Here is a 107,017-nt window from a genome sequence, read left to right on the forward strand (position 1 = left end):
AACCCTTGGGTCTCGCTGTCGTGGATGGTGACCGGCAAGACCATCGGCGGCCTGCAGCTCTATCCGCGCGCCAACTGCCTCGATCGCGAGACGGCGCTGMGGATGTGGACCGAGAAGGTGCAGTGGTTCTCSAACGAAGAAGGCAAGAAGGGCCGGATCGAGACGGGRCAGTTTGCCGACCTGATCGTGCCGAACAAGGAYTACTTCGCCTGCGCCGAGGACGAGATCTCGTTCCTGACCTCGGAGCTGACTGTTGTCGGCGGCAAGGTCGTCTATGCGGCCGGCGACTTCGCTTCCCACGACGAGAACCCGGTGCCGCCGGCGATGCCCGACTGGTCGCCGGTKCGCAGCTTCGGCGGTTATGCCGCCTGGGGCGAGCCCGATGGYGCCGGCAAGAACTCGCTCCGSCGCACGGCGATCACCGCGTGCGGCTGCGCCAGCAATTGCGGYSTGCATGGWCACGACCATGCCGGCGCCTGGACGTCAAAGCTGCCGATCGCCGATCTCAAGGGCTTCTTCGGCGCACTCGGCTGCTCCTGCTGGGCCGTGTGACGATAGCGGAAGGGCGCAAAATGAAAACGATCGTCGGCGCCGCCGCATTGGCAGCCTCCATCCTGATCACTTCGTCGGCNCTCCTGCTGGGCCGTGTGACGATAGCGGAAGGGCGCAAAATGAAAACGATCGTCGGCGCCGCCGCATTGGCAGCCTCCATCCTGATCACTTCGTCGGCSGCACTCGGCGACGATGGTGCACCCGCAAAAGATAACAAGCGACCCTCCTGGGCGAAGGTGGTGGTGAACCAATCGCCGGCGAAGGCGGGCGCCTACTACAAGGGCATTTCGCGGACCGCGTTCAGCAATTCGAAATGGCCGCAGACCCGATGAAGGCGGCCAAGCCGCCCGTTAAGTCGAAGACCGTCTAACAAGGAAACAAAATGCTGAGCCTGTCTTCTCTCGAAAAACATCTCGCTGCCCGCCTGTGGCCAAGCCACGCCGGGCGATGGATCGTCTTCGTCGGCCTGCTGGCGCTTTGCTCGGCCTATATCCAGGGGCCGCTGAAGAAGATCTTCGACTTTCCGGGTGCGCTTGCCGAGATGGATCATTTCGGCCTGCATCCGGCGCCGCTCTTTGCCGTCGGGGTCATCGTTTTCGAGCTTCTGATGTCGGCCCTCATTCTCATAGGTTTCTACCGCTGGGCGGCTGCCAGCGCGCTCGCGGCTTTCACGCTTGCCGCGACCTTCCTCGCGTTTCGCTTCTGGGAGCTTCCGCCCGGCATGGAGCGTGCGATGGCGACGAACGGCTTCTTCGAGCATATCGGCCTCAGCGGTGCCTTCCTGCTCGTCGCCTGCTACGATCTTCGTGAACGGGCATCCGCAGGAAAGGCTGGGCAATGACGGCAGCGAAGGAGGGCGCAGGGACGTTTGCGCCGTTGCGGCAGAAGGTCTTTGCGGTCCTGTGGGTGGCGACGATCATCGGCAATACCGGCAGTTTTATCCGTGATGTCGCCAGCTCCTGGCTCGTTACCGACCTGTCGGCGACGCCGGCCGCCGTTTCCATGGTCCAGGCGGCGGCGACGCTGCCGATCTTCCTGCTCGCCATTCCTGCCGGGGTTCTCTCGGATATTCTCGATCGGCGCAAATTCCTGATCCTGGTGCAGTTTCTGCTCGCATCCACGAGCCTCTGCCTGCTGTTTCTCTCCGCCACAGGTCTGCAGTCCGTGAGCTCGCTGATCGCGCTGACCTTCGTCGGCGGCATAGGGGCTGCACTGGTCGCCCCCACCTGGCAGGCGATCGTGCCTGAGCTCGTCTCGAGGCAGGACGTCAAGGGCGCCGTGGCGCTGAATTCGCTCGGCATCAACATCGCCCGCGCGATCGGTCCGGCGCTTGGCGGCCTGCTGCTCGCTTGGTCCGGCGCAGCCGTCACCTATGGCGTCGATGTCATCAGCTATGTCTTCGTGATCGCGGCGCTCCTGTGGTGGCGGCGCGGTGTATCGGAGGACGACGTTCTCGCGGAACGCTTCTTTGGCGCCTTCCGGGCGGGGTTGCGCTACGCACGCGCCAGTCGCGAGCTGCACGTGGTCCTGTTGCGTGCCGCCGTGTTCTTCGCATTTTCGAGCGCGATCTGGGCCCTGCTGCCGTTGGTTGCCCGCCAGCTTCTCGGCGGTGGCGCCAGCTTCTACGGCATCCTGCTCGGTGCCGTCGGCGCGGGTGCGATCGGCGGCGCGCTGGTGATGCCGCGCCTGCGCGCCCGGATGGATGCCGACGGGCTGCTTTTGCTTTCTGCGGTGCTCACGGCCGCGGTGATGGGCGTGCTCTCCTTCGCGCCGGCGCAATGGGTGGCGGTTGTCGCTTTGCTCGCTTGCGGTGCGGCCTGGATCACCGCACTGACGACGCTAAACAGCACCGCGCAGGCCATCCTTCCCAATTGGGTGCGCGGGCGTACGCTCGCCGTCTATCTTACCGTTTTCAACGGCGCCATGACCGGAGGCAGCCTGGCCTGGGGCGCCATCGCCGAAGCGATCGGCGTGCCCTTCACCCTCTCGGCGGCGGCTATCGGCCTTCTCTGCGTCGGCGTCGTCTTCCACGCCATGAAATTGCCGAAGGGAGAGGCGGACCTCATTCCCTCCAACCATTGGCCGGAGCCGCTGACCAGCGAGCCGGTCGAACACGACCGCGGCCCCGTCCTTGTGCTGATCGAATACATGGTCGACAGGGCGGACCGCTCCGAATTCCTGAAGGCGCTCGCCCGTCTGTCGCACGAGCGCCGCCGTGATGGCGCCTATGGCTGGGGCGTGACCGAGGACGCGGCTGATACCGGCCGCATGGTTGAGTGGTTCATGGTCGAATCCTGGGCCGAGCATCTGCGCCAGCACAAGCGCATGTCCAAGGCCGATGCCGACGTCCAGGAAGACGTTCGTCGTTTTCACAAAGGGCCGGCGGCGCCGGTCGTACACCACCTTCTCGCGATCAACCGGCCGCAGCTCGGTTGACGTGGGTTGCGTTCCATGGCGTCCATCCGGCGCCGCGGAACGTGCAGGAAGACACACACCCTAGAACCCAAGCAAAGGAACCGCTCCCATGACCGAGAACTTCGTCAGGACTGAAGACGGCGTCGATATCTTCTACAAGGATTGGGGCTCGGGCCAGCCAATCGTCTTTCACCATGGCTGGCCGCTGTCGGCAGACGATTGGGACGCGCAGATGCTCTATTTCGTCAGCAAGGGCTATCGCGTCATTGCCCATGACCGCCGCGGTCACGGGCGCTCGACACAGGTGAGCGAGGGCCACGATATCGCGCACTATGCAAGGGACGTTGCCGCACTCACCACCAAGCTCGGCCTTAGCGACGCCGTGCATATCGGCCATTCCACGGGCGGCGGCGAGGCCGTGGCTTATGTGGCTCGCCACGGTGCCGGCCGCGTCGCCAAGCTCATCATCGTCAGTGCCGTGCCGCCGATCATGGTCAAGACCGCGAACAACCCGGGCGGCCTGCCGATCGAGGTGTTCGACGGCTTGCGGGCTGGTCTCGCCGCCAACCGTGCGCAGTTCTTCCTCGATGTTCCGACTGGTCCCTTCTATGGCTTCAACCGGCCGGGTGCCGAGGTGTCTGAGGGCGTGATCCGGAACTGGTGGCGCCAGGGCATGATGGGCAGCGCCAAAGCCCATTACGAGGGCATCAAGGCCTTCTCGGAAACCGACTTCACCGAGGACCTCAAGGCGATCGACGTGCCGACGCTGGTCATGCATGGCGACGACGACCAGATCGTTCCGATCGACGACAGTGCGCGGCTTTCCGTCAAGCTCCTGAAAAACGGCACGCTCAAGGTCTATGAGGGTTATGCCCACGGCATGCTGACGACCCATGCCGATGTCATCAATCCTGACCTGCTTGCCTTCATCAAGGCCTAAAAGGCTGGCATGATCCGCGGCGTCTCGGTGCCGCGGACCGTGCCGGGACAAATCTTGGCGCCCGCACCGTGTTGATCGCGGTGCGGGTTCCGTCGTTCAAGCATTTGCCTTCGCGGTTTTGCCAAGTGCCCCCATCAACCGGTCGATGAAGACGCGTACCTTGGGTGCGACAAGCTTCGTCGTCGGGTAGACGGCCCAGATCGCCAATGTCTCGGGTGCCGCATCTTCGAGGCGAATGCGTATCAGCCGACCTGCATCGAGATCGTCGGCGATATTCCAGTCGGAGAGCAGGGTGATGCCGGCACCGGCGAGGCAGGCCGCATGGCATCCTTCGATGCTTGTCGACGAAAAGCGGCTCTGCAGCCGCACATGGCTCTCGACCCCGGCGCTCAGAAAGGTCCAATGGCTGACGCCGTGCAGCGGCAGGCATTGATGATTGATGAGATCGCCACTGGTCCGCGGGCTCCCATGCTTTTCGACATAGGATGGGGAGACGACGAGGGAACGCGGGTTTTCGGCCAGTTTCTTGGCGATCAGACTGCTATCCTTCAAACGCGCGACGCGGATCGCCAGATCGATGCCCGACGCCACCAGGTCAGGCATTGTGTCGCTCATATCGAGCGAGACCTTGAGCCCCGGGTGATCATCAAGCAGCGAAGGCATGAGCGGAGCAATCAGCTTGATCGAGAAGGCAACCGGCGCCGAGATGCGCAGGAGACCGGTCGCTCCGTCGCCGTCACCCCTCAGGAGCGTTCGCGCCTGCTGTTCGGTTTCGAGCAGATCCTGGGCATAGGGCAGAAAGGTTTCGCCCTCTGGCGTCAGCGACAGGGACCGGGTCGTGCGGTGCATCAGCCGGACGCCAAGCGCCTGCTCCAGGGAGGCGAGCCGCCGGGTTGCGATCATGGGGGTGATGCCAAGCCGTCGCGCGGCCTCGGCGAGGCTGCCGCCGCTTGCCGCTGCGGTGAAGACGAGGACTTCGTCGAGGTTCATTGTATCGAAATCCGATATTCTTCTATGTATAATGACGACACTACAGCGAATTTCGATAAGGCGATAGATCAAGCCCATCTCTCCAGTGAGAAGGGCAAGTGAAATGGTTACCCACGAAACGGAGCATTCCGACCTCGGTCGAACCCGCCTCTACGCCATGGCCGTCGCCAGCGGTATCGCGGTTGCAAACATCTACTACAATCAGCCATTGCTGGGGCTCATCGAGGCCGAGTTTCCTGGCGAGACGGCCGTCGGCCTGCTTCCGACGGCGACGCAACTCGGCTACGCGCTCGGGTTGCTGCTTCTGTTGCCGCTCGGCGATATCGTCCAGCGGAGACGTCTGATCGTCGGGCAATTCCTGGCGATCGCGATAGCAGCGACCGCCGCTGCTTTGGCCCCGTCGCCATTCTTGCTGATCGCCGCCTCGGTGCTGCTTGGGGCAAGCGCCACCGTCGCGCAGCAGATCGTCCCGATCGCTGCGATGCTGTCCACGCCTGACAAACGCGGGGCGGCGATCGGCACGGTCATGGCCGGCGTTTTGACCGGCATCCTGCTCAGCCGCACGGTCTCCGGATTTGTCGGGGCCCATGCCGGCTGGCGCGAGATGTTCTGGGCAAGTGTGCCGCTCGCACTAGCAGCTTCGTTCCTGATGTTTCGGACCTTGCCGGATCTGCGCCCGGCATTGCGTTTGCCCTATCGCGAAGCCCTGGCCTCGCTCGCCACGCTTTGGCGGCGCGAGCCTGCGCTCCGTCTCGCTTCGATGGTGCAGGCGGCGCTTTTTGCATCCTTCACTGCGTTCTGGACCGTGCTCGCGCTTTATCTTGCGACGCCGCGTTTCAACCTGGGTGCGGATGCCGCCGGTCTGTTCGGCGTTGTCGGGGCAATCGGCGTCTTTGCGGCACCGGTCGCCGGCAGGATGGCGGATCGGCGGGGTGCGCTGTCCGTCGTCTGGTTCGGGGCGGCTTTGACGCTCGCTGCCTGGGTCGTACTCGGAGCCTGGGCCTCGATCGCCGGATTGGCGGTTGGCGTCATCGTGCTTGATATCGGCATCCAGGTCGCGTTGATCGCCAACCAGCACATCATCTATGCGCTCGAGCCCGCGGCGCGCAGCCGCATCAATACGGTCTTCATGACCAGCATGTTTCTCGGGGGAGCGGCGGGCTCGGCTCTCTCCTTCGCCGCCTGGAGCTATGGCTCTTGGCCCGGGGTCAGCGCGCTTGGCCTGGCGCTTGCGGCACTGGCGCTGGCCGCCAAGCTGCTTGCTCGACGAGCGGTCAGGCTGGAGACCTTGCGTTGAGGGTTGAACCTAGGGAGCATGTTTCTTCGGCCGGCGGACGGCCCGGATCGTTCCGCTTCCGCCACCGCCGCAGTAGAAGCGTTCACCGCCATCGGATTCCAAACCCGAAACGCCGGTTCCCGGCGGCATCACGATCCGCTCGAGCACTGACCCCGTTTCAGGGTCGATGCGCCTGAGGTCGCTGTCGTCGCCTTCCCAGGTGCCGTGCCAGAGCTCTCCGTCGACCCAGGTGACGCCCGTCACGACGCGCTTGGATTCGATGGTGCGCAGGATTGCACCGGTTTCGGGATCGATCTGATGGATCCTGCGACCTCGGTGCTGCCCGACCCAAAGGGTTCCCTCCGCCCAGGCAAGGCCGGAATCGCCGCCGCCGCCCGGTGCCGGGATCGTTGCCAGCACGCGGCCGCTCTCGGGATCTATCTTCTGGATGCGGTCCTCGGCGATCTGGAACAGGTGCTTGCCGTCAAAGGCGGTACCGGCATGCGCCGCGACATCGATCGAGCGCACCGGGTTCCCGCTTTCGGGATCGAGGGCATTGATCTTGTCGCCGGAGGCAAACCAGACGTTCCGACCGTCGAATGTGACGCCATGGATGTGGTCGGCGCCAGGGAAGGGGCCATATTCGCGGAGGATTTCGGCTTCGGATCGTTTCATGGTCTCAATCCTAATCGCTTGGCAGTGGACCGGGGAGTAACAAGACTGTCGGGAATGTGGGCACAGGCGGGATCACCCAGCGTCGCGCCCGCCCGCGGCCGACCGGCAGAACCTTGCCTTCCGAGGAGAGTTCTTCGAGCGCCCGTTGCACCGTGCGCGGGCTGGCATCGAGCGCGATGGCGAGAGCGGAGCTCGACCATGCCTCGCCGTCGCCAAGAAGCGCCAGCATCGCCGCATGCCGATCGTCGACCGGCGGTGCAAGCACCACGACCGCGTGGTCGCCACGCGGAGCCAGCCGGAAGCCGTCGCTGGTCGCGCTGATATCCGCGAATGCGCGGAGTTCGTCGCGAAGCCGGCCGATCTCGACCCTCAATCGTGCCCGGTGAGATTCGTCGACATGTTTCGCGCCGAAGGCACGGGCGAGCAAGGCGCGCCGCGAGACATCGGCCGGCCACGCCTCTGCGAGAGCACGCGCCAGCGCGAAGAGCACCGGCCGCGTTGCAAGCGAAACGGCGGAGGCCTCGCGCCGGATGATGTTTCGGCACGCATCGACCACCAGGGTACCGGAGTTGAACAGGGCTTCGACGTCGTCGAGCAGCAGCAGGCGCTCGCCTCCCCTGGTCAGAAGCCGGGCCGCCGGCGTCTTCAGGACAAGCGCTGCGCCTTCGACTTCCGCGACCAGCGCCGCTATGCCGGTTGCTCGCGCCGCTTCAGCCGCCCGGGCGAAGGCGCTGGCCGCCGAAGCGGTTTGCAATCGTCGAACGGCGAGGCCGGCAATCGCGAGCTCGTGCGTGGCTCTCGCCGGTGGAGTCAGCCGGCCCAGATCGACACCGGCAAGCATCTGTTCGGCCTCGTCGAGACGGCCGATCAGCAGCAGGCGGCGGGCGCCGAGATTGCGGGCGTGAGCGGCATTGAGGTGGTCGCCATGGTCTTCGAGCGTCGCGCGGGCTGCGTCGAGCGCCTTCATCGGCCAGGAGAGATCGCGCGAGACGATGGCGATCTCCGCTTCGGCAACGATGCATCGCGCGCGGGCCACGGCCTCCTTCGGGCCGAAGCCGCGCGCGGCCGCCTTCAACAGCGTCTTGGCGCGGCCGAGATCTCCGAGCTGAGCCATCGCGATGCCGCGGAGCGCCAGCGCCGGCGGGTCGTCGCGCAAGGCGACCCGCTTCAGCACGCCGAGGAGGTCACCAGCGGCCAGCGCCTGGCCTGCCGCGGTAATCAGCGAATCCATAGAAATCCCGTCACACTTGTCACTCCCCCAACAGTGCTTCGGCCTCTATCTATTGCTCGAACGGCACGGGACAACAGAGAGGACCTTCGAGGCACAATCAAGTGGGTTGGATCCAGACGGGTTGAAGGCATGCCGCGAGCGACGCCCAGGCGAACCTGCAATAGTTACAAAATTCTGCAAATTTCGGTGTCGGCTTTCCGCTGGCGCCTGCGTCTTACAGGAACCAGCAAGAGGAGGTGCTCTGCACGTCCAAACCTGCTGCGCGATCAGTTTGCACGTTATCGGCGCTGCCGGCCGTCTAACCGGGCGCTGCCAAGGAGATTGCAATGAGCAATTCGATTTATCGTTGGGTGATCGTGGCGGCTGGCGGCCTGCTTGGCTGTTTGGCGATCGGCGCCATGTTCTCACTTCCTGTTTTCCTGCTGCCGATCTCGCGGGATACCGGCTGGTCCGTCACCGGGGTCTCCAGTGCCATGACCCTCGGCTTTCTGGCGATGGCTTTCGCCAGCATTGCCTGGGGCAGTCTCTCCGATCGCTGGGGTGCGCGGCCGATCGTGCTCATCGGCTCGGTGCTTCTGGCCGTGAGCCTGATGGCGGCCAGCTGGGTGACTTCGCTGATCGCCTTCCAGATCGTCTTTGGCGTCGTTGTCGGCACCGCCACGGCGGCGATCTTCGCGCCGATGATGGCCTGTGTTACCGGCTGGTTCGATACGCACCGGAGCCTCGCCGTTTCGCTCGTTTCGGCCGGCATGGGCATGGCGCCGATGACCATGTCGCCGTTTGCGGCATGGCTGGTTTCCGGCTATGACTGGAGAACTGCATTGCAGATCATCGCCGTCGTCGTCGCGGTCATCATGATCCCGGTGTCGCTTCTCGTTCGCCAGGCGCCGGCACTTGCTGTCGGTGCTGCGGCGGCCTCTCCCGAGGAAGAGGCGCAATCGACGATGACGACGAGCCAGGTGCTGAAATCGCCGCTCTTCATTATCCTGCTGCTCACCAACTTCTTCTGCTGCGCAACGCATTCCGGCCCGATCTTTCACACGGTGAGCTACGCCATCACTTGCGGTATCCCCGTGATGGCGGCCGTTTCGATCTACAGTGTCGAGGGGCTCGCTGGCATGGGCGGACGCGTCGTCTTCGGCCTGCTCGGCGACCGCTTCGGGGCAAAGCGCGTGCTGGTTCTCGGGCTGCTGGCGCAGGCTTTTGGGGCACTTGCCTATGTCTTCGCCGCGGGGCTCGGCTCATTCTACGCTGTCGCCGCCCTGTTCGGCTTCATCTATGCCGGCGTCATGCCGCTTTATGCCGTGCTTGCCCGCGAGAATTTCCCCCTGCGGATGATGGGAACGGTCATCGGCGGAACGGCCATGGCCGGCAGCCTCGGCATGGCGACGGGACCGATTGCCGGCGGCATGATCTATGATGCGATGGCCAGCTATACCTGGCTCTATGTCGGCTCCTGGGGCATCGGTCTCGGGGCGTTCCTGATCGCGCTCACCTTCAGGCCCGCACCGCGCTATCAGCAGGCGGTTGCAGCGGCGTGAAGCAGTGCACTGAGATCGACGAGAAAGGGCTCCACCGGAGAGGTGGAGCCCGATCGAGTTGAGCTTTCATTTCGAGACGGCTGCGCCCGTCTTAGCGATCGTCGATCCTGACCGTTCGTGCGCCGACATGGAGCGCCCGGCCGGCCCCCATGCCCATGATCGCCACGCCGATGCCAAGGGCGATGAAGAGTATGGAGCTGGCTGCGAAGTTGCCGGTCCAGCTGCGAATGAAGCCCACGAACAGCGGGCCGATGGCGGCGAGCACGTATCCGACGCCCTGGGCCATGCCGGAGAGGTGGGCTGCGACATGGGAATCGGGCGAGCGCAGCACGATGAGGGTCATCGCCGCGGCAATCAGGCCACCCTGTCCGATACCTTGAAGAACGGCCCAGACGAGCACCGTCGACAGCGGCGCAAAGAGGATGCCGATCAGGGCGATGACGGCAGCGGCCGCGAGCGTCACGCAGACGGCGCGCTGGTCCCGGCGGCGGACGGCAAAAGACGGCACGAGCAGGCAGGTGATGACCTGCATCATGATCGAGGCCGAGACGACCGCGCCGGCGGTTGCGGCATCAAGGCCGCGCTCGCGAAGGATCGGCGCCATCCAGCCGAAGACGCAATAGGCCAGTGCCGACTGCAACCCCATGAACAGGGTTACCTGCCAGGCGAGGCGATCGCGCCAGAGGCCGACAACGCGGAAGCCGCTGTGGCGGGCCTGCGCCTTGCCACGCAGCGCCTGTGGCGCCCAGATCAGGAGCACGATCAGAGCTGGCACCGCCCAGGCTGCGAGCGCGCCGGACCAGGAGCCGGCGACATGGTGCTCGATCGACAAAGTGAGGCCGGCGGCACTGGCCGCGCCGGCGCAGAGCGCCATAGTGTAGAGGCCCGTCATCATCGCGGCCCGGTCGGCGAAGTCACGCTTGACGAGGCCTGGGAGGAGGACGTTGCCGACCGCGATCGCCGCACCGGCGGTAAAGGTCGCGAGGAACAGCAGCGGCACGGATTGAACGCCGCGCAGGCCCGTGCCGAGCGTCAGAAGCAGCAGCACGCCAAGAAGCGTGCGCTCGGCGCCGAAACGTTGCGCGAGTTTTGGCGCAAGCGGCGCGAAGATGCCGAGGCAAAGCACCGGCAGGGTGGTGAGTACGCTGGCGCCTGCGGTCGACAGGCCGGTTGCCTGCATCACCTCGGGCAGCAGCACTGAGAGGCTCGAAAACAGTGGCCGCAGGTTGAAGGCGATCAGGACGAGGCTCACGCCAAGAAGAACACGGGCGCTGCGGCTCAAGACAGGCGGTTGCGGCGCCGGCAGGCTGTCGGCCTCGGCATCGATGAGCTGGTCTTCGAGGTCCAGTGGCTCGGCGGTCTCGGCCTTGTGGGGGTCACGAAAAGTCTGGTTCATTGGGTAAGAAGCCGATCAAGTTCAGCGAGGACGGGGGCCATGAACGCCCGGACGGAGGCCGCGGCCTGGTCCGGATCACCGGACGCGATGGCCTCGACGATCGCCGCATGCGCCCGGTCGTCCGGTTCGGGAAGGTCGCCACGAAGGGTCGAGTGGATGGTTTCGAGGATGGCCGAGGTGAAGAAATCATAGAGCTCGACGATCGCTTTGTTGCCCGATGCCTCGACGATCGATCTGTGGAAGGCGATGTCGCGTTGGCCAAAGGCATCGCGTCCTCCATCGGCCACCGTGCCGCGGGCGCCAAGCAGCTTGAACATGCGTTCGAGGTCTTCCGGCGTATGACGGAGTGCCGCCAGCCGCGCCGCCTCGACGTCGAGTGCCGCGCGTGCTTCCCACTGGTCGCGCAGACCGGTGCGCTTGACCCGGTCGAGCGCGCCCGAGGTGTCGACGGTTGAGCGGACATAGGTGCCGGAGCCCTGGCGGGCGTCGAGAAGGCCCTTCGAGATCAGGACCCGAACGGCTTCACGCACGGTGCCGCGGCTGACGGCGAGTAGTTCGGTGAGTGCCGTTTCGTTCGGAATGCGCTCGCCGACTGCCCAGCGGCCGCTGAGGATTTCCGTTCGCAGGCTTTCGGCTGCGCTCTCGGTGAGATTGGTACGATTGATCGGCTGCATCGTCTGCTCATCAAGTCATCAGATGATTTGATGCATAGGCCGAGTTGATGCGTGAGTCAACGCGGCCGGGCGGCACCAAGGGGCAGCGAACCGGCTCGAGTCTCTTTCCCTGAAGCGTGCCTCGTCGAGGACCTGCGAGCCAGCACAACCGGCAGAAGCCGGAAGTGCTGGCTGGAATGTCTAGAGCATCCCGCTCTCAGGTGAAGTCACTGGAGGCGGAAAGATGCGCTAGAATCAAAGTGCTAGAGCGTCCTTTGTGCGTTCAGTTGACCGCACGGCGCTCTGTCGTTGACCGGCCGCACTACAGCCGGACCGCCGACCTCAGTTGAGCCTGAGATCGAGGCCGGGATGCAGTTTCTTGAGGTTCGGCAAGGATTTTGATTGCCACGGGATTTCGGAGGTCCCGCGCACCGTCAATTGCACGTTCGGCCGGTTGCGCGCCTCGATCGTCAGTTTGGCGAGCAGGTTGATCCCGGACGAGTTCAGAAACTGCAATTCGGTCAAATCGATCGTGATGTGCTCAGGCTCGGTTTCGAGCACGCCCATGACGGTCGAGAAGATCGGGGCATAGGCTTCCGTTCCCGGCAGCCGCATCGTGCCTTCGAAATGGATGTCGTTGCCTTCGGACCAAACGCGATACTCTTCTACGTCCTTGTTTTCCATGTTCACCGGCTCATCAGTTCGAGAGGTCTGGGACCGCAATGGAGGCATAGGTCTCCAAGGAGGTTTCGCCGTCGTCACCCTGGGCGCCAAAAACCCAAGCGAAACGAACGCCATAATCGCTCATCAGCGTCAAAAGACCAAGCCCCGAGCCGCTCTTGCCGAGCCCGGTTGCGTTTGCCTCGATACGCTCGATGAGCAAGTCGCCGGGGTCGCCGTCGGCGATCTCGGAAAGCAGTTCCTGGAAGCGGGCGGCCGCTTCGTTGTCGATCACGTTCGACACCTTCGTGCGGAAGCTGTGGCCCTCGAGGGCAGCCTCGACGACGACAGAACCGGAGGCGCGGAACTTCACGGCATTCTCGACCAGTTCGTTGGTCAGGTAGCCGATATTGTGGCGCACTTCCCGATAGGTGTTGCGCGAAGCGCGGTAGCGCAGCGCGGCGAGTTCGGCGACGAAATCCGAAGCCATGGCGCAATGCTTCCAGCTGAGATCGAGCGGCCCGTCGTAGAGACGCAGCCGGGTCATCTTCTGGTGGGCACCGATCGTCAGGTCCGCCAGTCCGTAGAGCGTGGTCATCTGATCACCTGTGTCTCATGACGACGAGCGTGATGTCGTCATATATCTTCTGCTCGCCGATATGCGCCATCAGGTCCTCGAGAATACCCACCTTGGCGTCCTCGGCGCTGTGGCCGTAAAATTGCCGGGCGCTTTCGCACAGCCGTTCGATCCCGAAAAGCTCACCCTTGGCGTTCATCGCCTCAGTCACCCCGTCGGTGTGCAGGACGATCATGTCGCCGCGGCCGAAGGATATCTCGCGGGTGGCGACGAAGCGCGAAATATCCGATTCGAGACCGATCGGCAGGCCGAGGTCGAGCGTGTCGATCCGCTCGATTTCGGCACCCTTGCGCACCACGATCAGCTCCTCGTGCTGCCCCGACAGCGTCAGGCGGCCGTGGTCGTAGTCGAGGAAGGCCAGCGACAGATGCTTGTCGGTGTTGGTGCGCACGATGTTCTTGTAGATGGCGCGGTTGAGGCGGTTGAGGAACTGCTCCGGGTCCATGTCGCCGGCTTCCTGCAGGGCGCGGGCGACCGACTGCACCATCAGCATCAGCACACCGCTTTCAAGGCCATGACCGGTCACGTCGCCGATGCCGATCTTAAGGCGCTCGCCGTCACGCAGCACGTCGTAGTAGTCGCCTCCCACCTCGTCGGCCGGCCGCATATAGGCGGCGATCTCGAGGTCGGCGATTTCCGCGAGCTCGCCGGCCTTCGGCAGCACCATCATCTGGATCTGCTTGGCGACGGCGAGTTCGGCCCCAAGGCGCAGGTTCTCGCTGCGCAGTTGGGTATTCAGCGTCGAAATCTGGTGGTTGGCGTCCTCGAGCTGCTTGGTGCGTTCGGTCACCAGGTTTTCGAGGTTCTCGGTGTGGTAGCTGATCTCTTCGGCCATGCGGTTGAACGCGATGGCGGCTTCACCGACTTCGTCGCGCGTCGTAATGGGCACACGGACGGAATAGTCCTTCGCTTCGATGCGGGTCGCCGCTCCGGCGAGCGCGCTGATGCCGCGGGTAACGCGCTTGGAAATGCCGAACACGGCGAGCGTGACGAACAGCAGCGAAGCGAGCAGGGCCAGGATCTGATAGATGAGGATGCGGTTTGTCGCTTCAGAGATACTCGCCTGCGCCGCAAACAGTGAGGCATAGATTTCCCGCTCCGGCACGACGATGCCAATCGACATGGTCTCGCGGCGAACCGGACCGGACACCCAGAAGTTCTCAGGCGCGAGCTGCTTCAGGAGAATGAGGTAGGGGACCTTCTCACCGCTCTCGTCGAGTAGTACCCGCTGAATGGCGCCATCGGCGCCAAGCGGCAGCTCTGTGATCGCGGGCTGTACGCTGCGGCGTAGCGAGCGCTCCAACCCGGTGACGCCTTGTCCACCAGTGTCGCTCGACCGCTGCAGGCCGATTACCTTTTCGCCGACCGGATTGATGGCAAGCACATTGCCGTCGGACATCACCAGAAATCCGAAGCCACTGTCGCCGACTTTGACGCTTTCGACAACCTCGGCCAGTTGATCGAGCGTGATATCGGTTCCGGTCGCTCCGGCGACACCCTTGCGATCGGGCGTCCAGAGCGGCTGGAAGAAACTGACGATCAGTTTGCCCGAGGCGGCATCGGTGTAAGGTGCCGTTTGCGTGGTATCGGCTGCAACGGGCCTGAGGTTCGGATGCTTCGCCCATTCCTCCCAGGACTCGTAGAGGCCGGGGAAGAAGAAGCTCCAGAAGTTGGCTTCGTTGTGACCGGGGTAGAGACGGTCGAATGTCTGCGCCTGATCGGCATAGGGCGCCATCCGCAAGATCGGCCGTTCTTTTGGCCCGACATAGTACATCTGCAGTTTGGAGCGGCCGTGCGCAAGCAGGGCGGGAGCAACCAGATCGAGAACGGCGCTGTTCTCGATATCGGTCTGCACCTCGGGCAGCGGCCGGTGGTCGGGGCCAAGGAGATAGCTCCAAACGCTTACGCTCGAGAGCTGTCCTGGAAGGTTCTGCGCCCACCCACCTTTGGGATCGTAGGTGACTGTAACGGATTCCGGTGCGTGCCGGGCAAGTGCCTCCCCCACGTCGGACCTGCGCACGGGGCGGTCGATCTGCGCCTGCAGCACGCCCGCGAGCGTGGCGACGTCGGCGTGAACCTGGCCGAGCAGAAGATTAACCCGCGCGGCCGTCGAAACCGCGTAGGTGCGCATGTAATCTTCGTTGGCCTTTTGCAGGCCCTGTCCGACCTCCGTCGTCGCGTCACGCGACAATCTTTGAACGTTCCAGAGCGCCAGACCGCCTGTTAGCAGGAGGTCGAAGAGCACGGCGCTGCCGACGACCAGTACGAACTTGGCGCGAAAGGATCTCAAACCGAACCGGGGACGTTGGATATTGCTTGCGCTCATAGTGGTTTGCGCCCGGACGCTGCCCAGATCGGCCAGCCTGCATAGCCCTTCGGATGCAATGCAGCGAAGATGTGGTCCCGGAAGCCCTGGCGAAAACGGTCGATGAATTCGGGTGCTTCGCCGTGTCTCGCCGCCATTGCCGCAAACATCTTCTCCCAGCCGGCGATGATGTCGGCGAAATCCTGTGGGTCACCGTCCAGATTTGTGACCATGAAGGATTCAACCAGGATGTCGTCGAAGCCCGCGTCGGCGAGATAGCGCCGGCTCTTCGGCCCGAGCTCCACATCCATCTCGAAATGGCTCAAAAGCCTCGCGAGCTCGTTGTAGGTCCATTGGATGCTTTGCGCCCGCGGCTCGCCGAGGCAGTGCGAGTTCTTCTCGTTGGTGATGTAGACCCGGCCGCCCGGCTTCACGATCCGATAGAGTTCCTTGAGAAGCAGCTCCGGCTGATTGAAGATCTGCAGCGAGTGGCGGCAGGCCACGAAGTCGAACTGGTTGTCCTCCAGTAGCATCTCCGACGCATCGCCATAGGTATATTCGATACCCGTCACGCCGAACTCCGCCGCCACCGTGCGGGCATAGGCGAGGCTCGGCTTCGAGTGGTCGAGGGCGACGATCCGCGCCGGCTGAAACTCCTTCTGCGCGAGCACGGCGAAATCGCCGATGCCGCAGCAGATGTCGGCCACGGCGATTCCGGGCCGCATGCCGTGGCGCGGCAGGATGGTGCGCTCGTGGCGCCAGGTCAATTTCGTCTGCGCGCGGAGGATTGGAATGAAGCTCGTATCCTCGAAGTAGTCCTGGCCGGGATAGAACATCGAATCATAGACCTCGACGGAGATCTGCGGCTCGATCGTGCTCAGGTGCCGGAACATGCGCGTCGTCCAGCTGACGACGCTGGACGTGACGATGACCAGACGCAGGTCCGATCGCTCGCGGCAGGCGTCGAGGGCGACCCGGATGAAGGCCTGGAAGGCCGTGTTGTTCATCTGGATGAGGCGCTTCACATCAATATAGAGAACGCCGCGCACCGCATCGATCGCTTCTCTCAGCGCATGGATGCTCTCGGCGATTTCATCGATCGAACGCGGCCGAATCGTTCCAGCAAGCGAGAAGATCTGGCTGTTCGGGTCAAAACCGACCTTGAAACGCTGAGGAAGACCCGCCGCGATCAACTCACCATTCCTTCACCTTCAAGAGGAAGATCCACGATCAGGGTGATGGCCGGAGCCGCATCCTCGTCAAGCCGGAGGCGGGCGTCGTAGTTCACAGCGAGGTCCAGAAGCACCGATTCCCGGCTGGGGGCAAGGTCGTTGGAAATGGCGTCGAGGTAGCGGGCCTGGGCATCGCTCTCACGGGTTTTCGATACCGCTTCACGATAGAAGCGCGCCTGGCCCGGCGGGCAGGGGAAGCTCAGCTGAACCCGCTCCGTGGCGCCTTGGCGATAGATCGACAACCCGATCTTGCCGTCGGTGGTGCCGCCGCGAAATGAAACCTCGAGAAGCTCGTTGAGCGCGGAGGAAAAGAAGTTCGAATGCCGTACCGGATCGGTCCGGTTGTGGCTGATCATACGCGCGAGGTAGCTCGAAACATGATCGCAATGGTGCCAGTCCGAGAGGAAATCTTCCATCTCCATATCGAACTGAAGCAAGGGCTCGAAAGCCGTCTCCGTGGTCTTGTTGACACTAGCACCCATGCAGCAATGTCCTCCGCACCCCGAACTCTGCCACGGCCATACGGCACTTTCTATAATGATTTCTAACCACGCAACCCCCGGATTTTGCACGTAAACAACCCAGGTGATGCGCCGCGCGTCCCGCCGCGCAACGCACGGATGCGCCTAGAGCGTTGCCATTGCCGACGAGCGGCGAAGATAGGCGCCAATGGCGTCCGCCGGCATCGGCATGCCCAGGAAGTAACCCTGCAGCCGGTCGCATCCCTCTTTCCGCAGCCAGACCGCCTGTCCAACCGTTTCCACGCCTTCGGCGGTCACGCGCATACCAAGGCCGTGGGCAAGGCCGATGATCGACCGGACGATCGTCTGGCTCTTTTCGTCGCTCTCCAGATCCTTGATGAAGTAGCGGTCGATCTTGATCGTATCGAAGGGGAAGTTCTTGAGGTAGCTGAGCGACGAATAGAAGGTGCCGAAATCGTCGAGGGAGATCTGGATACCGAGCACGTTGAGCGTGTTCAGCGTGTCGAGGTTGTTGGTCGTGCGTTCAAGCAGCACCGATTCTGTGACCTCGAGCTCAAGCCGGTCGGCCCTCAAACCTGCCATGTCGATCGCCTGGGCGATCCGGTCTGTCAGGCCCTCGCGCAGGAACTCCGCCGGCGACAGGTTGACGGCGACGGTGAAGTGCGACGGCCAGGTGGCAGCCTGCCGGCAGGCCTCCTCCAGCACCCATTGGCCGATCTCGTTCATCAGGCCGTCCGCTTCCGCCATCGGGATGAAGACGTTGGGCGGGATCGTGCCGACCAGCGGATGGTGCCAGCGCACAAGCGCCTCGAAGCCGACGATCGAAAATGGCGGCTCGACGAGCGGCTGGTACTCGATCGAAAACTGCTTGTCCTGCAGCGCGGTGCGCAGACTGCGGCGCAGCATCTCGCGCTGTTCGAGCACGATCAGCATGGAGCGGCTGAAGGTCTTTGCCCGGCCCCGTCCGTCCTTCTTGGCGGCATAAAGCGCAATGTCCGCCGCCTTCATCAGTTGCTCGATGTCGTTTCCGTCATTCGGCGCAATGGCAATGCCGATGCTGGCGCCGACGAAGACGGAGATGCCGTCGATCGTGAAAGGTTCGCTGAACGCCTGGATCAGGGTTTCGGCGAGATACTCGGCGTCTGCCGGCTGGTCGCTGTGGCGCTGGATGACGGCGAACTCGTCGCCGGCGAGGCGATAGGCGACTTCGCCGTCGCGAAGGGTGCCGCGGATGCGCTCGGCGGCCATTTTCAAGACCGCGTCGCCGGCGCCGTGGCCGAGCGTGTCGTTGACCGGCTTGAAATCGTCGAGGTCGATCTGCATCAGCGCCAGCTTCTCGCCCGGCGTCGGCAGGATGCTTTGCAGATCGTCGCTGAACTGCCGCCGGTTGGGCAGGCCGGTCAGCACGTCGTGGGTCGCCTGGTGCAGAAGCAGCGCGCGCTCGCTTTCGCCATGGCTGCCCACCTCGCGGCGGGTCGAGCGGCCGCTCGTTTCGAGCACGCCGATGCCACGCATGGCGCGGAAGACGAGCAGCGTGCGCCGTGATTTGGTGGTGGCGTCGACGACTTCGACGCTGCGCGGCACGCCGTGAGCGATGACGGATTCAACCGCGGCCTTCGACACCGGCGCAAGCAACTCGGGATAGAGATGCCACAAGGTGGCATCGACGAGCGTGCCGACTTCGTAAGTTTCCTGCAGCGCCGGCGAGGCGCCGGTCAGATGAAAGGCTTCGTCATAGAACGAGAGGACTTCGTCCAGATGGGCCGCAACGGGATCTTGCACTGAAGCTGAAGCAGACAAGGTTGCGTCAGTGTCCGGCATGCTTGCCTTTCCCTCTCTATTTCGAACGCGCCGGAAGAATGTAAAAGCCCGCTCCAACGGCGCTCCGGTTCGGCTCGTCCTTCTGCAAAGCTACCGCGTCGCCCGCCCGGGTCAATGCCAATAGGCTGCTTGCGATCTTACCTGTGGAAACCTCGCTTCGGAGCATGGCGAGCGCTGCTCGATATCCTTTGCCCCACACGGTTGTATATAAGCTTCATCTTGTATCATTTGCCATCATTGCATGCAATTTGGGGCGGAACAGCTGTGGGCGTTTCGGTTCCGCCTGCACGCATGTTCCATTGGGGGACGCCATATCAACAGGAGTTTCGGGTGTCTACTGCGGCCGGTCGCGGTTAAGCAAACGGCAGATACGCCCGGGCAACGGGGCCGTCGGGCTCCGTTTAAGTATCGGTTAACCATAAAGGAAGTTTTCAGGGGATTATGTGGCTTTACCCATCCCGCGATCACCCGGAATTAAGAACCACGGGCGAGTTGGCCACCGGGTTGCCGGCGGCCAATCGCTATTAGGCTCAGTGCGTGCTCAAGATCACGTCGATCTTCTGGAAGGTCCGGACGTCGATCAAGCCCTTGTCCGAAATCCTGAGTTCCGGAATGACGACGAGGGCCAGCAGCGAGTGCTGCATGTAGGCGTTGTTCAACCGGCAGCCGCAGGCGCGCATCGCCTCGACGATGGCCGCGGCCTTCTCGGCAACGATCTCCGCCCGCTGATCCGACATCAGGCCGGCAACGGGAAGTTCGACCAGAGCGAGCTCGCGGCCTTGCTTGATGACGACGATGCCGCCGCCGACCTCGTGCAGTCGGTTGGCGGCCTTGGCCATGTCCGCCTTGTTCGTGCCGACGACGATCATGTGGTGGCTATCATGCGCGACCGTGCTGGCGATCGCGCAATCGCTGCCGTAGCCGAAGCCGGAGACGAAGGCGTTGACGACGTCGCCGGTGCCGCGGTGGCGTTCGACGAGCGCGATCTGGCAGATATCGTTGGCCCTATCCATCTGCACGAAGCCGTTTTCGATTGCGACCTCGGCCTCGAGCGCGCGCGTCGGCGCCTGGTTTTCGACGACGCCGATCACGTTCACCCGCGCCCTTGTAGCGCTTGCATTGGACGGGATGTCGAAATCCGCGGCGGCCAGCATCCGGCCGAGATGGACGGTGTTACGGGCGCTTTCCGGATAGACATAGGCCGGGATGTCGCGCACCAGCGTCCCGCCTTCGGCCATGAGTTCGCCGCGGGCAAACACCATCTCGATCGGTAGCCCCGCGAGATCCGAGGTGACGATCAGGTCCGCCTGGCGGCCGGGCGCAATCGATCCGATCTCGCGCTCCACGCCGAAATGCTGGGCGGTGTTGAGCGTTGCCATCTGGATGGCGGTGATCGGCTTCAGCCCCTGTGCGATCGCGTGGCGCACCACGCGGTTCATGTGTCCGTCATGAACTAGCGTGCCGGAATGGCTGTCGTCGGTGCAGAGCAGGAAATTGCGCGGATCGAGGCCGGATTCGGTGACGGCCTTGATCTGTGCGGCAACGTCGTACCAGGCCGAGCCGAGGCGCAGCATGGCGCGCATGCCCTGGCGAACGCGGGCGATCGCGTCGTCCACCGTCGTGCCTTCGTGGTCGTCGGCCGGGCCGCCGGCGGCATAAGCGTGGAATTCGCGGCCGAGATGCGGCGAGGCATAGTGCCCACCGACGGTCAGCCGCGCATCCTGGGTCGCGGCGATCTCGGCCATCATCTTCGGATCGTTGCCGGCGACACCGGGGAAGTTCATCATTTCGCCAAGGCCGATGACGTTCGGCCAGGCGAGCGCCTCGGCGACATCTTGAGCGGAAAGCTCGGCGCCGGCGGTCTCAAGGCCCGGCGCGCTCGGCACGCAGCTCGGCACCTGGACGAGCACGTTGACCGGCAGGCTCTGCGCTTCCTCGTTCATCAGCCGGACGCCATCGAGGCCGAGCACGTTGGCAATCTCGTGCGGGTCGATGAACATGGTGGTCGTTCCGTGCGGGATCACCGCGCGGGCAAATTCGGTGACGGTGACGAGACCGCTTTCGACATGCATGTGGGCGTCGCAAAGGCCGGGCACCAGGTAGCGGCCGTTCGCATCGACGACCTTGGTGTCGGCGCCGATCGTGTGGCCGGCGTCCGGGCCGACATAGGCGAAGCGGCCAGCTTTGACGGCGATATCGGTGCCGGGAATGATCTCGCCGGAATAGACGTTGACCCATTTTCCATTGCGGATCACGAGATCGGCCGGCTTGCGGCCCATGGCAACGTCGACCAGTTCGGGTGCGGTTCTCGACCAGGATTGAAGCATGACAGTTTCCTTCGAATGGGCGATGTCGGCGCCCTTCCATCAATGGGGGCGCCGAAGGATTTGCTGAGTTACTGGGTCTGGGCGACGAGCGCTGCGGCAAGCAGCGCGACGAACCACATGACCGGTCTTACATCGCCGGCCCGGCCGCAGACCAGCTTGATCAGCACATAGGCGATGATCGCAAGCGACAGACCGAGCGTGATCGAGAAGGTGAGCGGGATCAACACGATCGCGAGGAACGCCGGGATCGCCTCATCGAGCGCGTTCCAGCGGATGTTGCTGATCGGCTCGGACATGAAGAGCCCGGTCAGGATCAGGACAGGTGCTGTCGCAACCGCAGGCACCAGCGACAAGAGCGGCGACAGGAAGAGGAAGGGCAGGAAGAGCAAGCCCGCAACCAGCGCGACGAGGCCGGTCCGGCCGCCTTGCTGGATGCCGGCGCCGGATTCGAGATAGACCGTGGCCGGGCTGGTGCCGAGCGGCGCCGAGATCAGTGCTGCGATCGCATCGACATGCATCGATTCGCGGATGTTTCGCGGCATGCCGGTCTCGTCCTTGAGGTCGGCGGCTTCGGCAAGGCCGAGGAAGGTGGACAGCGCCTCGATGAAATTGGTGAACAGGAAGACGAAGATGAAGGGCAGGTAGATCAGGTTCAGCGCGCCCAGGAGATCGACCTGGCCAACGAAGCTGAAATCCGGTGCGGCGGAGAAACCGCTCCAATTGACCAGCGTGTGCACATCAGGCGCCTCCGGCCAAAACGCGCTGCCGTCGCCCCACCAGCGGCCGATCGGGATCGCGAGGATCGTGGTCAGGATCATGCCGGCCATCATCGCGCCAGGAACCCGCCGCACCACCAGCGCGACCGTCAACACAAAGCCGGCGATGAAGGTGAGCGTCACCGGGTTGAACTGCGTCAGGCCGACGATCGTATCGGGATTGGCGACGATGAACTTGGCGTTTTCCAGGCCGATCAGCGCGATGAAGAGGCCGATGCCGCAGGCGATGCCATAGCGCAGATCGACCGGGATCGCCTCGATGATCGTCTGGCGCAGATTGAAGAACGCCATGACGGTAAAGAGCACGCCGGCCCAGAAGACGCAGCCGAGTGCGACTTCGAGCGGCACCTTGGCGCCGACCACCATGGTGTAGGCAAAGAGCGCATTGATGCCCATGCCGGGCGCCACCAGAATGGGGCTGCGCGCATAAAGCCCCATGGCGCAGCTGCCGATGAAGCTGACGAGCACCGTCGCCGTCACCCCTGCCGAAAACGGAATGCCGGCATGCGCAAGGATCGATGGATTGACGACGATCACGTAGGAGGCTGCGAGAAACGTCGTAAGCCCTGCAAGGATTTCGGTACGGACGGTGGAGCCGAAGCGTGAGATCTGGAAGTAGCGGTGGAGAAGCGCGTGAAGCCAGGATCCCCCCGGGCTAGGTGCCGCCTCCACGGACTTGTTCTGAATGTTCATTTTGTTCCCCTTTTTTGAAACGACGGAGGGGGCCGGCATGACCGGCCCCCTCCTTGAGCATTATTCCGCAGCTTCCGCGCGCTCGTCTCCGCTTGCGGGCGAAAACGGCGAGATCACCTTCAAGCCCACGCAATCGACGACGCCAAGGTCGGTGATCGCGTATTCCGGAATTGCCGTGATCTGCAGCACGAACATGTACATGAAAGGCCAGGGCAGCGGGCACCCGAGGGCTCGGGCCGCATCGTCGAGTTGGTCTTCCAGCGCCGCCATCTCGGCCGGTTCGATGTCGGAGACGATGCCGCCGATCGGTAGGTGCAGGAAGGCCTCGACCTTGCCGTTCCTGACCACGACCTGGCCGCCATTGTTGGCGATCAGGTGGTTGATGGCGACGCGCATGTCTTCGAGGTCGGCGCCGATGCAGATGATGTTGTTGTCATCGGGCGCGGTCGAGCTGGCAATCGCGCCTTCGCGCAAGCCGAAGCCGGAGGTGAAGGCGACCGGGCGGTTGCGGGTCTTGCCGTAACGTTCGACCACGGTGACATACTGGACGTCCTTCTGGGGGTCGGCGAAGACCTGGCCGTCCTTGACGGCAAGGGTCACGTCGCGACGGGTGCGCACGAAGATCTTTTCCGGCGTGACGGCGATCGCCAACGCCTCGGCCGTGTCGCCGGCGCCGTCATAGGCGACCTTGAGGTCGCCGGGCTGAAGCTGTGCGACCTTGACGGAGTTGAGCAGGGCAACGCTGCGCACCGGCGGCGTCAGCTCGATCGCCATCTTGCCGTCACGGGCGACCACTTCGCCCTTGGCGACGACCGTCTCGATGTTGAAATCGCGCAGGTCGTTGACGAGCAGGATGTCGGCGGCGCGGCCGGGCGAGATCGAACCCACCTTGTCGTCGATCCTGAGCGCATCGGCCCCATTGATCGTTGCCATCTGGATTGCTGCCATCGGCGAAATGCCTATGGCGATCGCCATGCGCACCATGTTGTCGAGATGGCCGCGCTTGAGGATGTCGCTCGCGACCACGTCGTCGGTGCAGAAGCTGATGCGCCGCAGCGCCTTCACGCCCATTTCCGTGACGATGCGCAGGTTGTCGGCGAGGAAATGGGAGATCGAGGATTCACGCACAACGACATGCATGCCGGCCCGCAGCTTTTCGAGCATCTCTTCCGGCGTGTAGCTTTCGTGATCGGCGCGAACGCCGGATTGCTGGTAGCCGTTAAGCCGTGCGCCGCGCGTCATCGGGCAGCAGCCAAGCACCGGCAGTCGGCTCTTCTCGGCGAGTTCAAGCGCCGCCAGCACGTCGGCGTCTTCCTCCTGGATGAATTCGCGCACCGTCTCCCAGATGCCGACGCATTCCGGCCAGTGGTGTGTCGCCTGGTGGTCGGCCGGGCTGAAGTAGTGGCCGACGGTCGAGCGCGGCATGGTGTAGGGCGTCTTGCAGGGCGCGCCCCAGAAGACTTTCAGCGGCGTCTGCTTGGCTTCATCGAGGCACTCGCGTGCCGCAGCCGGCCCGCCGACGACGATGATCTGGTCGAGGCCGGTGACGATTGAGGTCGTGCCGAGCGGAACGACGGCCTTGGCAAAGCTCGTCAGCGACATCTTCGAGCATTCGACATGCAGATGTCCGTCGATCATGCCCGGCGCGAGATATTTGCCGGTGGCGTCGACGATCTTGGTCTCAGGGCCGATATAGTCGGAGATGTCGCCGACGGCGATGATGCGTTCGCCATATATGGCGACGTCGGCCTGATAGATTTCCTCCGAGACGACATTGACGAGGCGACCGCCCCGGATCGCCAGCGTTGCCTTGCCGCCGGTGCCTGATGCGGCGCGAATGAATTCTCTGATATCGCTCACTGGAACCTCTTCTCCCTTAGCTCCAGTGAATATTCCCAATTCCCATCCGTTTGCACAATGGGCCGAAATAGGCTAATTTCTGGACATATCATCCAAGATTTTGGACGAAATATGGATCTCTCGCTTATCGACTGCTTCGTAAAGGTTGCGGATTCCCGTTCGATTTCAGCGGCTTCCAGGCGGCATCGGCTGCCTAAGTCGACGCTCAGCCACAAGATCCGTCAGTTGGAGGACGAGTTCGGCATCGAGCTCTTCGTGCGCGAGGGGCACCAGCTGCATGTGACCGATGCGGGCGCCGAATTCCTGCGCTATGCACGGCTCATCCAGTCGAATTGTGACGATGCGGCAACCGCGATGGCGGAGATGCGCCAGGAGGTGGCAGGCACGCTGAGGGTCGGCTCGACAGGCGAATTCGGCACGACGATCACGTCGGAACTGCTCTACGCCTTTCGCCAGCAGTATCCCCAGGTCAATCTCGACGTCGTCTTTCTCTCCTCGCGTCGGCCGTTTTCCGATGTCACCGAACAGGCGCTCGACGGCATCTTCCACTGGGGCGAGCCGTCGGATGTGGATTACATCAGCCGGCGGCTTTCGGTCTCGTCCTATGGTCTCTTCGCCAGTCCGCAATACATCGCCCGCCACGGACAGCCGGAAAACCCGGACGAACTTGCCGGTCATCGCGGCCTCGTCTTCCGCCAGCCGACGCGGCTGCAATCCTGGTACCTGACGAGGCCTGGCGAGGACGAGGTGGACCTGCTACCAGCAGCCACCTGCACCACCAACGACTACTGGACGATCAAGTATTTCGCGGTGGCAGGCGAGGGCATCGCCTACCTGCCTGACTTCTTCGTCGAGACCGAGCGGCAGGCCGGCCTGCTGGAACCGGTGCTTCGCGACTGGCGCTCGCCGCAGACGGCGATCAACCTCATCTATTCGCGCCGCCGGCACGTGTCGAAACGCTTCAAGGCCTTCGTCGATTTCTGCATCGACTTCTATCGCGATCGGGATCGGGTGAAGATCCCGCGCTATTACGTCGAGCGGGTCAGCCTTTGACGCTGGTCGTCGCCTAGCGAAGCAATGTAGGTAGCATGCTCGCGCCATCGACATTGCCGCCGCAGAGCAGCACGACATTGGTCCGGCAGGCGTATTTTTCGGCGACCTGGCGGAAGCCGGCGAGCGCGAGGGCTGCAGCCCCTTCGACCAGCATATGCTCGTCCAGAAGCAGGTCGCGCATCGACGCTTCGATCTCCGCTTCCGTGCAGGTCACGACCTCATCGATGACGGCCATCGATAGCCCAAGCGTCACGCTGTCTTCATCGAGACCACCGGCGACCGCTTCGGCGAGCGTGTCGAGATGATCGGTTTCGACGACGCGGCCGGCTCTCATCGACACGGCGAGCGCCGCCGAGTTCGCGGCGGAAACGCCGATGACGCGCGTGTGCGGGCTGAAACTCTTCAGCACCGAGCCGATGCCGCTGATCAGCCCGCCGCCGCCCATGGCGACGAAGACATTGTCGATGCGTTCGGCCTGTTCCAGCAGTTCGAGCGCAATGGTTCCCTGTCCGGCGATGATCTCACGATCGTTGTAAGGCGAGACGTAGACACGCTTGTCCGATGCGGCCAGCCGCTGGGCTTCCTGTTCGGCGAGCCCTGTTTCGCCGCCGTGGAGAATGACATCGATGCCATAGGAGCGGATGCGTTCGAGCTTCGCCGCCTTGACGATCTCGGGCAAGACGACGGTCAGCTTCTGACCGATCGCGCTTGCCGCATGGGCAGCACCGATGCCGTGGTTGCCGGAGGAGGCGGTAATCACCCGCTGATCCCGCGGCAGCGACGTCATCTTGCTGATGGCACCTCGGATCTTGAAGGAGCCGGTCAGCTGCAGGTTCTCCGCCTTGAACAGCACAGTCGAGGATGTTTGCCGTCCGACTGCGCGCGAGGGGATCAGCGGCGTCTCATAGATGAACGGACGGATGCGCTGGCGCGCCTGGACGGAGCGAGCTGCTGTTTCGAAGATATTGGTGTTCACGGTGTTGTTCCTTCCATACGCCCGAGCAGGCCGAGTTCATCGAGGACGGTTCGGGCGATGGCGATGTCCTGCGTCGCGATCCCCGTCAGGTCGGCGATGGTGATGTCCTGGTCCGAGCCTCGGCCTTGTGTTGCACCGGAAAGCACTGCACCGAGCGCCACGCAGTGGCCTTCGCCGATCGATCCTGCCCGCGCAGCGGCGGAGAATTCGCCGTGATCTAGGCATTGCTCGGAGAGATCGACGAAAAGCCGATCGGCGCGGGCAACGAGCGCGATGTCGAGCTCCTGCTTGCCCGGCGCATCCGCACCCATGGCGGTGATGTGCGTGCCGGGAGCTATCCAGTCCGACCGGATCAGCGGCTCTTTCGAGGGTGTCGTCGTCACGATCGCATCGGATTGGCGGCACAGCGCTTCCAAGTCGGTTGTCGCCTCGATGGAAAGATCAAGGTCCGCAAGATCGGCTCGTACTGCGGCTATCTTTTCCGGTGACCGTCCCCAGACGGTGAAATGAAGTTTTCGATCCGAGAGCGCGGCGAGCGCGCGGATCTGATTACGCGCCTGCGTGCCGGTGCCGACGATCCCAACCGAGCGGGTGTCGCTGCGCCACAAGGCCATGGTCGCGATGGCACCGCCGATGCCGGTGCGCAGATCGGTCAGCAAGCCCTTGTCGTCGAGCACCGCGACCACGTCTCCGGTCTCGGCGGAGATTGCAACCATCATGCCGTTGCTGGATGGCAGCCCCCTGGTCGGGTTGTCATAGAAACCGGACGCGATCTTCACGACGAAGATCGGATCGCCTTCGATGTAGCCGTACTTGATATGGCAATCGGCATTGCGGCCGTTGAGCGGCAGGTAGCCGACCGGCGGCAGGTTGGCGCGCCCATCTGTCACAGCAATATAGGCGTCGCGGATGGCCGGGGCCGCGAGTGTCAGCAAGGGCAGGCCCGCGAGTTTTTCGCGGTCGATTACGATCATGACTCGCTGCCCTCGCTCAGATATTTGTAAACGGTCGCCCGTCCCATGCCGAGGATACGGGAGATGTAGGAGGCGGCGTTCTTGCCGCCGAAGGCTCCATCGGAGGAAAGAGCGATCACCAGCGCCTGCTTGTCGGTCCGGCTCATGGACGAAATCGTCAGCCCGCGCACCGTCGTCCATTGCTGGACATACTCGTTGACGCGCTCGTGCCAGTCTTCCTTGAACAGGCTCTCCGGCTTGTCGCTGCTTGCGGGCACGCGGACAAGCGCGTTGAGGGTCCTGAGTGCGGCGTGAAAGTCCGAGACATCGGCGTTGATGCAGAGCACGCCGATCGCCTTGCCGTCTGTACCTCGCAGCACGGCGCTGATCGACTTGATCGAGCGGCCGTCCCAATTGACCTTCTCATAGGGACCGATGACCCCGTCCGCTTCCTTGAAACCGATCTCGCTGAGCAGCGAGGGTTCGCCGATTTCCCGCTTGGAGAAATTCCCTGCGATATGGACGACGGTTTCGGTTGCGAGATCGTGCAGCACGACTTTGGCATAGGGTTGGAACAGCAAGGCAATCGCGTCGCAGACAAGCACGTGCGGGCGTAGTTCGGGGTTCACGGCCTTCCCTTTCTTCAAGGAACCGTCCTTAAATCACGTGTAGACTAAAATGTCTATATTGGACTTATTGTCTGCGCATCTCGAAAACCGCGACGGCGGCGTGCGATGATATTCGCACGCCGCCGTCAAAGCTGCCGTGGAGATCAGGTTTGGCGCACGCAGGTGATACGGGCGCCGGAATGGGCTCAGCCCTTGTTGGGGTCTCCGCGCCAGGCGCACAACATATGATCGAGTGACAGCTTGCCGGGACCGGAGGCTATGAGGCCGAGTGCCATCGCCGCCCAGGTGATGTGGATCGGCCAGCCGTCCGGCGCGGTCAGTTGCACGACTGCGGTCATCACCAGCAGCCCGAACGCGGCAAAGCGGGTTGCCAGACCGAACACCAGCAGGATCGGCAAAAGGATCTCGGCCGAGCCCGCGGCAAAGGCCATGGCGGCTGGCGCCGGGTAGGGGTAGGGACCACCGGGAAGATGCAACTGGAACTCCGAGCTGAAAAGCAGGACGGCGACGTCGTTCAACTGCAGGAAACCGTCCCACTTGCTCATGCCGGACCGGAAGAACGGCACCGCCAGCCCAAAGCGTAGCACGAGTTGCGCGAGCCAGAGGGGAGCGAGCGCGCCGACCGCCCGGTTCGCGCGGCGGGCCCATTGCGACAGGTCGGTGGCATTGACGCTGTTTCGGGAGCTGGATGCAGACATCATGGTTTCTCCCCGTAATGAATGGCCAAAAAGGCGCCGGCCTCGAGCGCCGTTGCGATGGCGGTGGCGAGGTCGAGTGAGGGATATCGGCTTGTCGCCTCCTCTGCCGCCGTGGCCAGGGGAACACCTGACAGCAGCCGGTCGAGCAGAATGTCCGCTCCGGGTGTGAGGTTGCGGATAGCCACCTCCAGTTCCGGGCGGGTGATCAGCGCGCTTTCCGATGCCGAGGTCTCGATGCGGCTGACCGGGCCGGTCGCCCGGTTGACGGCAAAGATTGTCACAGCAGGAAAATCGGAACGGACGATGCGGACCGCCGGGTGTGCCATGAAGACGGCGTCGCCGAGCCGGTTCGGCGGGACGGCGGCGAGTGCATCGGGCGTCAGGGCCGGCGCATCCGCCGCGTGATAGACGTCGAGCCAGGCACGTTCGATCCGCGCCACATCGGCGAGCCAGGGCATGGATTGCGCATACTCGTAGCGCGCGATGAAGTCGGGAAAGTCCCGGCCGTATTCGAAAAGAAGCGGCGAGGTCGAGGGCGTTTCCCGCACGTGAAAGCGGGCCATGGCACGAAAGAAGGTTTCCCCGGTGATGCGCTCAGTCGCCGGGAAGGTCGCCGCCAGCGCCTCGATCAGGCTGACGGTGACGTTGTTGCGGTAGACGTTGAAGCGTTTGACCGCCGCCTTGCCGTTCGGGCCAGAGACCAGCGCCGGCGTCTGCTGTTCCGGATCGAGAAGCGGCGGCACGAAGCGGGCGACATAACTGCCGGCGGCGCCAACGGGCGCGGTGGGTATTCTGCTAGACGCTTGCACGGAACTTCTCCCGTGACCCCACCTGCGCATGGCGGTCAAGGATCCGTTGTGCGGCCGTCGCCTCGCGCTTCAGCACCGGCCAGTCGGGAATGGCGCTGTCCCATTCGATCAGAGTCGGGATGGGGCCGGTCCGAGCGATGACCATTTCGTAGAGTTTCCAGACGGCATCGGCGACCGGCCCGTCGTGGCTGTCGATCAGCAGCAGTTCGCCCTCGTCGTCCTGCTGTTCCGCGTGCCCGGCAAGATGGATCTCGCCCACATGCTCCAGCGGAAAGTCGCCGAGATAGTCGAGCGCGGAATAGCCCTGGTTGGTGGCCGACACGAAGACGTTGTTGATATCGAGCAGCAGCCCGCAGCCGGTGCGTTTCACCAGTTCGCGGATGAAAGCCGTTTCGCTCATGGTCGATTCCACGAAGGTGACGTAGGTCGAGGGGTTCTCGAGCAAAAGCCGGCGGCCGATCGTCTCCTGGACTTCGTCGATGTGGTCAGCGACACGACCGACAGTCGCCTCGGTGTACGGCAGCGGCAGGAGGTCGTTGTAGAAGGTGGTGCCGTGGGTCGACCAGGCGAGGTGCTCGGAGACAAGGGCTGGCTCATAGCGGTCGACCAGATCCTTGAACCGGGTGAGATGCGTCCGGTCCAGCGGTTGCGGTCCGCCGATCGACATGCACACGCCGTGCAGCGAGACCGGAAAATCTTCACGGATTCTTGCAAGCGCCGCATGCGGCGGACCGCCCGCGCCCATGTAGTTTTCCGCGTGGACCTCGAAGAAACCGCCCGGGACGTCATCGGCAAGGATCGCCGGCAGATGCTGGTGCTTGAAGCTGGTGCCGGCCAGTCCGGCGATCTGATGTTGCGGGAGGCGCTGGCTCACCAATGCAAGCCGGCTGCCGTTTCCTGTTGAAGTGCTCATCGCCAATCCCGTTTGCTATTCGTGTGGTGTCCGGTGGCGGGCAGGAGCATCCTCGGCCCGCCACCGTCCGGTTGAACGTCGTGCGGAACGGGACGCGATTGCCCCGCATCCCGGTTCGCTCAGTGACGGATTAGGACGGCATGTCGCGGGAGAGCGGCTCCGGCGAGCCCATGCGGCCGTCGGGCAGCTTCATCGTCGTGCAGGTGCCGCCATCGACGAACTTCCAGGCGTTGCCCTGATAGTCGACCGTGGACGTGGCCTGGCACGTCGTGCCCGGTCCGGCGGCGCAATCGTTGTGGCCCTTGAGGGCGACGCCGAAGCATTTTTCCTTGCCCGCATCCATCGCGCTTTTGACCTGTGCTTCGGTGAGCGGGCCCGCAACGGCGAGAGACGACAGGGCGGCAGCAACCGCGCTTGCAAGCATTGCGCTGCTGATCGTGGACTTCATGGACATCATTCTATCTCCGTGTTGAACTCATCCCGTGCGTCCTGTCTCAGGCGCACATCAGGTCTTTCGTCGCGGAGACAGGGGGCGTTACATAACGTTGGCAACACGCTTTCGTGATGCGTTCGCGAGCGGTCACGATGATGTCAGCCGGCTTGACAGCGCTGCCCATGCGAATTTGGGATGAGTGTGTAACAAACGCCTGGAATCAGCGAATGGGGAGGAAAGGCGCGAGTGAGCGGCGCGGAGGACGAACATCTCGCAAGTTTGCTTCGCCAGGCCTTGGCCGGTGACGAGAAAGCCTATGGCGACTTCCTGCGTGATGCTGCGCTCGTAATCCGCGGTTGGGCGAGGCGGTGGACCGCGGGCGGCGGCGTCGATGCGGAGGATATCGTCCAGGAGGCGTTGCTGGCGGTGCACGTCAAGCGTCATACCTGGCGAGGCGATGCGCCTGTTATCCCTTGGCTCCATGCGATCGCCAGGCACAAATTCGTCGATGCCGTCCGGCGGCAGGCCCGCCGCCCGACGGTGGGCATCGAGGAATATGAAGAAACTCTTGCGAGCGCCGAATCCGAAAAGGCCCGCGATTGGGAGATCGGCCGGGCGCTGGAGGGCCTCGCGCCCGGGCAACGGGCAGTCGTCAACGCGATCTCGATCGAAGGCTGCACGATCGCCGAAACGGCGCAGAGACTGGATATGAACGAAACGGCGGTTCGCGTGGCGCTTCACCGCGGCCTGGCTGCAATCGCCCGCCGATTTGGACGAAACTGACATGGACACGAACGATCTCATCAAAGCTCTTGCAGCGGATACCCGGCGGCCCGGATTGTCTATGAATACTGTGTGGCTGGGCGCCGCAAGCGGGGCGCTCATGCTCGCCGGGCTCGTCTTCTTCATGATGCTTGGGCCGCGGCCTGATATCGCCGCCGCAGCCGAGACGGTGCGTTTCCTGTTCAAGTTCGCGGTCACCGGTGCCCTCGCGGCGGCAGCCTTCGCAGCCATGCGCGTTGCGGCCTGGCCCGAAGCCGAGTTGCGCAAGCTGCTTCCCTATCTCTGCGTCGCGCCGTTGCTGGTGCTCGTTGGTGTCGCGCTGGAACTTGTCGCTCTGCCGTCTGATATCTGGGCTGCAAAACTGATCGGCACCAACAGCCTGCTTTGCCTGACCTTCATTCCTCTGATCGGCTTGGCGCCGCTTGCGCTCTTCCTGCTGACGCTGCGCCACGGCGCGCCATCGCGCCCGGCACTTTCCGGCGCATTGGCGGGGCTTGCCGCCGGCGGCATCGCCGCCACCTTCTATGCGGCCCACTGCCCCGACGACTCGCCGCTCTTCGTCGCGACCTGGTACACGATCGCGGTCCTTGGCCTGACGCTACTTGGAGCCATTGGCGCGCGTTTGGCCGTCCGCTGGTAGCAGCGCCGGCCAGCCTCCGATCGGGCCGAAGCGGTGGCGCAAACAAAAAAGGCCGGCAAGGCCGACCTTTTCCCGTTCGCTGCGTCACACTGCCAGTACATCCGTGGTCAGCGTTTTCGCGCGAGCCGTGCCGGGAGCCTTCGGTTATCCCTCGGGCTCCACGGGCAATCCGTTGACGTCTATGTGTGGTGCCGCCGTAAGGGTTTCAAGCCCCCGTCTGGAAACCTGACAAGCTACGGGGCACGGCTAGCAGTGAATGCTGACACCATGTTCGCGCAGCAAGGCGACGAGACGCCCGTCCGGCAATTCATCGGTCACAAGCGCATCGATATCGGCAAGCGAGGCAAGGCGCACCGGCGCGCGCCGGCCGAACTTGCTGCTGTCGACCGCCAGGATCACGCGCGCGGCTTGCTGCATGGCGGCCGAGACGGCGGCGACTTCGGCATGGTCGTCGTCGCCGACGTCGCCGTCCTGGTCTATGCCGCTGACGGAGATGATCGCGACGTCGAACTGCCGCGACCTTCGGCGTCAACTACACCGGGCAGATTGCGTCGGGCGTCTCCGACCACGGCATCAACGCCAAGCTCAAGGTGAGCTTCTAAGGCTCACGCCGAGCATTACAAGGGCTGACCTTGCTCGAGGATTGGAACGCCGCGCGGCAGGGCGCGGCGTTCTCGACGTTCGCGATCTGCGTCCAGCGACTGTTGCAAACCGGCCGCAGCCGCGACGATTGGCGCCATGGCAAGATTTCTGCACTTGGCGGTTGCGCCCGATTCGCCTATAGGTCGTCATCCGGCAACCAATCAGGGAGGTTTCAAAAGATGCCAGCTTTTTCTTTCTCCCTACGGGGCGGCGTACAGTTCTGAGCTGGACGCAGAAGGGCACCTTCGCCTTTCCGTCTTTTCCAGGTCGGAGTTCGTTTCGCTGACCATGGCCCTTCCTCCCCGGAGGACGCTGCCAAACCAATGATGCCGCATCGGAAGCTGGGTTCCTTTTTTCGGCATACTCCGTTTTAAATCAGTTTTGAGGCCGATGCACCGGCATCGGGCAATCGTTATGGCTTTTACTCGTTTCGATCTGCGCGGCGGTGCGTTCCGCAGCGTTCTTGGTTTTACTTGGGTCCATTGGAAGCGGCAGCCGCTGCGGATCAGCGTCATCCTTGGCATGGTTCTGCTGTCGACGCTCGCCGACGTCCTGACGCCGCTCTATTCCGGCCGGCTTGTCGACGCCGTCGTCTCCGGTGGGGCAGCCGATCAGCTTGCCTGGAATGCGGCGATCGCGGCATTCTGGATGCTGATGGCGCTCTCGCTGGGCGCGATCATACTCAGGCACTTCACCTTCCTGGGCGTCACCGATCTGACGCTCAAAATGATGGCCGACATCGCGTCGGCAGCGTTCTACCGCATCCAGCGCTTTTCGACCGACTGGCACGCCAACAGCTTTGCCGGTTCGACGGTGCGCAAAGTGACGCGCGGCATGTGGGCACTCGACCTGTTGAACGACACGTTGCTGGTCGCGCTCTTCCCGTCCGTCGTGATGCTCGTCGGTTCGACGGTACTGATGTCGTTCTACTGGCCGATGATGGGCGTCATCATCGGCATCGGCTCGATCGTCTTCATCGTCGTGACGATCCTCCTGTCGCTTGGCTATGTCGCGCCGATGGCGAGCCTTGCCAACCGATGGGATACAAAACTCGGCGGTGCGCTGGCCGACGCGGTGAGCTGCAACATCGTCGTCAAGGGTTTCGGCGCCGAAGGCCGTGAGGACGCACGTCTTGCCAAGGTCCTTGCGAAGTGGCGGGACCGCACGCGCCGCACCTGGATACGCGGCACGACCAACGGCACGACGCAAGGGGCCATGCTGCTCATCCTGCGCGCGGCGGTGATCGGCTTTGCGCTGCTATTATGGTCGCGCGGGCAGGCAACGGCCGGTGACATCACCTTCGTGCTCACCTCGTTCTTCATCCTGCAGGGTTACCTGCGTGAAGTCGGGCAGCATATCCGCAACCTGCAGCGCTCGATCAACGACATGGAGGAGCTCGTCGACATCCATGGCCAGCCGCTCGGTATCGAGGACAAGGCGGACGCCAAGCCGATCCGGATCACCGATGGCCGCATCGAGTTCAAGGATGTGACGTTCCACTACGGTGCGCACCGCAAGCCGCTCTACGACCGGTTCTCGGTGACGATCCGGGAGGGCGAACGTGTCGGTCTCGTCGGGCATTCGGGCTCGGGCAAGACGACCTTCGTCAAGCTGATCCAGCGTCTGCACGACCTGAAATCCGGGCAGATCCGGATCGACGGTCAGGACATCGCTTCGGTGGCGCAGACGTCGCTGCGTCAGCAGATCGCGATCGTCCAGCAGGAGCCAATCCTGTTCCATCGCTCTCTGGCGGAGAATATCGCCTATGCGCGACCGGACGCCACGCAGAGCGAGATCGAGAAGGCGGCGAAGCTCGCGAGCGCCCACGACTTCATCACGTCCCTGCCGAAGGGCTACGGCACGTTGGTGGGCGAACGCGGGGTAAAGCTCTCGGGCGGCGAGCGGCAGCGCATCGCCATCGCCCGTGCGTTCCTGGCGGACGCACCGATCCTGATCCTCGACGAGGCGACCTCGAGCCTCGACTCGGAATCGGAAGTGCTGATCCAGCAGGCGATGGAGCGGCTGATGCTCGGACGCACGACGCTGGTGATCGCGCACCGGCTGTCGACGGTGCGGGCGCTCGACCGGCTGCTGGTGTTCGATCATGGGCGGATCGCCGAAGAGGGCACGCATGACGCGCTGATCCGCCTCGACGGCGGCATCTACCGCGGTCTCTTCGAGCGCCAGGCGCTGGAACTGACCAAGGGTCTGGTGCTGAACGACCAGTAAGCCGCCCCTGTTGAAGGCGCCTTCAAGTCCTTTCGCCGCGCGTCTTTACCGGGTGCGGCGAAAATCTATCGATCTATCGGCTGAGCCAGCGGTCGATGCCGCGGGCGGCGGCACGGCCTGTGGCGAAGCAGGCGGTCAGCAAATAGCCCCCGGTCGGCGCTTCCCAGTCGATCATCTCTCCCGCAACGAAGGTGCCGGGCAGTGCCTTCAGCATGTAGCTTTCGTCGATCGAATCCCACTGAACTCCGCCTGCCGAAGAGATAGCTTCGGCGATCGGCCGCGGGCGCAACAGCGGTATCGGCAGCGCCCTGATCAAGGCAGCGAGATCAGGTGGACCCATCCGGGCGGCTCCGGGCGCCAGTTCGCGCAACAGGGAGGCCTTCACGCCTTCGAGCCCGGCTCCCTTGCGCAGGCGGTTTGAGAAGCTGGTCTTGCTGTCGAGGCGGCCAAGGTCCTTTTCCAGTCTCGCAACGCTTCTTCCCGGCGTGAGATCGACCACCAGGTCGGCCTCTTCGCCGCGCGCCAGCCGATCTCTGAGGGCGGCCGCATGGGCGTAGACAAGGCTGCCTTCGATGCCGTTCCTCGAAACGACGAATTCACCAGGAACCGTCCCGGCCGCGGATGTGGCGGTGACACCCTTGAGGGCGGCACCCGAGAAGCGGTCGCGGAAGGTTTCGCTCCAGTTGACGTCGAAGCCGCTATTGGCGGGTTGGAAACTGGCGACGGCCACACCTTTCTCCTGCAGCCAAGGGAGCCAGCCGGCGTCCGATCCGAGGCGGGGATAGCTCGCGCCGCCGAGTGCGAGCAATGTCGCATCGGCACTCACAAGCTTTTTGCCATCAGGTGTGTCGAAGGCGAGCTCGTTGCCCTCAAAGCCTGTCCAACGATGTCGGGTCAGGGTCCGGACCCCACGACCTTCCAGCGATTTGAGCCAAGCGCGCAGCAACGGCGACGCCTTCATGACCTCCGGAAACACACGCCCCGACGAGCCGACGAAGGTTTCGGTTCCGAGATCTGCCGCCCATTGCCTTATCTCGTCGGGCGTGAAGGCATCGAGCGCCGCGCGCAGCCGCGGCGAGGCGTCACCGAAGCGTTCGGCAAAGACGGCGTAGGGTTCGGCATGGGTAATGTTCAGGCCGGATTTTCCGGCGAGCAGGAACTTGCGCGCGACCGTTGGCATGTTGTCGTAGACGGTGATCGCGTGGCCGCGCTCCGCCAACCCCTGCGCCGCCATCAGCCCGCTTGGCCCGCCGCCCACAATGGCGATGTTCTTTTGTCCCATGCGCTTGCCCGGTCACAGATTCCATGTCGCCGCACTCTTGGCCCGGCGGCGCGCGGCGCGCAACCCCGCGCGACGTGCGCTCAGCGGCGATTGGAAGCGTTGAGCTTCCGCTCGAGCCAGAGGCTGTAGCGCGAACCGGTGAAGCAGATTGCGAAATAGACCAGCGCCGCAAAGATATAGGCCTCGCTGTAGAAGCCGAGCCAGATCGGGTCGGTCGCCGAAGTCTTGGCGGCATTCAGGAGATCGTAGATGCCGATGACGGCGAGCAGCGAGGTGTTGAGCACGATGCCGATCGAGAGGTTGACGATTGCCGGGATGACGGCAATGAGCGCCTGCGGCAGCACGACCAGCCGCAGCATCTGGATCCGGCTGAGGCCAAGGGATAAGGCCGCCTCCTTCTGCCCGGAGGGGATCACCTGCAGGCCGGCGCGGATGACTTCGGCGAGATAAGCCGAGAAGAACAGGGTAACGCCGATCTGGGCGCGCAGCAGCTTGTCGATGGCAGCACCGCTTGGCAGCGCCATCGGCACGATCAGCATGGCGACATAGAGAACGGCGATCATCGGCACGCCGCGTAGCACCTCGATGAAGGCAATTGCCAGGCACCGCACGATGCCCATGTCCGATTGGCGGGCAAGCGCCAGCAGCAGCGCGATCGGGAAGGCGAAGGCGAGGCCGGCGATCGAGACGGTGAGCGTGATCGGCAATCCGCCCCAATGATTGGTCGACACCGGTTCCATGCCGGCTGTGCCCGCCATCAGCAGCCAGATCACGACAAGGGCCAGCAGCCAGACCGGTACCAGGCGGAAGCTCCAGAAGCGGGGAAGGGCAGAGACCGTGAGCAGCGCCGTGATGAGAGTGAGCACCAACGCCGGTCGCCATTGCAGCGGGGGCGGAAAGAAGGCGAAGAGCATGAATCGAAACTTGGCACCGACGAAGGCCCAGCAGGCGCCGGCCGTCTCTGTTGCGCAATCGGCCGACGTGCCGGACCACACGGCATCGACGACGGCCCAGCGGAAAAAGGGAAGTGCGAGCCAGAGCATCGCCGCGAGCGTGGCAAGCGTGACGAGGCCATTGGCCCAGCCGCTGAAGAGGCCGTCGCGCCAACGGTGCCAGTCGGGCGCGACGGGCGGCGCAAGTTCGATCTGGCTCATCGCTTTCCTTCCTCGCGCAGAACCACGCGGCGGTTGTAGAGGTTCATGACGGCCGAAACCGCAAGGCTGATGGTCAGGTAGACGGCGGCGATGATAATGATCGCCTCCAGCGCCTGTCCTGTCGTATTCGCCGTCGTGTTGGCGACGCTGACGAGGTCCGGGTAGCCGATCGCGACCGCGAGGCTTGAATTCTTGGTCAGATCCAGGAAGCTGGAAATCATTAGCGGCGTAATCACCCGAAGCGCCTGCGGCAGCACGACGAGGCGCAGGATCTGAGCGGGTTTCAGCCCGAGCGCCCGGGCCGCCTCCCATTGACCCGATTTTACCGACTGGATGCCGCTGCGCACGATCTCGGAGATCGAGGCCGAGGCATTGACGACGAGGCCGATCAGCAGGGCTGCGAACTCGGGTGTCAGCGACAGGCCGCCGCGAATGTTGAAGCCGCCCTTGGCGGGGATTTCGACAGAGGCCGCGAAACCTAGGGAGGTGAGGGTGAGGTAGCAGAGGGCAAGCGCCCCGAGCGCAGCACCGGCCGACTTCGGCAGATAGAAGGCTGAGCCTGCAAACAGGCGACGGCACAGGACGAGCGCGGCGAGGACAGCCAGCACCACCACCGAAAGCCAGACCACCGCTGGCAAGCCTTCGACCGAAAGCGAGGGAAGATAGACGCCACGATTGCTGAGATAGATGCTGCCGAGGAAAGAATAGGCGCCGCGCGGCGGCGGCAGCGCGTGGATGATGGCGCTCCAGAGAAAGAGTTGCAGCAACAACGGCGTGTTGCGCAAAAGCTCGACATAGGAGTGAACGAAGCTGGCCAGCAGCAGGTTGCCCGAGAGTCGCGCGATGCCGAGCGCAACGCCGAGCACGGTTGCAAGCAGGCAGCCGACGACCGCGACCTTGATCGTGTTGGCAATGCCGGCGCCAAGCGCGCGGGCATAGCTGTCGCCGGCGGAATAGGAGAGCAGACTCTCGCCGATCTCGAAGTTCGACTGGTGAGAGAGAAAGGCGAAGCCCGGCGTCAGCCCCATGCGGTGCATGCTGTCGGCGGTGTTCTGACCCAGGAATGCGAAGAGCAGGAGCACGACGACGAAAAGCAGGCCTTGCAGCAGTGGCAGCGGCCCGATCCAGGTGCGCAGCCGCGAGACAGGTCCGGGCCCCGAAGGGCCCGGTCGGCTATGGCGTGTCATGGGAAAAACCATGAAGCGGCTCAGCGGAACGGCGGCGAGTAGAGGAGGCCGCCCGCGGTCCAAGGCTGGTTGTAGCCGCGTTCGAAGTTAAGGGCCGTGCCCTTGCCGACGTTGCGCTCGAAGATTTCGCCGTAATTGCCGACGGTCTTGACGATGTTGTAGGCGAACTTCGGATCAAGGCCGATCGCTTCCCCAAGCGAGGGATCGACGCCGAGGAAGCGTTTGATCGCAGGGTCCTCGCTCTTCAGGAACGTATCGACATTGTCCTTGGTGATGCCGAATTCCTCGGCCTGGATCGTCGCATAGACGGTCCAGTTGACGATTTCGAGCCACTGGTCGTCACCGGCGCGAATTGCCGGCGCCAGCGGTTCCTTCGACAGACGCTCCGGCAGAAGCACGTAATCGTCGGGCTTCGAAAGCTGCGTGCGCTTAGCGGCAAGGTCGGTCGCGTCCTGGGTGAGCGCATCGACACGGCCGCTGTCGAGCGCCTTCAGGAACTCGCCGGTTTCTTCGATCGTGACCGGCGTGAAGGCCTTGCCCGTCTTGCGGAAGAAGTCGGCGATGTTGAGCTCGCCGGTCGTGCCGCTCTGGACGCCGATGGTCGCGCCGTCGAGTTCCTCGCCCTTGCTGACGCCAAGATCCTTGCGAACCAGCAGGCCCTGGCCATCGTAGAAAACGACGGGACCGAAATGGAAGCCAAGCTTGAAGGCGCGGCTGACGGTCTGGGTCACGCCCGAAAGCAGGATGTCGAACTCTCCGGACTGCAGCGCCGGCAGGCGCTGCTGCGGCGAGGAGTTGGTGAACTCGACCTTTTCGGCGTCGTTGAAGACGGTGATCGCGATGGCGCGGCCGAAATCGACGAAGAAGCCCTGCCAGCGGCCGCTGCTATCGGGCGAGAAGAAACCCGGCGTGGTACCGACGCCGACCTTGATCACGCCGCGCGCCTTGATCTTGTCGAGCGTTTCGCCGGCAAGCGCTGACGTGGCGATGAGGCCGGCCGCCAGCGCTGCCGTCGCGGCAAAGGCTTTTGTGAAAAGTTTTCGGTGAGTGAAATGTCGCTGCATGAAGGCCCCCAAGCCATAAAGGAATGTCACTGCGCATCCACGGCAGAAGCGCCCGATGCGTGCTGAAATAATTAAATCTATAGAAATTATATAATAGGTATTTTTGTGCGAAATTGACGCGCGGCCCGAAACAGATTTCGCCGCCTCGTTTTCGCCGGGAACGTTTTTGACAAGCGGGTGGTTGGCTTGCGCGCGTGGCGGCGCGGTCCGCTCGCCTGAAGCTGCGCGACCGGGCCTCCCGGTGCACTCCAGGGCTGTACCTCTTGTTGAGATCGGCGGAAGTTCCTAGGTTCCGCCGATCGATTGGTTTATCTCGTTGGCGATGCGGCTCTTTGCGGAAAAATGGTGGAAACGGGTAGGATGGGGCGCGCCGACATCGGTCGCCCTGCATCTCATCGTCGTTTTTCTGCTGTTGTTCGATCTGCCGCTCGAACTGCCGAAACCTCCGAAAGAGCAGACCGTCAACGTTGAGCTCGTTCCTCCCCCTGAGGCGAAGGAGGAGAAAAAGGCCGAACAGAAGAAGGCAGGGCCGAAAAAGGGCGAAGAGAAGAAGGCCGAGCAACCGAAGCCGCAAGCCAAGCCCAAGCCCCAACCGAAGCCAGAGCCGAAGTCGAAGCCGGAACCCAGGCCGGCGCAGCAGTTACCGCAGTCCTTCGCCTCCGCCATGGCCAAGACCAAGCAGGACAACAAGGAGGCCGAGCTGCCGCCGGCTGCACGGGACACGGTAAAAAAGACCGAAACGTCCGAGCCGGCAAAGGCGGTGGACGACAAGGCAAAGCCAGCGGACGAGCCGCCAAAGGTGCCCCCGGCGGAGAAGAAGGAACCGGTGAAAGAGCCGAAACCCCTGTCGGCTCTGGCTGTGCCCGCAAAGTCATCCGAGAACGCCACACAGAAGGCGGATGAAAAAGCCGCCTCGACGGTGGCCGAGGCGAAGCCTGAGCCAAAAGAAACGCCTCAGGCCAAGCCGCAGGAGGTCAAGTCGGAACAGGAGACCGCAAAGGCAAAGCCGGCCGATGCTGCGGCAAAGGTCGAACTCAAGCCGGTTCCGAGCAAGATGACCGAAGCAAAAGAACTGTACTCGGCAAAGTCGATTGCTGACCCGCGGGTGAAACAGGCGCTGATCAACCTGCCGGTCAAGAGGCGCATCCTGCAACTGTGCAATCTCGAGGCGCTGGAGCAGATCCGCAGCCAACGACCGGATACCCCGCCGGAAGGGCTGGTGCCCTTCGGACCGAAAGGCGGCTTCATCTCGAAGAACCGGATGGACGCGAGCGGCGGAGCCTATCAGAGCAAAGCGAATTGGTACGACGTCGATTTCAAATGCGTCGTCAATGAAGAGGCGACAGAAGTGACCTCCTTCAGCATCGCCATTGGCGACGCGGTGCCGAAGACAAGCTGGAGGGAGCGTCGTCTTCCCGGGAACTGATACTCCAGAGCGGATCCGGATGTTGACTTTTCTTGCCTGCCGAACCCCTTAAGGCCCGGCAGGCGCAGGTGCGAGTTGCCACTCCCGCCCTGATCTTGGTCGGCTACTCCGCAGCCTGCAGCGTCCGTTCGCGATAGACGGAGACCAGCGACGTGCCGAGCATTGCTGCGACCGCGGCGAAAAGGAAGACGCCTGCGGGTCCCTGAAGTTCGACGAGAAGGCCGCCGAGGATCGCGCCTGTGGAAATGGCGATCTGGAACGTCGTGAGCGTTGCTGCTCCCGCACCTTCGGCCTCGTCGCCGGCGGCGCGGCTCAGGAACGATTGCACACTGACCGGCAGCGCGCCGAACGCGAAGCCCCAGGCGGCCGTGGCAACAATGGCGACGGCGGGCAGTACGCCGGCAAGCGCCAGCGTCAGAGTGGTGACAGCGACGCCGGCTGCGGCCGACATCATCGACAGCCGCGTGCTGCGCTCGGCCAGGAACCCGCCGGCAATATTGCCGAAGAATCCGCCGATACCGAAGGCGAGCAGGATCGCCGTGATCGCCTCGACACCGAACTGCGGCACCTGCTCAAGGAACGGGCGAACATAGGTGAAGCCGGCAAAGTGACCCGTGACGACCAAGAGGATCGTCGCAAGGCCGAGCCGGATCGCCGGACGCTTCAGTACGTTGAGGATCGTGTTGAGGCCGGTCGTCCCGACAGGCGGAAGGCGGGGAACCGTCAGCGCCTGCACGATGAAGGTGACGATGCCGACGCCGGCAGCGAGCAGGAAGGCATAACGCCAGCCGAGCGTCGCGCCGATCCAGGCGCCGACCGGGGCCGCGCAGACCGTCGCGATCGACACACCCGACATGATGATCGCCATCGCCCGCGGCATCAGCCGGGCGGGAACGAGCCGCATGGCGAGCGCCAGCGACAGCGCCCAGAAGCCGCCGAGCCCGATGCCGAGCAGCAAGCGCGCGACAAGCAGCATCGGAAGACTTGAGGCAAAACCAGCGATCAGGCTCGAAATCACCAGAAGGGCGGTCAGGGTCAGAAGGACGTTCCGCCGGTCGAAGCGCCCGGTGTAGACGACGATCGCCGGACCGGCGATGGCCGCGACGACGGCCGTGGTGGTGACCGACTGACCGGCCGCGCCGACGGTGACGCCGAGATCGGCGGACATCGGCGTCAGAAGACTTGCCGGCAGAAATTCCGCCGTGACCAAGCCAAAAACCCCAAGCGACAGGGACACGACGGCCGCCCACAAGGGCTTTTCTCGCTCATCCGCATGTCCCGTGGGCTTGGCGACAATACCATCCATGACTTTCATCTCCATTGCATGTGGCGATGAAAATATGCATGGCGTGTTGGAGTTTCTATGCTAGAAAATCCAAAACACTGTGCCGATTATCCAAAGATGGGATGAGAGATGAGCGATGCGCTAACCGAGATTCTGCGCGGCCTGAGGCTCGACGGAGTGGAATATGGGCGTTGCCAGCCCTGTGCGCCATGGGCAACCTCCTATCCCGCGCAGGAACCTGCGCGTTTTCATTTTCTCGCATCCGGTTCCGCCCATCTGCAAACGCCCGACGGCGCCTGGATGGAGCTGACGCCGGGCGATGCCGTGTTGCTGCCGCGGGGCGACGCGCATGTGCTTGCCAGCAAGCCGGGGCTGCCGGCGATCTCGATCCGCGATCTGCCGAAACGGCAGCTTTGCGACGGCATCGTCGATGTGCAATGTCCCAATTCGGACAGCCAGAACCTTCTGTTCTTCGCGGTCATGCAGTTCAACGTCGACCGACTGCATCCTCTCCTCCAGCTGATGCCGTCCGTCATGCGCACGAGCGATCTCGCGTCGAGCGAACCGTCGATCCCATCGCTGCTCGACACCATGACGCGCGAGGCGGCGATGCAGCGCGTAGGTTCCGGCGGCATCCTGGCGCGGCTTGCCGACGTGCTGACCGCAACGATCATCCGTGCTTGGGTAGAACATGGCTGCGGCACCGCGACCGGCTGGCTGGCCGCGGTCCGCCATCCGGAGGTCGGTCGCGTTCTTGCCGCCATCCATCTCGATCCGACCAAGGACTGGTCGGTGCCGGAACTGGCAAAGCTCATGGGCGCATCGCGCTCGGGTTTTGCCCAGCGCTTTGCCGATACGGTCGGCGAGACGCCCGCCCGTTATGTGGCGCGCATGCGCATGCACCAGGCGCATCAGTGGCTGCGCGAAGGAAAGCGCGTGGCCCATGTCGCCAACCGGCTCGGCTATGATTCCGAGGCCTCGTTCAGCCGCGCCTTCCGCAAGATCATGGGTGCGCCGCCAAGTCATTCCCGGAGCCTGACGTCGCCTCCGGATCATCTGGCGTCCTGACCTGCCGGGCTGCATTGTCTCAGAACTTGACGGCGCGATCGGCCCTTGCGCCATGATCCGTCGATGTATCCGCCGGCGTTGCAGGCTACTCATGAAACTATTCCATTTTTGAGATGCCGTTTTGCCAACGATAAAGGTAGGGTGCCCCGCGACGAAACGTCTGTTTCGCGATCGGGTCGACGGGCAAGGAAATGACGGAAAAAATGGTAGATATCAAATGCTTGCGACTTCGGGACCTCGGCTTCCGGCCGGGCGTCTATGAACCCGGCCCGTTGAATGCCATTACCGATGTCGAGGGCGTCGCGGTCGGTCATGCCACCGTCGTCGAGGGGGATCGCATCCGCACCGGCGCGACCGCCATCCTGCCGCATGGCGGCAACCTGTTTCAGGACAAGGTGCCCGCAGCGCTTGCGGTGCTCAACGGCTTTGGCAAGTTCGCAGGATCCACCCAGGTCGAGGAGCTAGGTGAGCTGGAAACGCCCGTCGTTCTCACCAATACGCTCGCGACCGGCCGGGCCATCGAGGCAATCAACCGCTGGACCCTGGCGCAACCCGGCAACGAGAAGGTCGTGTCGCTGAACGCTGTCGTCGGCGAGACCAACGATTCCCGTCTCAACGACATTCGCGCCGGCCGCCCGACCATCGACGAGATCGGTGCAGCCCTCGCCGCCGCGAAGACTGGTGCCGTGGAGGAGGGGGCTGTCGGCGCCGGTGCCGGCACGGTGGCCTTTGGCCTCAAGGGTGGCATCGGGACCAGTTCGCGCCGCGTCAAGGCGGCCGGGGAAATCTTCACGCTCGGGGTGCTCGTTCAATCCAACTATGGCGGGCGGCTCACCGTCTGCGGTCGTGCCTATGATGCGCCGGCGGCACACGACCGGGATGGATCCATCGTCATCGTAATCGCCACCGACGCGCCGCTCTCCGCGCGCAATCTCAAGCGTCTCGCCGAGCGCGGCTTTGGCGGCCTTGCCCGCACTGGGGCAGCACTCAGCAACGGCTCCGGCGACTATGCGCTTGCCTTCTCGACGGCGCCATCCGTTCGTCGAACGAAGGCACGGCGGGCAGCGATTGCGGATTACCCGGACCTTCCGAACGACCTGATGTCGCCGCTCTTCGAGGCGGCCATCGGGGCAACCGAGGAGGCCATCCTCAATTCGCTGACCATGGCGCGAACGACGCACGGCTTCAACGCCGCGAACGGCAAGCCAAGCACGGTCGAAGCGATCTCGCTCGAAAGGCTTCGCGCCCTGAGCGAGCCGTGATCATTGCGCCTGGATCGCGAGCGGTGTGGCGATCCACGGCTGCACACCAAACCTAACTCTTACGGAGCCCCCATGCCCCAGCTGCCCATTCGTACAGTCTATCTCAACGGCGAGTTTCTGCCGGAGAACGAGGCGCGCCTCTCAATCTTCGATCGCGGCTTCCTCTTCGGCGATGGCATCTATGAGGTGACCGCTGTTCTTGACGGCAAGCTGATCGACAGCGCGCCGCATATGGCCCGGTTGGAACGCTCGGCGCGTGAAATCGATGTGCCGCTGCCGGTGTCGACCGAGGAGATCGTCGCGATTGAAAAGCGGCTGGTGCGAGACAACGATCTTGTCGAAGGCATCGTCTACCTCCAGCTCACCCGCGGCGCCGAAGACCGGAACTTCCTGTTCTCGGAGGATATCAAGCCGACGCTACTGCTCTTCACCCAGGAGAAGACACTGGTGGGCGTCGCTGCGACGGAGAAAGGCCTTTCGATCAAGACCGTGCCCGACCAGCGCTGGGCACGCCGCGACATCAAGAGCGTGTGCCTGCTGCCGCAGGTGATCGCCAAGCGCATCGCCAAGGCCGAAGGCTGCGACGAGGCCTGGATGATCGAAGACGGCTTTGTCACCGAAGGCGCTTCCTCCACCGCCTATATCATCACCGAGGACAATCGCATCGTCACCCGCGGCAACAGCCAGGCGACATTGCCCGGTTGCACGCGGCTTGCCGCACTGGCGCTGGCGCGCGAGCAGGGGCTGACGCTAGAAGAACGGCCCTTCACGCTCGACGAGGCGCTGAGCGCCCGCGAAGCCTGCCTGACCAGCGCCTCGAATTTCGTCGCACCGATCACCCGGATCGACGGCAAGCCTGTTGGCTCCGGCGCACCGGGCCCGATCGTCAAGCGCTTGCGTGAACTCTATCTGGAACACGCACGGCGGACGGCGATCTAGGTGGCGCGGTGCTGGGCTATCGCCTAGGCGGTGGCCTCAAGGCTCTGCCAGACACGCCCGACGATCGGGCGGCGGTTCTCCCTGGCGCGATAGAGGCGGATTTCGACGCTGACGTCCCAGCGAGGCTCGGCTGCCCGGACCAGGGAGCCGCTTGCCAATTCGTCCGTCATCAGGCTCTCGGGAACCCAGGCGATGCCCCAGCCGGCTTCGGCCATGGCTTTCAATCCCACGGACATGCTGCCTTCGTGCACCCTTTGCGCCGGCGGCAAATTGGGACTGATCAGCTCGTCGAGGAGTTGGCCGAAGAAGGACGACTTCTCGTAGCTCAGATGCGGGAAGGGTTTCGCCCCGCCTTCGAGCAGGTGCTTTGGCGCACCTGTTTTGTTTGCGGCCGAGACGGGAAGGATGCGCTCGTGTCCCAGCACACGATGCTCGAAGGCCTGTGGGTCGAGCAGGTGCGGAACCTGGGTGTGGGCGTAGGTGAGCAGGAAGTCGCATTCGCCGTCGACGAGCGAGTTGAGGTTTTCCTCCATGCTGCCGGAATCCGGACGAAGCCGCGAAAACAGCGGTCCGACCCTGGCATTGATGCGGGTCATCCACTGCGGAAAGAAGGTGAAGGAGAGCGTGTGCAACGCCGTCAGCGTAATCGTTCGGGCGTCGGACCCTTCCTCTAACCGCAGGTCGCGGCGGGTCTGGTAGAGTTGCTTCAGCGTCGCCTGTGCCACGGGAACGAATTTCGCACCCGCCTCAGTCAAACGCGAAGGATAGGTCGCCCGATCGACCAGCGTTGCCCCCAGCCACGCTTCCAATTGTCTTATGCGGCGGCTGAAGGCCGACTGCGTCACGTGGCGCTCGTCCGCCGCCTTGGAAAAATTCAGCGTGTTGGCGAGCGCCAGAAAGTCCTCAAGCCATTTGATTTCCACTGACGCGCTCCCGTAAAGCTCGGCTCCCGCCGTCATCTGCGGCGAGAAAGCCTCCTTTTAGGCGGTGCGGCAGCGCCATCAAGAAAAATCAGCCGCGCCGATGGTACTCGATCATCCGGGCGCGGCTTGTCACCAGTTCGAGACGGTCAGGCCCAAGCAGATGCAGGCAGATGCGCTTCACCCATGGACCGTCGTTCAATGTGAACAGGAAGCGGTCGTTTCCGAGTGCGGTCAGTGCAAGGGCCTGACGCGTCGGACCGATGCCCATCAACACCGTACCTTTATCGACCGTGAATTCCGCGTCTTCGTTCGAGCGCCAGACGCCGCAGAGCGAGGCGGGAACGGGCTCTTCGGTCTTTGCCGGGAGGAAACGTCTAGCAGCATGACCGACCTCGCCGACTAGAGCGGCACCATCACGGTGAATCCTTAGGGGTGACGAGGCAGAGCGCGACGAGACCCAGCCTTCGCCGTCGTCATGGAGCGTCTCGTCGGCATCGAGATAGGTGCAGGTGCTGCCCTTGATCTCGATCCACCAGGGGCCGGTCTCCGTCACATAGAGACCGTCGCCGAAATCGGTCACGGGAGCCGGCAGCGTGAGCCCGGTGAGCGCTGCCATGCTTTCGAGCGCGATCTTGTAACCGTTGGTATCTTCGCGGTTGGAAACGACGACGAAGCCGGCGCGCGTTTCGGGATCGAGCAGGAAATAGGTCTTGTAGCCGGGGTGTGAGCCGCCGTGGCCGACGAATTCACGCGGGCCGAGCCAGGACTTGCGCAGGCCCAGGCCGTAACCCGTCGGTCGCCCGTCGGCAAGAAACCGGGTCGCCTGCAATTTCTGCAGAAGACCGGCGAAGCGACCTTCGTCGCCGAGCAGGGCCTGTAGCCAGGTGGCGAGCGCCCGGGCGCTGCCGGTCAGGCTGCCCGACGCGGAAATGTGCAGACCGGCGGCGGAAAGCTGCCAGCTTTTGCCCGAATGCCAATAGCCGGGAACGAGGTCCTCCACCGGGTCGTTCCAGACGTCCGGCGCCTTCAGCGCGATGCCGAGCGGCGTTGAGATCTCGCGCTGGACGAAATCGTCGAAACCGAATCCCTTGCGCCCCAACGCCGCTTCGACGAGGCGGTAGCCGGTGTTCGAATAGGAGACCTCGGTGCCTGCCGCGAAGTTCAGCCGCTCAAGGCGCGAAATGTAATCGAGCAGCGCTCCGGCCTTGGTTTCCGTATAGACGGAAAGGCCAAGCAACGACAGGCATTCGCGGGTATCCGGCAGGCCGCCGCTCATGTCGAGCGCCTGTCCAACCGTCACTTCGGCAAGCGGCGAACGCAATTCCGGAAGGTGTTGGCCGAGCGGATCGTCGAGGCCTATCAGATCGCTGTGCGCGAGCACCATTGCCGAAAAGACGTGTTTGGTGAGGGATGCATAACGCACGACGCTGTCGACCGCGAACGGCGCAAACGTGGCGAGGCTCTCGACGCCGGCCGCATGCGAAAAGCAGATTCCGGATCCGTCGAAACCGATGACGGCGCCGCCCGGCTCGTCCGCCGCCCATTGTGCGGTCAGGCGTCTCGCTGTTGCTTCGGCGGCTTGCCAATCCAGCGATGCCGGCTTCGTCATGTCCATTCTCCGTCCTGTTCGCGGGGTGTTGCCGCGCGCGTTTTCTGACTAAGCACGACAGCCGCATGCGCTGCCAATTCCGATTCCGGCAGGGCCTATGCACGGTTTGCATTTGCCCGGCATGGCTGCATTGGGTTAGGGCGGCAGGGAAAAATGGTGCGGTTCCCGCACCCAATGTCTATGGTCCGTCCGCGACTATCTATGAGTCGCGCACAGGACAACAGGTTGAGAAGGCGATCCAGAATTGGCGACCCAAGCGAAAATCCCGGTCTTTGACGGACATAACGACGTGCTGTCGCGGCTTTGGCGTTCGCCGGGCGGTGCGCCGGAACGCCGCTTTCTCGACGGCGCCGATACCGGACACATCGATCTCGACAAGGCGGAGACGGGTGGCCTTGCCGGCGGTCTCTGTGCCGTCTACGTGGCTTCGCCGGGCCTGGCCAAGGACGGCAGCGGCGACTTTGCGACGCCCGATCAGCAAACCGCTCTCGAAGCTACTCTCGGTATGGCGAGCCTGTTGATGCGGATCGAGCGCCAGTCCGAGGGACGGCTGAAGATTTGCCGCAGTGCTGGCGATATTCGCGATGCCATGGCCAAGGGCACCTTTGCTGCGGTGTTGCATATCGAAGGCATCGAGGCTGTCGGCGCCGATCTCGATGCGCTCTATGTGCTCCATGCCGCCGGCCTGCGCACGCTTGGTCCCGTCTGGAGCCGGCCGAACATCTTTGCCTATGGCGTCCCTTTCCGTTTTCCCTCTTCGCCTGATATCGGTCCGGGCCTCAGCGAGGCCGGCAAGGATCTGGTGCGCGCCAGCAACGAGCTGAAGATCATGCTCGATCTTTCGCACATGAACGAGCAGGGCTTCTGGGATATCGCCGCGCTGTCGCAGGCGCCCCTGGTGGCGTCGCATTCCAACGTTCATGCGCTCTGCCCGCACAGCCGCAACCTGACGGACCGTCAGCTCGACGCGATCAAGGATACCGGCGGGCTCGCGGGTATCAATTTCGGCGTGCTGTTCCTGCGCGCCGACGGGACCAGGAACACGGACACGCCGCTCTCGCTCCTTGTCGACCACATCGACTATATCGTCGAGCGTATCGGTATTGACCATGTGGCACTCGGCTCTGACTTCGACGGTACGGCCATCCCTGCTGCGATGCGTAGCGCAGCCGACCTGCCTCTGCTTGTCGACCTTCTGCGGACACGCGGCTATGACGAGGCGGCGCTCGCCAAGATCTGCCACGGCAACTGGCTCCGCGTGCTGGAGACGACCTGGGGCGCGTGAGTTCCATTCGGAGCCACGTGTTCTCAAGCGGCCGAGCGTTTCAACGAAGGTCGCTAGGTTCTTGACGCTGCCGGCAGGGCTTCGAGCAGCACGCCGATCGCCGCATCGACGACGGCTGTGCGGCGATCCCTGGCGAAAAGCCCGTATTGGACGGCAAGCGGCTTCGGAACGCCTGACGAAGCGGGGAGCGCCCGCATCGTGCTCGCGCGCACGGCTTCTGGCGGAAGCAATCCAATGCCGAGCCCGTTCTCGATTGCGGCTTGAAGCGCCGTGATGCTCTGGCTCGTAAAGGTGATGCGGTGTTCCCGGCCCTGGTCCGCCAGCGTCTCGATCATGCGCCGGCGCCAGAGACAGGGCGCTGCGAATGCGACGAGGTCGACCGGTCGTGTCTCGTCGAACGCATAGTCCGTGGCGCAGACCCATTGCAGTTCGACGTTCCAGGTGGTGAGGGCGTCAGCCGTGACGACAGAGGTCGGCACGACCATGATGTCGAGTTCACCTTCGGGCCAGGTCCTTCCGAGCGCCACGCACTGCTCCACCACCACGTCGAGCCGGATCTCCGAATAGCCGCGCCGCAGCCGCCCGAGAGCCTCGGGCAGCGCCGTCGTCGCCACTTCCTCGGCAAGCCCGACCCGCACGCCACCGCTGAGATCGGCCTGTCGCAGCCGCGCGGCGGCTTCGTCGCCGAGCGCCAGCATGCGGGTCGCATATCCCAGGAACAGTTCGCCCTCGGGCGTCGGCACGACGCCGCGACCGCGCAAGAGCACAATGTGCCGGCCCATTCCCTCGTGCATCTACCTGACGATATCGACTTCGAGACGGGTGCGGCGATGATGCTGAAGGGCCTGACGGCGCAATATCTCCTGCGCCGCACCTTCCGTGTCGAAGCTGGCCACACCGTCCTCGTCCATGCCGCCGCCGGCGGCGTCGGCCTTATCCTAACGCAATGGGCGAAGCACCTCGGTGCCACGGTCATCGGCACCGTCGGCTCACCTGAAAAGGCCAGGCTGGCGCGGGCGAATGGCGCAGACCACGTGATCGACTACAGCAGTTCGGGTTTCGCCGACCATGTCCGTGAGATCACCAAAGGCGAGGGCGTCGATGTCGTCTACGACGGCATCGGCAAGACGACATTCGAAGGTTCGCTCGACAGCCTGCGCCCCTTCGGTCACTTCGTCAGTTTCGGCGCCGCCTCCGGCCCGATCCCGCCGTTCGACATCACGACGCTGGCGATAAAAGGGTCGCTTTACGCGACCTGGCCGCTGCTGCCGGCGCACTTGGCGCGGCGCGAGGACGTGCTTGCCATGAGCAAGGATCTCTTCGACGTCGTCGCGAGCGGCGCGGTCAAGATCCCCGTCCACGCGCGTCTGCCGCTTTCGGAGGCGGCCGAGGCGCATCGCCGGCTCGAGGGACGCCGGACGACGGGTGCCATGGTGCTGTTGCCTTAGCGTTTGGTGGCTCGACCTGTCGGGCCCCAGACGCTCCTAAAGGTCACGTCTTGCTGTCAGCCGGTTGTCGGCCCGCGTCACCGCAAGGCTTTCGGCGGGGCTTCCCGACGGATCTCCGTCGCCGAACACATCCATGGTGCAGGTGTGCAGAATGGTGGTGGGCTCTTTCGTGTGGTTCCACATCGTGTGGGTGCGCAGCGAAGGGAAGTGGGCGGAATCGCCGGCTTCCAGCACCATGCGTTCGCCGTCCACCTCCAGCGTCAAAGCCCCCTGGAGAATGAAGAAGATCTCTTCACCCTCGTGCGACATCGGCTCGCTGCGGTGGCCCGGCGGTTCGTGGATGATGGTGCTTCTGAGTACATTGCCGGGGAAGGACGCGGAGAGGCGTTCGTAGGAGACCGCGTTGCCGCGTTCTCCGCCGAGCCCATAGATCGGCCGGTGTTCGCGGCGGGTGAACGGTGTCGCCACCTTCGGTGGGTTGAGGAAGCTTCCCGCCTCGACCTTCAGCGTCCGGCAGACGGCGATCAGCGAGGTCAGTGACGGGACGGTGATGCCACGCTCGATCTGCGAAATGAAACCAACGGAAAAGCCTGCCTCGTCGGCGACCTCCTGAAGGGTCATCTTCAGCGTCTTGCGCCGTTGGCGCAGGCGATCGCCGAGCGACGGCGCCTCTGCCTCGCCGGTAGATGCGCCGCTGGCATGTTCCGTCGTCACTGTCTGTTCCCCTTATAGTCTCTCCTCAAGCTAGGGCGCGGCCCAATTTCCTGTCAATCGCTTTTAGGTATCCTAAAAATCATCCGCCGCAGCAGGAGGCCGGGAACGGCACAAGGCAAACTCCTCGCACATGATCGCCGAGGGCGCGAGGGGAGGGTTGCGCTGCACGCCTCAAGGGCTGCTGCGCGGTTGCTCCACCGTCGCCGCCACGATCCGGCGCACCACCGGAAGAACCACGAGCAGACTCGGGAACGCGACCAGCCAGGAGAAGGCCCAGGCCTTGAGCCATAGCGCCAAGAGATCCGGCTGCAGGCCGCTGCCGCTGGCCGTCGAGACAAAGGAGACGATGGCGGACATCAGCACGGAAAGGACCAGCGGCATGACGATCGCCTGGTATCGATGGGGGAGCTTCTTTGGCATAGGGATGACTCCAGGATTTCGAAAAAGAAAGGGAACGGCGCCGGACAGTCCTTGTTGCTAGGCTTGCGCCAACTCACAGATGAAGCCTTCGAGGCTGCGGGGGGCACGCTGAAGCGTCGCGCGGAGCGTCAGGCTGTTTCCACCGAGACCGACATCCGAGTAGTGGGCGTGGACCTTGGCCAGCAGGTCCAGTTGGTGGTCGGTGTACTTGGCGCGGATCGGTTTCGCCCAGTCGTGGAAGCCGATGTTTCCGGCGACGATCGGCCGCCCGAGCGCTTCGCTCATCATGCGGGCGATTTCCTCACGGTTGTGCCGTCCTTCGGCGCAGAGCTCGAGCGTTGCATAGGCGAGGCGATCCTCGGTCAGTGCAATTGCCGCGACCTCGGCGACGTCCCGGTAGTCGACCCGGGCGATGCGCGTCGTCGTCGGGAACGGCTCGGCGAAGGTGCCGGTTGCAAGCACACTTGGCCAGGCCGGGCGGAGGTTCTGCATGAAGTTTGCCGGATGCAGGATGGTGTATTCGAGCGGTGACGAATAGAGCGCGTCCTCCACCGGGATCTTGGCCGCATGGTTCTTCAGCCGGACATGGGTCGGCTGGATGACCGAGGAAAAGACGAACTTGCTGACGCCGGTACGCGCGGCGGCATCGACCATCGACACGCCCATCGCCGCTTCATCCGGGGCAAAGGCAGGCCCGATATGGAAGACGCCGGCAGCGCCTTCGAGTGCCCGGTCGAGGCTGCCGCGCTCACGCAGATCGCCGATCGCGATTTCGGATGCGCCCAGCGATTTCGCCAGCGCGCCATGCGTCTCATCGCGGATCAGGGCGCGAACCTTGGCGCCGCGCCGCGCCAGTTCCGGAACGACGAGACCGGCAAAGCGACCGGTGGCGCCGACAACGAGGATCGTATTGGAGCGCTGGTTCATCTGGGTCTGCCTTTCGTGCCGCCGAGAAGTGATGACTTCAAGCTAATGAGGCACAAGGCGGCGGACAATCGACGTGAAATGTGATTTATTCTCCCGGAAAACGGGATTATCGCATGAGCCGCATCGAAGATCTGGAAGCCTTTATGGCGATCGTCGAACAGGGTAGCCTGACGGCGGCTGCGAAACGGCTGGGGCGCCCGCTCCAGACCGTCAGCCGGTCGCTCGCCATGCTTGAGGACGACGTCGGTGTTGAACTGGTGCATCGCACGACCCGCCGCTCGATGCCGAGCGAGGCGGGCGAGAGCTTCTATCAGCGCATCAAGCCGGCGGTGGAGGAGATCCACGAGGCGCGCGAGGAGGCGGCGCAGCGCCGGTCCGAGCCGTCAGGCGTGCTGCGCCTCGGGGCGCCCAATCTGTTTGCGCCGCGGTTCCTGATGCCAATCATCGCCGAATACATGGCGAAGTATCCTGCGGTCGAGGTGGACCTCGACCTTTCCGATGCGTTCGTCGACCTCGCCGGGAGCGGGCTCGACCTCGTGGTGCGGATCGGGGATCTCGCGGATTCGGGACTGACAAGCAAACGCCTGGGTGCGCTTCGGCGGGTCGTCTTCGGTTCGCCCTCCTATTTCGCGCGCTTCGGTCGGCCTTCACATCCGCTGGAACTGGCCGAGCATCGTTGTGTCACGCGCACGGGCGACGAGCGACCTGGCGCCTGGATGTTCACCATCGACGGTCGGGCTCGTGCGGTCAAAGTCACCGGCGCGTTTCGCACGAATTCGATGAACACGATCTACTCGGCGGTGGAGGTAGGTCTCGGCCTTGGCTACTCCCCGCTCTGGCAGATCAAGCACCTGATCGACGCGGGCAAGGTCGAAATCGTCCTTGAAGACTTTGAGCCCGCTCCGGTGCCGATCCACGCGCTTTGGCTCGAGGGGCGGAGCCCTTCGGCAAAAATCCGTTACTTTCTCGATCTGCTCGGCGAGCGGCTGAAGCTCGACCGCCTTTAGAGCGGGCGAGGCCGTTTCTCTGCCGGCACCGCCCTTAACGTGTGAAGCTGCCTATTTCGCGAACTTCTTGGCGCCGGCGACGCAGAGCACGATGGCGCCGGTGGTTGCAAGCATGGCCCAGCTCACCGGCTCTCCCAGAAGCGTCGCTGCAAGTGCCAGGCCGAAGAAGGGCTGCAGAAGCTGCAGTTGGCCGACGCCGGCAACGCCGCCGAGCGCGAGGCCGCGATACCAGAAGACGAAGCCGACGAGCATGCTGAACACCGAGACATAAGCGAGGCCCGTCCAGGCGCCATGCGTGACCGTCGCGAAGGAGGAAGGCAGCGTGAAGAGCGTGAGCGCGAGCATGATCGGCAGCGACAGGACCAGCGCCCAGCAGATGACCTGCCAGCCGCCAAGCTTGCGCGAGAGGCTGGCGCCCTCGGCGTAGCCGAGGCCGCAGAGGATGATGGCGCCGAGCATCAGGAGGTCGCCGATGGGCGACGCGGCGAAGCCCTGGACCAGCGCGAAGCCCACCACTGCGGCGCTGCCGAGGGAGGAAAAAAGCCAGAAAGCCGGGCGTGGCCGCTCGCCGGCGCGCAACACGCCGAAGATCGCAGTCGCCAACGGCAGCAGGCCGACGAAGACGATCAGATGCGCCGAGGTCACGTGCTGCAAGGCCAGGGCGGTCAAAAGCGGGAAACCGAGCACGACGCCAAAGGCGACAATCGCCAGAGAAACGAGATCGGCCCGAGCTGGACGCGGCTGACGGAAGATCAGAAGCAGCGCGAGCGCGAGCAGGCCGGCGATCGCCGCGCGCGCCACCGTCAGAAACACCGGATCGAAATCCATCACTGCGACGCGTGTCGCAGGCAGTGACCCGCTGAAGATCAGCACCCCGAGAAAACCGCTCATCCAACCGTCTGCCGTCTTGTCCATCGCATGCTCCTTTTTCGCCTGTATCGGCCGAGGAGGGTGGTCTTGCCAGAGACAATGCGGTACAGTTTTGCCAAACTGTAATGGACGATTGGGCAGTACGGATGACAATGCTGGAGCTTGGGATCGGCAGCGAAACGCTGCTCGAAGGCGTGATGGCGACGATCCGGCAGCGGATCTCGGGGCGCGTTCTCACACCTGGCGCGAAGCTTCCGTCCATCCGCGCCTTCGCCAAGACCATGCGCGTTTCCAAATCGACCGTCGTCGAGGCCTATGAGCGGCTGGTGGCGGAAGGCGTCATTCGCTCGAAACCGGGCGCGGGTTTCTTTGTCTCGGCGCCGCTGGCGCCCTTGTCGCTGGCCGAGATTGGGCCGCGGCTCGACCGGGCCGTCGATCCGCTCTGGGTATCGCGCCAGGCGCTGGAAACGGGCGACAACGTGCTGAAACCGGGCTGCGGCTGGTTGCCGCCGAGCTGGATGCCGGAGACGGCAATCCGCCGCGCGCTCAAGTCCGCAGCCAGGCTGGAGGCGAGCGGGCTGACGGACTATGGAACGCCGCTTGGCCATCGGCCGCTGCGCCAGCTTCTGGCACGACGTCTCGGCGAACATGGGGTCGAGGCGTCACCCGATCAGATCATCCTGACGGAATCGGGAACGCAGGCGATCGACCTTCTCTGTCGCTTCCTGCTCGAGCCCGGCGATACGGTCGTGGTCGACGATCCCTGCTATTTCAATTTCCATGCCTTGCTGCGCGCCCACCGGGCTGAGGTGGTGAGCGTGCCCTATACGCCCTCGGGGCCCGATCTGGAAAAATTCGCCGAGGTGCTGGCGGCGCATCGGCCGCGGCTCTACATCACCAATTCCGCTCTCCATAACCCGACAGGCGCCACACTCTCTCCTGTCGTCGCCCATCGGCTGCTCAAGCTTGCCGAGCAGGCGGGGCTGACGATCATCGAGGATGATATCTTCGCGGATTTCGAGCATACGCCGGCGCCACGGCTCGCCGCCTTCGACGGGCTCGATCGTGTCGTACAGATCGGCAGCTTTTCCAAGACCCTCTCCGCCTCGATGCGCTGCGGCTTCATCGCCGCGCCGCGCGACTGGATCGAAGGGCTCATCGACCTGAAGATCGCCACCACCTTCGGCGGGCCGAGCCTTGCGGCGGAGCTGGTTTTTTCGATGCTCAAGGATGGCAGCTATCGCAAGCACATGGAGGCGCTGCGCCAGCGTCTGGCCCGCGTCATGAGCGAGACGGCGGCGCGGCTCGGTGTCATCGACATCAAGCCATGGATCGAGCCGCAGGCCGGGATGTTCCTCTGGTGCTGCTTGCCCGATGGTGTCGATGCGGCCGACGTGGCACAGAAGGCGCTGCAGCAGGAGATCGTGCTGGCGCCCGGCAACGTCTTTTCCCATGCCGGCACGGCCAACGGCTTCATGCGCTTCAACGTCTCCCAATGCGAGGATGAGCGGCTTTTCAAAATTCTGCCCCTGATCATGCGCCAATGCGGTGTCGGGCGCGCAGGCTGAGCAGACCGGCGTGCTGAAGGCGATTGCTCGTTTTAGAGGCAATCGCCGGCGATTGCTGGGGAAGGGCCGTTGATCTCAGCCTTGCCACTTTGCTTTGCCGCGGAGTTGGGCAGGTTTTGCCTATTTTTTGCGCAATGAGCTTCTTCCTTGCGCTGTAGCGTCTGCTCGCCGGGGCTCCTGCCTGCCGCCAAACGCAAGTTTCTCTGGATTCTCGGCGCTGAATTCTAGTTGGCACGATTAATGCTTCTTAACGGGCATCGGTCGTCGGGCAGCCGATCTGGATTGCCCAGCCGCTTCGGAACCCAGCCATTCCTGGCGTCATGTGAGAGAACGAAATGACAAAGTTTAAGCTCGAATACATCTGGCTCGACGGTTACAAGCCCACCCCGAACCTGCGCGGCAAGACCTTGATCAAGGAATTCGATGCTTTTCCGACGCTTGAGCAGCTGCCCTTCTGGGGCTTCGACGGTTCCTCGACGATGCAGGCCGAAGGCAGCAGCTCCGACTGCGTTCTGAAGCCGGTTGCCGTTTATCCGGATCCGGAGCGCAAGAACGGCGTTCTGGTTCTCTGCGAAGTCATGATGCCCGATGGCACGACGCCGCATCCGTCCAACACCCGCGCCCCGATCCTCGATGACGAAGGCGCCTGGTTCGGCTTCGAGCAGGAGTATTTCTTCTATCAGAACGGCCGCCCGCTCGGTTTCCCGGAAGCCGGCTTCCCCGCGCCGCAAGGCCCCTATTACTGCGGCGTCGGTTTCAGCAATGTCGGCGATGTTGCCCGCAAGGTCGTCGAAGAGCACCTCGACATCTGCCTGGCTGCCGGCATCAACCATGAAGGCATCAACGCAGAAGTCGCCAAGGGCCAGTGGGAATTCCAGGTGTTCGGCAAGGGCTCGCGCAAGGCCGCCGACGAAATCTGGCTCGCCCGCTACCTGCTGCAGCGCCTGACGGAAAAATACGGCATCGACGTCGAATACCACTGCAAGCCGCTCGGCGACACCGACTGGAACGGCTCGGGCATGCACGCCAACTTCTCGACCGAATACATGCGCACAGTCGGCGGCAAGGACTATTTCGAAAACCTGATGGCTGCCTTTGCCGAAGCCCGCGCCGACCACATCGCCGTCTACGGTCCTGATAACCACATGCGCCTGACCGGCAAGCACGAAACCGCTTCGATCCACCAGTTCAGCTACGGCGTTGCTGACCGTGGCGCTTCGATCCGCGTTCCGCATAGCTTCGTCAACAACGGTTACCGCGGTTACCTCGAAGATCGCCGCCCGAACTCCAAGGGCGACCCCTACCAGATCGCTTCGCAAATCCTGAAGACGATCTCGACAGTGCCGACCGACGTCGCAAAGCGCGAAGCCGCCTGATTTTCCCTTGCCCGGCGCATACGAGGGCGCCGGGCAAACTCGACTATGTCGCGCCTCTCGCGACGACAAACAAAAACGCCCTGCGGATTGCGGGGCGTTTTTTGTTTTGGAGCGATGCGCGCGTGGTTCCGAGCTTTAGACCGCGCGCACGAAATGATCGGGTTCCACTTCGCGAATCGACTCTTGCGTCGCTGCCGAGCGGCGGCGTGTCTCGTCTGCCTCGGAGGCGCTGACTTGCGCGTTCGGATCGTCGAAGCGGATGTCCGGGTCGGGAACGGCCGAGAGCAACAGCTTGGTATAGGGATGGGCCGGATTGTCGATGACCTTGCCGGTATTTCCCCATTCGACGATCTGGCCGGCATACATCACCGCGATATCCTCGGCCACATAGCGGGCGGTCGCGATGTCGTGGGTGATGTAGAGCAGGCCGAGGTTCATCTCGCGCTTCATTTCGCTGAGCAGATTGAGCACGCCGAGGCGCACGGAAACGTCGAGCATCGAGGTCGGCTCGTCGGCGACGATGACCTCGGGCTTTGCCGCGAGTGCGCGGGCGATGTTGACGCGCTGGCGCTGACCGCCCGAGAGTTCGTGCGGGTACTTCGGCGCGACGATATCGGGATCGAGCTTCACTTGCCGCAGGAGCGCCTTGATCTCCTCCGCGATTGCGGCGCCCTTGATGTCGGGGCGATGCAGCATCAGCGGCCGCTTCAGATGATAGGCGATCGTGTGGGCCGGGTTGAGCGAGGCGAACGGATCCTGGAAGATCATCTGCACCGATCGGCGATAGTGGGCGTTCTCCTTGCTTCCCGCTGAAACGATGGGCTTGCCCTTGAAGAGCAGCCGCCCTTCGCTCGGTTCGTATTCGCGCATGGCGATGCGGGCGCAGGTGGTCTTACCGCTGCCGGATTCGCCGACGACGGCGAGCGCCCGTCCCGTATGGAGCGAAAAAGAAATCGACCGCGCGGCTCGCACGGCGCCCGGTCCGTTGCCAAAGGTCTTGCTGACCTTGTCCAAGGTCAAAATGGGTGCGGATGTGCCGGTCATCGAAGAACGCCTCCATGCAGCGAGGGAAAGGAGGCCCAGAGCTTCTTCGTGTAGTCGTGTTCGGGCGTCCGGTAGATGGTGTCGGCGGTGCCCTGTTCGACCAGCTTGCCGGCAAGCATGATGCCGATGCGGTCGCAGAACTGCACCATCAGCCCGAGGTCGTGGGTGATGAAGAGCACGGCGAAGCCGAGCTTGCGCCGGAGCTCGTTGATGCGCTGCAGGATTTCGCGCTGAACGACGACGTCAAGCGCCGTCGTCGGTTCGTCCATGACGATGAGGCGCGGATCGAGCGCCAGGCAGATGGCAATCACGATGCGCTGGCGCATGCCGCCGGAAAACTGGTGCGGATAGTCGCGCATCCGGTCCGGCGAAATATCGACGAGCCGCAGCATTTCTGCAGTGCGGTCACGCGCAGCGGCCCGGCTTATGCCCTTATGTGTCTTCAAGACGTCGTAGAACTGCTGCTCGATGCGCAACACCGGGTTCAGCGAGTTCATCGCGCTCTGGAACACCATCGCCACCTCGCGCCAGCGGAAATCGGCAAGGCCCTTATGGTCGAGATCGAGCACGTTGCGGCCGTCGAGCAGGATGGCGCTCTCCTTGCGGATCAGCGCCGGCGGCCTGTGCAGCCGGCTAATGGCAAAGGCGATCGTGCTCTTGCCGCAGCCGGATTCTCCGGCAAGGCCGAAGACTTCCCCGGGCGCAACGTCGAAGCTGACGTCGTCGACGGCGCGGAAGTCGTTGGTCTCGCCGATATAGTCGATGGTCAGGTTTTTGACCGAAAGCAATGGCGCTGTCACAGGCGGCCCTCCCCGGAACGGATAAGGGCCGACCAGCGGCCGAGGCGGTTGCCGGTGCGCAGCCGCGGATTGGCGATCTCATCGACCGCGAAGTTGAGCAGCGACAGGCCAATGCCGAGGAAGGCGAGCGCGAAGCAGGGCGTCAGGATGTCCCACCAGGCGCCGACCGAAAGGGCAGAGGCCTTCTGGGCGCCATAGAGCATGGTGCCCCAGGAAACGACCTTGGGATCGCCAAGGCCGAGGAACTCGAGCGTTGCCTGGGTGATGATCGCAAAGATCACGCTGCCGATGAAGTTGATGCCGACAATCGAAATCAAGTTGGGGAAGATCTCGAAGGTCATGATGCGCCAGCGCGGCTCACCCATCATCTCGGCGGATTTCACATAGTCCTTCTGCTTGACCGAGAGCGTTTCGGCGCGGGTGACGCGTGCGCCCCAGGCCCAAGAGGTGCCGCCGAGAATAAGCGCGATGACCCACGGGCTCGCCTGGCCGATGAAGGCGGCGAGCACGAGCAGCAGCGGCAGGTTTGGGACGACGAGCACCATGTTGGTGAAGAAGCTGATGACTTCGTCGACCTTGCCGCCGCGGTAGCCGGCGATGATGCCGAGCGCGGTGCCGACGGCGGTGATCAAAAGGCCGGCGCCGAAACCGACCGCAAGCGAGGTACGAGCGCCATAGATCAGGCGTGCGAAGACGTCCTGGCCGATGCGGGTGGTTCCGAGCCAATGGTCGAGCGACGGCGCCTGGTGCGGCCGGCCGACGCGGGCGCTCGGGTCGTAGGTAGTCAGCAGCGGGGCGGCGATCGCCACAAGCAGAATGAAGGCGACGATCAGCGCGCCGACCATGGCCTTGCGATTGTGGATCAGCGGGAAGGAGGAGGTCTTCATGTCAAGCCCTCTTCAGTCGCGGGTCGAGCAGCACATAGCTGATGTCGACGACGAAGTTGGCGACGAGCATCGTGGCGGTCATGATCAGAAGCTGTCCCTGGATGACGGGGTAATCGCGGGCGAGGATAGCCTGGTAGAGAATGTTGCCGAGACCGGGGTAGTTGAACACGACCTCGGTCACCAGCGAGCCGCCAAGCACCGTGCCGATGGCAATAGCAAGGCTCGAAACGGTCGGCAGCAGCGCGTTGCGCGCGGCATACCAGAGCATCACGCGGGTGTCGGAAAGCCCCTTCGCGCGGGCCATGACGATATAGTCCTCGCCGAGCAGGTTGATCATGTTGTTGCGCATGGTCACGGCGAAGCCGCCTGTCAGAACGGCGCAGAGCGTCAGCATCGGCAGCAAGCCGTGATAGATGACGCTACCGAAATAGGTGAGCGAGAAAGCCGGATCGAGCGCCGGATCGGCGGCATAACCGGTCGGAAACCAGCCGAGGGTGAAGCCGAAGGTGAAGACGACGATCAGCGAGGTGACGACGGCCGGCACCGAGGTCGCGAAGATCGCGCCGACGGAAACGATGACGTCGAAGAGGCTTCCGCGTCGCCAGGCGGCAAGAATGCCGAGGAAGGTGCCGAGCGCGAAGCTTACCAGCGTCGCCGTGCCCATCAGCCCCACGGTCCAGACGAGCGCATTGCCGAGAACCGTCGTCACCGGCAGCGGGAAATACTTGATCGAGCGACCGAGATCGCCGCTGAAGATGCTGCCGAGATAGGTGAGGTACTGCTGCCAGAGCGGGCCGTCGACGAAGCCGAAGGTCAGTTTCAGAGCCTGCAGGCTTTCGGGCGGCAACTCGGCGCCGGCGCTCGAAAACATGATCTGCACCGGATCGCCGGGCATCAGCCGCGGCAGGAAGAAGTTGATCGTCGCCGCGGCGACGAAGGCCGCCAGGTAGAAGCACAGGCGGCGTAGCAGAAAGGCCATCGGGAACTCCATCGACTGCGGCCGCCGCATGTGGGCGTCAGGCGGCAGGGCTGTCTTTTTGTCGGACCGTCCGAACGAGCAAAAGCCAGGACGGTCGCGTGGCGGACGAAGGGCGTCCGCCACTGTTTCCGGATCAAGACAAGGCGCCCTCCCGGAGCATCGTCCGTGAGAGCGCCGCGGCTGCGATCGGGTTACTTCACCGGTTCAAGCGCCAGCAGGTGCAGGAGACGCGCCGGGTTGTTGCGGGTGATCGACGGGTTGACGAAGGGGTTTTCCGCCGTCGCCCAGCCCTTGAAGCGCTTAGTGTTGTACTGGTACCAGTTCGGGTTGTTGAATACCGGCATCATGGGCATGTTCTGGGCGACGATGCGTTGTGCCTTGTTCATCGCTTCCTTCTGCTTGATCGGGTCAGCGGTCTGGGTGAACTCCGTCAGCAGAGCCTCGACGTCCGGATTGAACCAGCGCTGCGCGGTGAAGCGGGTCTTGCCCTTGTCCGAAGCGCTGAAGGCGCGCTTGTAAGGGTAGTAGGGCGAGGCCGATGCCGGCAGGCTGTTGATCGCCGCGTCGAAGGTGCCGTTGATGAGGTTACCGGTCCAGACAGCCTCTTCCGGCGTCTCGATCTTGGCGTCGAGGCCGACCGCCTGCAGGCCTTCGACCGCGATCGTCACCGTGTCGATCCAGTCGGTCCAGGAGCTCGGCACAATGATCGAGAAGGCGATCTTGCTGCCATCCGGGTTGTCGCGGAAGCCGTCGCCGTCCTTGTCGGCATAGCCGGCTTCGTCGAGCAGCGCCTTGGCGGCGTCGGCATCGTACTTGCCGTATTTACCGAAGTCGGCCGCAACCGACGGATCGGCCCAGCTCTTGTAAAGTTCGCCCATGCCGGCCGGGTCTTCGTTGAGCGTCGGATAGCCGTAGCCGGCGACGTCAACCATGGTGCCGCGGTCGAGCGCCATCGAGGCGGCGCGGCGGAACTTCACGTCGTTGAAGGCCTTACGATTGTTCTCGTTCGCGGTTTCCTGGTTGAACAGGAAGGCGACCATGCTGCTTGGCGAGTACCAGAAGTGATAGTGCTCCGGGTCCTTGGCGACATAGACGTTCTCGATATCCGGGATGAAGGAAACGCCCCAGTCGAGCGTGCCGGAGGCCGTCGCCGTCAGGATCTGGTTGTTGTCGGCGAGCTGCGGGAAGCGCACGCAGTCGATCTTCAATGTTGCGGCATCCCAATAATGCGGGTTGCGGCACTGGTCGTAGGTCTGGCCGGTAAAGCGCGGGATCTCGGTCAGCGGGCCGCTGCCGACGGGCGTCTCGTTGGCGAAGGTCACCGGCTCGGCGATGTCCTTCCAGACATGCTCCGGAACGATCGGCAGCTGCGCCAGCTGCTCGGCTGCGAGCGAGCTCGGATTGGCGAGCATGAAGCGCACCGTCTCAGCATCCACGGCCTCGACGCCGGTGATGAAGGTCCAGATGCTGACGAAATCAAGCGCCGGGAACTTCTTCAGATAGTCGTAGGTGAACTTGACGTCGGTCGCCGTCAGCGGCTTGCCGTCCGACCACTTCAGGTTCGGCCGAAGCTTGAACTCGATCGACTTCAGGTCGTCGGCAAGCTTGAAGCTTTCAGCCAGGCGAAAGACCGGCTTGTTGCCGTCGAAGCGATTGAAGACGACGAGCGGCTCGTAGATGAAATCGAGCGTGCTCTGGCGCGCCGAGGTCTGATTGAACGGGTTGAAGTTGCGTACCCAGGTGGTCGCCGGCTCGATGTTGGCGGTGAGCACGGTCTGGGCGGCCGCCGGGCCGGCGAGGAGGGCAAGCGCGGTGGCTGCGCCGAGAATGGATTTTTTCACGGTAGTTCCCCTTTTGATTTTCGGATTGGTCAGGCGACGAGGGCGCTGTTGAACATGTCCTCGACTTCCGCATGGGCCGCGCGCACGTCGACCTTCAACGTGCCGAGACGGGCCTTGCCGGCGTCGATCCGCTTCTGGGCGGCGGCGGTCAGCGGACTTGCCGCCTTGGCTGCCGCTTCGCTTTCAGCGAGCGTGCCGTGGCTGTGGAGCGCAATGTCGAAACCGGCGTCGAGCACCTGGCGGACACGCTCTGGCAGCGTACCGCGAAGCGATTCCATGAAGATGCAATCGGAAACGAGAACGCCGTCGTAGCCCATGTTGTTGCGGATGACGTCGTGCATGACCGGCGAGATGGATGCCGGCAGCTCCTTGTCGAAAGCGGAATAGACGACATGGGCGACCATGGCCCAGGGCGTGTCGCGAAGTGCTACGAAGGGCTTGAAGTCGGTAGCGGTCAGCGTCTCGCGCGAAGCATCGACGATGGGCCGCTCCTTGTGCGAATCGAGCGTCGCCCGGCCGTGGCCCGGGATGTGCTTCATGACCGGCATGTTGCCGGTCTCAAGCAGGCCATCGACTACCTCACGGCCGAGCGCTGCGATGAAGTCCGGATCGGCGCCGAAGGAGCGGGCGCCGATCACCGAGCTGGTGGTTGCAAAAACGAGGTCGAGCACCGGCGAGCAGCCGCTCGTGAGACCAAGTTCGCTCATCATCGTGCCCATGGCCTGGCTCGAAAGGCGAAGCGCCTTCTTGCCGAGGGCGACATCGCGGCGGGCGAGCTCGGCGAACTCGCCGAAGGAGCGAAACAGCGGCCAGGGGCCGGCGTAGAGATGCTGGACGCGGCCGCCTTCCTGGTCGGTGAAGACGGGGCATCTTCGCGGCCAACCGCTTCGCGAAAGCGTTCGATCAGCGCCCTTGTCTGCGCGGGTTCGCGCTGGTTGCGGCGGCCGACGAACAGGCCGAGCGGATTGGTTTCGCGGAACAGAGCGAACTCGTCGTCGGAAAGTGTGGGATTGGGAATGCCGACAAAGAGGGCAAGCGGGGTCGAGGACATTGGGAGGCTCCGATAGTGGAAATTACTTGGAAGGGCGGCGCAGCATGCCCTGGTAGATCCCCTTGTCGGGGGCCGGGATCGGCACGGCGCCGACGGTCTTTGCGTAGAAATCGACGGGGCCGGCATCGCCGATGAAGGCATAGGCGTGGCCAAGGGTCTTCATGGTGTCGAGACAACTGGAGAGCAGCGCCACGCCGATACCCTTGCCACGGCTTGCGGGATCGACGCCCGTGGGGCCGAAAAAGCCCGGCGCCGTCGTGTCATAGCAGGCAAAGCCGACCAGCTTGCCGTCGTCCACGGCAATGAGGCATGCCACGGGGCGGCGCGTGAAGGCGACAGCCACCTCGCTTGCCCAGGTCTCGCTGAAATTCTCCCGCACCCAATCAATGACCAGGCGCATTTCCGGCGGCAAGGCGGGCCGAATGGTCGCCTTGTCGGTTTCGGTTCTTCGCTCGAGTTCGCCAAGGATCGGCGAATACAAGCTCACCAGCATGTCAGGCATGTGCTCCTCCACATATTCCGTTATTAAGGAATTGCTGCCTTTGTAATGCAATAGATGGAGCCAACCCGACCGGCTTGTCAATCGCCAATCGCCAGATTCGCGGTGCTATCCTCTTTTCGCGCCATCAGACGTCGACCGATGAAACGTTCCAGCGGTGCAGCCTAGGACCGCGTATCCCGGCCGGCCTCGGGTGCATGGCTGCGGTAGCGGTGCCGGAAAAATGGCGGCCAAAAGAGCCGAGCAAAGCGCTTCGCTCTGAAGATTGCACGTTTGTACAACTTTGTTCTTGGGTTGTTCGAAATATATCTTGATTTACAAAAAAACTAAGTATGAATATTCGCGCTCTCATGAAGTGCATGCTTAAGAAGAGCTCGCCATTTTCGATCGCGACCAAGTATTTCCTGAGAAGAAAAGTATTGTTTTTCTGCGTGGGCGGCGCAGGTTCTTGTCCCGCTGCCTTTATGGCTACTCCGCCGGACGCGTCAGGATGAACAGCGCAGGAAGCGCCATCGACGCCGCGACGATCGCGGCCAGCGTCAGGCTTGGATTGCCGAAGAAAACGAAGAGTCCGAAGCTAGCGGCCATCAGGCTGACCGCACCGGTTTTGGCGCGCTTGGAGATGGCGCCCTTTTCACGCCATAGCCGCAGCGAGGCCCCGAAGACGCGGTGATTGAGCAGCCATTGCTCCAATCGCGGCGAAGCGCGAGCGAAGAGGCCCGCCGCCAAAAGCAAGAACGGAGTCGTCGGCAGGACGGGGAGGAAGGCGCCGATGACACCCAACCCGACCATCAGCCATGCAATACCAAGACAGAGGATACGAAGGGCGGGGTTCATACGATGGCTCCGGTGAGCGTCATGCTTCGGATGTCTCAGACGATCGGCGTCGTGGCCGCCTCGCTCGGCGGCCAGCGGCGAAGCGCCTCGGCTCCCAGCTCCGTCAGGGCATAGATGCCGCGGTCGATCCGCTCGAACCAACCATAGACGTTGCTGAGCAGGATCTTGGCGGCATCCGGTGCGACCGGGCGAAGGTCGCGCGGGCGCTGCTGGCCGCTCTGCAGGGCGGCCGCACAGGCAAGCGCCTGCTGCCGATAGGCGGTCATGATCGGCGAACGGGTGGCACCGCCGGCGGTCGGGTCGCCCTTGCGGCGGCGGTGCTCGCTGATCAGGCGCGACCGCTTCCTGTTGTTCTTGCGAGGCATTACCGCGGAGGCTGCGAGAATGACGTCGACCATGCCATTGTCGGCGACCGCCAGCATGCCGAATCCGAGCCTGCGGCAGAGATCGCGGAACCGGCGATCGCTCTCCCGCCCCTTGCCTTTGGCCGAGACACGGGCGGCGATCCACACCTCGTCGCCGGCGGTGGCGCGGTCGACGGCCTGCAGGATCAGCTCGAGATTGAAGCTCAGCTTGAGCTCGCAGATGACGACAAGCGGCGGCTCGTCATCGCTGAGCGCCACCATGTCGCAGCCGCCGATCTCGCCCTTGACGCTGTAGCCGCGGGTTTCGAGAAAGCTCTTGATCGGCTGATAGAGGGTCGTCTCCAAACCCGGGAATCCTGTTCTGGTCGAAATCGGGGAGGCTCAAGCAGTGACGCATCATTGCGAAAGGAGACTAGCAGATAACCCCGATCGCCGGACTTGTCATCACGTCGCAGCAGGAAGGAGGGCTGACCTCGTTGCTCCGAGGATCCAACCGATGCAGTAGCAACCTCGCTTCGTCCTAACCTTGTGTTGTGCTATTATTCTCGAATGGACTCCTCTTCGGAGGCGTCGGGCATGCGAGGTTTTGACGACGGATGTTGCGAATCCTCACGCTGTTGTTTGTTTTGATCTCGTCATTCGCGTTTCCAGCTTCGCCGCAGGCCGAAAACGATCGGGTCGCCTTGGTGCTGCATGTCAACGGCGCCATCGGCCCGGCCACGGCCGAATATGTCAGGCGCGGCTTGACGAAGGCGGAACAGCGCCGCCTTCCGCTGGTGGTCTTGCAGATGGATACACCCGGAGGTCTCGACACGTCGATGCGCGAGATTATCCGCGCGATCCTCGCTTCCCCCGTGCCCGTTGCAAGCTACGTTGCGCCGAGCGGCGCGCGTGCGGCGAGCGCCGGCACCTATATCCTCTATGCCAGCCACATCGCGGCCATGGCGCCGGGAACGAACCTCGGGGCGGCGACGCCGATTGCGATCGGTGGTGACATGTTCGGTCAGGGGAAGGATGGCGATACCAGCAAGGACGGCGGCAAGCAGCCGGCGGCTCAGAACGCCGCCGAGGCGAAGCTCGTCAATGATGCCGTGGCCTATATCCGAGGACTGGCCGAACTGCGCGGGCGCAATGCCGACTGGGCCGAGAAGGCGGTGCGCGAGGCTGCAAGCCTCTCGGCCGAAGCGGCCGTCAGGGAGAAGGTCGTCGATTTCACCGCCGCCACCGTCGCCGATCTCTTGCAGCAGGCAAACGGGCGCTCCGTGCAAGCGGGGCAACAGGAGATCGTGCTCGATACGGCGGCGCTTGCCGTCGAGGACTTCGTGCCCGACTGGCGCACCAGGCTGCTTTCGGTCGTTACCGATCCCAATATCGCGGTCATCCTGATGATGATCGGCATTTACGGTTTGATCTTCGAGTTCCTGTCTCCGGGGTCGGTGGCGCCGGGCACCATCGGCGGCATCAGCCTGTTGCTTGGGCTCTATGCGCTTTCGGTGCTACCCGTCAGCTACGCCGGCATCGGACTGATCCTGCTTGGCATCGGCCTGATGGTTGCCGAGGCGCATTCGCCGTCTTTCGGCGTGCTCGGCGCCGGTGGCAGCGTTTCACTGGTTCTGGGCGCGGCAATCCTCTTCGACACGGATACGCCGGGCCTGCAGGTCTCCTGGTCCGTGCTGGCGGCGCTTGCCGTCGCAAGCTTCGGCTTCAGCCTGCTGGTCGCACGGCTGGCCTTCAGCTCACGCCACCACGCGGTGGTGACCGGCGGCGAACAGATGATCGGGATTGCGGGCAAGGTCGATAGTTGGACAGGCGCCGCCGGCTACGTCATCGCCCATGGCGAACGCTGGCAGGCGGTGAGCACGGAAACGCTGTCGAGAGGTGAAGATGTGAAGGTTGTCGGGCGGAACGGACTGACGCTCGAAGTGGTGCGCGAAGGTCAAAAGGCATAGCGCTCCGCGGGTCCTATGGGCGCAGGCGAAAGCGTCCGGAATGGAGGAATGGTCATGGACATGTTTGGGAGCCTCGCTCCTCTTGCCGCGTTGTTGGTGCTTGTCATTCTCGTTATCGCCTATTCGATCCGGATCCTGCGTGAATACGAGCGCGGGGTGATCTTCACGCTCGGGCGGTTCACCGGCGTCAAGGGACCGGGGCTGATCCTGCTGGTGCCCTATGTGCAGCAGATGGTGCGGGTCGATCTCAGGACCCGGGTGCTGGACGTGCCGAGCCAGGACGTGATCTCCCATGACAACGTTTCAGTTCGGGTCAGCGCCGTGATCTATTTCCGGGTCATCGATGCGGAAAAATCGACGATCCAGGTCGAAGACTTCATGATGGCGACCAGCCAGCTGGCGCAGACCACCCTGCGCTCGGTGCTCGGCAAACACGATCTCGACGAGATGCTGGCGGAGCGGGACCGGCTGAACGAAGACATCCAGAAGATCCTCGACAGTCAGACGGATGCCTGGGGCATCAAGGTCGCGACCGTGGAAATCAAACATGTCGACATCAACGAGAGCATGATCCGCGCGATCGCCCGCCAGGCCGAGGCCGAGCGCGAACGGCGCGCCAAGGTGATCAATGCCGAGGGCGAGCAGCAGGCTGCCGCCAAGCTGCTCGAGGCTGCCGAGATCCTGTCCAAGCAGCCTCAGGCGATGCAACTGCGCTATCTGAGCACGCTCAACGTCCTTGCGGGCGAGAAGAATTCAACTGTCATCTTCCCGTTCCCCATGGAGCTCGGCCGCCTGTTCGGGCTAAAGGCCGACAAGCCGCCCGGTCAAACGTGAGCGCCGCGAAGGCGCTCAGGCCGCCGCCGTTTCAAGATTGGCGACCTTCATGAGGTCGTCGACTGCGCCGGGCGCAGCCGCCAAGACCGGAGACCAATGCGTCAAAGCCTCGCCGCGCGTCGGGAAGGGCAATGTCCAGCCGCCGGCTTCGTTCACCAGGCAGTAGCCACCGAGGCAATCCCAGGCATGCATATAGGGCTCGTAGTAACCGACGAGGCGACCGGCGGCGACATAGGCGATCATCAGCGCACCGGAGCCGTTGCGCATGAAGTTGCCGCCATTCGAAAGCAGACGCTCGACGATGGCACCCATCTCGCCGGGTTTCACCTGATCGTTGGCGCCAAGCCCGGTGACGGCGTTGCGGATCGTGCGCGTGTCGTCGAGGCGAAGCGGCTTGCCGTTCAGCGTCGCGCCGCGGCCCGTTGCCGCCGCGTAGACTTCCTGATGGCAGGGCGCGTGGATCACGCCGATGACGGGCTTCTCCGCATGCACGACGGCGATCGAGACGCACCAGTTCGGCATGCCGTTGACGAAGGGCGTGGTACCGTCGATCGGATCGAGCACCCAGGTGAAGCCGGATGTGCCGTCGAGAAGACCATGCTCCTCGCCAAGCACGCCATCATCCGGAAACGCGGCGGCGATCTTGTCGCGGATCAGCGTCTCGACGTTGCGATCGGCGATCGAGACGACGTCGTGCGCGTCGCGCTTGGTTTCGATGACAAGCGTTTCCCGCTTCAGGAAATAGTCGTAGGCGAGCCGACCGGCCTCCTCGGCCATGGATTTGGCAAGCGCGAACCGGGCGTCGAGGCCGGCAATTTCAGCAGTCATGCAAGTGTCCTTCTCGTATCCAGTTGTAAAAAGTCATGCGTCAATCAAAGCGAGGCCCCGGTTGCGGAAACCGATCGCGACCTCCGTTGCCGGAGATAGCATGTCCTCGACCGCCTGATCGACAACAAACAGGAGGCCGGTAGCCGTTTCGACCTCGTATTCGACATGGCCGCCGAGATAGGCAGCGCTGCTGATCGTGCCGGAAAGTGCTGCGCCCTTGGCCGGCGTCAGGGTCACCGCATTGGGACGCACTGCAAGCTTCGACGGCCCTGGCCGAGCGGTCTTCGAGGGCAGCCGATGTTCGAGGCCGCCGATGCGGATCGTCGCCTGACCGGCTTCGGCGGCGGTGACCTCGCAAGGCAGCACATTGGCCTCGCCCATGAAGTCGGCGATGAAGGTGGAGGCGGGCGTCTCGTAGAGATCGCGTGGTGCTCCTTCCTGCGCGATCGCACCATCCTTCATGACGATGATGCGGTCGGAAACGGCAAGCGCCTCATCCTGGTCGTGGGTGACGTAGACGGCGGTGAAGCCGAGCCGCTGCTGCAACTCGCGGATTTCCGTGCGCACCTTGCGGCGCAGGCGCGCATCGAGGTTCGACAGCGGCTCGTCCAGCAGCAGCACTTGCGGTTCGAGCACGAGGGCGCGGGCGACGGCGACACGTTGCTGCTGTCCGCCGGAGAGCTCCGCCGGGAGCCTTTGTCCGAGGCCGCCCAGGCCGACGAGCTGCAGGCCTTCCTCGGCGCGCTCGCGCGCCTCCTTCTTCTTGATGCCGGAGGATTCAAGGCCATAGGCGACATTGTCGAGCGCCGACATGTGCGGGAAGAGCGCATAGGACTGGAACACCATCGAGACGTCGCGCTCGTTGGCCGGAAGCATGGTCACGTCCTTGCCACCGATCAGGATCTTGCCGGCGGAGGGGTGCTCGAGGCCGGCAAGCATGCGCAGCGTTGTCGTCTTGCCGCAGCCGGAAGGCCCAAGCAGGGTCACGAGTGTACCGGGCTCGATGGTGAGCGACAGGTCGTGGATTGCAGTGAAGGCGCCGAACTGCTTGCGCACGTTCTGAAAGACGACCGAGCCGGTGCGCGGGGTGCTCATGTGGGTGCTCATGCGGTTTTCTCCTGGGAGATGGTGGTGGCGGCTGGACGGGCGGGGGCGGCACCGAGGACGCGGTTTTCGCGCCTCAGTTTGCGTTCGCCGACGAGGAGTTGCAGGCTGGTGATGACGGTGATCATCACCAGGATGAGGGCCGAGGAATAGGCGATCGCAACACCGAACTCGCCGTTTTCGACAAGGCCGACGATATAGGCAGTGGCCATGTTGTATTCGGCGCTGACGAGGAAGACGACCGCGCTGATCGAGGTGATCGCCCGGACGAAGGAATAGACGAGCGCTGCGACGATCGCCGGCCGCAAGAGCGGCAGGATGACCTTGCGCAGCGTGCGGAAGCTGGTTGCCCGAAGCGTCAGCGACGCCTCGTCGAGGCTCTTGTCGAGCTGGCTCATCGCCGCTATGCCGCCGCGCACGCCAACCGGCATGTTGCGGAAGACGAAGCAGGCGACGAGGATCAGTGCCGTGCCGGTCATTTCGAGCGGCGGCAGGTTGAAGGCGATGATGTAGCTGATGCCGATGACGGTGCCGGGAATGGCAAAGCTCAGCATCAGCGCGAACTCGAAGACATCACGGCCGGCAAAGCGCTGGCGCACGATGAGGTAGGCCGTCAGCAGCCCGACGAGTGCCGTCAGCGGTGCGGCGAGCAGCGAAATCTCCATGGTCGTCCAGAAGGAATTCCAGGCAACACCGGTCCAGGCAATCGCGCCGTCTACGACGGAAATCGAGAAAGCCTTGGCGTAGTGGTCGAGGGTCAACGAGTTGTCGAGGCCCCAGGTCTTCACGAAACCGCCGAAGAGGATCATGCCGTAGACGACGACGGTGAAGATCATCCAGGGGATGACGATGGCGTGGACGCCGATCGACAGCGAGCGTGGAAGCGCGCTGTGGGCGCCGGAGTCGCCCTTGCCGGTGACGGTCGAATAGTTCTTGCCGGCGAGCCAGTAGCGCTGAGCCAGGAAGGCGGAAAGCGTGAAGCAGAGCAGAATGATTGCGAGAACCGCTGCGCGGGACGGATCGTTCTGGGCGCCGACGACGGCGAAGAAGATTTCGGTCGAGAGCACGCCGTGGCTACCGCCGAGCACGAGCGGGTTGCCAAAATCGGCCATGCTTTCGATGAAGCCGATGAGGAAGGCGTTGGCGAGGCCGGGCTTCATCAGCGGCAGCGAGACGTTCCAGAAGGTGCGCCAGCGATCGGCGCGGAGCGTCTGCGACGCCTCTTCCATCGATGGGCTGACGCCTTCGACGACGCCGATCAGCACGAGGAAGGAGATCGGCGTGAAGGAGAGGACCTGGGCGATCCAGATGCCGGTAAGGCCGTAGAGCCAGCGGCCGGGCTCGATGCCGAAGGCATCGGACAGAAACTCGGTGACGACGCCGGCGCGGCCGAAGAGCAGCGTCAGCGCCAGGCCGATGACGAAGGGCGGGGTAATGATCGGCAGGATAGTCAGGAGCCGCATGCCCTTCTTGAAGGGAAAGCGCGTGCGGGTGGCCACAAGCGCGAAGGCAAGGCCAAGGAGCGTCGAGCCTGATGCGGTCATCAGCGCCAGCCACAGGGTGCGCCAGGCGACGCCGCAGCGGCCTTCGCCGATGACGCAGCCCAGGCTCCAGATCGAGCCGTCCTGGATGTTGCGAATGAAACCGTCAGGCTTGAACGAGCCGTCGAAATCCTGGACGGAAGCTGCGAACATGCTGCCGACCGGATAGAAGACGAAGACGATGACCAGGGAAACGAGCAGCGAAATCGCCGCAACGATGAAGGCGTCCCCTTTGAGCACGCCACGCTCGGCGAGCCCGAAGGCGAACAGGAGAATGAAGGCGAGGGCAGACAGCACGGCGCCGGCGCCCATCGATGGCTGGCCGTCGGCAAGCGGCCCGAACAGGGTTTCGCTGATTGTCCAGGTCCAGCCGGTGAAGCCGATCGCCAGTCCCTGGAGGGCGAGATAAAGGACACCCGTTGCGCCGGCGACGGCAAGCAGAAGCCCGCGGCGCGCGGGATCGCTGACGAAACGCGCTGCCGCGCAGATGCCGAGCAATAGCAGTGCCACGACCAGCCACGACCGGCCATGGGCGAAGATCTGCATGAGGCCGGGGGCTACGGCCGGGTCCCCCGGGAAATCGGCGAGCCAGCCGAGCCCGAAGAAGCCACCTTCGATGCGATACCAGGGGACAGCCAAGAATGCGGCCAGTCCGAGCCCGAGGGTGAGGTCGAGCCTGCGGTTGCGATATTCCATGACGGTCCTCGCGTGATTTGAGATGAAAATGGTGCGCCGTTGGGCCCGATTCAGAGATCGGAGCCGACAAACGGGCGTCTATGCCAGGCGGTGCCGGCCGGATCGCTTTTCCGGCCGGCCGATCCTGCGATCAGTTGGCGCTTGCGCCCACTTCGCGATCCCAGCGCTCGAGCAGCGCCTTGCGCTTCTCGGCGTCGCCGAAGGTGGCGAAGTCGTAGTCGATCAGCTTGATGTCCTCGAACTTCGGTGCTTCCTTCGGCACTTCGGCCGATTTGTTGGACGGCAGCTGGAAGGACTTGGCGTCCTTCATGCGCGACTGCACTTCGGGCTTCAGCGCCCAGTCATACCAGGCCTTGGCATTGTCCAGGTTCTTGGCACCGCGAATGATCGACATCGAGCCGATCTCGTAGCCGGTGCCTTCGCAAGGCGCGATAGACTTGACCGGGAAACCTTCGGCGGTCTGGGCCACCGCGTCGTGCATGAAGACGATGCCGAGGCCGGCCTCACCGCGCGCGGCCGCCTTCACCGGTGCCGAGCCTGACTTGGTGTATTGCGCGATATTGCTGTTGAGCTTCTTCAGATAGTCGAAGGCCTGGTCCTCACCCATGATCTGCACCAGCGAGGCAAGCGCGGTATAGGCGGTGCCGGAAGAGTTCGGGTTCGCCATCTGGATTTCGCCCTTCAGCGAGGCGTCGAGTAGATCGGCCCAGCACTTCGGTTCCTTCAGGCCCTTCTTCGAGAAGATCTCGGTGTTGTAGCCCCAGCCGAGTGCGCCGGCATAGACGCCGACCGTGCGGTAACCCGAGCCCTCGGCCTGCTTCTTCGCCCAATCCTGAAGCTGATCGAGCATCGGTGACTTGTATTCGAGCGTCAGGCCATCGGAGGCGGCCTGCAGATGCGGGTCGCCGGTGCCGGCCCACCAGATATCGGTCTTCGGGTTGCGCGCCTCGGCGCGGATCTTGGCATAGGTCTCGCCCGAGGACAGGCGAACCATGTTGACCTTGATGCCGGTCTCTTTCTGGAAGTCGCCGGTCATCTGCTCGCAGATCACCACGTCTGCCGAGCAGATGAGGTTGAGGCTGCCTGAAGCCTGAGCCGGTAGCGCGGCGAGCGCCGTGCCGGTAAAGAGCATGAGGGAAACGGTCGTTGTTTTCATTGGGGCATCCTCCTGTTGCCTTGGTATATGTGGGCGCGAACGAGACACGGCGCGGCCATCGGCCTGCCCGCCGGGCAGCACGTTCACGGTTTCGGATTTGTGGTTTTCGAGAGCGGGTAAGGAAAAGTGCTTGCGGTTATCCGCGCCCATCCTGACCCAGTTTATGCGGCCCGGTCAGTTCGTCGCTGTGATCTCCGCGTCGAACCTTTCGAGCAATCGACTTCGTTCTTCCGGCGAGCCGAAGGTGGCGAAGTCGTAGTCCACCATTTTGATCATCGAGATATCGGGTGCGGCGAGCGGCAGGTTCGAGCGGGCGTTGGACGGCACCTGGTTCTGTCCGGAGGCCGCCCCCGTGCCCTGACCCTCCGGGCTCAAGGCGAAATCGACGAAGCTTTTCGCCACCCCCAGATGCCGAGCACCCTTGACGATGCTGACGGCGCCGATCTCGTAGCCGGTGCCCTCGCAGGGCGCGACGATAACGAGCGGCGAGCCCGCCTGCTTCTGCGTGACGGCGTCATGCATGAAGGAAATGCCGATCAGCGTTTCCCCGCGCGCGGCCGCCTTCACGGGGGCGGAGCCGGCGGTCGTGTACTGGTCGATGTTGCGATTGAGCGCTGCCAGGAAGCGGAAGGCTTCGTCTTCGCCGAAGAGCTGAACCAGGGTCGCAAGCGTCGTGAAGGCGGTGCCGGAGGAATTCGGGTTGCCGCTGCGGATGCGGCCGCGATAGGCGTTGTCCGCAAGATCCTTCCAGCAGGTCGGTGCTGGCAGCTTCAGCGCATGCAGAAGATCGGCATTGTAGGCAAAGCCAAGCGCCCCGGCATAGATACCCGCCGAACGGCCGCCGGAAATGGCGAAGAAGTTCTGCGCCCAGGGCAGCATGTCGCGTTCATGCGCCGGCTTGTAGGGTTCGAGCAGGTTCTCGGATCCGGCCTGCAGATGGGTGTCGCCCGTGCCGCCCCACCAGACATCGACGGTCGGCGCGTCTTTCTCGGCCCGCAGCTGGTTGAGGATGTCGCCGGTGCTCTTGCGGGTCATCGAGATTTCGAGGCCGGACTTCGTCTCGAACGCCGTCTTCATCGTCGCGCACCACGCTTCGTCGACACCGCACAGCACGGTGAGTGCCGGCGCCGTCATGCCTGTTGTGGCGGTGCACAGCCACAGGGCCACGCACCCGCCGATAGCGGTGATGCCTCTCACGATGTCCTCCCATTTGGAACGCTGCCGTTCCAATCTCCGCAGTCAGGATGTCGATATTCCCCGCCTGCCGCAATCGGAGAATGGTTACCGTTCTTACAGCCTTGGGCGCTCTCCGCGGTTTCAAAATTACAAAGATTACAAATATGACAAATCACATAATGTGAGCTGCTTTGAACATTGGGACGGCCCCGCCTATGATGGGGGCGGGAGGACGTGCATGCTGAGTGAGAGGATACGGATTCTGATCGTCGAGGACGATCCGGACATGGCGGAGCTTATTTCCGATCTGGTGGAGGCAGAAGGTTGGCTACCCCTGACCGCGCCGTCGGCGGAGGCGGCGGCCAATGTCCTGGCGCGCGAGGCGGTGCATCTCGTGCTTGTCGACCACAACTTGCCGGGCACTTCGGGCCGCACCTTTGCGCAGAGGCTGCGGGCACGCACCAATATCGGCATCGTCATGGTGACGGCGGCAGGCAGTGCTGCGGACCGGGTGCTGGGATTGGAGACGGCGGCGGACGATTATGTCGTCAAGCCGTTCGAGCCGATCGAGTTGACGGCGCGCATCAAGGCCGTCCTACGCCGCACCTATCCCTCGCTCAAGCCGGAGCGGGAAAGCGAGCGTGAGACCGAGCCGGCATCGATGAAGCTCGGCGACTGGTCGATCGATCTCAGGAGCCGCCGGGCGATTTGCCTGAACGATCCTTCGAGGTCGCTGACGAGCGCCGAGTTCGCTCTTCTGGAAATCCTCGCGGAAACACCGAACACGCCCGTCGGCCGCGCGCAGATACTCGACCGCCTCGGCGCCGAAAGCGACCGCTACATCGACCGCAACGTCGATGTGCTCGTGCTCCGGCTCCGGCGCAAGATCGAGCGCAATCCGGACCTGCCGCGCCACATCAAGACGAGACGCGGCAAGGGATACGTGCTCGATACCGACGACGGCGAGTCGAAGCCGTGATCGTTCGCCCTTTTCTTTCGTCGATTGCCTTCCGGCTCCCGTTCGCTATCGCCTTCATCTGCGTGCTCGTCTTCGGCCTTGCGACGGTCGCAGTTTTTGGTCTGCAACGGGCGCGCGACGAGATGGCGGCCTACGGGCTGCAGGCGTTCACCAGCCTTGCCAAGGCCTCGCTCGTGTCGCGCCAGGTTTCCGATCTTGTGTCGAGCGCGCCGTTTCTGATGAACGCCACTTCGCCCTACCGGGTTTCGAGCGAAAGCCGCTCGGTGGTCGCGCAGGTCGATGCGCTGTTGCGCGCCATGGCGCCGCAGAACGGCGATGCGGCGGTCAAAGGTTTTGCCAGCGGGCATATCGTCGAGCTTCTGGAGACCATCCGCACGCAGACGATGACGCTCGCCGGCGACGCGGAATCGGCGCAGCAGCACAAGGCCGAAGCGGCAGCCGCGCTTGGCGAGATCGCGACCGGCAGCGGCATGGCCGATGCCGATTTCCGCCGCCGCCTCAATGGGATTGTGCAATCGGCATCCAACTCCGACAGCCTGTTCCAGCTCGGCGAATTGCGCCGCCGCTATATTGCCGAAACGGTGCCGCGCCTTGAGCATGCGGCGCCGGATATCCGGGTTTCCGCTACCGAACTCGCGCCCTATGAACGGGTCTTCGAAGCGCAGACCCAATATCTCCTGGAGATGTTCGCCATTCGCGCGGCCGTCTCGCGATTGCACACCGTTTCGCGCGACCTCTCGCATGCGACAGAAACACAGAGCGAGGCCGTCGCCCGCGGCCTCAACGACGATCTCGTTTCGACCTCGAATGCTCTGAGCCGCCTGCTCGTCATCGTCGCCGTCGCTGCGCTGCTCGTGCTTGTCATGGCGATCTTCTCCATTCGCTCGGTCATGCGCGTGTCGCGAGGCATCGTGTCGCTGTCCAACGGCATGAACGCTCTTGCGGAGGGGCGCCGGGACGTCGATACGCCGACCTACAAGGGGACGGAGACCGAGCTCGTCCGGCTGCTCGAAGCCTTCAGTGCCTTTCGCGAAAGCGTCGAGCGTGTCTCGCGGCTCCGACGTACGGCCGAGGCCGCCGCACGCACCATCCGCTCTACCTTTCGCAACATGAACGAAGGCATCGCGCTCTTCGATCCCAGCGGCAAACCAATCACGATGAACCGTCGCGTCATGGAGCTCGTCGGCTGGCCGGGCTCGGCACGGAAGCTGCCGCTTCGCAATTTCGTGAGCCCGATGCCCGAGATCGACCCGGCAATGCTGCCCGCCGATCGGGAAACCGGCACGCTCGGCGACCGACTTGTGCTGCGGCATCGCTCCGACGCGGGCCGCGTGACAGAGGTTTCGCTGTCGCGGCAACCCGATCGCGGCATCGTGTTGCTGGCGCGGGACGTGACCGACATGGATCGGCAGGAGGCTGAAGCGGCAAAGGCCCAGCGGCTGGATGGCATCATGCGCATGACGCACCAGGTGAGCCACGAGGTCGGCAACATGATCGGCATCATCACCGGCAGCCTGGGGCTGCTGGAACGGGATACCGGTTTCAACGATCGGCAGAAGCGTCACATCGCCCGCATTCGCAAGGCGGCCGATCGCGGGCGTTCGCTTGCCAGCAGCATGTTGTCCGTTGGCAGCCAGCACCCGATCCAGCCGGGCGCACTCGAGGTCGGCGCGGTGTTGCGTGGCATGGCGGATGTGCTGGAAATCGCCGTCGGGGAAAGATGCCGTCTCGCCTTCGAAATCGCCGACGGCCTGCCCAATGTGCATCTCGATGCCGCCCTCTTCGAGCAGGCGATCCTCAATCTCTGCCTCAATGCCGCCGCCGCGATGCCTCAGGGCGGGACGATCCTGATCCGTGCTGCCAGCATTGACGCCGATGTCGTCGTCGCCGTCGCCGATGAGGGGATCGGCATGTCTCCGGAGGCCGTGGACAAGGCGTTCGAGCCGTATTTCACCACGCGCGACGAGGAGGGCGGTGCCGGTCTCGGGCTCGCCGTCGTCTATGGCTTCGTCCGGCAAAGCGGGGGCGACGCCCGTATCCTCTCCCAACCGGGGAGGGGAACGACCGTCGAGCTGGTCTTTCCGAGCTGAAACGGATGTAGAGCGTCGGCTGCGGGTCTACGGATTTCGCCGCCGCCCGAGCCGTTGGAAGGCGGCATCGATGCGTTCGCCATTGTCGGCGAAGACCGCCCAGAGCCACGTCATCAGCCACAGCATCAACAGCCAGGCGAGCACGACGTCGGAGAGGAAGTGAGCACCAAACACGATCCGGTTGAGCGAGAAGGCGAGGATCAGCGGGATGAGCGCGATGATCGCCAGGCGTCGCCACTGAAGGGGCAGAAGCAGCGCGAGTGCTATGAGGGCAATCGCCGTTGCGGATTCGCCGGACGCGAAGGAACAGCTGCGCGAACAGGCGCTTGAGACTTGCCAGGCGGGCGTGAACGGCAGGGTGCCACCGAAATCCGTGATGTCGTAGGGGCGGGCGCGGCCGATCAGCCGCTTCAGGGCCTGGATGAGCAGCCCGGGGCCCATGGCGTAGTAGGTGAGAAAGAACAGTGCCTTGTGCGGCCGCAGTAATCGGCGGCGCGGTGCAATCGCCTGCATGATTAACAGCGCCAGGACGCAGGGCAGAATGCAGAAGGGCAGGACGCGATTGAAGTCGCGAAGTGCCCTGAGCGCGGGCTCTCGGGAAAGCGGGAAATCACCTGCCGCGGACGCCGCCCAGCGCGAAACGACGAGATCGATACCGGGAAAGGCCATAAAGACAAAAGCCGCGCAAATGGTCAGCGCGCCAGCAACGGCGATGGGCTGATCGTTAACGCGGGCACGGGCTTGCCCAGTCCATTGACGTGGGCTCGCACGCAACCATCGGATGCTGTTTGAAGATACTACTGTGGAGGGAAAGAGGCTGGGCATGCCGGTCGCTCGCAGATTGTCGGTGTGTGCGGGCCGGACATTTGCTCTGCTTTGTCAAGGCTAAGTGGAGGATCAGGGAGAGCTTGACGCGCAGAGCCGGGCGGTTTTTGACTACACCTTTTGGTTGATGGCGGGCGGCGCCACCTATCAGTGTGCCGGACGCCTCGGTGCCGATTGTCAAGAAACAGCGGAGATTTGTCGGGGGCTCTATCCGGAAGGCCAGGTAAAGGGCGGCAGTGCTGTGCGGGCGAATTGCAACTCGAATCTATTCAGCCCATAAGCTGCTGATCACAACATCGGGCCAGGGAGTTGCTTTATGGTCGACAAGGGTCTCATCCTTTTGGCGGAGGACGAGCCGGAGATCGCGCAGATACTCGACGCCTATCTGGTGCGCGATGGTTTCCGGACGGTACGTGCCGCCGATGGCGAGACGGCGCTGACGCATCATGCGGTGCTGTCGCCCGACCTGGTATTGCTCGACGTGCGCATGCCGAAGCTCGACGGCTTCGAAGTCCTCGCCCGGCTTCGACGTGAGGGCAATACACCGGTCATCATGGTCACGGCGCTGGCCGAGGATCTCGACCGGCTGACCGGCCTGCGGCTCGGCGCCGACGACTATGTGGTCAAGCCGTTCAACCCCCAGGAGGTGGTGGCGCGCGTCAACGCGGTGCTCCGGCGCACCCGCAACGGCGCCGGCGCGACGGTGCTCCGCTTCGAGAACGTGGAAGTCGATCTCGATGCCCATGTCGCCTTCGTCGAGAAGAGCGGCCGCCGCCACTCGCTGCCGCTGACGCTCAGCGAATTCCGCATCCTCGCCCACATGATCCGCCGCCCGACGCATGCCTTCGAGCGCGCCGATATCCTCGACGCCTGCCTGCCGGACAGCGATGCGCTGGCCCGAACGGTCGATACCCATATCGCCAATCTCAGGCGCAAGCTCGAGGACCTGGGCGCCAGCGGTCTTTTCAGTGCCGTTCGCGGTGTCGGCTATCGCTTCGTGGAGCCAAGATGAAGATCAGCCTCTCGCGCTTGCCCCTCGGCATTCTCACGGCCCTGGTGACGATCGTCCTGCTCATCATCAGCGTGTTCATCATCTATGCCGGCGTCGACTACATGGAGCCGCGGCTGGAGGCGCGGCTCTTGGAGCGGATGCCGCCGGAAGCGGCTCAGGCCTATACCGATTTCAATTCCGGCAAGCTGCCGAGCCAGGAATCGCTGCAGAAACTGCTTTCGACCATGCCCGAACTCGAGGAGTGGGCAAACTGGGAGGTGGACAAAATCATCCTCGGCTTCGGGGCGACCGCGGTGACCTTTTGCGGTCTCGTCGGCTACTGGCTGGCGCGCAAGATCAGCCGGCCGCTCGAGGTGCTCGCCCAGGCGACGCAGAATCTCAGGGCGGGCGATTTCGCCGTGCGCGTCGGATCGATCCGCAAGGGTGCCAAGGAGGTGGCAACGCTCGTGAAGACCTTCGACGAACTGGCGGCCGAGCTCGAAAACATGGAAAGCCGACTGCGTTTCAACACGATGGCGGTCGCCCACGAGTTGCGCACGCCGCTGACGATCCTTCAGGGCAACCTTCAGGGCATGGCCGACGGCGTCTTTCCTCTCGAACAGGAGAGGATCCAGCAACTCTTGCTCCAGGTGGAGGGGCTTTCCGCCCTGGTCGAGGACTTGCGCACCCTTTCGCTCGCCGCCGGCCAGAAGCTGGTCACCCAGTGTCAATCGGTCGATCTCGCTGCCGAGGCCTCCCAGGTTCTCGGCGCGTCCTGCACCTTGCTGGGCTCCGCCGGAATGTCGGTCGAGACGGCGCTGGAACCGGTCCGGGTCTCGGGAGATTCGCAACGCCTGCGCCAGGCTCTGCTGGCGCTGATCGAGAACGCCACGCGTTACGCAGCCAGTGGCGGGGTATTGCGGTGCGAGACGGGCCGACGCGGCGCTGACGAGGCCTTCATCCGGTTGCTGGATCGCGGTCCAGGACTGCCGGACGATGTCTCGACCCATTCGATCGATCTTTTCTGGCGCGGCGATGCCTCGCGGTCGCGGGCAACGGGAGGCACCGGTCTCGGTCTCTCCGTGGTGCAGGCGATCGCCAAGGCGCATGGCGGGCGGCTGGAATTCGCGTCCCGCGCCGGCGGTGGCGCCGTGATCACGATCGTCCTGCCGCGCGCCATCCCAGCCTAAGGCCCGGCGCCGGCAGTGCCGCTTCCTGGCGCCGAGCGCGGAGGGCGTCAGCTCCTCCGGACGTCGCGCCCGGCCCGCAGGTACCGCGCTCAATTGCCGACCACTTCTCCGCAAATCCTTGACAGTCCACGGGCAAACCGAGGCTGGCCGAATAATCCGGCCGGCAGAGTTTGCTCTCAAGGATTGCACCATGTCCCTGGAAATCAGGCAGGAATACAGCGTCGATCTACGGTTGTCCTCTCAGGATAGTACAACGTTTGGCGGTGAGCCGCTATCGTCTTCCGGACGCTCGGTTTCTGGGCCGGTCGTCAGAGATCGGTCGCAAGCCAAGGTATCGATCCTGGGTCACGTCCTGAAGCTCGGCCTCCGGGTGAGCCTGAAACGCGCCGTCGTCTTTTCGATGCGATTTGTGCGCCACCCCTTGCTTACGGCGCGCTGGATCGCCTTTCTCGGCGAGTTCGGCGAACGCTATCGTCTGGGGCTGCCGCACGACGATCTCGTGCGCAAGTCGATCCCGACCTTCTTCCTGCACGGTGCATCCTCGCCAGAGCGGCTCGAATTGATGCTCAATCATTTCGACGTTGCAAGCGAAGTCCTCTCGCGCCGCTCGCTGATGGCGCTCTGGCGCGGTGGCACGCTGGAGATGGGAACGGTCTCCGGTCGCAGCGAAAACTATCGCATTCAGCTGCAATTGGCGGATCATTGCGGTGCCCGCCACGAAGGCGCCTTCGCAATCCGGCTTCGTCGTCAGAGTGACGAATACACGCTTTGCACGGTCGGTTTCGTCTTCGTCCGCTGTAACGACGATACATACAGCCTTGCGATGGGCGGCATGCAGGGGCCGAAGGGCGAAGACGCGAAACGAGCGCTGATAACGGCAACACGCGATCTTGGCGGTCTGCGCCCCAAGGATGCGGCACTGCTCGTCCTCCAGGGGCTGGTGGCGGAAGGCCACACGGCCTCAATCCATGCGGTTTCGAACGAAAGGCATGTGATCAATCGCCGTCGCCGCAAGCGACGGAAGATGATGATGGCTGATCTCGATGCCTATTGGTGCGATCGTGGTGGGGTGCCGTCCGAGCCCTTCGGTTTCCGTCTTCCCGTTGCCGACGGCAAGGCTGCGCCCGAGGGCAACCGACGCGACCAGAGCAAGCGGGCGTTTCGCGACATCGGCGCCTGGTTCTATTGAACCGGGCGCATTTCGCCCGCGACCCTCGGCTTTTCTTTAGCGGTTGACACAACGTACGGTGGCGCAAGTCGAATCACGGCTGGAGATTGGCCTATGTCGACCGTTGCCTCTGGGAAGAAAAAACCGCTTTTCACCGGAGGCTGCCTCTGCGGAGCGATCCGTTTCGAGGCCAAAGGAGCGCCCCGCAAGCCGCACACGTGTTCATGCATGACGTGCCAGCGCCATTCGGGCGCGCTGACGTTGGCGTGGGTCGAATTCGACAAGGACGTGATTGCGTGGACCGGTCCGGGCGGTACCCCTTCGGTCTACCGCTCGTCCGACTATTCCAGCCGCGCCTTCTGCCCGGCCTGTGGCAGCAGCATTGGGGCGATCGACGATGCACCGGTCGTTGCCTTACTACTCGGCATCTTCGACAAGATGAATTCCGCCGACTTGATCCCGGCCGTTCACAGCTACCGTTCCGCACGGCCCAAGTGGTGGCACGTGGAGGCCGTGAAGCCCGCGACTTGATGAGAAACGGCCAGGCTGCAAGTCGTTGGCGCGCCGGGTAGGCTGCGCCAATTGTTCTAGACCAACCCCTCGGCGGCGGCGGCGATGGCGATGATCCCAAAGGAAATTAGGACCAGGCCGGAGAGGCGCGACACCCAGGCGACGAAGCTGTCCGGCAGCCGTGTTCGGGCAATCGCCACCCCGCCGCTCAAGAAGAACCACCAGCCGAGCGAGCCTAGGAAGACGCCCACGACGACGATGGCGGCGCTCAACGCATCGCCTGCTTCGGCAAGGCCGAGGCCGGCAAAGATCGCAGCGAAGGAGAGGATTGTCGCCGGGCTGGTCATCGTCAGGAAAAAGGTGGCGATGGTCGTGCGGACCAGATCGCGTCCGCCGACGTCGGCCGCGGCCGTCACCGGTTTCGGCCGCAATCCGCTCCAGCCGAGCCAGATCATGAACAGTCCGCCGGCGAGGCCGAGCGGTGTTGCGATCATGGAAAGCACCGCCGCAAAGGCGGCGAAACCGATCGCGGCAAGCGCTGCATAGGTGGCATCGGCGGCGGCTGTTCCCAGCCCACCGGCGACGCCCGCCCAGAAGCCGCGCTCCAGCGTACGGTTGATGCAGAGCGCTCCGATGGGGCCGAGTGGGGCCGCGACCGCGAGACCGACCAGGAGGCTTTTTCCAAACAACAATGTAGACATGGGCATAGGGCTCCGGCCGCGGCATGGCTCAATCCATCCAGATCAAGGATGGAACATGTGCGGCAGTTCAAAAATGTTTCAGCAGTCTTTACGCGTCCGTTCAGGCGCGCGATGCAGTCGTTGCCAGGCTTTCCCGCACGGTCGACAGCGCGATCACCGTTTCGCTTCGCGCCAGGAACCGCTGGCGCTTCAGTTCGGCAAGGAACGGCTCAAGATCGCCGAGCGACGGCATCCGGACCTTGACGCAATAGGACCAGGCGCCAGTGACGTGATGGCATTCGGCCACGGCCGGATGACCGGCCATGAAGGCGCGGAACGCCGCCTCGTCCGCATCGGGCGCCAGGCCGACCCAGACGAAGGCAAGCACGTCGAGGCCAAGCGCGCGATGGTCGACTTCCAGCGTGAAGTTTCGGATCACGCCATTGGCGACGAGCCGACGAATGCGCTCGTTGACGGCGGAGGGCGAAAGCTCCACCGCAGCGCCGATGTCAGTCAGCGACCGCCTCGCATCTTCAGCGAGAATTTCGATGATTTTTCTGTCAATCGCATCCATTGCCAATTAATACGTGGAATTTAGTGGCCTGTACAGATGATTTTGTTGTTTAGAAGTGCTGTTGGCTGAGAAAGCACTGGTCGGGCGGCCTATTCGATGTCCTTTAGTGCATCGAGCGGGCCGGTCAGCGCCGTTCGCGGCTGCACCAGTTCGGGCTGGATGAGGTGGATCCGCGGCTGGGGCCGGGCCTCCTCGATGACGTCGAAGGCTTTGGTGATCATGCCCTCGACGTCCTGGCGGATCATGATGACGGGGAAGGGCAGGAAGGATGCGAAGGGATCGTAATCGTAGCAGCCCACGACGAGGTCGGCGAAGTTCTCGTGCGGATGTCCTGCCATGAAGCGCAGCAGGCCTTCGAAGTTGATCGACGAGTTGACGAAGAGGCCGCGCGGCAGTTTGCCGTGCTTTTCGTAGAAGGCCTCGAAGGCAAGCCTGGCATTGTTCGGCGCATAACCGGTCGGCTGGATGCATTCGTCCGGATCGGCGCCGAGCAGTTCGTTTTTGACGGCGCGGAACCCGCGAATACGCTCTCGGCTGGCATGGTCGTTGCGGCCGCCGAAGAGGTAGAGTTCATGCGGTTCCAGCGGGCCCGTTGCTTGGAAGTGACGGATGATCGCCTCCGTCAGCATCCGTCCGCCCTCGTAGTTGTCGCTGATGACCGAAGGAGCCTTGGTGCCGGGCAGGTCGATGTTGATGTGCTTGAGGCCGGCCGCCTCGCAGACCTCGTGCACGCCATCGGGATCCGTGGCGCCACAGATGAAGAGTTCATCGATCGAATAGGAGATCAGCGTCTCCGCGGTCTTGCGCTCCTCCTTCGGATCGCGGCTGGCGCTGACGACGATTGGGCACTGTCCCTTGCTTCTGACATGCGCCTCGAAGGTTTGCGCCATCGACGAGAAATAGCGGTTGTCGTGGATCGGTAAGAGCAGGCCGATCAGGCCCGAGCGCGAGCTGCGCAAACCACGCGCCTGGCGGTTGGCCGTATACTGATGCGTTTCAGCGAGGTTGCGGATCAGTTCCGCCGTGCTTTCCTTGATCCGGCGCTTCTGCCAGGTGCCGTTCAGGACTGCACTTACGGTTGAGGGTGAACTCCCCGACAACACCGACAGGTCGTAGATCGTCGCTTTCTTTTTGCTGCTGCTGGTCATCGTTTTCTCCCTTGATCGTTTTAGTGCCGATTTCCCCTTGACGAAAGATTAAGTCTGCACAATAGTTCTTGCACCATCGATTGTGCAAACAAGAAATATCGATTGTGCAATTTGTTGGTGCCGTCTGAGGAGGCGGCTGTCAGGGAGGCGAGGAAGCACTTCGCCAGTGATGGTTTGAAACTGGAGGCCGGCGCTTAGATGGCGACCGGGCGCGTTCCTTCTTGGGAACGAGTGGAGGAGAGACATGATCAGGAATATTCTCGTCGCCGCCCTGGCGACATCGATGGCGCTTGCCAGCTCTGCGGCTGCCTTTGCTCAAGATGCCGGCAAGGTCGGCGTCGTAGTCAAGATCGGTGGTATCCCCTGGTTCAACGCCATGGAAGCGGGCATCAAGGAGCGCGGCCAGAAGCTCGGCATCGACGCCTTCATGGTCGGCCCGACCAGCGCCGACCCGGCGCTGCAGGTGCGCGCCATCGAAGACCTCATTGCACAAGGCGTGAAGGTGATCGGCGTGGTGCCGAACGATGCCAAGGTGCTCGAGCCGGTGCTCACTAAGGCCAAGGAAAAAGGCATCATCGTCATCACCCATGAATCGCCGAGCCAGAAGGGTGCCGACTGGGACTTCGAACTGGCATCCTCGACCGGCTTCGGTGAGGCGCATGGCAAGCTGCTTGCCGAGAAGATGGGCAGCAAGGGCGAATATGCCGTCTTCGTCGGCTCGCTGACCGTGCCGTTGCACAATGCCTGGGCCGATGCGGCGATCGCCTACATCAAGAAGAACTATCCGGAGATGATGCTGGTCGGCGACCGCTACGGCGTTGCTGAAGACGTCGATAAGAGCCGGTCGACCGCACTCGACCTGATCTCCGCCCATCCAAACCTGAAAGGCTTCCTCGCCTTCGGCAGCCAGGGTCCGATCGGCGCTGGCCGCGCCGTCGAAGAACGCCGCAAGGTCGGCGAGATCTTCGTGCTCGGTCCCTTCTCACCCGGCCAGGGCCAGAAGCTGGTGAAGTCCGACGCGATTTCAGGCGGCTTCATGTGGAATCCGAAGCAGGCGGGCGAAGTTTTCGTCACCCTTGCCGACAAGTTGATGAAGGGCGAGGAGGTCAAGGACGGCGACGAGATCGAAGGTCTCGGCAAGGTCAAGCCCGACTTCGAGAACCGCAATATCATCGTCGACCAACTGGTGCCGATCAACAAGGAGACGGTCGCGGATCTCGCGGCCATGGGCCTCTGAGGTCCAAAGTTTAAGGGTTCTCCCGGCTGCTGGGCCGGCTCCGGCCGGCCTGGCAAGTCCCTTCAACGGTACAGGAGCGGGCTGAGGAAACGTGTTTGCGGTTTTCCGCCCGCATCCCGCTCCAACTTAACGTGATTTACGGGCACAGACACATGCACCAGCTTGCGACCGCGGGAGGAGGCGAAAGGCCGCTTTTGTCCCTGCGCGACATCAACATGACTTTCGGTGGCGTCCGAGCGCTCAAGAATGTGAGCTTCGACGTGCGCCCGGGCGAAGTTCATTGCCTTGCCGGCGAAAACGGCTGCGGCAAGAGCACGCTGATCAAGATCATCACCGGCGTCTATCGCCCCGCCGATGGCGCTTCGATCGAGTTCGATGGCGAAACCTACTCCCACATGTCGCCGGTGACGGCGCAGGACCGCGGCATCCAGGTGATCTGGCAGGATCTGGCGCTCTTCCCGGAGATGAGCGTTGCCGAGAATATCGCCTTCCAGACGGTGCTCGGTCGCTGGCCGAAGCTTGTCGACTACGGCCGCATGCGCCAGATCGCGAAGGATGCGCTCGCCCGCCTCGGCGTGACGCTCGACGTCGATCTGCCACTCAAGGAATACGCAATCGCCCAGCGCCAGATCGTGGCGATCGCCCGGGCTCTCGTCGGCGAAGCGAAGCTCGTCTTCATGGACGAGCCGACCGCATCGCTGACCCAATCGGAAACCGATCACCTGCTCGATATCGTTCGCGGTCTTTCCGCCTCCGGCGTCGCCGTCGTCTTCGTCAGCCATCGGCTTGCCGAAGTGCTGGAGATCTCAAGCCGGATTACGGTGCTGCGCGATGGCGCACTGGTCGGCGTCTACCCCGCCGCCAGCATGACCCAATCGCGCATCACCGAGCTGATGACCGGCAAGACCTTCGACCAGCAGGTGCGTGCGAAGTCGCGCGATGGGCAGCCGGCCGTGCTCGATGTGAAGGGACTGTCGCGCCCTGGCCAGTTCGAAGATATCTCGCTGACCGTGCGCCGTGGCGAGACACTCGGGATTACCGGGCTGCTTGGTTCCGGGCGCACGGAACTGGCGCTGACGCTCTTCGGTATGCTGAAGCCTGCATCGGGTTCGATTTCGATCGAGGGCAAGCCGATCCGCTTCTCCTCGAACCGCGACGCGATCGAGGCGGGCGTCGCCTATCTCTCGGAGGACCGGCTCTCGCTCGGTCTCATTCAGCCGCAGCCGATCGCCGACAATCTCGTCATCAGCTCGCTCGATAAGGTCCTCTCCGGCGGCCTGCTCTCGGAAGAGCGCAAGCGCAGCCTTGTCGGCCGCTGGATCGCCGATCTCGGCGTCAAGATCGGCCTCCAGCAGGATGCGATCTCGACCCTTTCGGGTGGCAACCAGCAGCGTGTGGCAATCGCCAAGTGGCTGGCAACCGATCCGAAGCTTTTGATCCTCGACGCTCCGACCGTCGGCGTCGACGTTGGCGCGCGCGCCGGCATCTTCGACATCGTCGCCCGATTGGCTGAGAGCGGGCTCGCGATCATCCTGATCTCCGACGAGGTGCCTGAGGTCTATTTCAACGCCGACCGCGTTCTGCACATGGCGCAGGGCCGCATCGTCGGCAGCTATGATCCGCGCACATCTTCGCTCGGTGATATCGAAGGAGCTGTCTATGCCTAGCTTCGTCCGTACCCATGCGACCGAAGTGTCCTTACTGGGCGTCATCATCGCGATCTGCGCCGTTCTATCGGTCACGACGGCCAACTTCTTCTCGCTCGGCAACGCCTTCGACCTGCTCAACATCAGCTCGGTCAACATCATCTTCGCCGTCGGGCTGCTCGTGGTGCTGATTGCCGGCGGCATCGATATTTCCTTCGCCGTCGCAGCGTCCGTGGTGCAGTACGGTACGGCGATCGCGCTCGGCTGGATCGGTGGCGGCGGCTGGGTCTCGGGGCTGTTGATCGCCGGGTCGATCGGCGTCCTGCTTGGTGCCGTCAACGCCTTCCTGATCCACCGCTTCCGGGTGATCTCGATCGTGGCGACGATCTCCACCTTCAACATCTATTTCGGCCTGTTGATGTTCTTCACCAAAGGCGTGTCGATCTATGACCTGCCGGACTGGCTGACGGACCGCGTCGTCCTGTTCGAACGCGAGATGCCTGATGGAACCTGGATCGAGATCACCCTGCCGGTGCTGGTGATGGCGATCTGCGTCATTGCCACCTGGGTACTGATCACCCGCACCACCACCGGCCGCCAACTCTACGCCTTCGGCGACAATCCAGAAGGCGCCCGCCGCTTCGGCATCAACATCGGCGCCATGCAGTTCATCGCCTTCGGCTGGCTTGGCCTGATGGCCGGCATCGGCGGCCTCATCCAGGCTCACTACGCGCAGGAGGTGGTACCGAATGCACTCTATGGTCGCGAACTCGATGTGCTCGCGGCAGTCGTCCTTGGAGGCGCTCGCCTTGGCGGCGGCAAGGGCTCGGTACTCGGCTGCGTGCTCGGCGTGCTCCTGATCTCGATCACGCAGAACGGCCTCAACCTGATGGGCGTCTCGCCTTTCGCCTTCAAGATGATCATCGGCGCCATCATCCTGGTCGCGATCACGCTCTCCAACACCAGCATCGAACGGCTGTTGCCCTTCCTCACCCAGAAGGGGACCGGACGATGAGCGCGGTTGTCGATCGCATAAAGAACCTGCTTGGGCCGGAAATGGCGGGACCAGGACTGGCTTTCCTCGCCGTCATGCTGGTCTTCGGCATTGCCTCGCCGCAGTTCCTCAGTGCCGCCACCTTCGGCTCAGTCGCCTTCCAGCTTCCCGAACTTGGGCTTCTGACGCTCGCCATGCTGCTGCCGATCCTGACTGGCGGCCTCAATCTTGCGATCACGTTTACCGCCAACATCGCCGGGCTGACGCTCGCCTGGGTCCTGCAAGCGAATGGCGGGGTGGATGCGGGTCTCGGCGCCTTCCTGCTCGGTTCGGTTCTGGCGATCCTCGTCGGGGCAGTGAGCGGCGTCGTCATGGGGTTGGTGATCGCCTTTACGCGCGCTCACCCGATCCTTGTTTCGCTGTCGATGATGATCTTCCTGCGCGGCCTCGGCGAGTTCCTGACGCGCGGCGGCGATGTCTCCGGCTTTCCAGCCTTCCTCGGCCCGCTTGGCCATGGCTCGTTCCTCGGGCTGCCGATCCCGCTCATCGCCTTCATCGTCTGCGTGCTCGCCTGGCACGTGCTGCTTTCCCGCACCAAGCTCGGATTCAACACCTACATGATCGGTTCCAACCTCGAGGCGACACGCTATTCCGGCATCAACACGCGCAAGGTGATCGTGCTCGTCTATGCGCTCTCGGGCGCCATGTGTGCGATCGCCGGCATCATCATGCTGGCGCGCTTCAACTCCGTGCGTATCGGCCACGGCGAAAGCTACCTGCTGATCACCGTGCTTGCCTGCTTCCTCGGTGGCGTCAATCCGTTCGGCGGCTTTGGCCGGGTCATTCCCGTCTTCGTCGCGCTGGTTGTGCTCCAGCTTCTTTCCTCCGGCCTCAACCTCATCGGTGCCAACCAGCATCTGGCGACCGCCGTCTGGGGGCTGCTGCTTGCCGGCGTCATGGTGCTGCGCTTCGTGGCCACCAAGTTCAAGATTTCATTTGTCAGAAAGGAAACGTGACCATGCAGGGTTTTGGCGTCCATACGAGCATGTGGACCATGAATTGGGATCGTCCCGGTGCCGAGCGCGCCGTCGCCGCGGCGGTGAAATACGGCGTCGATTTCATCGAGATCCCGATGCTCAATCCGCCGGTGGTCGACACCGCCCACACCAAGGCACTCTTGGTGAAGAACAAGCTGCGCGCCGTCTGCTCGCTTGGTCTGCCCGAGCACGCCTGGGCATCCGTCCGCCCCGATGCGGCGATCGAGCACCTGAAGGTGGCGATCGACAAGACGGCCGATCTTGGCGGCGAGGCGCTGTCAGGCGTCATCTATGGCGGCATCGGCGAGCGTACCGGCGTGCCGCCGACTGAGGCCGAATACGACAACATCGCTCGCGTACTGACGGTAGCCGCCAAGCATGCGAAGACGCGCGGCATCGAGCTCGGCGTCGAGGCGGTCAACCGGTACGAGAACCACCTGATCAACACCGGCTGGCAGGCAGTCGACATGATCAAGCGGGTCGGCGCCGATAACGTCTTCGTCCACCTCGACACCTATCACATGAACATCGAGGAGAAGGGCATCGGCACCGGCATTCTCGATGCGCGCGATTTTATCAAATACATCCATCTCTCCGAGAGCGATCGCGGCACGCCCGGCTACGGCAATTGCGCCTGGGACGAGATCTTCGCGACGCTTGCCGCCATCGGCTTCAAGGGCGGCCTCGCGATGGAGAGCTTCATCAACATGCCGCCGGAGGTGGCCTATGGCCTCGCCGTCTGGCGTCCTGTCGCAAAGGACGAGGAAGAGGTCATGGGCAACGGCCTGCCGTTCCTGCGCAACAAGGCCAAACAATACGGTTTGATCTAAAGCGCCTCCGCGTGCGTTTGGGTTAGGACGGGAGGGTCGCAGCATGTCAGTCGCGGCAGACGAGGAAGCCGGTACGGTGGCCGTGCTCGATGTCGGCAAGACCAATGTGAAGCTGAACGCGGTCACGGTCGATGGCGTCGTCCTGGAAACGCTGAGTGTGGCCAACCCGGTGCTGCCCGGTCCGCCCTGGCGACATCACGATCTCGCAAGCCTCTCCGAATGGATCTTCTCTAACCTTGAAGCGCTTGCCAGCCGTCATCCGCTGCAAACCTTCGTCGCCGCCGGTCATGGCTCTGGCGGCGTCCTCGTCGGCGATGACCCCGATGCGACGGCTGGTGCCGCCCTGCCGATGATCGATTACGAGCAGCCCTTGCCGGAGGCGATCCGGCAAGGCTACGCGCCGCTTGCCGGTTCCTTCTTCGACCGCGGCAGCGCGATGATGCACAGCGCCACCCATCAGGCGCGCCAGCTCTTTTGGATGCAGGAGCACGCGCCGGGTGCTGTCGATGCTGCGTGCTGGTATCTGGGCCTGCCGCAGTATTGGGCGTGGCGCCTGTCGGGCGTTGCGGTATCCGAGGCGAGCTTCCTCGGCGCACAGTCGCATCTCTGGAACGTTGCCGAACGCCGCTTTGCGCCCATTGTTACCACTCGCAGCTGGCAGCGGTTGATGCCGGATTTCGCCGACGCCTGGCAGGTCCTCGGCCCTGTGCGTCCGGAGCTTGCCCGCCGCCACGGGCTGCGGGACGGACTGCGGGTGCTGGCGGGCGGCCACGACAGCAGTCTCAATCACTATCGTTATCACGCGGCCGGCTTGACCGATTTCATCGTCGTTTCGACCGGGACCTGGATCGTCGGCTTTTGCGGCCGCACGGCCCTCGACCGGCTCGACGAGCACCGCGGCATGACGCTGAACAGCGACGTCTTCGGCAAACCGCTCGGCGGCGTGCTCACCATGGGCGGGCGCGAGTTTTCGCACGTGGCGGGCAGCGCACCTCCAGCGGCCCCGGTGCCCGACGATGTCGTGCTCGGCCTGATTGCCAGACGTACCATGGCGCTGCCGTCCTTCGGCGACGACGACGGTCTCTTTCCGGGAAGCGCCGGCCGCGGCCGCATCAACGGGCCACCGCCGGAGACGCCGGTCGAGCGCAAGGCGCTGGCGCTGCTTTACTGTTCCCTGCTGACCACGGAATGCGTCGAGGCGTTGGGGCCGGGGCCGCTGGTCGTGCTCGACGGAAGCTTCCTGCGCGATCCCCTCTATGCCCGCCTCGTTGCGGCGCTCATGCCAAACCGGCGGGTGCGCTTCAATCTCGATGCCTACGGCGTGGCCTCCGGCGCCGCACTGCTTGCAAGCGAAGGCCAGCGCCAGCGTCCGGCTCCGCTCTCGCTCGCCGATCCGGGCGACGTTTCGCATCTTTCGCCAGCTGTCGCCGTCTATGCGTCGCAATGGCGGGCCCGGGCGCGCACCGGGCACAACAACAGTTTCACTCGCGACTTCGAAAGGACATATCGATGACCAAGACAGACACGCTGTCGTTCCGCCGCGAGATGGTGGACATCTGCCGGCGGATGAATTCGAGCGGCATCAACCAGGGCACTGCGGGCAACATTTCGCTGCGCACCGATACGGGTTTCCTGATCACGCCCTCGTCGCTGCCCTATGAGACGATGCAGCCCGAAGATCTTGTCGAGATGGATTTCGACGGCACCTATGTTGGCCTTCGTCCTTCGTCGGAATGGCGCTTCCACCGTGATATCCTGAGGGAACGCACGGATATCAACGTCGTGCTGCATTGCCATTCGGTCTATGCGACGACGCTTGCCTGCCATCACAAGACCATTCCCAGTTTCCACTACATGACCGGCATTGCCGGTGGCACGACGATCCGCTGTGCCGAATATGCGACCTTCGGCACCCAGGCGCTCTCCGACAACGCGCTGGTGGCGCTCAAGGACCGCGTTGCCTGCCTGCTTGGCCAGCACGGCCAGATCTCACTCGGCAAAACGCTCGAATCCGCCCTGTGGCTGGCCATCGAGATCGAGACTCTGTCGCGCATGTATGTCCAGGCGTTGACGCTCGGCGAGCCGCCGGTCCTTCCCGATGACGAGATGGAGCGGGTCATCGCCCAGATGCGTCGCATGAGCTACGGCCAGGCACCGGATGGCGAGGGCGTCAACGACGTCGCCCGCCCCCGTGCTGCAGTTTGAGACATCGTCTGAGACTTGCATGAGCCGCCTTGTTCACCCGGTGCCGCGACGGTATCAGGGAGAGCGAGCGCGGCAGATGCAAGGAGCAAGGCCATGTCGAACGATCACGCGTCCGAGGCTGTTGTCCGCCTGGCATTTCCCGGTTCCATCGTGGTGATGGGTGTATCCGGTACCGGCAAGACCTCGGTCGGTGAGGCTATCGCAGCTGCCTGCGGTTACCGCTTCGTCGAGGGTGATGCGCTGCATCCGGAGGAAAACATCCGCAAGATGTCGGCGGGTATTCCGCTCGCCGATGCGGACCGCTGGCCGTGGCTGAAGGAGATCGGCCGACAGCTCGCGTCGAGTGATGCGCCGGTAGTCGTCTCCTGCTCGGCGCTGAAGCGCAGTTATCGCGATCTGCTGCGCGAGAGCGCCGGCAGGTCCATTGCTTTTGTCTATCTCCACGGCGATCGCGATGTTCTTGTCGGGCGGATGCAGCGCCGAACGGGACATTTCATGCCCGCCTCTCTGCTCGACACGCAGCTCGCGACGCTAGAAGACCCTGTCGGCGAGCCTTTGACCGTAACCGTGGACATCGAGCCTCCGACGCAGGCCGTGATCAATGAGGTGCTCGCTCAGCTTGTGGGACTTGCGAATTGGGGGGGCACCTGAGCGTGGTACGATCCAAAACGGACGTGGCGCGCGAGCGCCCGGTGACCGCCTCACGCACAGGATGCAATCGGTGGGCGCCTCCGGATTTTCATATCGTGCTTGGCTTCGCCCCTCTTTGGAAGGAAATTAGCGGAACGCGGTGCTATCGTCCGACCATGTCGCGGCGTTGATATCATTGCATTCGCCGCGATCCGCGTAGAGGATGGAGCGTTATCGTACGGCCGCTGTGGGAGGAGACCGCGCGGCAGGCACGATGGGAGGATAAACATGTTTCAGGGCGGATTGAGCTTCGCACTTGGCGAGGACATCGACGCATTGCGCGAGAGCGTGCGGCGCTTCGCAATGGACCGCATCGCGCCATTGGCGGATGAAACCGATCGCAACAACGCGTTTCCGATGCAGCTCTGGCGCGAGATGGGCGAACTCGGCCTGCTCGGCATCACCGCTGGCGAGGAGCATGGCGGTGCCGGCATGGGCTATCTCGCCCATTGTGTGGCGATGGAGGAGATCAGCCGCGCGTCGGCCTCGGTCGGCCTCAGCTACGGCGCCCACTCCAATCTTTGCGTCAACCAGATCAACCGCAACGGCAATGACGACCAGAAGGCGCGTTACCTGCCGAAGCTGATCTCCGGCGAATTTGTCGGCGCGCTTGCGATGTCGGAGCCCGGCGCCGGCTCGGACGTCGTCTCGATGACGCTGAGGGCCGACAAGCGCGGTGACCGCTATGTGCTCAACGGCAACAAGATGTGGATCACCAATGGCCCCGACGCCGACGTGCTCGTCGTCTATGCCAAGACCGATCCGGCGGCCGGTCCGCGCGGCATCACCGCATTCCTGGTCGAAAAAGGCTATGCCGGATTTTCCACCGGCCAGAAGCTCGACAAGCTCGGCATGCGCGGTTCCAACACCTGCGAGCTGATCTTTAAAGACTGCGAGGTGCCCGAGGAAAACGTGCTCGGCACCATCGGCGGCGGCGTCCGGGTTTTGATGTCCGGGCTCGACTACGAGCGCGTGGTGCTGTCGGCCGGTCCCCTCGGTATCATGGCCGCTTGCCTTGATGTCGTCGTCCCCTATCTGCATGAGCGCAAGCAGTTCGGCCAGGCGATCGGCGAATTCCAGCTGATGCAGGGCAAGCTCGCGGACATGTATGTGACGGCAAATGCGGCACGCGCCTATGTCTATGCGGTGGCAGCCGCCTGCGATCGTGGCGAGACGACGCGCAAGGATGCGGCGGGTTGCATCCTCTACGCGGCCGAGAAGGCGACGGCGCTCGCGCTCGAGGCGATCCAGGCGCTGGGCGGCAACGGTTATACCAACGACTACCCGGCGGGTCGTCTGCTGCGCGACGCCAAGCTCTACGAGATCGGTGCAGGCACCAGCGAGATCCGCCGCATGCTGATCGGCCGGGAACTGTTCACCGAGACGAGCTAGAGCGGGATGAGACGAAAGCGGCCGAACTCGATCCTATGAGGACCTCATGACCGTTCTGAAATCTCACATCTCACCGTCCTCCGAAACGTTCAGGGCCAATCAGGCGGCCATGGCCGAGGCGATCGTGACGGTCGAGGAGGCTGTGAAGCTTGCGGCCGGCGGCGGCGGCGAAACCGCGCGCGAGCGCCATGTCAGTCGAGGCAAGCTTCTGCCGCGCGACCGGGTGGCCAATCTCATCGATCCCGCAACGCCGTTCCTCGAAGTCGGCATGACGGCCGCGCACGGCATGTACAATGGCGATGCGCCGGCGGCCGGACTGATCACCGGCATCGGCCGGGTGTCGGGCCGCGAATGCATGATCGTCTGCAACGATCCGACGGTCAAAGGCGGTACCTACTATCCGCTGACGGTGAAGAAGCACCTGCGCGCGCAGGAGATCGCCGCGGAAAACCATCTGCCTTGCATCTATCTCGTTGACTCCGGCGGCGCCAATCTGCCGAACCAGGACGAGGTTTTCCCGGACAGGGATCACTTCGGCCGGATCTTCTACAACCAGGCCAACATGTCGGCTGCCGGCATTCCACAGATCGCTGTGGTGATGGGATCGTGCACAGCCGGCGGCGCCTACGTGCCGGCGATGTCCGACGAAACGATCATCGTCGAGGGCCAGGGTACGATCTTTCTCGCCGGCCCGCCGCTCGTCAGGGCGGCGACCGGCGAGGTGGTCTCGGCGGAGGATCTCGGCGGCGCCGATGTGCATACCCGCCTTTCCGGCGTGGCCGATCACTTGGCGCGTGACGACGCCCACGCGCTGGCGCTGGCGCGTCGGGCTGTCGCCGCGCTCAACCGGCACAAGCCGCTGTCGGTCGAACTCACGGCATCTGAACCGCCGCTCTACGATCCGCACGAAATTGCCGGCATCGTGCCTTCCGATCTGCGCACGCCCTACGATATCCGCGAGGTCATCGCCCGCGTCGTCGACGGCTCCCGTTTCGACGAGTTCAAGGCGCGCTACGGTACGACGCTCGTCTGCGGCTTCGCCCATGTCCATGGCATTCCGGTCGGCATCATCGCCAACAACGGCGTGCTGTTCTCCGAATCCGCACTGAAGGGCGCGCATTTCGTCGAGCTCTGTGCCCAGCGCAAAATTCCGCTCGTGTTCCTGCAGAACATCACCGGCTTCATGGTCGGGCGGAAGTACGAGACGGAAGGCATAGCCAAGCACGGCGCCAAGCTGGTGACGGCGGTGGCGACGGCGCGGGTACCGAAGGTGACCATGCTCGTCGGCGGCTCCTTCGGCGCGGGCAATTACGGCATGTGCGGCCGCGCCTTTTCGCCGCGCTTCCTCTGGACTTGGCCGAACAGCCGTATCTCTGTCATGGGCGGCGAACAGGCGGCCGGTGTGTTGACGACGGTGCGCAGCGAGGCGCTGAAGCGGGCGGGCACGCCCTGGAGCGAAGAGGAGGAGGCGCGTTTCCGCCAGCCGATCCTCGATCTCTTCGAGCGCCAGAGCCATCCGCTCTATGCCTCGGCAAGACTTTGGGACGACGGTGTCGTCGATCCGCGCAAGACGCGCGATGTGCTGGGCCTGTCGCTTTCGGCAGCGCTCAACGCGCCGATCGAAGACACGCGCTTCGGCCTCTTCAGGATGTAGGGATGAGCTGATGAAGCGCGAGAACATCAACGCCAAGAATGCACCTCAACCGCGCGGCGGCTATTCGCAGGCCGTGCGCCTTGAAGATTTCGAGCGCCTGCTCTTTGTCAGCGGCCAGGTGCCGCTGACGGCCGAAGACGCATTGCCGGAGGGTTTCGAGGCGCAGGCGCGCCAGGTCTGGGCGAACATTGACGCCCAGCTGACGGCGGCGGGTATGACGAAGTCCGACATCGTCAAGGTGACGGTCCTGCTTGCCGACCGCCAGTACACCATGGCCAACCGTGCTGCCCGCCAGGAATATCTGGGCGCGCTCGCACCCGCCATGACCGTGGCGATCGCCGGCATTTTCGATGCCGGCTGGTTGCTCGAAATCGATGTGATCGCTGCGCGATAGGGGCCGAGGATGCCGATGTTTTCCAAACTCCTGATTGCCAATCGCGGTGAGATCGCCTGCCGGGTGATGCGTACCGCCAAGCGCCTCGGCATTCGCACGGTCGCCGTCTATTCCGATGCTGATGTCGGCGCGCTGCACGTGGCACTTGCCGACGAAGCGATCCGCATCGGCTCAGCCCCGGCCCTCGAAAGCTATCTGTCGGCCGAGCGCATCATCGCTGCCGCACGCGCGGTCGGTGCGGATGCGATCCACCCGGGATATGGTTTCCTCTCGGAGAATGCCGATTTCGCCGACGCCGTCGAGGCGGCCGGGATCACCTTCGTCGGGCCATCCGCGCGGGCGATCCGCGCCATGGGTCTGAAGGATGCCGCCAAGGCGCTGATGGAGCAGTCCGGCGTGCCGGTCGTTCCCGGTTACCACGGCGAGCGGCAGGATGCCGACTTCCTCGCGGAAGAAGCCGTGAATGTCGGCTATCCGGTGCTGATCAAGGCGCGCGCCGGCGGCGGCGGCAAGGGCATGCGGCGCGTCGACAGCGCCACCGAGTTTCCGGCCGCGCTCGAGGCGGCGCGCCGTGAGGCGGAAGCCGCCTTCGGCGATGGTTCGGTGCTGATCGAGAAATACCTGACGAAACCCCGGCATATCGAAGTCCAGGTCTTCGGCGACCGGCACGGCAATATCCTGCACCTCTTCGAGCGCGACTGCTCGCTGCAGCGCCGCCACCAGAAAGTGATCGAGGAAGCGCCGGCCCCCGGCATGACCGCGGAAGTGCGGCGCGCCATGGGCGATGCTGCGGTTCGGGCAGCGCAGGCGATCGGCTATGTCGGCGCCGGCACCGTCGAATTCATCGCTGACGTGACGGACGGGCTCTGGCCGGACCAGTTCTATTTCATGGAGATGAACACCCGTTTGCAGGTGGAGCATCCGGTGACGGAGGCGATCACCGGTATCGATCTCGTCGAGTGGCAGTTGCGCGCCGCCGCCGGCGAAGCGCTGCCGAAACGGCAGAGCGAGATCGGCATCGACGGCTGGGCGTTCGAAGCCCGCATCTATGCGGAAGACCCATCTCGCGGCTTCCTGCCGGCGACCGGGCGGCTGACGACGCTGAGCTTTCCGGAAGATGGCGTGCGTGTCGATGCCGGTGTCCGGCAAGGCGACCGGATCACGCCATTCTATGATCCGCTGATCGCCAAGCTGATCGTTCATGGCCCGAACCGTTCGGCAGCGCTGGCAAAGCTCGAAAGCGCATTGAGGGCGTGCCGCATCGGCGGCACGGTCACCAATCTCGACTTTCTGGCGCGTCTTGCCGCCGAGCCGGATTTTCGCGCCGGGCATCCCGATACCGGCCTCATCGACCGTTCCATCGATCAGCTCACGGCAACGAAGGCGCCAAGCGATGCGGCGCTGGCGCTGGCGGCGATCGTCTCCACCGGCGCCCTGCTGCCGGATGGATCTGCCGATCCGTGGTCGTCACTCGGCCATTGGCAGATCTGGGGCGACGCCAGCAGGAACGTCACGATCGAGCACGCAGGCGGCCGGGCGATTGTGACGCTCGCCGCCCGCGGCCGCGACCAGTTTGCGGTCCACACCGGAACGGCGGCTCTGCCTGTGGTGATCCTCGACCGGTTTACCGACGGCGCCCGCGCCGAGATCTCCGGAGCGCAGCATGAGTTCCGCTTCCTGCGCGAAGGCGAGCAGATCACCCTGTTCCTCAACGGTGACACTTACGTCCTGCGCCTGCCCGACGCGCTTGGCACTGGTCATTCCAGCGAGGTGGCCGACGACGAGGTTTCGGCGCCGATGCCCGGTATCGTCAAGCTCGTCCGGGTCCGCCCCGGTGATACGGTCGAAAAGGGGCAGGCGCTCGCCGTCATGGAAGCGATGAAGATGGAGCTTACGCTGTCCGCCTCGCGTGCCGGCGTGGTCGAGAGCGTACTGGTCAGTGAAGGCGAACAGGTGAGCGCCGGCGCCGTGCTGGTGATGCTCCAGCCGGAGAGCGCAGAATGAGCGGAGCGGTGCCTGAGCACGTGACGATCGTCGAAATGGCGCCACGTGACGGGCTGCAGAATGAAAGCCGTATCGTTGCGACTGCCGACAAGATCCGCCTCGTCGATCTGCTATCCGACTGCGGCTATGAGCGGATCGAGGTGACGAGCTTCGTCAGCCCGAAATGGGTGCCGCAGATGGCCGACGCCGCCGAGGTGATGGCCGGCATTGTCAGGCGACCCGGTACGCGCTACGCCGTGCTGACTCCCAATATGCGCGGGCTTGAGGCAGCACTTGAAGCTGGCGCCGACGAGGTGGCGATCTTCGCCTCCGCTTCCGAAACCTTCTCGCAGAAGAACATCAATTGCTCGATCGCCGAAAGCATCGCGCGGTTTCGCCCGATTGCCGACGCCTGCCGTGAGCGCGGGCTTCTGCTGCGCGGCTATGTCAGTTGCGTGGTCGAATGCCCCTATGAGGGGGCGATCGCGCCGGCCAGTGCCGCCGATGTCGCCGGCCTGCTCGATGATCTCGGCTGCTATGAGATCAGTCTTGGCGACACGATCGGTCGCGGCAAACCGGAGGCGGTGGACGCGATGCTGGCTGCAGTGCTGGAGCGCATTCGGTCCGAGCGGCTTGCCGGACATTTCCATGATACGTGCGGCCGCGCGCTCGAAAATATCGCCGTGGCGCTCGACCGCGGTTTGCGGGTCTTCGATACCTCGGCCGGCGGTCTCGGCGGATGTCCCTATGCGCCGGGAGCGGCCGGCAATGTCGACACGCTCGCCGTCAACGCCTTCGTCACCGGCAAGGGGTTCTCGACTGGCCTCGACACGGCGAAGCTCGAACAGGCCGCCGCTTTCGCGCGGACCTTGAGGACAAGATCATGACCCTCGAAACGATCCGGATCGCGACCGACGCACGCGGGGTCGCGCGGCTGACTTTGGCACTACCGCAGAAGCACAATGCGCTTTCGGCGAAGATGATCGGCGAACTTACCGAAGCCGCTCATTCGCTTTCGGACGATCGCTCGGTCCGGGCCGTCATACTGGAAGCCGAAGGCCGCAGCTTCTGCGCCGGCGGCGATCTCGGCTGGATGCGTGAGCAGTTCGATGCCGATCGGGCGACGCGGGTCGCCGAGGCGACGCGTCTGGCGATGATGTTCAAGGCGCTGAACGAGATCGCCAAGCCGGTGATCGGCCGCCTGCATGGCAACGCCTTTGGCGGCGGCGTCGGCCTCATGAGCATCTGCGATGCGGCCGTCGCTTCGGCCGACGCCAAATTTGGTTTGACGGAGACGCGTCTCGGCCTGATCCCGGCCACCATCAGCCCCTATGTCGTCGCCCGGATCGGCGAGGGCAAGGCGCGGCCGTTGTTCATGTCCGCCCGCCTGTTCGGCGCTGAGGAGGCGCGCGCCCTGGGGCTGGCCACGGTCGTTGCTGCGGCAGATGCCCTGGATGCGGCGGTCGAAGCGGAGATCGAGCCCTATCTGGCAGTGGCGCCCGAGGCGACCGGTCGGGCCAAACGGTTGGCCCGTTCGCTTGGACCACCGATCACCGGGGACACCATTGCCGCGACCATCGAGCAGCTTGCTGATTGCTGGGAATCCGACGAGGCCCGCGAAGGTGTCGGCGCTTTCTTTGACAAGCGCGAGCCATCCTGGCGGCAATAGGCTTTCCTTGAAATGGGCGCCTTTTGAGCTTATTTTGATTACGTGATGATCAAAAAGAGCTCGGATTCTGCCATGACTGTCAGTTTCAATGTTTCTGCCGCCCACTACGGCGAGAGCCACTCGTCCTTCCTCTCCGCGAGGCTGGTTTCCGATCGCCTCGGCGTGACGCTTGCGGAGCTAGCGAAGCTGATCGGGGTCGCGCGCAACACGCTGACGGCGAAATCCAGCGCCCGCAAGGTCGATGCGGCGTTGAGCAACGTCGTGCGCATCCTCGCCATGGCCGGCGAGATGGCGGGGGACGACAGCCGCGCCGTGATCTGGTTCAAGCACCAGCCGATCCCAGGCTGGGCCGGAAAGACGGCCTATGACCTTGTCGGCGAAGGCAAGGCCGACAAGGTGCTCGCCTATCTCGAAGCCGTACGTTCCGGTGTCTACGCCTGATGGCAGGAAGCGAGCCGGTGCGCCTGTGGCGCGCCTACGTCCCGCGCTGGGCGCATGCGCCGCTCTCGGGCGACGGTGCTTCGCGCTTTGGCGGACGGTGGAATCCCCTGGGTGTGCCGACAATCTATGCGGCCCGCGAACTCTCGACCGCCTGGGCCGAGTACAATCAGGGTTTCGTCCAGCATCCGGCGCTGATCGCGCAGCTTGAGCTGCGCTTCGCTCGGCTCGCCGACCTGACGGTTGTCGAAACGCTTGCCGCGCTTGATCTCACCGAGGAGATTCACCGCTGCGAATGGCGCGATGCGCTTGATCGCGGCCTCCTGCCGGAGACGCATCGCCTGCAGCGGGAGCTGAGCGATCGAGGCTTCGATGGCCTGATCTACCCGTCCTTCATGTCACCTGGCGGTACTTGCGTCGCACTCTGGCGCTGGAATTCAGGCGAGGGGGCAGAGTTGAAGGTGATTGATCCCGATGGGCGCTTGCCGAAAACGCCCGCCTCCTGGCTCTGAACCGACTTATTGAGAGTTCTTCCCGGGAGCCGTTCTTCTCCAGTCGTACTCTCAGAGCACCTTACCCGGATTGAGGATGCCGTTCGGGTCGAGCGCCAGCTTGATCCGGCGCATGAGATCGAGCTCCGCCGGACTGCGCGAATGGTCGAGGAATTCCCGCTTCAACGTGCCGATGCCGTGTTCGGCCGAGATCGAGCCGCGATAGCGCCGCACGATCTCGTAGACGATGCCATCGACGATGTGCGGCGTTTCCGCGTCGCTGTCCGGTTGCGAGAAGGCGATGTGCAGGTTGCTGTCGGCGACATGGCCGAAGAAGGAGACGTGGGCGGCCGGGAACCGCGCAGAAAGAGCCTTGCCGCAGTCCTCGGCGAAGCGCCCGATATCGCCGATCGGCAGGCTGACATCGAGATTGATGAGCGACGGCAGCAACTGGTCCATCGCGTGGCCCTCGCGGATGCTCCAGAACGAGCGGCTTTCCTTCTCCGACTGGGCAATCAGCGCGTCGCTGATAATGCCGGCTTCGAGCGCTTCGCCGAGAAGGGCCTCGAACGCATCGCGCTCGCTGTCGTCACCCAGGAGATCCTGTTCGACGATCACGGCGAAAGGCGGAATTTCATCAAAGAGCCTTTGCTTTTCCGCCTCTGCGTTGAAGCGGAAATAGTTCTGCCACATGGCCTCGAAGGCCGAGAGCCCCGGCAGGCGGCGCTGGCAATGTGTGAGAAAGGCAACCACATTATCAAAGCTGTCGAGGGCACAGAGCGCCGTCAGCCGGCCGGCTGGCAGTGGCCGCAGACGGAGGACCGCGCGGGTGATCACGCCGAGCGTTCCCTCGGAGCCGATGAAATACTGTCGGAGATCGTAGCCGGTGTTGTTCTTGATCATCTTGTTGAGCGACGAGATGACAGTCCCATCGGCCAGCACGACTTCGAGGCCGAGCACGTTGTCACGGGTGACGCCGTAGCGAAGCACACGGATGCCGCCGGCATTGGTGGCGAGATTGCCGCCGATCTGGCAGGAGCCGCGGGCACCGAGATCGATGGGCAACAGGAATCCGGCGTCTTCTGCAGCGCGTTGCGCAACCTCGAGCGGCGTGCCGGCGCGCACCGTCATGGTTCCTGCCTGCGGGTCGATCTCCTCGATGCCGGTAAAACGTTCGAGCGAAATCACCACCGCGTCGCTGCCGGCATTGGCGCCGCCGGCAAGCCCGGTCAGGCCGCCCTGGACGACGACTGCCCGGCCGTTCTCGTTGCAGAGGCGGAGGACTTCGGCGATCTCTTCGCTGCTTGTCGGTCGGATAACGGCCTTCGGCAGTTCGCGGCCGGTCAGGCTGGCGTCACTGCGATGGCGTTCGCCAATCTCTGTTCCTGTCAGGACGATATCGCCGAAGGCTTGTTTCAGGTCGTCGACGATCGTCATGCGCTTCTCTCCGTTTCCGAGGCCATTGTCGGCCGCGGGCGTCCCTGCTTAGCGCATATCGAAGCAAACCGAAATCGGCCGGCGAAGCTCAAGCGCGCTTCGCCGGCGTATGGTCGGTGATGAAGTCAAGTGCCCGTGCGGGCAAGTTCGAAGGCTACGGTTTCACCGGCTTCCTCGGCCGCCCGCTGCCCCACATCTATTTCTGCCTCTACAGCCTGCTCTCTGTTGTCTCTGAAGAGTTTCCACTTTGTCGGCCGGAAGGCGATGCGGCTGTGGTCGCCGGCGGCGGCGCGTTCGGGCGACAGCTCGATCTCGACATGCGGATGGTTGCGGCCAAGGTCGAGTTCGAGATGGCGGGGNGAGGCCAAGGACGAACGGTTTCACCGGCTTCCTCGGCCGCCCGCTGCCCCACATCTATTTCTGCCTCTACAGCCTGCTCTCTGTTGTCTCTGAAGAGTTTCCACTTTGTCGGCCGGAAGGCGATGCGGCTGTGGTCGCCGGCGGCGGCGCGTTCGGGCGACAGCTCGATCTCGACATGCGGATGGTTGCGGCCAAGGTCGAGTTCGAGATGGCGGGTGCCGGCAACGCGGCGGCTGGCGGTGACGAGGCCGGCGAGACAGCCGCCGCAGCCGTCGATCAGCTCGATGTCGTGCGGGCGGAAGTGCAGATTGGCCGGCCCGTCCGGCTCGGCCGGAGCCCTGAGCCCGATCGGCCGGTCCTCGAACCAGATCTCGCCGTTCTGGAGCGTGACGGCGAGCGCGTTCGACTGGCCGATGAAGCCGAAGACGAAGGGCGAAACCGGATGGTCGTAGATCTCGTCGGGGGTGCCGACCTGTTCGATCGCGCCCTTGCTCATGACGACGACGCGGTCGGCCAGTTCCAGCGCCTCCTCCTGGTCGTGGGTGACGAAGATCGTCGTGTGGCCGGTGCGGTCATGGATCTCGCGCAGCCACTTGCGCAGTTCCTTGCGCACCTGGGCGTCGAGCGCGCCGAAGGGCTCGTCGAGCAGCAGCACGTTCGGCTCGACCGCCATGGCGCGGGCGAGCGCCACGCGCTGGCGCTGGCCGCCGGACAGCTGSGCCGGATASCGTTTGTCGAGACCGGAGAGCTGCACCAGATCGAGCAGGTCGAGCGCCCGCTTGCGGATCTCGGCGGCCGGCGGCCGGCGATTGCCCGGGCGCACCTTGAGGCCGAAGGCGACGTTGTCGAGCACCGTCATGTGGCGGAACAGGGCATAGTGCTGGAAGACGAAGCCGATGTTGCGCTGCTGCACCGTCTTTTGCGAGGCATCCTCGTCGCCGAAGAAGATCGTGCCGCCGGTCGGGCTTTCGAGCCCGGCAACGAGACGCAGCAAGGTCGTCTTGCCGGAGCCGGAGGGGCCAAGCAGCGCGATCAGCTCGCCGGAGCGGATGTCGAGCGAGACGTCGTCGAGCGCCGGGAAGCGGCCGAATTCCTTGCGGATGTTGTGAACGCGCACGTCCATAGCGTTTGACCTTTCAATGCCTGCGGCTGGCGGCGATCTCGGCGCTGTAGCGGATCTCCAGCGCCGTCTTCAAAATCAGGGTGATCAGCGCCAGCAGCGCCAGCAACGCCGCCACCGCAAAGGCGGCGACGAAGTTGTATTCATTATAGAGGATTTCGACCTGCAACGGCATGGTGTTGGTCTCGCCGCGGATATGGCCGGAGACCACCGAGACGGCGCCGAACTCGCCCATGGCGCGGGCGTTGCASARMAGCACGCCGTAAAGCAGCCCCCATTTGATGTTCGGCAGCGTCACGAACCAGAAGGTCTGCCAGCCCGACGCCCCCAAGGACAGGGCTGCCTCCTCGTCGCTACTGCCCTGTTCCTGCATCAGCGGGATCAGCTCGCGGGCGACGAAGGGGAAGGTGACGAAGACGGTGGCGAGCACCAGACCGGGCACGGCAAACAGGATCTGGATGCCGTGGCTCTGCAGCCAGGGACCGATCAGGCTGTGCGAGCCGAACAACAGCACGAAGACGAGGCCGGAGATGACCGGCGAGACCGAGAACGGCAGGTCGATCAGCGTCGTCAGGAACGCCTTGCCCTTGAACTCGAACTTGGCGATCGCCCAGGCGGCGGCGACGCCGAAGACGAGGTTGAGCGGCACGGCGATGGCAGCGACGGTCAGCGTCAGGCGGATGGCCGAGAAGGTCTCGGTGTCCCCGAGCGCGGCAACGAACTCGGCCGGTCCCTTGCGCAGCGCCTCGGTGAAGACGGCGGCGAGCGGCAAAAGCAAAAACAGCGCGACGAAGACAAGCGCCGTGATCGTCAGGGTCAGCCGGGCAAAGCGGCTTTCCGAGGTGGCGGCRGCCAGCGCCGGCAAGGCSCGTTGCGGSCCGGATGCGGTCAGATCATGCGACATAGACATATCTCCGCCGGCTCCAGGCCTGGATCGAGTTGATGAGGAGCAGCATGGCGAAGGAGATCGCCAGCATCACCGCGGCAATGGCGGTGGCGGCAGCATAGTTAAACTCTTCRAGCCKGATGACGATCAGAAGCGGSGCGATCTCCGAGACATAAGGCAGGTTGCCRGCGATGAAGATCACCGAGCCGTATTCGCCGACGCCGCGGGCAAAGGCGAGCGCAAAGCCGGTGAGGCCGGCCGGCAGCAGTCCCGGCAACAATACCCGGCTGATCGTCTGGAAACGGCTGGCGCCAAGGGTGGCTGCGGCTTCTTCCACCTCCTTGTCGATCTCCTCCATGATCGGCTGCACGGTCCTGACAACAAACGGCAGGCCGACGAAGATCAGCGCGACGACGATGCCGGATGGCGTAAAGGCGATCTTGAGCCCGAGCGGCTCGATGAACTGGCCGATCCAGCCGTTGCCGGCATAAAGCGTCGTCAAGGCAATGCCGGCGACCGCGGTCGGCAGCGCGAACGGCAGGTCGACCATGGCGTCGATCACCCGTTTGCCGGGGAAACGATAGCGCACCAGCACCCAGGCGAGGATGACGCCGAAGACGAGGTTGATGATCGCGGCGAGAAACGCCGTGCCGAACGAGATCTTCAGGGCATTGAGCGTGCGCGGATCGAGCGCCAGCTCAAAGAACTTGGCCCAGCCGAGCCCGCTTGCCCGCCACACCAGCCCCGACAGCGGGATCAACACGATCAGCACCAGCCA

General features: G+C 63.8%; 96 protein-coding genes and 4 pseudogenes. 43 read left to right on the top strand and 57 right to left on the bottom strand.

What is annotated here, in order from left to right; all coding sequences use genetic code 11:
• The 4 genes from ASE60_RS35930 to ASE60_RS31105 all read left to right on the top strand — a co-directional run.
• A partial coding sequence (locus ASE60_RS35930) for an amidohydrolase family protein (RefSeq protein ID WP_244495742.1) occupies nucleotides 1-552 on the top strand: 552 nt, incomplete at its 5' end.
• A 382-nt stretch (nucleotides 553-934) separates the two neighbouring features.
• Nucleotides 935-1,393 carry a DoxX family protein gene (locus ASE60_RS31095; protein WP_082616254.1) on the top strand — a complete coding sequence of 153 codons (459 nt, stop codon included), beginning with the start codon at nucleotides 935-937 and terminating at the stop codon, nucleotides 1,391-1,393.
• On the top strand, nucleotides 1,390-2,988 hold the full coding sequence (locus ASE60_RS31100; RefSeq protein WP_057255443.1) for an MFS transporter: 1,599 nt from the start codon (nucleotides 1,390-1,392) through the stop codon (nucleotides 2,986-2,988). Before ASE60_RS31095 ends, ASE60_RS31100 begins: the two co-directional genes overlap by 4 nt.
• An 88-nt stretch (nucleotides 2,989-3,076) precedes the next feature.
• Nucleotides 3,077-3,907 (top strand): alpha/beta hydrolase, encoded by an 831-nt coding sequence (locus ASE60_RS31105; RefSeq protein ID WP_057255444.1) that lies wholly within the window; start codon nucleotides 3,077-3,079, stop codon nucleotides 3,905-3,907.
• Nucleotides 3,908-4,003: 96 nt separating this feature from the next.
• On the opposite strand, the gene ASE60_RS31110 is transcribed toward ASE60_RS31105, so the two are convergent.
• Complete coding sequence (locus ASE60_RS31110) at nucleotides 4,004-4,897, bottom strand: LysR family transcriptional regulator (RefSeq protein WP_057255445.1); 894 nt, start codon at nucleotides 4,895-4,897, stop codon at nucleotides 4,004-4,006.
• Nucleotides 4,898-5,000: 103 nt separating this feature from the next.
• Here ASE60_RS31110 and ASE60_RS31115 point away from each other — a divergent pair, with 103 nt between their 5' ends.
• Nucleotides 5,001-6,194 (top strand): MFS transporter, encoded by a 1,194-nt coding sequence (locus ASE60_RS31115; RefSeq protein ID WP_057255446.1) that lies wholly within the window; start codon nucleotides 5,001-5,003, stop codon nucleotides 6,192-6,194.
• A 9-nt stretch (nucleotides 6,195-6,203) separates the two neighbouring features.
• Here ASE60_RS31115 and ASE60_RS31120 read toward each other — a convergent pair whose 3' ends face one another.
• A complete protein-coding gene (locus ASE60_RS31120; RefSeq protein ID WP_057255447.1) occupies nucleotides 6,204-6,848 on the bottom strand; it encodes a PQQ-binding-like beta-propeller repeat protein in 645 nt (214 codons plus the stop codon).
• 10 nt (nucleotides 6,849-6,858) lie between these two features.
• Nucleotides 6,859-8,079, bottom strand: coding sequence for a hypothetical protein (locus tag ASE60_RS31125; protein ID WP_057255448.1), 1,221 nt, complete (start codon nucleotides 8,077-8,079; stop codon nucleotides 6,859-6,861).
• A 326-nt stretch (nucleotides 8,080-8,405) separates the two neighbouring features.
• Here ASE60_RS31125 and ASE60_RS31130 point away from each other — a divergent pair, with 326 nt between their 5' ends.
• Nucleotides 8,406-9,620: an MFS transporter gene (locus tag ASE60_RS31130; protein WP_057255449.1), complete on the top strand. Its 1,215-nt coding sequence runs from the start codon at nucleotides 8,406-8,408 to the stop codon at nucleotides 9,618-9,620.
• A 91-nt stretch (nucleotides 9,621-9,711) separates the two neighbouring features.
• On the opposite strand, the gene ASE60_RS31135 is transcribed toward ASE60_RS31130, so the two are convergent.
• The 11 genes from ASE60_RS31135 to ASE60_RS31185 all read right to left on the bottom strand — a co-directional run bounded on the left by ASE60_RS31135 (nucleotide 9,712) and on the right by ASE60_RS31185 (nucleotide 24,462).
• Nucleotides 9,712-11,016 (bottom strand): MFS transporter, encoded by a 1,305-nt coding sequence (locus ASE60_RS31135; RefSeq protein WP_057255450.1) that lies wholly within the window; start codon nucleotides 11,014-11,016, stop codon nucleotides 9,712-9,714.
• Nucleotides 11,013-11,690, bottom strand: a complete 678-nt coding sequence (locus tag ASE60_RS31140; protein WP_057255451.1) for a FadR/GntR family transcriptional regulator — start codon at nucleotides 11,688-11,690, stop codon at nucleotides 11,013-11,015. Before ASE60_RS31140 ends, ASE60_RS31135 begins: the two co-directional genes overlap by 4 nt.
• 321 nt (nucleotides 11,691-12,011) lie before the next feature.
• Nucleotides 12,012-12,353 carry an STAS domain-containing protein gene (locus ASE60_RS31145; RefSeq protein WP_057255452.1) on the bottom strand — a complete coding sequence of 114 codons (342 nt, stop codon included), beginning with the start codon at nucleotides 12,351-12,353 and terminating at the stop codon, nucleotides 12,012-12,014.
• A gap of 13 nt (nucleotides 12,354-12,366) precedes the next feature.
• Complete coding sequence (locus ASE60_RS31150) at nucleotides 12,367-12,927, bottom strand: hypothetical protein (RefSeq protein WP_057255453.1); 561 nt, start codon at nucleotides 12,925-12,927, stop codon at nucleotides 12,367-12,369.
• 4 nt (nucleotides 12,928-12,931) lie between these two features.
• Nucleotides 12,932-15,292, bottom strand: coding sequence for a SpoIIE family protein phosphatase (locus tag ASE60_RS31155; RefSeq protein ID WP_057255454.1), 2,361 nt, complete (start codon nucleotides 15,290-15,292; stop codon nucleotides 12,932-12,934).
• The gene (locus ASE60_RS31160) at nucleotides 15,289-16,464 is read right to left on the bottom strand and encodes a class I SAM-dependent methyltransferase (protein WP_057255455.1); all 1,176 of its coding nucleotides are present in this window, start codon (nucleotides 16,462-16,464) and stop codon (nucleotides 15,289-15,291) included. The genes ASE60_RS31155 and ASE60_RS31160 overlap by 4 nt, the downstream gene beginning before the upstream one ends.
• The gene (locus ASE60_RS31165) at nucleotides 16,461-16,985 is read right to left on the bottom strand and encodes a hypothetical protein (protein WP_057255456.1); all 525 of its coding nucleotides are present in this window, start codon (nucleotides 16,983-16,985) and stop codon (nucleotides 16,461-16,463) included. The genes ASE60_RS31160 and ASE60_RS31165 overlap by 4 nt, the downstream gene beginning before the upstream one ends.
• A 144-nt stretch (nucleotides 16,986-17,129) precedes the next feature.
• Entirely contained in the window at nucleotides 17,130-18,806 is a 1,677-nt protein-coding gene (locus tag ASE60_RS31170; protein WP_057255457.1) for an EAL domain-containing protein, read from the bottom strand.
• A gap of 530 nt (nucleotides 18,807-19,336) precedes the next feature.
• Complete coding sequence (gene ade / locus ASE60_RS31175; RefSeq protein WP_057255458.1) at nucleotides 19,337-21,133, bottom strand: adenine deaminase; 1,797 nt, start codon at nucleotides 21,131-21,133, stop codon at nucleotides 19,337-19,339.
• 68 nt (nucleotides 21,134-21,201) lie between these two features.
• The gene (locus ASE60_RS31180; RefSeq protein WP_057255459.1) at nucleotides 21,202-22,602 is read right to left on the bottom strand and encodes an NCS2 family permease; all 1,401 of its coding nucleotides are present in this window, start codon (nucleotides 22,600-22,602) and stop codon (nucleotides 21,202-21,204) included.
• A 60-nt stretch (nucleotides 22,603-22,662) separates the two neighbouring features.
• Nucleotides 22,663-24,462, bottom strand: coding sequence for an adenine deaminase (locus ASE60_RS31185; protein ID WP_057255460.1), 1,800 nt, complete (start codon nucleotides 24,460-24,462; stop codon nucleotides 22,663-22,665).
• Nucleotides 24,463-24,573: 111 nt separating this feature from the next.
• Here ASE60_RS31185 and ASE60_RS31190 point away from each other — a divergent pair, with 111 nt between their 5' ends.
• Nucleotides 24,574-25,515 carry a LysR family transcriptional regulator gene (locus ASE60_RS31190; RefSeq protein ID WP_057255461.1) on the top strand — a complete coding sequence of 314 codons (942 nt, stop codon included), beginning with the start codon at nucleotides 24,574-24,576 and terminating at the stop codon, nucleotides 25,513-25,515.
• A 13-nt stretch (nucleotides 25,516-25,528) separates the two neighbouring features.
• Here ASE60_RS31190 and ASE60_RS31195 read toward each other — a convergent pair whose 3' ends face one another.
• From ASE60_RS31195 to ASE60_RS31225, 7 genes are all read right to left on the bottom strand, one after another.
• Nucleotides 25,529-26,491: a pyridoxal-phosphate dependent enzyme gene (locus ASE60_RS31195; RefSeq protein ID WP_057255462.1), complete on the bottom strand. Its 963-nt coding sequence runs from the start codon at nucleotides 26,489-26,491 to the stop codon at nucleotides 25,529-25,531.
• Nucleotides 26,488-27,465, bottom strand: a complete 978-nt coding sequence (locus ASE60_RS31200) for a hypothetical protein (protein ID WP_057255463.1) — start codon at nucleotides 27,463-27,465, stop codon at nucleotides 26,488-26,490. The genes ASE60_RS31195 and ASE60_RS31200 overlap by 4 nt, the downstream gene beginning before the upstream one ends.
• A complete protein-coding gene (locus ASE60_RS31205; protein WP_082616256.1) occupies nucleotides 27,462-28,073 on the bottom strand; it encodes a PAS domain-containing protein in 612 nt (203 codons plus the stop codon). Before ASE60_RS31205 ends, ASE60_RS31200 begins: the two co-directional genes overlap by 4 nt.
• Nucleotides 28,074-28,258: 185 nt before the next feature.
• Nucleotides 28,259-28,771, bottom strand: a complete 513-nt coding sequence (locus ASE60_RS31210; protein ID WP_057255465.1) for a DoxX family protein — start codon at nucleotides 28,769-28,771, stop codon at nucleotides 28,259-28,261.
• Nucleotides 28,771-29,562 (bottom strand): DNA-binding domain-containing protein, encoded by a 792-nt coding sequence (locus ASE60_RS31215; protein WP_057255560.1) that lies wholly within the window; start codon nucleotides 29,560-29,562, stop codon nucleotides 28,771-28,773. The genes ASE60_RS31210 and ASE60_RS31215 overlap by 1 nt, the downstream gene beginning before the upstream one ends.
• A gap of 4 nt (nucleotides 29,563-29,566) precedes the next feature.
• Entirely contained in the window at nucleotides 29,567-30,493 is a 927-nt protein-coding gene (locus ASE60_RS31220; RefSeq protein ID WP_057255466.1) for a DUF692 domain-containing protein, read from the bottom strand.
• Between the two features lie 130 nt (nucleotides 30,494-30,623).
• Nucleotides 30,624-30,947: a DUF2282 domain-containing protein gene (locus tag ASE60_RS31225; RefSeq protein WP_057255561.1), complete on the bottom strand. Its 324-nt coding sequence runs from the start codon at nucleotides 30,945-30,947 to the stop codon at nucleotides 30,624-30,626.
• 225 nt (nucleotides 30,948-31,172) lie between these two features.
• Between ASE60_RS31225 and ASE60_RS31230 the strand changes: the two genes are divergently transcribed.
• Together ASE60_RS31230 and ASE60_RS31235 are read left to right on the top strand one after the other, a co-directional pair.
• A complete protein-coding gene (locus tag ASE60_RS31230) occupies nucleotides 31,173-31,709 on the top strand; it encodes a sigma-70 family RNA polymerase sigma factor (RefSeq protein WP_057255467.1) in 537 nt (178 codons plus the stop codon).
• Between the two features lies 1 nt (nucleotide 31,710).
• Nucleotides 31,711-32,349, top strand: coding sequence for an NrsF family protein (locus tag ASE60_RS31235; RefSeq protein WP_057255468.1), 639 nt, complete (start codon nucleotides 31,711-31,713; stop codon nucleotides 32,347-32,349).
• A gap of 246 nt (nucleotides 32,350-32,595) precedes the next feature.
• On the opposite strand, the gene ASE60_RS34270 is transcribed toward ASE60_RS31235, so the two are convergent.
• A complete protein-coding gene (locus tag ASE60_RS34270) occupies nucleotides 32,596-32,847 on the bottom strand; it encodes a DeoR/GlpR family DNA-binding transcription regulator (RefSeq protein WP_082616260.1) in 252 nt (83 codons plus the stop codon).
• 558 nt (nucleotides 32,848-33,405) lie between these two features.
• On the opposite strand from ASE60_RS34270, the gene ASE60_RS31245 reads away from it, so the two are divergent.
• A complete protein-coding gene (locus ASE60_RS31245) occupies nucleotides 33,406-35,220 on the top strand; it encodes an ABC transporter ATP-binding protein (protein ID WP_057255470.1) in 1,815 nt (604 codons plus the stop codon).
• Between the two features lie 73 nt (nucleotides 35,221-35,293).
• On the opposite strand, the gene ASE60_RS31250 is transcribed toward ASE60_RS31245, so the two are convergent.
• From ASE60_RS31250 to ASE60_RS31265, 4 genes are all read right to left on the bottom strand, one after another.
• Complete coding sequence (locus ASE60_RS31250; protein WP_057255471.1) at nucleotides 35,294-36,502, bottom strand: TIGR03862 family flavoprotein; 1,209 nt, start codon at nucleotides 36,500-36,502, stop codon at nucleotides 35,294-35,296.
• Between the two features lie 80 nt (nucleotides 36,503-36,582).
• Entirely contained in the window at nucleotides 36,583-37,656 is a 1,074-nt protein-coding gene (locus ASE60_RS31255; protein WP_057255472.1) for an amino acid ABC transporter permease, read from the bottom strand.
• Nucleotides 37,653-38,843 carry an ABC transporter permease subunit gene (locus ASE60_RS31260; protein WP_057255562.1) on the bottom strand — a complete coding sequence of 397 codons (1,191 nt, stop codon included), beginning with the start codon at nucleotides 38,841-38,843 and terminating at the stop codon, nucleotides 37,653-37,655. Before ASE60_RS31260 ends, ASE60_RS31255 begins: the two co-directional genes overlap by 4 nt.
• Nucleotides 38,844-38,863: 20 nt before the next feature.
• On the bottom strand, nucleotides 38,864-39,907 hold the full coding sequence (locus ASE60_RS31265; protein WP_057255473.1) for an amino acid ABC transporter substrate-binding protein: 1,044 nt from the start codon (nucleotides 39,905-39,907) through the stop codon (nucleotides 38,864-38,866).
• Between the two features lie 322 nt (nucleotides 39,908-40,229).
• Between ASE60_RS31265 and ASE60_RS31270 the strand changes: the two genes are divergently transcribed.
• Nucleotides 40,230-41,333, top strand: coding sequence for a DUF930 domain-containing protein (locus ASE60_RS31270; RefSeq protein WP_063891504.1), 1,104 nt, complete (start codon nucleotides 40,230-40,232; stop codon nucleotides 41,331-41,333).
• Between the two features lie 103 nt (nucleotides 41,334-41,436).
• Here ASE60_RS31270 and ASE60_RS31275 read toward each other — a convergent pair whose 3' ends face one another.
• Nucleotides 41,437-42,639: an MFS transporter gene (locus ASE60_RS31275; protein WP_057255475.1), complete on the bottom strand. Its 1,203-nt coding sequence runs from the start codon at nucleotides 42,637-42,639 to the stop codon at nucleotides 41,437-41,439.
• Between the two features lie 108 nt (nucleotides 42,640-42,747).
• Between ASE60_RS31275 and ASE60_RS31280 the strand changes: the two genes are divergently transcribed.
• The 3 genes from ASE60_RS31280 to ASE60_RS31290 all read left to right on the top strand — a co-directional run bounded on the left by ASE60_RS31280 (nucleotide 42,748) and on the right by ASE60_RS31290 (nucleotide 45,887).
• Nucleotides 42,748-43,686, top strand: coding sequence for an AraC family transcriptional regulator (locus tag ASE60_RS31280; protein WP_057255476.1), 939 nt, complete (start codon nucleotides 42,748-42,750; stop codon nucleotides 43,684-43,686).
• Between the two features lie 203 nt (nucleotides 43,687-43,889).
• Nucleotides 43,890-44,948, top strand: a complete 1,059-nt coding sequence (locus ASE60_RS31285) for a P1 family peptidase (protein ID WP_057255477.1) — start codon at nucleotides 43,890-43,892, stop codon at nucleotides 44,946-44,948.
• 72 nt (nucleotides 44,949-45,020) lie between these two features.
• Nucleotides 45,021-45,887 (top strand): D-amino-acid transaminase, encoded by an 867-nt coding sequence (locus ASE60_RS31290; RefSeq protein WP_057255478.1) that lies wholly within the window; start codon nucleotides 45,021-45,023, stop codon nucleotides 45,885-45,887.
• A 23-nt stretch (nucleotides 45,888-45,910) separates the two neighbouring features.
• On the opposite strand, the gene ASE60_RS31295 is transcribed toward ASE60_RS31290, so the two are convergent.
• The gene (locus ASE60_RS31295; RefSeq protein WP_057255479.1) at nucleotides 45,911-46,810 is read right to left on the bottom strand and encodes a LysR substrate-binding domain-containing protein; all 900 of its coding nucleotides are present in this window, start codon (nucleotides 46,808-46,810) and stop codon (nucleotides 45,911-45,913) included.
• 88 nt (nucleotides 46,811-46,898) lie between these two features.
• Nucleotides 46,899-48,419 (bottom strand): serine hydrolase domain-containing protein, encoded by a 1,521-nt coding sequence (locus tag ASE60_RS31300; RefSeq protein ID WP_057255480.1) that lies wholly within the window; start codon nucleotides 48,417-48,419, stop codon nucleotides 46,899-46,901.
• A gap of 244 nt (nucleotides 48,420-48,663) precedes the next feature.
• On the opposite strand from ASE60_RS31300, the gene ASE60_RS31305 reads away from it, so the two are divergent.
• On the top strand, nucleotides 48,664-49,704 hold the full coding sequence (locus ASE60_RS31305) for a dipeptidase (protein ID WP_057255481.1): 1,041 nt from the start codon (nucleotides 48,664-48,666) through the stop codon (nucleotides 49,702-49,704).
• Nucleotides 49,705-49,757: 53 nt separating this feature from the next.
• Here the strand turns inward: ASE60_RS31305 and ASE60_RS34275 are convergent, their stop codons facing one another.
• On the bottom strand, nucleotides 49,758-50,486 hold the full coding sequence (locus tag ASE60_RS34275; protein ID WP_244495743.1) for a LysR substrate-binding domain-containing protein: 729 nt from the start codon (nucleotides 50,484-50,486) through the stop codon (nucleotides 49,758-49,760).
• Between ASE60_RS34275 and ASE60_RS31315 the strand changes: the two are divergent.
• A pseudogene (locus ASE60_RS31315) lies at nucleotides 50,475-51,152 on the top strand (quinone oxidoreductase); the annotation flags it as partial. The gene ASE60_RS34275 and the pseudogene ASE60_RS31315 sit on opposite strands and share 12 nt — an antisense overlap.
• 36 nt (nucleotides 51,153-51,188) lie before the next feature.
• Here ASE60_RS31315 and ASE60_RS31320 read toward each other — a convergent pair.
• The 3 genes from ASE60_RS31320 to ASE60_RS31330 all read right to left on the bottom strand — a co-directional run bounded on the left by ASE60_RS31320 (nucleotide 51,189) and on the right by ASE60_RS31330 (nucleotide 53,213).
• Nucleotides 51,189-51,866, bottom strand: a complete 678-nt coding sequence (locus ASE60_RS31320) for an XRE family transcriptional regulator (RefSeq protein ID WP_200964219.1) — start codon at nucleotides 51,864-51,866, stop codon at nucleotides 51,189-51,191.
• Between the two features lie 171 nt (nucleotides 51,867-52,037).
• A complete protein-coding gene (locus ASE60_RS31325) occupies nucleotides 52,038-52,286 on the bottom strand; it encodes a DUF2798 domain-containing protein (protein ID WP_057255483.1) in 249 nt (82 codons plus the stop codon).
• A gap of 57 nt (nucleotides 52,287-52,343) precedes the next feature.
• Nucleotides 52,344-53,213, bottom strand: a complete 870-nt coding sequence (locus ASE60_RS31330) for an NmrA/HSCARG family protein (RefSeq protein WP_057255484.1) — start codon at nucleotides 53,211-53,213, stop codon at nucleotides 52,344-52,346.
• Nucleotides 53,214-53,326: 113 nt separating this feature from the next.
• Between ASE60_RS31330 and ASE60_RS31335 the strand changes: the two genes are divergently transcribed.
• Nucleotides 53,327-54,220 (top strand): LysR family transcriptional regulator, encoded by an 894-nt coding sequence (locus ASE60_RS31335; RefSeq protein ID WP_057255485.1) that lies wholly within the window; start codon nucleotides 53,327-53,329, stop codon nucleotides 54,218-54,220.
• Nucleotides 54,221-54,271: 51 nt separating this feature from the next.
• Here the strand turns inward: ASE60_RS31335 and ASE60_RS31340 are convergent, their stop codons facing one another.
• Entirely contained in the window at nucleotides 54,272-55,135 is an 864-nt protein-coding gene (locus ASE60_RS31340) for a DMT family transporter (RefSeq protein ID WP_057255486.1), read from the bottom strand.
• Between the two features lie 101 nt (nucleotides 55,136-55,236).
• On the opposite strand from ASE60_RS31340, the gene ASE60_RS31345 reads away from it, so the two are divergent.
• Nucleotides 55,237-56,658, top strand: a complete 1,422-nt coding sequence (locus ASE60_RS31345) for a PLP-dependent aminotransferase family protein (RefSeq protein ID WP_162261332.1) — start codon at nucleotides 55,237-55,239, stop codon at nucleotides 56,656-56,658.
• 335 nt (nucleotides 56,659-56,993) lie between these two features.
• Entirely contained in the window at nucleotides 56,994-58,034 is a 1,041-nt protein-coding gene (locus tag ASE60_RS31350; RefSeq protein WP_057255488.1) for a glutamine synthetase beta-grasp domain-containing protein, read from the top strand.
• Nucleotides 58,035-58,169: 135 nt separating this feature from the next.
• Here the strand turns inward: ASE60_RS31350 and ASE60_RS31355 are convergent, their stop codons facing one another.
• From ASE60_RS31355 to ASE60_RS31395, 9 genes and pseudogenes are all read right to left on the bottom strand, one after another.
• Nucleotides 58,170-59,078 (bottom strand): ABC transporter ATP-binding protein, encoded by a 909-nt coding sequence (locus ASE60_RS31355; RefSeq protein ID WP_057255489.1) that lies wholly within the window; start codon nucleotides 59,076-59,078, stop codon nucleotides 58,170-58,172.
• Nucleotides 59,075-59,878, bottom strand: a complete 804-nt coding sequence (locus ASE60_RS31360) for an ABC transporter ATP-binding protein (protein ID WP_057255490.1) — start codon at nucleotides 59,876-59,878, stop codon at nucleotides 59,075-59,077. The genes ASE60_RS31355 and ASE60_RS31360 overlap by 4 nt, the downstream gene beginning before the upstream one ends.
• Nucleotides 59,875-60,765 carry an ABC transporter permease gene (locus tag ASE60_RS31365; protein ID WP_057255491.1) on the bottom strand — a complete coding sequence of 297 codons (891 nt, stop codon included), beginning with the start codon at nucleotides 60,763-60,765 and terminating at the stop codon, nucleotides 59,875-59,877. Before ASE60_RS31365 ends, ASE60_RS31360 begins: the two co-directional genes overlap by 4 nt.
• 1 nt (nucleotide 60,766) lies before the next feature.
• A complete protein-coding gene (locus tag ASE60_RS31370) occupies nucleotides 60,767-61,744 on the bottom strand; it encodes an ABC transporter permease (RefSeq protein ID WP_057255563.1) in 978 nt (325 codons plus the stop codon).
• Nucleotides 61,745-61,935: 191 nt separating this feature from the next.
• Nucleotides 61,936-63,585 carry an ABC transporter substrate-binding protein gene (locus ASE60_RS31375; RefSeq protein ID WP_057255492.1) on the bottom strand — a complete coding sequence of 550 codons (1,650 nt, stop codon included), beginning with the start codon at nucleotides 63,583-63,585 and terminating at the stop codon, nucleotides 61,936-61,938.
• A 29-nt stretch (nucleotides 63,586-63,614) separates the two neighbouring features.
• Nucleotides 63,615-64,636 (bottom strand): annotated as a pseudogene (locus ASE60_RS31380) (glycoside hydrolase family 3 N-terminal domain-containing protein).
• Between the two features lie 22 nt (nucleotides 64,637-64,658).
• A complete protein-coding gene (locus ASE60_RS31385) occupies nucleotides 64,659-65,138 on the bottom strand; it encodes a GNAT family N-acetyltransferase (protein ID WP_057255493.1) in 480 nt (159 codons plus the stop codon).
• 465 nt (nucleotides 65,139-65,603) lie between these two features.
• Nucleotides 65,604-65,972 carry a YbaN family protein gene (locus tag ASE60_RS31390; RefSeq protein WP_057255494.1) on the bottom strand — a complete coding sequence of 123 codons (369 nt, stop codon included), beginning with the start codon at nucleotides 65,970-65,972 and terminating at the stop codon, nucleotides 65,604-65,606.
• A gap of 35 nt (nucleotides 65,973-66,007) precedes the next feature.
• A complete protein-coding gene (locus ASE60_RS31395) occupies nucleotides 66,008-66,682 on the bottom strand; it encodes a DUF2161 family putative PD-(D/E)XK-type phosphodiesterase (protein WP_057255495.1) in 675 nt (224 codons plus the stop codon).
• A 251-nt stretch (nucleotides 66,683-66,933) separates the two neighbouring features.
• Here ASE60_RS31395 and ASE60_RS31400 point away from each other — a divergent pair, with 251 nt between their 5' ends.
• Both ASE60_RS31400 and ASE60_RS31405 read left to right on the top strand, forming a co-directional pair.
• Entirely contained in the window at nucleotides 66,934-68,286 is a 1,353-nt protein-coding gene (locus ASE60_RS31400; protein ID WP_057255496.1) for a nodulation protein NfeD, read from the top strand.
• A gap of 54 nt (nucleotides 68,287-68,340) precedes the next feature.
• The gene (locus ASE60_RS31405; protein WP_057255497.1) at nucleotides 68,341-69,120 is read left to right on the top strand and encodes a slipin family protein; all 780 of its coding nucleotides are present in this window, start codon (nucleotides 68,341-68,343) and stop codon (nucleotides 69,118-69,120) included.
• A 15-nt stretch (nucleotides 69,121-69,135) separates the two neighbouring features.
• Here ASE60_RS31405 and ASE60_RS31410 read toward each other — a convergent pair whose 3' ends face one another.
• The 5 genes from ASE60_RS31410 to ASE60_RS31430 all read right to left on the bottom strand — a co-directional run bounded on the left by ASE60_RS31410 (nucleotide 69,136) and on the right by ASE60_RS31430 (nucleotide 75,642).
• A complete protein-coding gene (locus ASE60_RS31410; protein ID WP_057255498.1) occupies nucleotides 69,136-69,948 on the bottom strand; it encodes an inositol monophosphatase family protein in 813 nt (270 codons plus the stop codon).
• A 33-nt stretch (nucleotides 69,949-69,981) separates the two neighbouring features.
• The gene (locus tag ASE60_RS31415; protein ID WP_057255564.1) at nucleotides 69,982-71,043 is read right to left on the bottom strand and encodes an ABC transporter ATP-binding protein; all 1,062 of its coding nucleotides are present in this window, start codon (nucleotides 71,041-71,043) and stop codon (nucleotides 69,982-69,984) included.
• 8 nt (nucleotides 71,044-71,051) lie between these two features.
• Nucleotides 71,052-73,289: an iron ABC transporter permease gene (locus ASE60_RS31420; protein WP_057255499.1), complete on the bottom strand. Its 2,238-nt coding sequence runs from the start codon at nucleotides 73,287-73,289 to the stop codon at nucleotides 71,052-71,054.
• Nucleotides 73,290-73,419: 130 nt separating this feature from the next.
• Nucleotides 73,420-74,445 (bottom strand): ABC transporter substrate-binding protein, encoded by a 1,026-nt coding sequence (locus ASE60_RS31425; protein ID WP_057255500.1) that lies wholly within the window; start codon nucleotides 74,443-74,445, stop codon nucleotides 73,420-73,422.
• A gap of 174 nt (nucleotides 74,446-74,619) precedes the next feature.
• The gene (locus tag ASE60_RS31430) at nucleotides 74,620-75,642 is read right to left on the bottom strand and encodes an ABC transporter substrate-binding protein (RefSeq protein WP_244495744.1); all 1,023 of its coding nucleotides are present in this window, start codon (nucleotides 75,640-75,642) and stop codon (nucleotides 74,620-74,622) included.
• A gap of 217 nt (nucleotides 75,643-75,859) precedes the next feature.
• Between ASE60_RS31430 and ASE60_RS31435 the strand changes: the two genes are divergently transcribed.
• Nucleotides 75,860-76,600: a response regulator transcription factor gene (locus ASE60_RS31435; RefSeq protein WP_057255502.1), complete on the top strand. Its 741-nt coding sequence runs from the start codon at nucleotides 75,860-75,862 to the stop codon at nucleotides 76,598-76,600.
• On the top strand, nucleotides 76,597-78,690 hold the full coding sequence (locus ASE60_RS31440; protein WP_057255503.1) for an ATP-binding protein: 2,094 nt from the start codon (nucleotides 76,597-76,599) through the stop codon (nucleotides 78,688-78,690). The genes ASE60_RS31435 and ASE60_RS31440 overlap by 4 nt, the downstream gene beginning before the upstream one ends.
• 27 nt (nucleotides 78,691-78,717) lie before the next feature.
• On the opposite strand, the gene ASE60_RS31445 is transcribed toward ASE60_RS31440, so the two are convergent.
• Nucleotides 78,718-79,359, bottom strand: coding sequence for a phosphatase PAP2 family protein (locus ASE60_RS31445; protein ID WP_057255504.1), 642 nt, complete (start codon nucleotides 79,357-79,359; stop codon nucleotides 78,718-78,720).
• Nucleotides 79,360-79,831: 472 nt separating this feature from the next.
• Between ASE60_RS31445 and ASE60_RS31450 the strand changes: the two genes are divergently transcribed.
• The 4 genes from ASE60_RS31450 (at nucleotide 79,832) to ASE60_RS31465 (ending at nucleotide 83,395) form a co-directional block, all read left to right on the top strand.
• Complete coding sequence (locus tag ASE60_RS31450) at nucleotides 79,832-80,527, top strand: response regulator (protein ID WP_057255505.1); 696 nt, start codon at nucleotides 79,832-79,834, stop codon at nucleotides 80,525-80,527.
• On the top strand, nucleotides 80,524-81,696 hold the full coding sequence (locus ASE60_RS31455) for an ATP-binding protein (RefSeq protein ID WP_057255506.1): 1,173 nt from the start codon (nucleotides 80,524-80,526) through the stop codon (nucleotides 81,694-81,696). The genes ASE60_RS31450 and ASE60_RS31455 overlap by 4 nt, the downstream gene beginning before the upstream one ends.
• 190 nt (nucleotides 81,697-81,886) lie before the next feature.
• Nucleotides 81,887-82,885, top strand: a complete 999-nt coding sequence (locus tag ASE60_RS31460) for a DUF535 family protein (protein WP_082616268.1) — start codon at nucleotides 81,887-81,889, stop codon at nucleotides 82,883-82,885.
• Between the two features lie 93 nt (nucleotides 82,886-82,978).
• Complete coding sequence (locus tag ASE60_RS31465; protein ID WP_057255507.1) at nucleotides 82,979-83,395, top strand: GFA family protein; 417 nt, start codon at nucleotides 82,979-82,981, stop codon at nucleotides 83,393-83,395.
• A gap of 56 nt (nucleotides 83,396-83,451) precedes the next feature.
• Here the strand turns inward: ASE60_RS31465 and ASE60_RS31470 are convergent, their stop codons facing one another.
• The 3 genes from ASE60_RS31470 to ASE60_RS31480 all read right to left on the bottom strand — a co-directional run bounded on the left by ASE60_RS31470 (nucleotide 83,452) and on the right by ASE60_RS31480 (nucleotide 85,776).
• Nucleotides 83,452-84,075 carry a LysE family transporter gene (locus ASE60_RS31470; protein ID WP_057255508.1) on the bottom strand — a complete coding sequence of 208 codons (624 nt, stop codon included), beginning with the start codon at nucleotides 84,073-84,075 and terminating at the stop codon, nucleotides 83,452-83,454.
• Nucleotides 84,076-84,175: 100 nt separating this feature from the next.
• Complete coding sequence (locus ASE60_RS31475) at nucleotides 84,176-84,628, bottom strand: Lrp/AsnC family transcriptional regulator (protein ID WP_057255509.1); 453 nt, start codon at nucleotides 84,626-84,628, stop codon at nucleotides 84,176-84,178.
• A gap of 89 nt (nucleotides 84,629-84,717) precedes the next feature.
• On the bottom strand, nucleotides 84,718-85,776 hold the full coding sequence (locus ASE60_RS31480; RefSeq protein ID WP_057255510.1) for a LacI family DNA-binding transcriptional regulator: 1,059 nt from the start codon (nucleotides 85,774-85,776) through the stop codon (nucleotides 84,718-84,720).
• A 244-nt stretch (nucleotides 85,777-86,020) separates the two neighbouring features.
• On the opposite strand from ASE60_RS31480, the gene ASE60_RS31485 reads away from it, so the two are divergent.
• The 16 genes from ASE60_RS31485 (at nucleotide 86,021) to ASE60_RS31560 (ending at nucleotide 102,457) form a co-directional block, all read left to right on the top strand.
• Nucleotides 86,021-87,013 carry an autoinducer 2 ABC transporter substrate-binding protein gene (locus tag ASE60_RS31485; RefSeq protein ID WP_156414758.1) on the top strand — a complete coding sequence of 331 codons (993 nt, stop codon included), beginning with the start codon at nucleotides 86,021-86,023 and terminating at the stop codon, nucleotides 87,011-87,013.
• A gap of 152 nt (nucleotides 87,014-87,165) precedes the next feature.
• Complete coding sequence (locus tag ASE60_RS31490; RefSeq protein ID WP_057255511.1) at nucleotides 87,166-88,680, top strand: sugar ABC transporter ATP-binding protein; 1,515 nt, start codon at nucleotides 87,166-87,168, stop codon at nucleotides 88,678-88,680.
• The gene (locus ASE60_RS31495; protein WP_057255512.1) at nucleotides 88,673-89,674 is read left to right on the top strand and encodes an ABC transporter permease; all 1,002 of its coding nucleotides are present in this window, start codon (nucleotides 88,673-88,675) and stop codon (nucleotides 89,672-89,674) included. The genes ASE60_RS31490 and ASE60_RS31495 overlap by 8 nt, the downstream gene beginning before the upstream one ends.
• Nucleotides 89,671-90,669 carry an ABC transporter permease gene (locus tag ASE60_RS31500; protein WP_057255513.1) on the top strand — a complete coding sequence of 333 codons (999 nt, stop codon included), beginning with the start codon at nucleotides 89,671-89,673 and terminating at the stop codon, nucleotides 90,667-90,669. The genes ASE60_RS31495 and ASE60_RS31500 overlap by 4 nt, the downstream gene beginning before the upstream one ends.
• Before the next feature lie 2 nt (nucleotides 90,670-90,671).
• Nucleotides 90,672-91,520: a sugar phosphate isomerase/epimerase gene (locus tag ASE60_RS31505; protein WP_057255514.1), complete on the top strand. Its 849-nt coding sequence runs from the start codon at nucleotides 90,672-90,674 to the stop codon at nucleotides 91,518-91,520.
• 43 nt (nucleotides 91,521-91,563) lie between these two features.
• A complete protein-coding gene (locus ASE60_RS31510) occupies nucleotides 91,564-93,033 on the top strand; it encodes an FGGY family carbohydrate kinase (protein ID WP_057255515.1) in 1,470 nt (489 codons plus the stop codon).
• Nucleotides 93,030-93,725, top strand: a complete 696-nt coding sequence (locus ASE60_RS31515; protein WP_057255516.1) for a class II aldolase/adducin family protein — start codon at nucleotides 93,030-93,032, stop codon at nucleotides 93,723-93,725. The genes ASE60_RS31510 and ASE60_RS31515 overlap by 4 nt, the downstream gene beginning before the upstream one ends.
• A 93-nt stretch (nucleotides 93,726-93,818) precedes the next feature.
• Complete coding sequence (locus ASE60_RS31520; RefSeq protein WP_057255517.1) at nucleotides 93,819-94,376, top strand: gluconokinase; 558 nt, start codon at nucleotides 93,819-93,821, stop codon at nucleotides 94,374-94,376.
• Nucleotides 94,377-94,643: 267 nt separating this feature from the next.
• Nucleotides 94,644-95,807: an isovaleryl-CoA dehydrogenase gene (locus ASE60_RS31525; RefSeq protein WP_057255518.1), complete on the top strand. Its 1,164-nt coding sequence runs from the start codon at nucleotides 94,644-94,646 to the stop codon at nucleotides 95,805-95,807.
• Nucleotides 95,808-95,853: 46 nt separating this feature from the next.
• A complete protein-coding gene (locus tag ASE60_RS31530) occupies nucleotides 95,854-97,461 on the top strand; it encodes a carboxyl transferase domain-containing protein (protein WP_057255519.1) in 1,608 nt (535 codons plus the stop codon).
• Nucleotides 97,462-97,471: 10 nt separating this feature from the next.
• A complete protein-coding gene (locus ASE60_RS31535; RefSeq protein WP_057255520.1) occupies nucleotides 97,472-97,855 on the top strand; it encodes a RidA family protein in 384 nt (127 codons plus the stop codon).
• 15 nt (nucleotides 97,856-97,870) lie between these two features.
• Nucleotides 97,871-99,859, top strand: coding sequence for an acetyl/propionyl/methylcrotonyl-CoA carboxylase subunit alpha (locus tag ASE60_RS31540; RefSeq protein ID WP_057255521.1), 1,989 nt, complete (start codon nucleotides 97,871-97,873; stop codon nucleotides 99,857-99,859).
• Nucleotides 99,856-100,725 (top strand): hydroxymethylglutaryl-CoA lyase, encoded by an 870-nt coding sequence (locus tag ASE60_RS31545; RefSeq protein ID WP_057255522.1) that lies wholly within the window; start codon nucleotides 99,856-99,858, stop codon nucleotides 100,723-100,725. Before ASE60_RS31540 ends, ASE60_RS31545 begins: the two co-directional genes overlap by 4 nt.
• Nucleotides 100,722-101,507, top strand: a complete 786-nt coding sequence (locus tag ASE60_RS31550; RefSeq protein WP_057255523.1) for a crotonase/enoyl-CoA hydratase family protein — start codon at nucleotides 100,722-100,724, stop codon at nucleotides 101,505-101,507. Before ASE60_RS31545 ends, ASE60_RS31550 begins: the two co-directional genes overlap by 4 nt.
• A gap of 72 nt (nucleotides 101,508-101,579) precedes the next feature.
• Nucleotides 101,580-101,948, top strand: a complete 369-nt coding sequence (locus tag ASE60_RS31555) for an antitoxin Xre/MbcA/ParS toxin-binding domain-containing protein (RefSeq protein WP_057255567.1) — start codon at nucleotides 101,580-101,582, stop codon at nucleotides 101,946-101,948.
• Entirely contained in the window at nucleotides 101,948-102,457 is a 510-nt protein-coding gene (locus tag ASE60_RS31560) for an RES domain-containing protein (protein WP_057255524.1), read from the top strand. Before ASE60_RS31555 ends, ASE60_RS31560 begins: the two co-directional genes overlap by 1 nt.
• Nucleotides 102,458-102,508: 51 nt before the next feature.
• On the opposite strand, the gene ASE60_RS31565 is transcribed toward ASE60_RS31560, so the two are convergent.
• The 5 genes and pseudogenes from ASE60_RS31565 to cysT all read right to left on the bottom strand — a co-directional run.
• Nucleotides 102,509-103,873, bottom strand: coding sequence for an FAD-binding oxidoreductase (locus ASE60_RS31565; RefSeq protein WP_057255525.1), 1,365 nt, complete (start codon nucleotides 103,871-103,873; stop codon nucleotides 102,509-102,511).
• A 125-nt stretch (nucleotides 103,874-103,998) separates the two neighbouring features.
• Nucleotides 103,999-104,232 (bottom strand): annotated as a pseudogene (locus tag ASE60_RS35935) (hypothetical protein); the annotation flags it as partial.
• A gap of 1 nt (nucleotide 104,233) precedes the next feature.
• A pseudogene (locus ASE60_RS31570) lies at nucleotides 104,234-105,356 on the bottom strand (sulfate/molybdate ABC transporter ATP-binding protein); the annotation flags it as partial.
• 13 nt (nucleotides 105,357-105,369) lie between these two features.
• On the bottom strand, nucleotides 105,370-106,257 hold the full coding sequence (cysW, locus tag ASE60_RS31575; RefSeq protein ID WP_057255526.1) for a sulfate ABC transporter permease subunit CysW: 888 nt from the start codon (nucleotides 106,255-106,257) through the stop codon (nucleotides 105,370-105,372).
• Nucleotides 106,247-107,017, bottom strand: a 771-nt coding sequence (gene cysT, locus ASE60_RS31580; RefSeq protein ID WP_057255568.1) for a sulfate ABC transporter permease subunit CysT, incomplete at its 5' end; no start/stop codon positions are given. The genes cysW and cysT, both read right to left, overlap by 11 nt.

This window comes from Ensifer sp. Root278 (assembly GCF_001429285.1).
In the GTDB taxonomy this organism is placed as follows: Bacteria; Pseudomonadota; Alphaproteobacteria; order Rhizobiales; family Rhizobiaceae; genus Ensifer.

Coding starts and splice junctions, on each gene's coding strand:
- ASE60_RS31095 (WP_082616254.1), top strand. CDS start 935: ATGCTGAGCCTGTCTTCTCTCGAAAAACATCTCGCTGCCCGCCTGTGG.
- ASE60_RS31100 (WP_057255443.1), top strand. CDS start 1,390: ATGACGGCAGCGAAGGAGGGCGCAGGGACGTTTGCGCCGTTGCGGCAG.
- ASE60_RS31105 (WP_057255444.1), top strand. CDS start 3,077: ATGACCGAGAACTTCGTCAGGACTGAAGACGGCGTCGATATCTTCTAC.
- ASE60_RS31110 (WP_057255445.1), bottom strand. CDS start 4,897: ATGAACCTCGACGAAGTCCTCGTCTTCACCGCAGCGGCAAGCGGCGGC.
- ASE60_RS31115 (WP_057255446.1), top strand. CDS start 5,001: ATGGTTACCCACGAAACGGAGCATTCCGACCTCGGTCGAACCCGCCTC.
- ASE60_RS31120 (WP_057255447.1), bottom strand. CDS start 6,848: ATGAAACGATCCGAAGCCGAAATCCTCCGCGAATATGGCCCCTTCCCT.
- ASE60_RS31125 (WP_057255448.1), bottom strand. CDS start 8,079: ATGGATTCGCTGATTACCGCGGCAGGCCAGGCGCTGGCCGCTGGTGAC.
- ASE60_RS31130 (WP_057255449.1), top strand. CDS start 8,406: ATGAGCAATTCGATTTATCGTTGGGTGATCGTGGCGGCTGGCGGCCTG.
- ASE60_RS31135 (WP_057255450.1), bottom strand. CDS start 11,016: ATGAACCAGACTTTTCGTGACCCCCACAAGGCCGAGACCGCCGAGCCA.
- ASE60_RS31140 (WP_057255451.1), bottom strand. CDS start 11,690: ATGCAGCCGATCAATCGTACCAATCTCACCGAGAGCGCAGCCGAAAGC.
- ASE60_RS31145 (WP_057255452.1), bottom strand. CDS start 12,353: ATGGAAAACAAGGACGTAGAAGAGTATCGCGTTTGGTCCGAAGGCAAC.
- ASE60_RS31150 (WP_057255453.1), bottom strand. CDS start 12,927: ATGACCACGCTCTACGGACTGGCGGACCTGACGATCGGTGCCCACCAG.
- ASE60_RS31155 (WP_057255454.1), bottom strand. CDS start 15,292: ATGAGCGCAAGCAATATCCAACGTCCCCGGTTCGGTTTGAGATCCTTT.
- ASE60_RS31165 (WP_057255456.1), bottom strand. CDS start 16,985: ATGGGTGCTAGTGTCAACAAGACCACGGAGACGGCTTTCGAGCCCTTG.
- ASE60_RS31170 (WP_057255457.1), bottom strand. CDS start 18,806: ATGCCGGACACTGACGCAACCTTGTCTGCTTCAGCTTCAGTGCAAGAT.
- ade (WP_057255458.1), bottom strand. CDS start 21,133: ATGCTTCAATCCTGGTCGAGAACCGCACCCGAACTGGTCGACGTTGCC.
- ASE60_RS31180 (WP_057255459.1), bottom strand. CDS start 22,602: ATGAACATTCAGAACAAGTCCGTGGAGGCGGCACCTAGCCCGGGGGGA.
- ASE60_RS31190 (WP_057255461.1), top strand. CDS start 24,574: ATGGATCTCTCGCTTATCGACTGCTTCGTAAAGGTTGCGGATTCCCGT.
- ASE60_RS31200 (WP_057255463.1), bottom strand. CDS start 27,465: ATGATCGTAATCGACCGCGAAAAACTCGCGGGCCTGCCCTTGCTGACA.
- ASE60_RS31210 (WP_057255465.1), bottom strand. CDS start 28,771: ATGTCTGCATCCAGCTCCCGAAACAGCGTCAATGCCACCGACCTGTCG.
- ASE60_RS31220 (WP_057255466.1), bottom strand. CDS start 30,493: ATGAGCACTTCAACAGGAAACGGCAGCCGGCTTGCATTGGTGAGCCAG.
- ASE60_RS31225 (WP_057255561.1), bottom strand. CDS start 30,947: ATGTCCATGAAGTCCACGATCAGCAGCGCAATGCTTGCAAGCGCGGTT.
- ASE60_RS31235 (WP_057255468.1), top strand. CDS start 31,711: ATGGACACGAACGATCTCATCAAAGCTCTTGCAGCGGATACCCGGCGG.
- ASE60_RS31245 (WP_057255470.1), top strand. CDS start 33,406: ATGGCTTTTACTCGTTTCGATCTGCGCGGCGGTGCGTTCCGCAGCGTT.
- ASE60_RS31250 (WP_057255471.1), bottom strand. CDS start 36,502: ATGGGACAAAAGAACATCGCCATTGTGGGCGGCGGGCCAAGCGGGCTG.
- ASE60_RS31255 (WP_057255472.1), bottom strand. CDS start 37,656: ATGAGCCAGATCGAACTTGCGCCGCCCGTCGCGCCCGACTGGCACCGT.
- ASE60_RS31260 (WP_057255562.1), bottom strand. CDS start 38,843: ATGACACGCCATAGCCGACCGGGCCCTTCGGGGCCCGGACCTGTCTCG.
- ASE60_RS31265 (WP_057255473.1), bottom strand. CDS start 39,907: ATGCAGCGACATTTCACTCACCGAAAACTTTTCACAAAAGCCTTTGCC.
- ASE60_RS31270 (WP_063891504.1), top strand. CDS start 40,230: ATGCGGCTCTTTGCGGAAAAATGGTGGAAACGGGTAGGATGGGGCGCG.
- ASE60_RS31275 (WP_057255475.1), bottom strand. CDS start 42,639: ATGGATGGTATTGTCGCCAAGCCCACGGGACATGCGGATGAGCGAGAA.
- ASE60_RS31280 (WP_057255476.1), top strand. CDS start 42,748: ATGAGCGATGCGCTAACCGAGATTCTGCGCGGCCTGAGGCTCGACGGA.
- ASE60_RS31285 (WP_057255477.1), top strand. CDS start 43,890: ATGGTAGATATCAAATGCTTGCGACTTCGGGACCTCGGCTTCCGGCCG.
- ASE60_RS31290 (WP_057255478.1), top strand. CDS start 45,021: ATGCCCCAGCTGCCCATTCGTACAGTCTATCTCAACGGCGAGTTTCTG.
- ASE60_RS31300 (WP_057255480.1), bottom strand. CDS start 48,419: ATGACGAAGCCGGCATCGCTGGATTGGCAAGCCGCCGAAGCAACAGCG.
- ASE60_RS34275 (WP_244495743.1), bottom strand. CDS start 50,486: ATGGGCCGGCACATTGTGCTCTTGCGCGGTCGCGGCGTCGTGCCGACG.
- ASE60_RS31325 (WP_057255483.1), bottom strand. CDS start 52,286: ATGCCAAAGAAGCTCCCCCATCGATACCAGGCGATCGTCATGCCGCTG.
- ASE60_RS31330 (WP_057255484.1), bottom strand. CDS start 53,213: ATGAACCAGCGCTCCAATACGATCCTCGTTGTCGGCGCCACCGGTCGC.
- ASE60_RS31335 (WP_057255485.1), top strand. CDS start 53,327: ATGAGCCGCATCGAAGATCTGGAAGCCTTTATGGCGATCGTCGAACAG.
- ASE60_RS31340 (WP_057255486.1), bottom strand. CDS start 55,135: ATGGACAAGACGGCAGACGGTTGGATGAGCGGTTTTCTCGGGGTGCTG.
- ASE60_RS31345 (WP_162261332.1), top strand. CDS start 55,237: ATGACAATGCTGGAGCTTGGGATCGGCAGCGAAACGCTGCTCGAAGGC.
- ASE60_RS31350 (WP_057255488.1), top strand. CDS start 56,994: ATGACAAAGTTTAAGCTCGAATACATCTGGCTCGACGGTTACAAGCCC.
- ASE60_RS31355 (WP_057255489.1), bottom strand. CDS start 59,078: ATGACCGGCACATCCGCACCCATTTTGACCTTGGACAAGGTCAGCAAG.
- ASE60_RS31365 (WP_057255491.1), bottom strand. CDS start 60,765: ATGAAGACCTCCTCCTTCCCGCTGATCCACAATCGCAAGGCCATGGTC.
- ASE60_RS31370 (WP_057255563.1), bottom strand. CDS start 61,744: ATGGCCTTTCTGCTACGCCGCCTGTGCTTCTACCTGGCGGCCTTCGTC.
- ASE60_RS31385 (WP_057255493.1), bottom strand. CDS start 65,138: ATGCCTGACATGCTGGTGAGCTTGTATTCGCCGATCCTTGGCGAACTC.
- ASE60_RS31390 (WP_057255494.1), bottom strand. CDS start 65,972: ATGAACCCCGCCCTTCGTATCCTCTGTCTTGGTATTGCATGGCTGATG.
- ASE60_RS31400 (WP_057255496.1), top strand. CDS start 66,934: ATGTTGCGAATCCTCACGCTGTTGTTTGTTTTGATCTCGTCATTCGCG.
- ASE60_RS31405 (WP_057255497.1), top strand. CDS start 68,341: ATGGACATGTTTGGGAGCCTCGCTCCTCTTGCCGCGTTGTTGGTGCTT.
- ASE60_RS31410 (WP_057255498.1), bottom strand. CDS start 69,948: ATGACTGCTGAAATTGCCGGCCTCGACGCCCGGTTCGCGCTTGCCAAA.
- ASE60_RS31415 (WP_057255564.1), bottom strand. CDS start 71,043: ATGAGCACCCCGCGCACCGGCTCGGTCGTCTTTCAGAACGTGCGCAAG.
- ASE60_RS31420 (WP_057255499.1), bottom strand. CDS start 73,289: ATGGAATATCGCAACCGCAGGCTCGACCTCACCCTCGGGCTCGGACTG.
- ASE60_RS31425 (WP_057255500.1), bottom strand. CDS start 74,445: ATGAAAACAACGACCGTTTCCCTCATGCTCTTTACCGGCACGGCGCTC.
- ASE60_RS31435 (WP_057255502.1), top strand. CDS start 75,860: ATGCTGAGTGAGAGGATACGGATTCTGATCGTCGAGGACGATCCGGAC.
- ASE60_RS31445 (WP_057255504.1), bottom strand. CDS start 79,359: ATGGCCTTTCCCGGTATCGATCTCGTCGTTTCGCGCTGGGCGGCGTCC.
- ASE60_RS31450 (WP_057255505.1), top strand. CDS start 79,832: ATGGTCGACAAGGGTCTCATCCTTTTGGCGGAGGACGAGCCGGAGATC.
- ASE60_RS31455 (WP_057255506.1), top strand. CDS start 80,524: ATGAAGATCAGCCTCTCGCGCTTGCCCCTCGGCATTCTCACGGCCCTG.
- ASE60_RS31460 (WP_082616268.1), top strand. CDS start 81,887: ATGTCCCTGGAAATCAGGCAGGAATACAGCGTCGATCTACGGTTGTCC.
- ASE60_RS31465 (WP_057255507.1), top strand. CDS start 82,979: ATGTCGACCGTTGCCTCTGGGAAGAAAAAACCGCTTTTCACCGGAGGC.
- ASE60_RS31470 (WP_057255508.1), bottom strand. CDS start 84,075: ATGTCTACATTGTTGTTTGGAAAAAGCCTCCTGGTCGGTCTCGCGGTC.
- ASE60_RS31475 (WP_057255509.1), bottom strand. CDS start 84,628: ATGGATGCGATTGACAGAAAAATCATCGAAATTCTCGCTGAAGATGCG.
- ASE60_RS31480 (WP_057255510.1), bottom strand. CDS start 85,776: ATGACCAGCAGCAGCAAAAAGAAAGCGACGATCTACGACCTGTCGGTG.
- ASE60_RS31485 (WP_156414758.1), top strand. CDS start 86,021: ATGATCAGGAATATTCTCGTCGCCGCCCTGGCGACATCGATGGCGCTT.
- ASE60_RS31490 (WP_057255511.1), top strand. CDS start 87,166: ATGCACCAGCTTGCGACCGCGGGAGGAGGCGAAAGGCCGCTTTTGTCC.
- ASE60_RS31495 (WP_057255512.1), top strand. CDS start 88,673: ATGCCTAGCTTCGTCCGTACCCATGCGACCGAAGTGTCCTTACTGGGC.
- ASE60_RS31500 (WP_057255513.1), top strand. CDS start 89,671: ATGAGCGCGGTTGTCGATCGCATAAAGAACCTGCTTGGGCCGGAAATG.
- ASE60_RS31505 (WP_057255514.1), top strand. CDS start 90,672: ATGCAGGGTTTTGGCGTCCATACGAGCATGTGGACCATGAATTGGGAT.
- ASE60_RS31510 (WP_057255515.1), top strand. CDS start 91,564: ATGTCAGTCGCGGCAGACGAGGAAGCCGGTACGGTGGCCGTGCTCGAT.
- ASE60_RS31515 (WP_057255516.1), top strand. CDS start 93,030: ATGACCAAGACAGACACGCTGTCGTTCCGCCGCGAGATGGTGGACATC.
- ASE60_RS31520 (WP_057255517.1), top strand. CDS start 93,819: ATGTCGAACGATCACGCGTCCGAGGCTGTTGTCCGCCTGGCATTTCCC.
- ASE60_RS31525 (WP_057255518.1), top strand. CDS start 94,644: ATGTTTCAGGGCGGATTGAGCTTCGCACTTGGCGAGGACATCGACGCA.
- ASE60_RS31530 (WP_057255519.1), top strand. CDS start 95,854: ATGACCGTTCTGAAATCTCACATCTCACCGTCCTCCGAAACGTTCAGG.
- ASE60_RS31535 (WP_057255520.1), top strand. CDS start 97,472: ATGAAGCGCGAGAACATCAACGCCAAGAATGCACCTCAACCGCGCGGC.
- ASE60_RS31540 (WP_057255521.1), top strand. CDS start 97,871: ATGTTTTCCAAACTCCTGATTGCCAATCGCGGTGAGATCGCCTGCCGG.
- ASE60_RS31545 (WP_057255522.1), top strand. CDS start 99,856: ATGAGCGGAGCGGTGCCTGAGCACGTGACGATCGTCGAAATGGCGCCA.
- ASE60_RS31550 (WP_057255523.1), top strand. CDS start 100,722: ATGACCCTCGAAACGATCCGGATCGCGACCGACGCACGCGGGGTCGCG.
- ASE60_RS31555 (WP_057255567.1), top strand. CDS start 101,580: ATGACTGTCAGTTTCAATGTTTCTGCCGCCCACTACGGCGAGAGCCAC.
- ASE60_RS31560 (WP_057255524.1), top strand. CDS start 101,948: ATGGCAGGAAGCGAGCCGGTGCGCCTGTGGCGCGCCTACGTCCCGCGC.
- ASE60_RS31565 (WP_057255525.1), bottom strand. CDS start 103,873: ATGACGATCGTCGACGACCTGAAACAAGCCTTCGGCGATATCGTCCTG.